The sequence below is a fragment of the Gilliamella sp. B3172 genome (genome assembly GCF_026536465.1).
Classification (GTDB): Bacteria; Pseudomonadota; Gammaproteobacteria; order Enterobacterales; family Orbaceae; genus Gilliamella.
This window is the reverse complement of sequence record NZ_JAFNOA010000001.1, coordinates 461,372-576,714: the sequence shown is the minus strand read 5'-3', so window position 1 is coordinate 576,714 and position 115,343 is coordinate 461,372. Positions and strand designations below refer to the sequence as shown.

Genomic DNA, 115,343 nt, shown 5'->3' with positions numbered 1-115,343 from the left:
GAAAGGCGCATCATCTCCTGAAATTCTCTCGGTACGCCGGGGGTAAAAAATACCTGACAACCATTAATTTGCATCTTAAACCCACAAGCGGTGCCAATCGGATTATCAATGACGCTCGCACTTTGCGGCAACATCGCCTGCTTTACGTTGCTAGATGGCATGGTTTTGCCACGGCTTAAATAGTAATGTTCAATGTGCATTAACCACTGTTGATTGAGTTGCAACATCTCATTATTAGCGTTTGCAGCGGCTTGCGCTGTTAAATCATCGCTGGTTGGTCCCAGCCCGCCATTAACAATCAAGATATCATTACACAAAGTACGTTCTTGTAGTGTCTGGCTCAATTGATGCAAGTTATCGCCAACGGTATGACGAGCGGTGATCAAAATACCTTCGTGAAATAAAAAATCAGAAAGCCAAGCGGCATTGCTATCGAGGATTTGGCCGTATAAAACCTCATCACCGGTACTAAGCATTTCAATCCTAATACTATTTGTTCGCTGTTTCATAACATTCCTTAATCATGCATTGACAATCGGCAAAGTAAAATCGTTAATCGTCTAGCTCATCATCGCTTTCATCTTCGGTTTTGTTTTCCATATGCTCTTTACTTTGAACTAATCGAACGGCGAAATAGAGATCATAAGCAAATTCAAGATAATCCGCATCCGGTTTAAGATTCATCTGTTTAAACCAATTTTTCAACGTTTTTCGTCGGCCGGATAAAATCAAAATGACGTTTCTAACTTTTAAGGATTTGACCAGTTCATCGATGCCGGATAGCACACTAACATCTTTATAGGTAAAACAAGGGATAGCATCGACAATAACGTAATTAATCGGCTCTTCAGACTCGTCAATATAGCTAATAATTCTGCGTTTAAAATAAGCGATATTAAAATAGGTCAACGGCGAATTAAAACGATAAATAAGGGTGTTTTTTAACGGCTGTACATCTTGCCCGATTGAGTGAATTCGGCCGCTTTCATCCATACCTAATAGCTGATCTTTTGGTCTAAATACTCGGCGCAAAAATAAAAACAGCCCTAACAATACCGCTAACGCCATGCCAGGAATAATGCCAATAACTAACACCGAAATAAATGTTGTTAAACTCAGGTAAAATGCATCACGATCAAATTTAAAAAAGCGCTTTATGGTTTGAAAGTTAATTAGCGAAATCGAAGAGTAGATCAAAATCACGCCTAAAACGCAAGTTGGAATATATTTTAAGGGTGATAAAAACAGTAACACCACAAGACCAATAATAATGGCGGCAATAATTGAAACCAGTTGCGTTTTACCGCCATTGGCATCGTTAACGGCTGTTCGGGAAGATGTGCCACTGACCACAAAACCTTGCGATAAACCGGCAGCAATATTGGCCATTCCTAATGCTTTAAATTCGACATCTGCATTGGTTTCATAATTATTTTTCGAGGCAAAACTACGCACGGTTATCATCATACTCACAAAACAGATAATAGCGATATTGAGCGACGGCACCACCAGATCCCGCATCAATCCTTTATCAAAATCAATCCAAGATTCCATTGGGATAAAATCACTGGTCACATCACCGATTATGCGAACATTGTAACTGTCAAAGTTAAATAACCATGAAAGGAAAGTCATAATTACAACGGCAAAAAGTGGCGCCGGATAACGGGGTCTTATCCGTTTTAAGCCAACTAAAATCACTAAAGTTAAAAACGAGACGAACGTTGTTAACAGGTGAATTTGCGATATCTTAAATGGAAAATAGACAACTCGCTCAATCAAATAGGAATAATCGTAGCGAAAACCTAACGCCTTAGCCAACTGATCAACCATTATGGTAATAGAGATACCATTTAACAGACCAATTAAGATAGGTTGACTAAGTAAATCCGCCAATGCGCCAAGATGAAGTTTACCGGCAATGATGCACCAAATCCCAATCATAATGGTCAGTATTACCACAAGTTGCCAACGCAATATTGGGTCATTGGCGGCTAAAGGAAACACAACGGCAGCGACCACAGCACACGTTGCAGTATCGGGACCAACAATTAATTGTCGGGACGATCCAAAAAGCGCATAAACAATCAGCGGCAAGATGGTTGAGTATAATCCGGCAATCGCCCCGACTCCCGTCAGCTCAGCATAAGCGATAGAAACCGGCAACGAGACAGCTGCCACTGATAAACCGGCTTTAACATCATTTCCGAAATAATGACGTTTATAGTGCAACATCGTAGCAAGTCCGGGCATCCATATTAATATTTTTTGCCATATTGATTTGTTGGTCGCTTTTTCCATGATGATCCCTACTTTCCGGCTATGCTCATATTATCTATCAAAATAGAACCACATTTAATGCTACTTCGGGTTTCAATATCATTGCCGATTGCAACGATATGTTGATACATATCACGCAGGTTGCCGGCAACGGTAATTTCGTTGACCGGATATTGGATTTGGCCGTTTTCGACCCAAAAACCGCTGGCACCTCGTGAGTAATCGCCGGTCACATTATTTACCCCTTGTCCCATTAACGAAGTAATGAGCAAGCCTCTATCTAATTTTCTCAACATCGCCTGAAAATCTGCATCAGTTTGGCTCGGCGAGACAAACCAGTTATGAATACCCCCAGCGTGCCCGGTAGTGGCTAAGCCCAGCTTACGGGCTGAATAGTTACCTAATAGGTAAGTTTGTAATACACCGTCTTGAATAATATTACGCTCAACGGTTTTCGTCCCTTCGCTATCAAACGGTGATGAACCAACACCTTTTAACACATGGGGATCTTCAAAAATAGTGAGCCATGAAGGAAAAATCTGCTTGCCAACGCTATCTAGCAAAAAAGAGGATTTACGATAGATAGCACCACCACTTATCGCACCGCACAGATGCCGGATAAGCCCAACAGCGACTTCGGCAGCAAAAAGTACCGGTACTTGCATGGTCGCAATCTGTTTGGCGCCTAAATGCGATACGGTGCGCTCTGCCGCTTGCTCACCCACCCATTTCGCCGACTCGAGTAGATCGAGGTCACGTGATGAGGTATATGCGTAATTTCGCTCCATTTGCCCATTTTGCTCCGCAATGACCGAACAAGATAATGAGTGAGAGCTAGTGCAATAGCCCTGAAGCATCCCCAAACTATTACCATAAACATACACCCCATATCGGCTGCTAAAATAACCGCCGTCACTACTGACTAAATTAGAGTGATTCAGCGCCATTTGTTCCGCTAAGGTTGCTTGTTCTATCGCTTTATCAACATTTAAATCACTTGGGTAAAAAAGATCTAAATCCGGTGCATTAAACGCTAATGACTCAACATCACCCAAACCCGAACAAGGATCGGGTGAGGTGTATTGCATAATATTAATTGCCATATCAATGGTTTGTGATATCGCTTGCGCCGTAAGATCGTTGGTTGAGGCGCTGCCTTTTCGTTGGTTTTGATAAACGGTAATGCCTAAAGCGCCGTCGCTATTAAATTCGACATTTTCAGCTTCGCCCGACCGAGTACTCACATTAATGCCGGTAGCTTGATTAATTGACACTTCAACCGAATCAACTCTGGATTTAGCTTGTTTAATTGCATCAGCTACCACATTAGATAAATGCGCTTTTTGCTTGATAGCTTGTTTTTTTATTTGATCAATACTCATTTCATTATTTTCTACAATTCTGCTAGTGATACGTTATAATAAGCCAGAATTGAATTTTAGTTAACAAAAGAAATCATATGAACAACAATCAAGAGACAAATCTAGCGCCAAATTTTGATCCAGACAGTGCTGATGAGGAAATTATTTACGTCAGTAAAAGCGAAATAAAAAGAGACGCTGAGGCACTTAAAAAATTGGGTATTGAACTGATCAATCTGAGCAAAAATGAAATTGCCAAAATTCCACTCGATGAAGATCTCCTTTACGCTATTGAGTTAGCCCAAAAAATCAAAAAAGAGGGATACCGAAGACAAGTTCAATACATTGGTAAACTTTTGCGAAGCCGTGATATCGAACCCATTACACAGGCACTCGATAAACTGAAGAATCGTCACAATCAACAAGTTGCCATGCTGCATAAACTTGAAAAGTTGCGTGATGATCTGATTCAAACCGGTGATGCCGAAACGATTATAGGTCTATTCCCCTCAGCTGATAGACAACAGTTACGCACATTTGCCCGTTTAGCAAAAAAAGAGTTAGAAGCGAACAAACCACCTAAAACAGCGAGACAGATTTTTCAATACCTAAAAGAATTGAGCGACGCAGAATAAATTTTATACTGTGTGCTTATTACTAATCATTAATCAATATTTATTAACAAATCAAAGATAGAGGATACAATAATGGGACTTTTAAATGTACCAGCAGGTAAAGAATTACCAGATGATATTTATGTTGTGATCGAAATTCCAGCCAACGCTGACCCGATCAAATACGAAGTTGATAAAGACACCGGTGCTGTTTTTGTTGACCGTTTTATGGCAACAGCTATGTTTTACCCATGTAACTACGGTTATATCAATCACACATTATCACTAGACGGCGATCCTGTTGACGTATTAGTTCCGACTCCTTACCCATTACAACCAGGTTCAGTGATTCGTTGTCGACCTGTAGGCGTATTAAAAATGACTGACGAAGCAGGTAGTGACGCTAAATTAGTTGCTGTTCCACACACCAAACTTTCAAAAGAATATGATCACATCAAAGATGTTGATGATTTACCGGAATTATTAAAATCGCAAATCAAACACTTCTTTGAGCAATACAAAGCGCTTGAAAAAGGTAAATGGGTTAAAGTTGACGGTTGGGATAATGCCGATGCAGCTCGTAAAGAGATTATTGAGTCTTACGAAAGAGCCAAAAATAAATAACCCTTATTTTTGACAAAAAAGTAAACGTTTTGATAAAGCCATAAAAAATTTTTTATGGCTTTTTTATTTTTGAACTTATTTTGACTTTCGAAATAACTTAAAAATCTCAACGATACAACAATTTGCCTTAAATCAAAATACCATGGTTTATACAAAAATTTTATAAAAAACTTCACCCTAACATGAAAAATTTGTCATTAATTTCTTGCTTTCGATTATAAATTATGCGGTAATAGTAATGGGCGAACAACACAAAGCATTATTATGAAAACGATTAACTACTGTAATTTACATTTTGTACATTATTTTAGGTAAGAATTTGACTATTAATCTTGTGTTACAGCCTACACGAGCCGAAAAGGCAAATTATTAATTATTGTTAGGATGTCTAGTAAATGAATAAGAAAACAGGCCAAGTAAAATGGTTTAACGAAAGTAAAGGTTTCGGTTTTATTACCCCAGCCGATGGTAGCAAAGACGTATTTGTTCACTTCTCAGCTATCTCTGGCGATGGATTTAAAACCTTAGCCGAAGGACAACAAGTCGAATTTGCGATCCAAGATAGCCCTCGAGGACCAGCAGCGGCTGAAGTTGTTGTTATCTAATTAGTATTAATATACTAAGCAAAAAACGTCCATTTTACTCAAATGGACGTTTTTTTATGCCGATAAATTACTTATTTATCAGAAATAAAAAAAGCGACCATAAAGGTCACTTTTTTTAATAATCTAAATTACTGTTAATTATTTAGCAACAACAGCAATTAAATCTAATACTTTGTTTGAGTAGCCAACTTCGTTGTCATACCATGCAACAAGTTTAACGAAAGTATCGCTGATTTGGATACCAGCAGTTGCATCAAATACAGAAGTACAAACTTCACCTAAGAAGTCAGTTGATACAACGGCATCTTCAGTGTAACCAAGAACGCCTTTCATTGGGCCTTCAGAAGCGGCTTTAATCACTTTACAGATATCTTCGTATTTAGCAGGTTTTGCTAAACGAGCTGTTAAGTCAACAACAGAAACGTCTGGAGTTGGTACACGGAAAGCCATACCCGTTAATTTACCGTTTAATTCAGGGATAACTTTACCTACAGCTTTAGCCGCACCAGTTGATGAAGGGATGATGTTTTGAGCAGCACCACGACCACCACGCCAATCTTTGTGAGAAGGACCGTCAACAGTTTTTTGAGTAGCTGTTGTTGCGTGAACAGTTGTCATTAAACCTTCAACAATACCGAAGTTATCGTTGATAACTTTAGCTAAAGGCGCTAAACAGTTAGTTGTACATGAAGCGTTAGATACGATATCTTGACCAGCGTAATCTTTATCATTAACACCCATTACAAACATTGGGGTACTATCTTTTGAAGGACCAGTTAAAACAACTTTTTTAGCACCAGCTTGAATGTGTTTACGTGCAGTTGCGTCATCAAGGAATAAACCTGTAGCTTCAGCAACAACATCAACACCAACTTCGTTCCATTTTAAATTTGCAGGATCTCTTTCAGCAGTAACACGGATTGTTTTACCGTTAACGACTAATTTGCCATCTTTAACTTCAACTGTACCGTCAAAACGACCGTGAGTTGAATCATATTTAAGCATATAAGCCATGTACTCAACGTCTAATAAATCATTGATAGCAACGATTTCGATGTCAGAACGTTGTTGTGCAGCACGGAATACAATACGACCAATACGGCCAAAACCATTAATACCTACTTTGATTGTCATAACAATTACCTTCTTTATTTGTGTTAAATGATAAAATAATTAGCAGTTAAACTACCAAATTTTTAAGGTTTATTCAAGCTGATTCAGAATAATTGGTAAGAATAAATTAAACAGAAAATTATCTTAATAATCATACGATATAGGTTACTGATATTTTAGATAAGATTGCGATTGGATTGGACAATAACTATGATAATTCTTAACGAAATTGCGCGATTTTAATTCATCATAATCAGACAACTTAACATCCCCTACCCGATTATGAGATAGTCAGGCTAATTTGTAATATTCATCTACATAAACTTGCCTTTTTAGGTTTAAATAAATTTTGCCAATTCAAATTGTTATTAATCGCTGACACTCAATTCAACGATATAAAAAGATTAAACCGTCATGCTTTAAGCTATATATAAGATATATTCGCCACGCATAATCAACCAGATAAAAGCGAAAGTTAAGATAATGGCAGTTATTATCACCATAACACCATTAGATTCGATAAGTTAAGAGCGTTTGAAAGAGCCTTTAATGATCTTTTGCTTACCCTTAGGCGATTACAATCAACAATCCCACAAGCTTCAATTTATGGGATTGTATTTAAAATAATTGTTGTGAAGTGATTATATCGAAGAAAGTCTGTCAACAAATCGACTTAAAAACTGTCTAACATCCGCACCTTGTTCACTCTCTGCTTCGTATTTTAATGTTGATTTAGATTTCGATTCACCCTCAGAGGAGTTACGATATTTGCTTGGCACATTTCCCGAATAGATATAATCGGTTTTTGTAGAAATTGCCTCACTACTAAATCGACTGGAATAATTTATATCACCACTTATATCAACTCGAGTGGTTATAGAATATTTCTTAGCATAGGTTATGGTCTTTAAATTGAAATGTTGCTCTTTATAAACCGGCACTTTAACCTTATTACCTTTATCATCGGTTTTTTCGGTCATTCGCTCTACGTACCTTTCTGTTTTAGCTTCATTGGTTTCATACGGTTTCATATGAATATAGTCAGATGTGGCATTAATATCTATGATGACATTAGCTTGAGAACTACGATCAACAAAGTATATATAATCCTCTTTAAAAACTTGTTTTACCCAATAAAGATAGTCGGAATCTTTAACATATACATTAACACGTCCCTGTAATTTACAACGACTCGCTCTAGCACTGGCATCACGATATTGGCCAAAATGTTGATATGCCAAATTGGCTGCCTCATAATTTTTAGCCGCTTCACGATAAGTCTCTCGTTTATAGGCTGTTTTTTCCAGTAGCGACGCTCTTTCATAGTACTCTTTTGCTAGCGCAGTAACATGTTTTCTTTTATTATCCTCATAGAGTTTATAACTATCTTTATATTCGCCTAATGGCTTATAAACCTCCCAAGCTTTAAGATATTCTAAGGATGCTTCATTATAATTTCCTTGTTGCGAAAACGTTTTACCTAAATCATAGTGATGTTTTGCTTCAATATCCAATTGTTGCTTTTTAGCATTTTTATATAAAGTAAAAATATCTTTGTATTTATACCGTTCTGACCCTTTTAAATATAGGTTAGCTTTTATTTTGTAACTGTCACTATCGGTACCTTTTATCGAATTACCATAATCGTAATACTCTTTAGCGATAAGTTGATCTAATTTACTCGCTGCATATTTATCGTTAAAGAAAGCGACGGTTTGACTATAAAATCGATTAACTAACAATAAATTAATTTTTCTTAAAGATTCATAACTATCAATACGTGCTTGATAATCGGTACTCACACTACTATTAATGATTGTTTCGTAATGTGCCATTACATTACTAACCAAAACGCGTAACTTTTCGGCACTTTCATCATTAAATTTTGCTTCACCTTTTTCATTAATGTTCGATGTTAATAAACTAATACTTTCTACATATTGCCCTTGTTGGTAAGCTTTATCAGCCGTACGAACATGACAAGCGTTTAAACAAAATACTAACAAAATCGCTAAAACTATCCGCATATTAATTCCTTTCAAATTTAATTAATTATCAATCAAACATTTAGACTAGAAATCGTTTGATTGAGCGATTGTATGAAATCACACCCCGTTGTTTTTTTCATTTAATGCTAAATTTTTAAAGTGGAATTATGGATTAGGGGGATATGTGGTTTCGTATTATTTTGGGTGAAGGAAGATCAGATTTTTTGATAGATAAAACAATATGTTGTATTGTTAGTATTATTTTTAGGTGTTAGTGAAGGGGGTTAAAAAATTGCACTATTCAGTAATCCGTTATTTTAAGTTACCTTCAATATTATTTTGTAATGATTAATAACAATTCAGGCATTCTACTATTAGTATTCTTTTTACCCATTTACTTGCCTTATTCCGTTCATCTTTTATATATTTTTTTAAGTGAATTAAAGCTGTTTATTACCAAATAAATTTAAATAGATATACAAAAGCTGTTTGTTATCTATAAACAATTTCCTTTTATTTTAATTCAAGATATATTATTTTATACATAGTACTATGTTAATATACCCTACAGTATGCTATATTTTGTTGGAAGGTAGGTTCAATGAGTTTACAAACAAACCTAAGAGGTAGGCTTAGGAATACACCATTATCTAAACACCATGGGCTTATGCCTGTCTACGAAGCTATCATAAATTCTATTCACTCGATTGAAGAAAAAGATAGTTGGGATGAGCAAGATTCGATAAAACTTATTATACGCAGAAATACGCAAGAGCATTTGAATATAGAAGCAAAAGCAGAACCTATAATTGGTTTTACAATTATGGATACTGGATGCGGTTTTAATGAAGCCAACTATACTTCCTTCCAAACATTAGATTCTGAGCACAAAATATTAAAAGGATGCCGTGGAGTAGGGCGACTTCTATGGTTAAAAACATTCACTAAAATTAGTATTAAAAGCCAATTTAAAGATGTAAATGGTGATTTTTTTGAACGTTCATTCAATTTCGATAGCTCGGGTGTAAGTAATCACAAAATAATTCTTTCTCCTCCAACAAGCACCACAGGCACGGGCACTATTATTGAATTAGATCAATTTAGTGAGTCGTATCGTAAAGCAGTTCCTTCAGAAACAATTGATATCGCTCATCAATTATTAGAACATTGCCTATGGTATTTTGTCCGTGAAGAGGGGGTACCAGAAATTATAATAGAAGATGGTACACAAAGAATAAATCTTCTCGATTTATATAATAACAACATGCACGCTAGCGCTTTCGCAGAAAAAATTGACATATTAAATCAATCATTTAATTTAATTCATATAAAATTTAGAGCATCAATAAATAAGAAACATCAGTTAGCTTTATGTGCTGCTAATCGATTGGTAAAAGAAGAAAACATCCAAGGGAAAATACCAGGTTTATACAATAAAATAAGTGATAGCATAGGAGAATTTACTTATACTTGCTATATTTCATCGAAATATTTGGACGATAATGTTCGAAGCGAAAGGACATCATTTAATATTGCAGATAATTTTGATGGAATATTTGGAGAAACTGAAATTAGTTTAAAGTTAATCAAAGATAGAGTGCTAGAACGAACAAAAATTTATCTCAAAGAATTATTAGAAGCTAATATAGACTCTGGAAAAAAACGAATTTTGACATTTATTTCTACTCATGCGCCTAGATATCATCCTATAGTTAAACATGTTAGTCAAAATGATTTAATAATCGATCCTGATAAATCAGATAAAGAAATTGAGCTTCATCTTCACGAAAAATGGTACGCAATCGAGCGGCAGTTAATAATAGAAGGCCAAAATATTCTTGAACCAACTAATAAAGAGCAAGTTTCTGATTATCTTCACCGTATTAATGAATATGTTAAAAAAACATCTGATTTGAAAAAATCAGATCTTGCCAATTATGTATCTCATAGAAAAGTTATAATTGAGCTTCTAAAAAAATCGATCGGATATATAAATGATGACAAATATGCACATGAATCTATGATTCATGAATTAATTATGCCAATGCAAAAAACTTCAGATGAAATATTTTTAGATTCATGCAATTTATGGTTGATTGATGAAAGACTTGCGTTTCATAATTATTTAGCCTCAGATAAACCTATAAAGTCAATGCCAATAACTGATAGTCAATCACCTAAAGAACCTGATTTGATTAGTTTAAAAGTTTTTGACAATCCTATACTAGTAAAGAATGAGAATGAGTTCCCATTGGGATCTTTAACAGTAATTGAATTAAAACGACCTATGCGAAAAGATATTTCAGAAAAAGATGAAAAAAACCCAATTAATCAATGCTTAACTTATCTTGATTTAGTTCGTAAAGGTAACGCAAAAACTAAAGAAGGAACACTCATCCCCACATCTGAAAGTGTTCCAGGATATTGTTATATTGTGTGTGATTTAACAGAAAATATGATTAATTTATGTAAATTAGCCTCGTTAACAATGACAGCAGATGGAATGGGTTTTTTTGGTTATAATTCGTGCTATAAATCGTATATCGAAGTTATTTCTTATAATCAATTAGTTCGTTCAGCTAATGAAAGAAATCAAGCGTTCTTCAATAAATTAGGATTTCCTATATAATAAACAATATTAAAACAAATAAGCATTATTAAATTATTTAATGCATTGAGAATGTTATCTTTAGTGTATACTAGTACCAATGTATTTGAACTTTTTATAACACAGTTCAAACACTTTCTTTAAATTGTGCATTAATACGCAAACGAATAAAATTTTACCATTCACTCCACATTCAATTTCTACTATAGCTTGCTACTTCAAAACCCTTTAAATCCCAGCTACCACAAATTAGCCTCTATTGAATAACAATAATCTGTTATAATAATCTGATTACTATATAATTTATTGAATGATAGCGCTTAAGTGGCTTTTGGTTATTGTTATTACTAGAAGTAAGCGTAATTACACTATTGTTAATCAGATAATTATCTTTATTTAATTCATTGAAAATAAAAGTTGAAATATCACCATGATCGATCAAGAAAATTTAACCGACCACACGCCAATGATGCGGCAATACCTTAGACTCAAAGCGGAAAATCCTGATATTTTGCTGTTTTATCGAATGGGTGATTTTTATGAGATGTTTTATGATGATGCTAAGCGTGCTTCGCAGTTGTTAGATATCTCGTTGACTAAACGTGGTTCGTCCAATGGGCAGCCTATTCCTATGGCGGGTGTTCCTTATCATGCGGTTGAAAGTTATCTTGCTAAACTTATTTCACTCGGCGAGTCAGTTGCCATTTGTGAGCAAATTGGTGATCCGGCGACGTCGAAAGGTCCGGTTGAACGTAAAATTGTGCGTATTGTTACGCCAGGCACCGTTAGTGATGAATTGCTTCTTGAAGATCGTAAAGATAATCTGCTGGCTGCCATTTGGCAAAAACAAGCGCATTACGGTTATGCCACGCTGGATATTAGTTCGGGGCGATTTTTTATTTTTGAATGCGATAATCTTGAAGCGATGCAAGCGGAGTTACAGCGCACAAGTCCGGTTGAGTTACTTTATCCGGAAGATTTCGCCACCATGTCTTTAATCGAAAATCGAACGGGGTTAAGGCGTCGTCCGATTTGGGACTTTGATCTTGAGACAGCTAAACAGCAACTCAATTTGCAGTTTGGTACAAATGATTTGATCGGTTTTGGCGTTAATGATTGCTGTTATGCCCTTTGTGCGGCGGGTTGTTTACTTCAATATGTTAAAGATACCCAACGCACTGCCCTGCCGCATATTCGTTCTATTATTAAAGAGTCTGCCCTCGATTTTGTGGTGCTTGATGCCGCAACGCGTCGTAATCTTGAAATCACTGAAAATCTTTCCGGTGGTACCCAACATACTGTTGCCGATATTCTGGATAAAACTCAAACGCCAATGGGTAGCCGGATGCTCAAGCGTTGGCTTCATTCGCCTATTCGAAATGTCAAGATTTTAGAAAATCGCCAAACTGCAATTAGTCAATTGCAAGATGATTTTGATCAGATTCAACCGGTATTGAAGCAAATTGGCGATCTTGAACGTATTTTAGCTAGACTGGCTTTGCGCACTGCTCGCCCTCGTGACTTTGCCCGCTTGCGAGATGCTTACAATCTTTTGCCAGAATTACAAGCATTGCTGTCTCATCATAGCTCACCTTATGTTGTTGCTTTGCGCGCCAAAATTAATCAGTTTGATCAAATTGCCGATTTATTAAATCGAGCAGTTGTCGATGCGCCGCCGGTTATTATTCGTGACGGTGGTGTGATTGCCAGTGGTTACAGTGCAGAGCTCGACGAGTTACGAGCGCTTGCCGACGGGGCAACTAACTATCTTGAACAATTAGAGATTCGAGAACGAGAAACGCTAGGCATTGATACCCTAAAAGTAGGATTTAATGCGGTGCATGGTTACTATATCCAAATTAGTCGAGGGCAAAGCCACTTAGCGCCGATCCATTATACTCGCCGGCAAACACTGAAAAATGTTGAGCGTTATATTATTCCCGAACTCAAAGAGTATGAAGATAAAGTATTAACCTCAAAAGGGCGTGCCTTAGCGCTGGAAAAACAGCTTTATGAACAGCTTTTTGATCAGTTAATGCCCGATCTTGCCAATATGCAAATGAGCGCCGATGCGTTGGCCGAACTCGATGTGCTAACCAATTTAGCCGAAAGAGCGTTAACACTCAATTATCATCGTCCAACGATTTCGGATAAAACCGGAATTGAGATCAATCAGGGTCGCCATGTGGTTATTGAGCAGGTGATACAAAATCCTTTTATTGCTAACTCACTAACGCTGTCACCCGATAGAAGACTGTTAATTATTACCGGTCCGAATATGGGCGGTAAAAGTACCTATATGCGACAAGCGGCATTAATTGTTCTGCTCACTTATATTGGTAGTTTTGTGCCGGCTTCGAAGGCCGTTATCGGGCCAGTGGATCGAATTTTTACCCGTATTGGAGCGTCAGATGATTTAGCCTCCGGACGTTCAACGTTTATGGTTGAAATGACCGAAACCGCCAATATTATGCACAACGCAACTAAGCAGAGTTTAGTGTTAATGGATGAGATTGGACGAGGCACATCGACCTATGACGGTCTGTCATTAGCTTGGGCATGTGCTGAAAATCTGGCTAACGAAATCAAAGCCATGACGCTATTTGCCACCCACTACTTTGAGTTAACCCAACTGCCGGAACATATGCAAGGCGTGTACAATATCCATTTTGATGCCATTGAACATGACAATACCGTCGCTTTTATTCACGAAGTGTCCGAAGGCGCTGCCAGTAAAAGTTTTGGTCTTGCCGTTGCCGGATTAGCCGGCGTGCCTAAAGTGATATTAAAACGAGCGAAGCAGAAGTTGAAAGAGTTAGAAATGATTTCCAAACAGACGGCGCATAGTCATGTTGATCAATCTCAACTCTCTTTTGTCACCGAACCGGAATCGTCAGAAGTTGAACTAGCGCTGGCAAAAATCGATCCGGATGCGTTGTCCCCTAAACAAGCCTTAGAGGTTTTATATCAACTTAAAAAGTTACTTTAAACACGTTACCTTGATTAAACCTTTATCAAGGTAGAATGATTAAAATTAGCAGATTGCAAATAATTACCGCCTAATTAAGTTTAATTAGGCGGTTAATTTTATTGCCAGTTTTTCTTTTTAGAGGTTTTACCAATACCCGGATTAAAGCTATTGGTAGGATCGAGCTGATGATAGAAGTTTTTCAGATCATCATTTGCATGATAAAGATGACCAACATTATGTTCAGCCGGATACTGCGCTCCACGCTGATCGAGTATGGCTAACATCTCTTGTTCAACCTGATTGCAATCTGTGCCTTTTTTCGCCAGATAGTCTTGATGAAATACCGAACAGAAGAAATGACCATAATACAATTTATGGATAAAGTGTTGGCTGATACTCTCCGGCAGCGTTTCAAACCACTGTTTATCATTACGGCGCAAAGCGATATCCAAGGCAACTAAATCTTCGACCGTTTTAGTATGCACATTTCGATAAATGGTTGCTGCACCGGCTGTGGCAAAACGGTGAAGCATGGCAGCTTCGGCCTCTTTTTTATTACAGGTGAAATAACTACCGTTTCTGTTTTGGAAATATTGTTGTAAAAAAGCGGCGGCTTCAGCAATGCCGTTATCTGACATTTTTAATATCAAATGATGTTCATATTTATCACGATAAGCACGAATCGATTTCGGTAAATGATTAGGCAGAATTTTACAAACCGTCACAGCAAAGCGATCGGTAAAATTATTCGGAAAGAAAGGAATTTTACTGGTAATACGATCTACCCAATTTTTAAAAGCGTATAAACGAGGAATAGTATCGGTACCCAATTTTTGTATCGCCAGAAAAATATGTTTACCGTAGACAGCGGCAATATCAAAGGCATCACGATGAATATACTCGCCTGAAACCGGTAAATTTTCAAAATTCCCTAATATATGGCGTCGAATATCATCAAGTTCATTGGTGTCATTGGTGCCAATATAAAAGACGGCGGTATCGTCTTCTAGTGGGAAGGTATCTAATCGCACAGCGAAAACCATTAATCGGCCGGCACTACCAGAGGCTTCGTAATGACGAGCCGGATCAGCATTAAAACGAGCTGGAGTATCGGCATCAATTTGGCGCACATGTTCTCGATAATCGTGATCATGCCCTGCGCCGGCATTATGTTCAATATCATCAGCACTGTAGTTATGATTTTGCAGATTTTGTAAAATCGTTTCCGGATCATCGCCCAATTTAATACCTAAATGGTTGACCAAATGCAATTGGCCATTTTCATCCAATTGAGCAAAGACAGCCATTTGCGTATAGGCCGGACCGTGCTGAATTAAAGCGCCACCGGAGTTATTACACACGCCGCCCATTACCGAAGCACCAATACAAGATGAGCCAATAACAGAATGCGGGCCCCGATGATATTTTTTTAACTCTTTTTCTAACCGGAACAAAGTACTACCGGGCAAGCACACCACTTGTTCACCGTTTTCAATTACTTGAATACCGTCCAAACGACGTGTACTGACAATCACTATCGGTCTATCATAATCGTTTCCATCCGGGGTTGATCCACCGGTTAAACCGGTATTAGCTGATTGAGTGATAACAATAACATCGGCTTGAACACAAGCTTTTAAAACTTGCCATTGTTCAACTAGCGTTCCGGGCAACACAACGGCAATGGCATCGCCTTCACCAAAACGAATACCTTTGCGATAGGGTAAGGTGCGAGCGGGTTCGGTTAAGGTATGTTTTTCACCAACAATACGTTTTAACTGATCGATAAGGGCTGATGTATTTTGACTCATTTTTTTATCCTTTTAAGTTGCAATATCACATCAAATATAGTTGTCTATATTATAACCATTAATAATGAAAGCAAAGCTATTTTGTGCGTTAACAAGCATAATTTACACTTCATCGAATTTTAAAATTAATCATATAGTTAATCCTTGAAATTAGTGTGGGATTATCTGTAAAAATTCAAAGAACAATAAGCTTTTGTTTGCTTAAATCAAGGTGTAACAAAGCACAAAAAATGGGTGAGCAAATACCCTTAGTTAATTTTAAAAGATGACATAATCAGCGTTTTACGCTAAGTACACTTGTCAGTTATTTTATACTTAAACGTATATATTTTCTGAAACTTCTTGACAAAAATAAGCAACTGGTTAAACGCTAAAAATTGGAATGAAGTATCTTTATTTCATTTTGAAAATAACAGAATCGGTGTTTTTCGCTTAATATACTTGGCAGTTATTTTATACTAAAACGTATATATTTTCTGAAACTTCTTGACAGAAATGGGCAACTGGTTAAACGCTAAAAATTGGAATGAAGTATCCTTATTTCATCTTAAAATAACTGATTCTGCGTTTCTCGCTTAATACACTAATCAGTTATTTTTATACTTAAACATATATATTTTCTGAAACTTCTTGACAGAAATAAGCTACAGACTAAACGCTAAAAATTGAAGTGAAGTATCCTTATTTCATCTTAAAAATAACTGATTCTGCGTTTCTCGTTTAATACATTAGTCAGCTATTTTTATACTAAAACATATATACTTTCTGAAACTTCTTGACAGAAATGGGCAACAGATTAAACGCTAAAAATTGAAGTGAAGTATCCTTACTTCATCTTAAAAATAACTGATTCTGCGTTTCTCGCTTAATACACTAATCAGTTATTTTTATACTTAAACATATATATTTTCTGAAACTTCTTGACAAAAATAAGCAACATATTAAACGCTAAAAGTTGAAATGAAGTATCCTTACTTCATCTTAAAAATAACTGATTCTCCGTTTCTCGCTTAATACACTAATCAGTTATTTTTATACTTAAACGTATATATTTCCTGAAACTTCTTGACAAAAATGGGCAACAAATTAAACCCTAAAAATTGAAATGAAGTATCCTTATTTCATCTTGAAAATAACAGAATCGGTGTTTTTCGCTTAATACACTAGTCAGTTACTTTTATACTAAAACATAGGTTATTTCTGAAACTTCTTAACAAGCTGTTGTCGTTCTGTTGGGGGGTAAAAAGTCCATGCGACAAAGCGACTCACTTTTTGTCCTTGTGCCATAGGGACAATTTTGCTATCAATTGCGCCGACTTGCTTTAAATGTTTTTTGATTATCGGCAATGACTCTTTTTTGGATACCAAAGAAGTAAACCATAAACACTGTTTTTTATAGTGGACACTTTCTTGAATCATTTTAGTGATAAAAGCCGCTTCGCCACCTTGGCAGTAAAGTTCAGCATGTTGACCACCAAAATTAAGTATCGTTTTTTGCTTCGGATCGGTAAGTTTACCTAAATTTTTAAGCTTGCGTTGCGTTGCAGCTAATGCTGCTTGTGCCGAGGCATGGAATGGCGGGTTACAGAGCGTTAATAGATAAAATTCATTTGGTTTAATGATTTGCTTAAACATCGCCGATCGGTCTTTTTGCAATCGGCATGCTACTGAACCGTTAAGAATAGGATTGGCTTTGACAATCAGTGATGCCACATTAATTGCAGTAGGATTAATATCACTTGCCACAAACGACCAACCATACTCCGCACAGCCAATAATCGGATAAATCACATTAGCACCCGTACCAATATCGAGCACATGCACCTGATGACCAGTTGGAATATGGTTAGCATTATCGCTAGCTAATAGATCCGCCAAATAGTGAATATAATCGGCTCGACCGGGGATCGGCGGGCAAAGGAATTGATCCGGAATATCCCAATAACTTAAATGATAATATTGTATTAATAACGCTTTATTTAGCATTTTAACGGCTATCGGATCGGCAAAATCAATCGATAAATTGCCATATTGATTGGCTTTAACAAAAGGGGCAAATTCTGGCAATTTTTGGATCAGCGTTTTAAAATCATAACCATGATTATGCTTATTTCGATGATGTAAAGGTGATGATTTAGGTGATGTAGATGATTTTTGCATGTCAAATCCAATGATAAAAAACACGCTATTATATCGGCTTTCAACCAAATAAGTAAAAAAAGTAATGCAATAATCAATTGCCGGTAACAAAAAAGCATAACGCCCAGCAAATCAATCTCTATTTGTCGGCGAGATTGGCTGCTCAGAGCAAAAGCCGGAAAATGGGCTTAGCCTGTCAGCAGCCGATAAAGGTCACTTTTCCGCTAAGATAACTCACTATTAACGGAAAAGGTTAATGCGCCCTAATCTAATTTAGGATGCTGATCAACTAGATCCTGACGTTGCTCTTGTAGGTTTTCAATCTGTTCATCAATATCTTCAACTTTTTGTTCAATGGAATCAAAGTGGTCAGATAAGATCGCTTTTGCCTCACTGCGATCTGATGCCGCCGGTGTGGCGCCTCGTAGGGGTTGATTGGCCGTTTCATTCATTTTTAATCCGGTTATCAATCCAATAATAGCCACCACCATTAAATAGTAAGCAGGCATATATAAGTTGCCACTTTCTTCAACCAACCAAGCGGCAACAGTTGGCGTCGCCCCGGCGATAAGTACGGAAATATTAAATGCGATTGCCAGTGCACTGTAACGAATACTGGTTGGGAAAATGGCCGGCAAAATTGAAGCCATTACCCCGGTAAAACAGTTTAATAGCACAGCTAAAATCAATAATCCCAAAAAGATAAGACCGATGATATCACTGTTTATCATCGCAAAAGCCGGATAGGCCAAAATAAGTAAGCCTACACTTCCACCGACAATAAAAGGTTTGCGTCCAATTTTATCACTGATTAAACCAATCATCGGTTGGACAAATAGCATGCCTATCATGATAGCAATAATAATCAATACCCCATGATCGGTGTGATAATTTAAATTGTGCGATAAATAACTCGGCATATAGGTTAAAAGCATATAATAAGTCACATTTGTCACCATGACTAATCCTACACAGACTAAAAGACTCTTCCAGTACTGTTTAATGATTGTTTTTAGTGTCATTTTTGGAGGATTGGCAATGTGATTTTGATCGTTGTTATCCATTTTATCGGTATGCTGTTGAAACGCCGGTGTTTCTTCGAGGGCGTGGCGTAGATAGAGACCAATTAAGCCAAGCGGCAGCGCAAATAAAAATGGAATGCGCCAGCCCCACGCTTGAAATTTGGCATCACCCATAATTGAGGAGAGCAGTACAACTAAACCTGCACCAACTAAGAAACCGGCAATCGATCCAAAATCAAGCCAACTTCCCATAAAACCCCGTTTGCGATCCGGCGAGTATTCCGCAACAAAGATAGCTGCCCCCGAATATTCACCGCCAATCGAAAATCCTTGCGCTAATTTAGCCAAAAGTAGTAACAGTGGCGCAAAAATACCGATCGAAGCATAAGAAGGAATCAGTCCAATACAAAAAGTACTTAATGACATAATGATGATTGTGACCGATAAGATTTTTTGCCGACCAAATTTATCACCAAGAATACCAAAGACTAAACCACCTAATGGGCGCACTAAAAACGGTACCGAAAACGTTGCTAAAGCAGCCACTACTTGTACGCTAGGTGAAGCGTCGGGAAAAAACACCTGACCTAAAACATAAGCCAAAAAGCCGTAAACACCAAAATCAAACCACTCCATAGCGTTACCCAGCGCAGCAGCGGTTATTGCTTTTTTTAATTTACTGTCGTCAATAATGGTAATATCGTTAATATTTAAGGGTTTATTTTTTGAACTTCGTATGCTTTTCATAAATACCGCCTGTTTTGATGCAAATAAAAGAAAATTTATGCAATAAGGTGAATCGGTTACTTAATGATACAAACCAGTACAATATAAATTCACATTGATCATGTGTTTTCAGACATTAAATTGGGAAAATTCCCAAAAATAAAAAGAGGAAAAAAACTAGCAAAACGACGGTTTTATCATCACTATTCGATAATTTATCGAATGATAAAACGTGACGTTTAAGGGAAATTAGCCGTTGATTATAGCGACTTAATCCCATTTTGTAAAATTCATGCACAGTAAAAAAAGTGGGCGATTTTGGTTTTGTCGCGGCAAGCTTTTACAGAAATGAAATATCACTTAATCCCCATTTCACCAGTCATGATCGTGCAAACCCGGCAAGTTAGTGATAGATTTAGTTGTCACTATCGGTCATTTTTAGCCATTCACTGCGCCCTTTTCTAAGTTAGCGTCGTTTAATAATATTATCTTAATGTAGAATCCTTGTTAGTTATCCTTTACAATGATTTCACTTAAACTGATGAGGTAATCCCTATGCGTTGGAGAGACCAAAGAGAGAGTGATAATATTGAAGATCGCCGCTCACAGTCAGGAAGTGGAACGGGAATTAACATCCCAATTGGAGGTAAAGGTAAAATCGTACTATTTTTGGTTGTTATCGTTGCCGGTTATTATGGCATCGATTTATCCGGTTTACTCAATTCCGGTATCATTGATATTAACGACAACCAACAATCCTCAGCTGCATATATGCAACCCGATCCCGATGCCGCAAAATTCACATCGGTTATTCTAGCCAGTACAGAAGATTATTGGCGACAAGAGTTTCAACATTTAGGCAAAACGTATATCCCACCCAAACTTGTTCTTTATACCGGCTCGACCCAAACTTCATGTGGCGCCGGCCAAACCTTAATGGGGCCTTTTTATTGTAGTTTGGATAAAACCGTCTATTTAGATCTCTCTTTTTATCAAGAGATGAAACAGCGTCTTGGCGGTGGTGGCGACTTTGCTCAAGGTTATGTCATCGCTCACGAAATTGGGCATCATGTGCAAAATCTGCTTGGTACCTTTAATAAAGTTGAACAATTAAAGCAGTCACAATCTGAAATTACCAGAAATCAATTATCAGTTAAACTTGAACTACAAGCCGATTGTTATGCCGGTTTATGGGGTAATTCGATTAAACAACAAAATCTGTTAGAAGTAGGCGATATTGAGCAAGCATTACAGACAGCGCAAGCGATTGGCGATGATCGGCTTGAGCAACAAAGTACCGGCTATGTAGTACCTGATAGCTTTACTCACGGCACATCGCAACAACGTTATACATGGTTTAAACGAGGATTTGATAGTGGTTTGATTAATCAGTGTAATACCTTCACACTGCAAGGAAATTAAAAGGAAAGAAGATGTTTAATAAATTAGTAAATCGTATTTTATTAGTCAACGATGACGGTATCGATGCCAAAGGCATTAATATTTTAAAAGAAGCTGCCGAAAAAATTGCCCATGAAGTTTGGGTAGTTGCGCCGGCGCTCGATCAAAGCGGTGTTTCATGTGCCGTTAGCTTAAAATCACCCTTTCGGGTTGCTCAGCGGGGTGATAGAGAGTATGCCGTTTATGGTACGCCCGCAGATTGTGCTTTGTATGCGCTTAAATATTTAATGGTAGACAATCTGCCCGATTTAGTTTTGTCGGGAATCAATAATGGCACTAATGTCGGGTTTGAAACCATTTTATCCGGCACAGTCGGTGCCGCCATGATGTCAATGACACTCGGTGTGCCGGCAATGGCATTAAGCCAATCAACCACCGAAGATAATCAGCCAACCGATTGGGATTGTGCAATACATCATACCGAATCAGTTATTCGGCAACTATTGGCGTTATCGGCACCTAAAAATATCTGCTTTAATATCAATTTTCCGGCTTGTAAAGCTAACAATATAAATGGCGTGAAGATAACCAAACAAGGGGCAGCAGATGTAAGCAAATTTATTGTTGCGCCAACAACCGATCCTGAAGGAAACGATTATTTTTGGTTTAGAGCAAAACGTAATCAACAAATTATTGACGAAAGTAAAGAGCTCGATGCCACCAATGGCGGCTTTATTGCAATTACGCCTTTAAGTTATGAGCGAACAGATAATGCATTTTATGAAGTCTTAAAGCAAAACTTTGTGGCTAAATAGCGCATTGTTACGTCTTCCTTTTAGGAAGACGTATTATTCAGTATTAATCGACTTTTGTTCTCACCTCTTTGACCAGCGCACAAAATATCAATGATATAGCGACCATAATTAAGGCGATCGAATAGATAATTTCATGCCCGTAAGATTCAGATACAAACCCTTGAAGCATACCGGCTATAATAATGCTACAGATGATACCATTATTAAACAAGGTTGATGCAACGCCCATTCGGGTTGGTAGCAGATCTTGAAAGTAGATAATCCCAATATTTGCCACAATGCCAATAAAAAGTGCATTAAATAGCTGTAACACAAATAAGATCCACTCATCGGTAAATAAAATCATACCGATATAAAAGATCAATCCGCAGATTATGGCGATAAAAAATAGATTTCTTTTGCCTAACATCGGCACTAAGTAGCCCGCAATGATCATAACCGGTATTTCAATCCCGGCAGCCAATCCCATTAGATATCCCGGTAAAGAATCAGAAAGATGTAATACCGATTGTACGTACAGAGGCATATCAATGATATACATCATATTTGCTGTCCACATAAAGACCGTTGATAGTAATAAAAACACTACATTTTTATTTTTAAATAAAGGTTGATTTGCCGCTTGTAAATCAACGTTATTCGGTAGCTCTGATATCGGATTTTTTTCAACGGAAGGTAAAAAAATGGCAACAAAGATCATCGCGACAATAAACATCGACATGGCGCTCAGATACATGGTGGTAAAACCATACTCAATCGCTAATCCGAACGATAAAGGTGGTCCAATGACCCAAGCAAGTGACAGTTGTGCCCGTATCAACGAGTTGAAGGCGACAACATTTCGTCCGCTTTTCACGGCATATTCACGAGCTAAAGCAAAAATTTGCGGCATCGCAGCGGACGAGAGCGCAGCAAATAGTACGCCGAGCGTAATTAAAAGGTAATAGTTACGGGAAAAGGCAAAAATAAGGCTATTGGTAACCCCCATTAAACAACAAAATATGACAATATTGCGCCTGTCACCTCTTTTATCAGAATATTTTGCCAATAAAAAGCTACCAATAATGCTGGCAAAAGCATTTACCGAGAAAAAGAGACCGACTAAGCGAGGATCAACATTAACGTCAACCGATAAAAATCGACTTAAGGTTGGTGACTGTAATGCACCGGCTACCCCAATGACAAAGGTTGCAAATAAAAAAGCCGAAAAAATAACGCCTTGCCGTTGGCGAAACGAAGGAATACTAGACATATCTTATCTCAATCATGAAAGTGTCATTAATTATATACTTAAAACATACGCTTAGGTATTGAAAAAATAATAGCTTAAAAAATGATTTATTTTTCTACAATTAAGCGTACAATCAAAATCATCAACAAGACGAGGTAACGTTATGTTATATAATAACAAATCTACGCAGCAACATCATGATAGTCATCATCATTGCCAAGGTGAATGTCATAATATTGCGCATAATCATCATCAACAATCAGCACAGAGTGCCGAAACTCATCAAACGCAAAACAGCGTGGCGAATGGCGGGCGACAAGAACAAGGTAGTAGCGCCCAAAATGATATTAGTGATCCCCCCGAAGATCCCGAAAGGCAAAGCCAAGACATTAAGCTTATCTGGAAAATTCAAGGTATGGATTGCGCCCATTGCGCTAAAAAAATTGAAAATGGCATTAAAACTCTTCCGAATATTACTCACTCAAAAATCACATTTTCAACTGAAAAGTTGGTTGTGTTAGTTCCGCAGAAAGATCAAAAAATAATTAAACAGATTGAAGATAAAGTTGTCGAACTAGGTTATACCCCTATTTTCCAATCATCGGACAATCATAATCATCAACATGAACATAATCATATAATCGATAAAAAAGCGTTATTACCTTTAGCCATATTGGGCGCGTTAATTGTTATCAGTTATCTTATTACGCTGTTTAATCATCAAGCCGGTCAATATGCCTTTATTGCCACCGCTATTATCGGGCTGATACCGATATTAAAAGAAGCGATTTTATTGACTCGCAGTGGCACCCCCTTTGCGATTGAATCGTTAATGAGTATATCGGCAATTGGCGCACTATTTATTGGCGCAGCTGAAGAAGCCACTATGGTGATTTTTCTGTTTATGATAGGTGAAATGCTTGAAGGGATCGCAACAAATAAAGCCAAGAAAGGCATTTCATCCCTTGCTAAGCTCATGCCTGAAGAGACTGTTATTATTATCGACGGTAAGCGTAAAACCGTTGCCAGCCACAGTTTGAAGCCAGACGATATTATCGAAATTTCATCCGGCGGGCGATTACCGGCTGATGTTATCTTAGTGAGTGAACAAGCCAATATTGACGAAAGCGCCTTAACCGGCGAATCGATCCCGGTCAACTACTTATATGGCGATAAGATTTTAGCCGGATCACTGGTGGTTGATAATACCATTCAACTCAAAGTGATTTCGCAAGCAGGGCAAAACGCTGTTGATCGCATCTTGCAATTGATCGAAGATGCCGAAGAGCGCAAAGCGCCGATTGAGCGTTTTATCGATAAATTTAGCCGTTATTATACGCCGGCTATTGCGCTGTTTGCTTTGTTGGTTATCCTTATACCACCACTGCTTTTGGGTGAAGATTGGTATACATGGATCTATCGAGGATTAACACTATTATTAATTGGCTGTCCTTGTGCGTTGGTGATCTCAACCCCTGCCGTTATCACTTCAGCATTATCGAGTGCCGCCAAATTAGGGGTATTGATTAAAGGTGGCGCCGCGCTGGAACACATTGGATCGCTAAAAATGATTGCCTTTGATAAAACCGGCACACTAACGGAAGGAAAACCGCAAGTGACCGATATTATCAATCGAGGCTTAGCGGTCAATGACTTGCTTGCTATAGTTGCATCGATTGAAAGTGGCTCACATCATCCTTTAGCTAAAGCTATTGTGGATTACACCAAACAACAAGATATCACGTTTAGTGAAGCAACAAATCGTAAAGCCATCGCCGGTATTGGTATTCAAGGCGAGCTAAACCAAAACATCTATTATGTTGTTTCACCCAATAAAATTGACACTGTCTCAGTCCCTTTGATAAACGATGATGCCAAGCTCATCGAACAACTGGAAAATGCCGGCAAAACCGTCGTGGTCGCCGTCACAGATCAAGCATTACTGGGGATTATCGCGCTGCAAGATGTCTTGCGAACAGATGCAAAACCAGCCATTAAGGCACTCCACCAACTTGGTCTTAAAACCTTGATGCTCACAGGTGACAATCAACGAGCCGCTAAAGCGATTGCCGGACAATTAGGGATGGATTACCGTGCTCAGTTATTACCTGCTGACAAACTGGTCGAGATTGAAAAAATCGGCAAAACTACCACCATTGCCATGGTCGGGGACGGAATCAATGATTCACCGGCAATGAAAGCCGCAACAATCGGCATTGCAATGGGAAGCGGTACCGATGTTGCCCTTGAAACAGCCGAGGTCGCCCTCAGCAAAAATAGTCTATCGAGTTTACCAACGTTAATTCGCTTAGCACGTTTTGCCAATCGAAATATTAAACAAAATATCACCATAGCATTAGGGATAAAGTTGATATTTTTAATTACCAGCCTATTTGGCTTAACCGGGCTTTGGCTTGCAGTATTAGCTGATTCGGGAACAACAGCGATCGTGACAGCCAATGCTTTAAGATTGCTAAAGGTTAAAAAATAAGAGTGAACAGCGAATTTTAACTTTTTTAAAGGATAAGTTTTCGGCTTTACATAATGGCATAATCTATCTTTTATTGTTACACCTATTAAAGAAGGGATATTGTATGCAATCCCTTCTAGTAACTTATTATTTAAATGTAACTATTTTAAGTTAGCCTCTGCCGTTCATATATAAACAGGTTATCAATGTATCGGCAGGTTTTCACGATTATAAAAACAGTAAAAAAGATTAGATTTTCCATGCTCAGTTAACAACAATCTGCATGTTTTTGTGAGGAAAACTGCATTTGCAAACCTAATGCTTGAACAATTTTAAAGATTGTATTAAAAGTAGGATTCCCCTCACCTGATAATGCTTTATAAATACCCTCACGGCTTATACCTGTATCACGTGAAAGCTGACTGATGTTTTTAGCTCTAGCTATATCACCAAGTGCAATAAATAAAAATTTAGGGTCTCCTTCTTCTATTGCGGCATTTAAATATTCTTGCATCTCTTCATCAGTATTTAAAAAATCAACTACGTCAAAAGTTTTTAGTTTTGTAGTCATAATAAACCCCATTTATTTGCTAATTCTTTAGCAATTTTAATGTCTGTTTGTTGTGTATCCTTGTCACCACCACACAATAAAATAACAATTTCATTATTGCGGTTAGCAAAATAAACCCTGTACCCTTTTCCACAGTGAATGCGCATTTCTGATACACCGCTACCTACAGATTTAACGTCACCAAAATTACCTTCTTGCATACGACGAATTCGAACTTTAATTTTAGCTGCTGCAGTTTTATCCTTAAGCGACTTCAACCATTTTTCCATTTGCGGTGTATAACTTACAGTAATCATGCTTTATTCCTGTATTAATTTAAAACTATTTTATCTTACACAACCAACATGTCAACTGTAGTTGTCAATTTTAATTATTTATATTGTTACCAAAACTTATCTAACCGGCATTTGGCAAATTTGGTTACAGCAACAAAGTCAACAGCAATTAATTAACAGTAAGCCAATTGTCGATATCACTTCCCATGTCTGGTTTAACTCAGCTGCGATTAGCAAGAATTTTATTTTACCCGGTGCGATAACCATAATTATGACTATTATTGGATCAATCTTGACTTCGTTAGTCGTTGCACGTGAATGGGAACGTGGCACGATGGAAGCATTGCTATCAACACCGATGACCAAGTTGGAGTTTTTATTATCTAAACTGATCCCTTATTATTTCATTGGGTTACTTGCTTTAATTATCTGTTTTCTGGTAACAGTTGGTATTATGCATGTGCCTTTCCGAGGATCATTTTGGCTATTATTAATACTAAGCAGCCTATATTTATGGGTTATTTTGCAACTGGGATTGTTAATATCTACCGTTACTCGAAATCAATTTAATGCAGCGATGATAGCGTTAAATGTTGCATTTTTACCCGCGGTCATGCTTTCAGGTTTTGTATTTGAGATTAATAGTATGCCAGCTATCATCCAAATTATTACTTATATCATTCCTGCACGTTACTACGTCAACATCTTACAAACACTATTTTTAGCTGGCGATATTTTTTCAGTAATGTTGATTAATGTTGGATTTTTACTGATGTGTTTGTTGCTGTTATTTGTGGTGATCTTCAAAAAAACTCAAATGCAATTAGATTGAGGTTACAGGAATAAAGACCATGCTAAGATTTATCAACAATATGACTTTCTACCGAACTGTAACATTAATTAAAAAGGAGCTAGCCCTACTTTGGCAAGACAAGCAAACTCGCACTATCTTAATCATACCAGTCCTTTTGCAAATTTTTATTTTTCCATTCGCAGCGACGTTGAATGTTAATAATGCAACGATTGCAATTTATCGACCAACGGTAGATCAACCCACCACGGAGTTAATTGATCGGCTAGCTAATGCCAGTAGTTTTTCTAAAGTGATGATATTAGATTCGAAGCAAGCAGTAACCGACATCATTAATCACCAAAAAGCCTTAGTGGTTGTGCAATTACCTGTTGATTTTTCCCGTAAGTTACTCAGCGGGCAATCACCACAAATCCAAATTATTTTAGACGGTCGTAAATCAAATAGTGCACAAATTGCTGCCAACTATATTCAGCAAATTATTATGCAATATCAACAACAAAATAACGTGCAAGATAATACCGGATTAATTGTCCGTCACCGTTATAACAGTAATTTAGACTATAAAAATTTCATCTTACCGTCACTGGTTGCCTTAATTACGACGATAGGTGTAATGATTGTCACCTCACTATCGGTGGCACGTGAGCGAGAACAAGGCACACTTGACCAATTACGTATTTCCCCCTTAATGACTTGGCAAATTTTTATAGGTAAAGCGATCCCTGCAATTATCGTTGCCACATTACAAGGTACTATGGTGTTAACCGCCAGTGTTTTGATCTATCACATCCCTTTTCAAGGCTCACTGCCTTATTACTATTTATGTATGATAACTTACGGATTATCTTTAGTTGGATTTGGATTATTTATTTCAGCGCTTTGCTCAACGCAACAACAAGCTTTTATTGGCATTATTACCTTTATGGTGCCTGCGATTTTACTCTCGGGTTTTATTGCGCCAATTGAGAACATGCCACAATGTTTACAGTATTTAACTGAAATAAACCCAGTTCGTCACTTTATCGAATTAACTAAACAGATTTATTTAAAAGATGTCAGTTTTACAATCATCTGGCAAAGTTTATGGAAGCTATATGCAATCACCCTCTCATTAGGTGGGATTGCATATTATCTTTTTAAAAAGTATGTGTAGAACTAATCGGTATTGAGTCGTAAGGTGTTTAAATCGATTCAGTGCTGATCTCCCTGTAGAAACAGGCAGATCCCGTTACTCATCACTGCGTAATGAGATCTCGCCACCGATGTAGGCGTTGATTGTGCCATTTTGTTCAAGCAATAAAGCACCTTGATCGTTTATGCCTTTGGCAATACCTCGAATAATATTTTCACCTATTAATAATTTAACCGGTCGATTAATAAAATTATCCAAACGATTCCAATCAGTCATAAAAGCGGTTAATCCTTGTTGCTCAAATTTAATCAGATTCACTTTTAGCGCTTTAATCACTTTGGCAACCAGCAAATTGCGATCAACCTGCCCTAAGTTAGCCCACGCTTGATTGACAATGTCGGTATCGGGATTGGTCATGTTCAGATTGACACCTATACCGATAACAGCATGAGCATAATCGCCCGTTTTTCCGGCAAGTTCGATTAAAATGCCGGCGAGCTTTTGATCATTAAGATAAAGATCATTTGGCCATTTTACTTTAATATTTTGCCCGGATAATTCCCGTAACGTATCGGCTATCACTATGCCAACCACTAAACTGAGCCCCATTGCCGCTGCAATGCCCTGCTCTAATCGCCAATACATGGAAAAATAGAGGTTACTGCCAAACGGAGCAAACCATTTGCGCCCTCTTCGCCCTCGGGCTTTAGACTGAAATTCAGCCACACAGCTATGACCCGATTGTAACGTGTCAATCCTATCGAGTAGATATTGATTAGTTGAATCAATGATCGGTAAAATTTCAACATCACTATCAGCGCCATAATAGTGGTCAATTTTAGCTTTATTAAATAGATCCAATGGTGAGGTTAAACAGTAACCTTTACCTTGAATAGAGTTTAAAGTAATACCCCACTCACGCAGGACTTTAATGTATTTATTAATTCCGGCACGAGTAATACCAAATACAGCGGCAAGCTCTTCGCCGGAATGAGACTTACCGTCTGCCAATATTTCAATTAATTTAAGCGGATTTTGTTGGCTACGCATCAGTGGCTCGCTCTCTTAGTAATAAAACGACAAAATAGAGTGAGATTATAGCAAAACTGACAAATAAATAGGTATTATTGGTCATATCCATAATAAAAGCGATAATAGCCGGTGCGATTAAACTACCAATGGTATTGGTTAATAACATCGCTTGATTCATCGTCACAATCTCTTGTTTTCGAACACACGAACATGCCCAAGCCATCGAGATTGGGTAGATCGTATAAATGGTGGTGCCTAATAAAATAATTGCGAGCACAGAATAAAAATTAAATACCAACATCAAGCAAGCTACCACCGTTAGCAACGATTCAATCAGTAGTACAATTCGTCGACCATATTTATCGGCACAGTAGTTTGCTGGCATTTGCGCTATCACGCCGGATAAGATTAATAAAATCATCCAATTTGCCACTTGATTATCGCTATAGCCCAAATGAGAGTAATAAGCCGGCATTAACGAATAGAGCGAACCAATTAGCATACCGGCTATCATACAACCAATCAGACCAAGTCGAGACGGTTTATATAAAATCATCGGTATAATATTGAAACTGTTTTGCTTTCTTTTCGGTAATTTGTAATGAGTTAGTAAAATAAATAAAATCGCTAATCCCATTAACAGCGCAATGACTAAACCAAAATAGAGCACATCTTGAGGAAAATACTGTAATAGCGCTTGCCCCAATACTGTTCCTAAATAGTAAGTGCTGAGATAGATAGCTAGCATTTTGCCACGTGTGCGCACTGAACCGGTCACTAATATACAGCTTTCAATGACGACCCAAGTGACAGCGCAAGCAATACCGATAAAAAATCGCCAGATCGCCCAACTGTAAAAATCCATTGAAAAACTTAGCCCAATGGTTGCTACAGCAAAAATAAGGCAACTATAGGTGTAAGTATATCTGGCATTAAATCGGCTAATAAACCAATTTGCCATAATAGTACCCACCAAATTGCCGGTAAAATAGCTTGATCCAACTAAGCCAATTTGCCCTAGCGAAAAATCTTCACGTACCAACCAAAGTGGTACTTGAGTATTTAAAGCTGATAAGGCGATGGTGACAAATAATAAACTGGTTAATAAAATAGGAAATGAATACGAATGTCTCATAATTTTATTGATTATAAATAGTTTTATTGATTATAAATAATTATCCACATCAGTTTCACCTGTTGCACCAATAAATCGAATTTCTGGCGACAGGTGCACCGAAAATTTTTGATAAACTGCGTTTTTGATATAGCGAGCTAAAGCAATGACATCTTGCGCCGTTGCGTTATTTTTATTAACTAATACCAATGCTTGTTGCTGATGTACAGCTGCACCGCCAATTTGATAGCCTTTTAGACCACACTGATCAATTAACCAACCTGCGGCTAATTTAACTTGATTGTTTACCTGTGGATATATAGGCATAGTTGGGTAAATTTCAAGTAGCTTATCGGCCACCATTTTATCGACTACTGGATTTTTAAAAAAACTACCGCCATTACCTAACACTTTCGGATCGGGCAATTTGCTACGGCGAATTTCACACACTTTATCGAAGATCATTTTGGCGGTAACAGTTTGCGGATCAAAATTTCTTAATTCACCATAGCTCAATACCGGTTGCCAGTTTTTGGCAAGTTTAATGCCGACAGCAATTACCGCATAACCGACGTCATATTGGTGTTTAAAAATGCTTTCCCGATAGCCATACTGCCCGTCAGTGACAGTAATTATTTTACCTGTAGCCAGTTCCAGTAACTCTACATAATCCGCCACTTTTTGGAACTCTACCCCATATGCGCCAATATTTTGAATCGGTGCGGAGCCTACACAACCGGGAATTAATGCTAAATTTTCCAACCCCGGAATATTTTTTTCAACAGTTTGCGAAACAAGATCATGCCATATCTCCCCAGCGCCTACCCGTAAAAGCCTATGTGTGTCGTTTTCGGTAATGGTGATTCCTTTAATACGGTTAACCACAATAGTGCCGGCAAAATCGGTTGTGAAAAGCGTATTGCTACCCTCTCCAATTATCATGATAGGTTGATTTGGTGCATTATTTTCCCCTATTTGCTTAAGCTGTAAAATGGTGGTTGCAGTTACAACATTGTCAGCACAAACATCAAGCGCAAAAGTATTAGGAATTTTTTGTTTCATTAATAATGACCTTATTTTTATCTATACACGCAAAACGAGTTAAATCTACCGATTTATATAACAACTTATATAACAACTAGGGTTAAACTTTATAAAATTAAGTGAGATAGGCTTTAGATTTTACAAGCTGTCTTAAGTTAATTTGTCAAAAGGCGTAAATTAATCACTAGCGATAAATTTTTATCTACAATTTAGATCGACTATTTTATCACAACGAGGCAAGATATTTTATCAATTGTTAAACCATTTTCACTTGATCGGCTTATACCAATAGGTATCATACCGTTTTTTTTGAACTACTAACTATAAACCATTGAATTTAAATAATATTCATTTAAAGATTGATGTCGCCTATATATTCAATTAAACAAAGACGCAAATCTTTTTTGTTTTTTTTTATCATGTATTATAACTATTCGAACGATCTTTTTTATAAATTAGGCTAAAATGAGCATCAATAGCTCTGAAAGTCTCGCCATGTTGGCAATGGTTTTAATAAAATAGACAAATGGGCGTTAGATCACGGTTTTAGGTGACATATTTCTTTAATATGTTACCAAGTGGTAGTTAAGATTTAGAGGAAATTATGAAAAGAGTATTTATTATGATCCTAGATTCTTTTGGGATCGGTGGCGCAGAAGATGCAAAAAAATATGGGGATGAAGGTTCAGATACATTAGGTCATATCGCTCAAGAGTGTGCCTTAGGTAATGCCGATGAAGGTCGTAAAGGTGCATTACATTTACCTAATTTGGGCAAATTAGGCTTAATTGAAGCTGCATATGAATCGACCGGATCTTATCCGCAAGGCATGGCTACCGAAGGCGAAATAATCGGATCATATGGTTATGCTAGTGAAATTTCTTCCGGTAAAGATACCCCTTCTGGCCACTGGGAAATAGCCGGTGTACCGGTACTTTTTGATTGGGGATATTTTACCAACACCACCAACAGTTTTCCGCAAGAACTATTAGATAATATTGTCACTCGTGCTAAATTGCCCGGTTACCTTGGCAATTGCCACTCTTCGGGTACCATTATTCTTGATGATCTTGGTGAAGAGCACATGAAAAGTGGCAAACCTATTTTTTACACCTCTGCCGATTCGGTATTTCAAATCGCTTGTCACGAAGAAACTTTCGGATTAGATAGACTCTATGAAATTTGTGAAATCGCTCGTGATGAACTCAATAAAGGTGATTACAACATTGGGCGTGTTATTGCCAGACCTTTTGTCGGTCAAAAAGCTGGCGAATTTGTTCGTACCGGTAACCGTCATGATTTAGCAGTAGAGCCACCTGCTCCAACCATGATAAAAAAACTGGTTGATGAAAAACAAGGTACCGTGGTTTCAATCGGTAAAATCGCCGATATTTATGCGCAAGTTGGCATCACTAAAAAAGTTAAAGCAACCGGTATCGAAGCTCTATTTGATGCCTCACTTAACGAAATTAAACAAGCCAAAGATAATACCATTGTGTTCACAAATTTTGTCGACTTTGACTCATCTTATGGGCATAGACGTGACGTTGCAGGTTATGCAGCAGCGTTAGAATATTTTGATAAACGCTTACCGGAAATGCTTGCACTCATCGAGCCAGGTGATCTATTGATTATCAGTGCTGACCACGGCTGCGATCCAACTTGGCCAGGAACGGATCACACTCGTGAGCATATTCCTGTTCTTGTTTATGGTGACAGTGTACCAGTTGGTTCTTTAGGTCATCGTAAAACCTTTGCTGATATCGGGCAGAGCGTTGCTGATTATTTTGATTTATCGCCAATGGAATATGGTGAATCATTTATCCGCAAATAAGTAACCAGTTTTATTTTAGTAATACATTTTTTAGATATATCATCAGGAGAATTTGATGCCAACCCCACATATTAATGCTGCTGAAAATGATTTTGCACAAACTGTTTTAATGCCGGGCGATCCGCTTCGAGCTAAATTTATTGCGCAAACATTTTTACAAGATGCAAAGGAAGTCACCAACGTCAGATCTATGTTAGGTTTTACCGGTTACTATAAAGGAAAAAAAGTGTCTGTTATGGGGCATGGAATGGGCATTCCGTCTTGTTCTATTTATGCTACCGAGCTGGTAAAGTTTTACGGCGTAAAAAATATCATTCGCATCGGATCTTGCGGAGCAATTAGCCCGGATGTTAAGTTGGGCGATGTTATTATCGGTATGGGCGCTTGTACTGACTCAAAAGTAAACCGATTACGTTTTAAAGATCACGATTTTGCAGCGATTGCCGATTTCGATCTCATCTGTCATGCAGTCAATGCAGCTAAGAGCTTAGATGTAAATGTTAAAATTGGTAATCTTTTTTCAGCCGATCTTTTTTATAGCGTTGAGCCGGAACTTTTTGATGTCATGGAAAAATATAATATTTTAGGTGTCGAAATGGAAGCCGCTGGTATTTATGGTGTAGCAGCAGAGTATGGCGCAAAAGCTTTGGCAATTTGCACCGTATCGGATCATATTCGTAAAGGTGAAGCCATGTCAGCTGAGCAACGTCAGCTTGGCTTTAAAGAGATGATAACTGTTGCGCTCGAATCAGTATTGTTAAACCAAAATTAACAAAAATGGCAGATTTCTGCCATTTTTTTTGATTAATTACAAGGTGTTAAAATTATCACTTTGGACACTATTGGTTAATCAACTTTTATCGAGTTAAGTGCTTATAAAATTTTAGTCACTCAGGCTTATTGTGTTATCACCAGTAAATCGGGATTGATTCTGTGGTAACAAGTTTTAAATTTATTCATTAATAGTTAATAGATAGGTTATAAAAGATCTCATTTAATAAGGAATCGAAATGAATACCAAGTTACAACTTAAAGTTATATTTTTCTTTCAATTTTTCATCTGGGGGAGCTGGTTAATTACTTTAGGCTCTTATATGATGCGTAAATTGGAATTTACCGGCATTGAAGTTGGCTCTGTATATGGGACTATGGGAATTGCCTCATTATTTATGCCAAGTTTACTCGGCATAGTAGCCGACCGCTGGATCCCGGCTAACCGCCTTTATGTTTTATGCCACTTAATCGGCGCGATAACACTATTTTTAGCTGCATCAATCACTTCACCATTTTTAATGATGATAGTAATGCTTATTCACTGCTTAGCATTTATGCCAACTATCGCTATTTCAAATTCGATTTCTTACTCTTGTTTAGAGTCTCAAGGACTGGATGTTATTACACAATTTCCGGGTATAAGAATTTATGGAACAATTGGCTTTATTGTCGCCATGTGGTTAGTTAGTTTCTTACAATTAGAATTGAGCAACATGCAACTTTATATTGCTGCCGGCAGCTCTATTTTACTTAGCCTTTACTCATTAACATTGCCTTTAATCCAAACCACCAAAAATGAGACCAAAGAAAAATCATTATTAAGTTCTTTGGGGCTAGATGCTTTTGTATTATTTAAACAACCTAAAATGGCGATCTTTTTTCTGTTCGCCGTACTCCTTGGTGGCATTTTACAAATAACCAATACTTTCGGTAATCCATTTTTACACGATTTTGAGAAGATCCCTGAATATGCTGATAGTTTAGTGGTCAAGTATCCTTCAGTACTGCTCTCTATTTCGCAAATTTCTGAAGTGGTATTTATCTTATTTGTCCCGTTTTTTATGAAACGTTTAGGCATTAAATATGTGATGCTAATTAGTATGTTAGCTTGGGTTGCACGATTTGGCTTATTTGCCTATGGTGATCCGTCGCCATTTGGCTTTATTTTATTGCTTTTATCGATGATAGTTTATGGTTGTGCTTTCGATTTTTATAATATTTCTGGCTCAATGTATGTTGAAAAAACCGTTTCAACCAGTATCCGTAATAGTGCGCAAGGCTTATTTATGACCATGACCAATGGTTTAGGCGCTTATTTAGGTTCGATGATTAGTGGTATTGTTGTTGACCGTTTTACGTCAAGTGAAAATATCATCGATTGGCATAATGTGTGGTTAGTATTTGCTGGCTATTCTTTAGTTTTAGCCATTATATTTATGTTAATATTTAAAAATGACAGTGCAGAGCAAAAAACCGCTTAAGCTGCCAATTAATATAGTGAGGTAAGCCTAAAAACTTACTTATGCTTATACAGCGTTAGCCATTTCATTGTTAAACCAATGTAACAAAAAAAATGGCTAGCTAATGTATAAAATATTGAGATACAACTAAACTTAGTACCAATATGCTGGCAGCAATCATGATTGTTGCCAGCTCTCAAAAAAACCAACCTGCTTCACAAAAATAGCGTTAAGTCACACAAAATGTATGGAAAAGATACCCCATATCAAGGTAAAATATCACAAGATTGCAATTAGCGATTAATCGTGACAAAAGCCACTTAGTTAGTACTTAATTTTCACTATTCTAAGTACTTAAGAAGTTTACTTAAATAGATAAATACTCGATGAATAAGCAAATAGTTCCTAAAGTCATACTCCACGAACATGTCGAAGGTAGCATTACCCCTTTTATGGCTAAAAAATTAGCCGATAAAAATCATCTCCCTTTTCCCCAATCTTTATGTTATCAACCCGGCCAATACGATAAAAATGAATATACAAATGGTCGCTATCAATATGATGAAACTGATTTTGTTCAATTTATTCAAACCTACGACACTGTTTCAAATTTCGTCAAAACGCCCGAAGATTACTACCTCATTACTTATGATTTTCTAAGCAGAAATGCTAAACAAGGTCTAATATACTGCGAACTGTTTTTGTCACCCTATCATATCTGCGCAACGCACACCGATAATCAAGTCATTTGGAATCAACAAAGATTTCATCAAACACTTAAACAAATGGATAAGGCGATTATTGATGTTCAAAAAGAACATAATATCACTGTCAGATACCATGTAATTGGCGTACGTCATCTAGGTGTTGATGTGGTGTACGATACACTGCAATTTATTGAAAATAATCCTCATCCATTTATTACCGGATTTAATATCGCTGGTAATGAGAAAGCCGGCCATTTTGATGATTTTGAAAAGGCTCATCAACTTGCGTCTAAATTGAATTTAAAAAAATCTTATCATGCTGGTGAGATTGATTGTGCTGAAAGTATTATTCAAGCGCTTAAACATGGTGCAGACCGAATCGGGCATGGTATTCGTGCCATTGAAGATCAAAAGCTCATTGATGAGTTAGTCAGCAAAAAAATCACACTCGAAATCGCCCTTACCAGTAACCGAATTTTAGTCAATGAATTACATGGTGATATCCAAAATCATCCGGTACGACAACTTTATGATAAAGGCGTGCCCATTACCTTAAATACTGATGATGCCGGCATTTTTGGTACTGATATTGAAAAAGAGTACCATTTGGCGCAATCGATTTTTAACTTTACTCGATTGGAATTACTCGATATTACGCTATGCGGTATCGATGCCGCTTTTGTTGAAGATGCGGAAAAAATGCGATTAACCGATTTAGCACTGTCATTTTTTACCGAAAATGATAAGCATTGTTTACAATTGGCAATCAACAATCATCAATATCACCCTGCCATAATTGAGCGATTTATCAAATATCAAAATAGATTATTAGTACTTGTTAATGAATAACAATATTGCGAAAAGGAGATGTACATGACCAAAAACAAATTAACTTTAACCTTACTAACACTATTCGTTTCTGGCGCTCTCCATGCCGCAACGGTTGATTTAAGAATTATTGAAACAACCGATCTGCACGGCAACATGATGAATTATGATTATTTTAAAGACCAATCTATTGATACCTTTGGATTAGCTAAAACCGCTAATTTGATTCATCAAGCTCGAAGTGAAGTAAAAAACAGCGTATTGGTTGATAACGGTGATTTAATTCAAGGCAGTCCTATGGCTGATTATGCAGTCAAAAAAGGACTGAAAGACGGCGAGATACACCCAGTTTATAAAGCGATGAACACGCTGGATTATGTTGTTGGAAACATTGGTAATCACGAGTTTAATTTCGGCTTAGATTTTTTACAAAAAAGTCTAGCCGGCGCTAAATTCCCTTATATTAACGCCAATGTCTATGATGCCAAAACCGGTAAACCGTTTTTTAAACAATATATCATTATCCCAACGCCTGTTATTGACAGAGACGGGAATAAACATACCGTCAACATTGGATATATTGGCTTTGTTCCGCCCCAAATTATGCAATGGGATAAGTTAAATTTAGAAGGTAAAGTCGAAGTTAAAGATATTACCGAAACGGCTAAAAAATTAGTTCCTGAAATGAAAAAACAAGGTGCTGATGTCATTATCGCCATTCCACATTCCGGCGTTTCGTCTGAACCTTATAAAGCCTTAGCTGAAAACTCTGTATACTATTTAAGCCAAGTTGAAGGCATCAATGCAATTATGTTCGGTCATGCTCATGGCGTTTTCCCAAGCGAGGATTTTAGCTCACTGCCAAATACCGACATTAAAACAGGCAACATTAACAATGTGCCGGCAGTAATGCCCGGACAATGGGGCAGCCATTTAGGGGTAGTTGATTTAGTGCTTGAAGGTGATCAAGCAAAATGGCAAGTCACGGCTGGTCAATCTCAAGCTCGTCCAATTTATGATGTCAAAACTAAACAAGCGCTGGTCGATGTTGATACAACAATTATCAATGCACTTAAAGAAGATCATCAAGGTACCCGTGAATTTGTCGGCAAACCGATTGGTAAAGTATCAACTGATATCAATAGCTATCTAGCTTTAGTTGAAGATACCTCAGCGCTACAAATTATTAGTGATGCGCAAATTGCTTATGTAAAACAATTTATTCAAGGTGATCCGGATCTGGATAATCTCCCTGTTTTATCTGCTATTGCACCGTTTAAAGCTGGAGGGCGAAAAAACGATCCGACTGCCTTTGTGGATGTTAAAAAAGGCGATCTGACGTTTAGAAATGCCGCTGATATTTATCTCTATCCTAATTTATTGTCAGCGGTAAAAATTACCGGCCAAGAGGTAAAAGAGTGGCTTGAGTGTTCAGCCGGCGTTTATAATCAAATTGATACTGAATCGACCAAACCACAATACTTAATAAATTGGGATCATTTCAGAACTTATAATTTCGATACGATCGATGGTGTCAATTACGAAATCGACATTACTAAACCCGCTCGTTATGACGGTAATTGTCAGTTAATTAATGCCGATTCTGAGCGAATCAAAAATTTGACTTATAAGCAAAAACCGATTGATCCTAAACAAGCATTTTTGATTGCGACCAATAATTATCGAGCCTATACCGGTGCATTCCCGGGCACTGGCGGTAAAAATGTTAAATTTAATTCACCTGATGACTTAAGAGTTATTCTTTCTGCTTATATTAGCAACACCACCAAAAAAGACGGGGTGGTTAATGTGACAGTTGATAATAATTGGCGAATTTCTCCAATAAAGAGTAAAACCAAATTGGATATTCGTTTCGAGTCGTCCCCAACTGATGAAGCTAAAGCTTTTATTGAAAAAAATTCACTGTATAAAATTAATTATCTGGAAAAAGATAAATTAGGCTTTGGGGTATACCAATTAGACTTGCAATCAGCGGTTAGTCATCAACCACAAAATAAATAGCACAATTTAAGATTCAAAGGATTATTACTATGCAAATTGAAAAACTGATTGAACTGGCTAAAACCGCACGTTCTAAAGCTTATGTGCCCTACTCTAAGTTTCAAGTAGGCGCTGTACTGATTACTGAAGATGATGAAGCTATTTTAGGTTGTAATATTGAGAATGCTTCATACGGATTAGCTAACTGTGCTGAGCGTACAGCGATTTTTAAAGCGGTTTCAGAAGGTAAGCGTAAGTTTAAAAAACTGGTGGTTATAGGTGACACGGCGGGACCAATTTCACCTTGTGGCGCATGTCGTCAAGTAATTAGTGAATTTTGCGCCAAAGATATGCCGGTTATTTTGACTAATATGCAGGGCAAAATACAAGAAACAACGGTCGGCGAATTATTACCTTGGTCTTTTTCACCAAGTGATTTAGATTAGTTTTTACCAAACAAGACACTACGATATTTAAGGTTTTAGCGATTACCTGTGTTTATTGTCGTTGCTACTATTAAGCCGATGTTTTTCGGCTTATCCAAAGTAATTAACACGCTATATAAACCAAACAAATAGCTAATTAGTTTTATTGTTATAAAGAGAGAATATTAATGAGATTTGTAGATATTATTGAAAAAAAACGTGATGGTAACCCTCTTACTACTGAAGAGATCCAATTTTTCATCACCAATTATACCAACGGTACCATTCCCGATTATCAAGTCAGTGCCTTACTTATGGCTATCTACTATCAAGGTATGACATCAAAAGAGTGTGCAGACCTTACCAGTGCAATGATGTATTCTGGTGAAACTGTTGATCTATCTTCAATCAAAGGTATCAAAGTTGATAAACATTCAACTGGAGGCGTTGGCGATACTACCACTTTAGTACTTGCCCCATTAGTTGCTGCATTAGGTGTACCGGTAGCAAAAATGTCGGGACGAGGCCTTGGTCATACCGGCGGTACAAACGATAAATTTGAATCGATTGCAGGATTTCAAATTGAATTAGGTAAACAAGAATTTATTAATCAAGTTAATGAAAAAGGTGTAGCGGTTATTGGACAATCAGGTAACTTAACTCCAGCAGATAAAAAGCTTTATTCATTACGTGATGTGACAGCAACTGTTAACTCTATTCCACTCATTGCCAGCTCCATTATGAGTAAAAAACTAGCCGCAGGCGCTGATGCCATTGTGCTAGATGTTAAAACCGGTGACGGAGCACTTATGAAGAGCATGGAGGATTCAGAAAAATTAGCCCGTGAAATGGTCAGCATCGGTAACCAAATTGGTCGTAGAACTATGGCAATCATTTCCGATATGTCACAACCTTTAGGATTTGCTATTGGTAATGCTTTAGAAGTTAAAGAAGCAATTGATACCTTGAAAGGACAAGGTCCAGCAGATTTAACTGAATTAGTGTTAACACTAGGTAGTCAAATGGTTGTGCTTGCCGATAAAGCGAAAACGTTAGATGAAGCCAGAGAAAAACTTCAAGCTGTGATCCAAAACGGTCAAGCGATTGAAAAATTCAAAACCTTGATTGAAGCACAAGGTGGCGACAGTTCTGTGGTTGATCACCCTGAAAAATTAGCTAGTGCACCATACCAAATTGCTTTACCGGCACTAAAATCCGGGTATGTTTCACGTATTATTGCCGATCAAATCGGTATTGCAGCTATGCAATTAGGTGCTGGACGTGCCACTAAGGATGATGTTATCGATCCTGCTGTTGGCATTGTGTTGCATAAAAAAGTGGGAGATAAAGTTGAGCAAGGCGAGGCGTTACTCACTATCCACGCTAACACAGATAAACTTGATGCAATTAAACAAAAATTGTATGACAACATTACAATCAGTGATAGCGCTAAAGAACCACAATTAATTTATAAAATAATAACTGAATAATCATTTTATAAAAGGATTTAGGAACACTACCATGAATGGTTTAAAATTAAATAAAAAATTAACACTACTGTTTATCTTAGGGCTTTTTTCAGTCAATGCGATTGCAGCTGTAGCAACCAAACAATCAATCGCCCCTACTTGGGAAAAAAACAAGCCTTACTCGTTTACAATTTTGCATACTAACGATCATCATGGTCGTTTTTGGCAAAATGATATTGGCGAATATGGGCTTGCAGCTCAAAAAACAGTAGTGGATGAAATTCGAAAAGAGGTGACCGCCAAAGGAGGCAAATTATTGCTGCTATCCGGTGGTGACATTAATACTGGTGTTCCTGAATCAGATGTGCTTCAAGCTAAACCTGATTTTATTGGCATGAATGAAATTGGTTATGATGCCATGGCAGTGGGTAATCATGAATTTGATCACCCTTTATCGATTATTCGTGAGCAACAAAAATGGGCACATTTCCCTTTTTTATCAGCCAATACTTACTTTAAAGGCACAAACAATCGTGTGTTTGATGCCTATAAAATGTTTGACTTAAATGGTATTAAAGTGGCAGTTTTTGGTTTAACCACTGATGATACAATTTATTTAGCGTCGCCAAAAAATACCGACGGTGTTGAATTTCGCCAAACGTTACCCGAGGCGCAAAAAATTATCGCTCAGATCAAAAAAACTGAACGGCCGGATATGATTATTGCCGTAACCCATATGGGACACTTTGAAAATGGTGAACACGGCACAATGGCTCCGGGTGATGTTGAATTAGCCAGAGGCTTAGAAACCGGCGATCTTGATATGATTGTTGGCGGTCATTCTCAAAATCCTGTTTGTATGGCAAGTAGCAATAAGCGTATTACCGAATATGTTCCGGGGACACCATGTTCACCGGATCAACAAAATGGTACATGGATTGTGCAAGCGCATGAGTGGGGTAAATATGTCGGCCGCGCAGATTTTGTCTTTTTAAACGGCAAAATTACATTACAAAATTATCAACTCATACCAATTAATTTAAAAAAAGAAGTCGATAATGGCAACGACACGAAAAAGCTTGAGTACTATACTAAGCAGATAGCGCAAGATGAACAGCTATTTGAAAAACTAAAACCTTATCAAGAACAAGGTAAACAACAGTTATTAGTTAAAAGTGGCGAGTTAATTGGTCGACTCGAAGGCGAACGCAGTGTGGTTCGATATCAACAAAGCAATCTAGGACAGTTATTACTTAGCGCTTTTATTGAAAAAACACATGCTGATGTTGGCATTATGGCTGGCGGTATGATTCGTGATTCACTCATTGAAGGTGACATAACTTATCGTGATATCTTGAAAGTTGAGCCGTTTGGTAATAGTGTGGTTTATTTCGAACTAACAGGAAGTGAATTAATTGATTACTTGAAAGTGGCGTTAAGCAAAAAACAGGGATCTGGCGGTTTTACCCACTTAAAAAATATTACTTTAACGCGTTCAGGCAATAATATAGAAGAGGTAAAAATCAATAATGAGCCGATTGACTTGCAGAAAATGTATCGGGTTGCAACATTAGATTTTCTAGCAGCAGGTGGTGATGGTTATCCGATCATGAATAAACTACCAACGTTTGTTGATACCGGTTATCGTGAGGCTGATGCGGTGCGTCAATATTTTGAAGAACATTCGCCAATTAATGCAGCCGATTACGAGCCAACACAATTTATTATTGATAAATAAATTTTTAGATTTAACGCTCCTTGATAGTCAAACTTGCAGATAGGTTGTTGGTTGATTTTACTCAATAACTAACATGGCTGATTGCTATCAAGGATTGAACATTAACAAGATTTTAATATACTTGCTTTGTGCACTGAGGTAATTATGCAAATGAATGAATTTCAACAAAACTGTTATGATATTGTCACCGACCCCAATTTATCACCTAAACAAAAAGCCAATTTACTGGCATTAGCGGCGGAAAATAATTTACCTTATGTTGATTTAGATAGCGAAACACAAAATGCCCTTAATGAGCGAGTGATTTGTGATATGTACGAAGGCCATGCGCCTTACAAACCTCGTTATGTCCTGCCGGATTATGCAAAATTTCTTAAACAAGGGTCTGAGTATTTAGAACTTGAGCCGGCCAAAAACTTTGATGATGCAATAAATATGCTGACCATTGCTTATCATCATGTACCGTCTGTCACCGGTATGCCCGTTTATCTGGGTTGTTTAGATCAAGTATTACTCCCTTATGTGGGTGATTTAACCGAAGATGAACTTTATCAACGATTAAGACATTTCTGGATAATGTTAGATCGTAATTTGCCCGATGCCTTTATGCATGCAAATATTGGTCCTTATGATAATATCATCTGCCGTTTGATCTTAAGAATTGATCGAGAACTTAAACAAGTTGCGCCTAATTTAACTTTTATTTATGACGAAGATATCACGCCGGAAGCATTATTATCCGTTGCGATTGAAAACATTTGTGAAACGGCTAAACCACATATAGCCAATAATAAGATGATCAAAAAAGATTTTGACGAAAAAGGCTATGGCGTTGTCAGCTGTTATAACTCTCTACCAATTGCCGGAGGGGGCAGTACCCTTTCAAGAATTAACTTAAAAGAAGTTGCGCAACGCAGTAAAAATATTGAGGACTTTTTACAAAATAGTTTACCTTTGTACTGCCAATTACAGCTAAACTTAATCAAAGCCCGTTCAGCATTTTTGTTTGAAAAATCGAACTTCTTTCAAAATAGCTTCTTAATCAAAGAAGGGCTGATTGATGCTAACCGATTTGCGCCAATGTTTGGCATTTACGCCATGGCAGAAGCAGTTAATATTCTTCAGGAAAAATCGGGCCTTAGCGGTCGCTATGGTCAGGATGAAGATGCCAATGAATTAGCGACCACAATATCAAAACAGCTTGCTGATTTTGTCGAGACTCATGATATTAAATACGCATGGAAAGGCAAAGCAATGCTCCATGCCCAATCCGGTATTAGTACTGATAGAGGCGCCACACCGGGATTACGTATTCCTTATGGTCATGAGCCAGATCCGGTTACTCATATTATGGCGCTTTTTAAACATCACCATTACTATACTTCTGGCATTAGTGATATTTTAACGATCGACGAAACGATTAAAAATAATCCTTCAGCGTTATTACAGATTTGTAAAGCAGCATTTAAGTTTGGTTTTCGTGAATTTACTGCCAATATCAGTGGTAACGATCTTGTTCGGGTAACAGGCTACATGGTGAGATTATCTGATATTAAAAAGTATAAAGAAGAAGGTTCCCGTATCAATACCACGTTTTTAGGTAGCGAGGCTGCACAAGATACAGTGAATAACAGTTATTTATGCCGCACACCACGAGTTATAAGTCATGAACAAGTCATGGGCAATCGTTAATAAACTTTTACCCTTTTCATGTGTTGACGGGCCAGGAAACCGATTAGTTATATTTTTACAAGGATGCAATTTTAAATGCTTAAATTGCCACAATCCCTATACCATATCATTTTGTCGGGATTGTGGCGATTGTGTGACTGCATGTCCACACCAAGCGCTAACATTCAGTAATAATAAAGTTATCTGGCAAAGCTCCGCTTGCCAACAATGCGATACTTGTATAAATACTTGTTTATACCATTCAACGCCGATGACTTATCGTTACAGTGTTGAAGAGATTTTAATCATCATTCGCAAGTATCTGCCCTTTTTAAATGGCATAACCCTCAGTGGTGGTGAAGCAACGCTACAATTACCCTTTATTGAAAAGCTCTTCACAGCGATTAAACAAGCCAATGATTTAAAACACCTTAGCTGTTTTGTTGACAGTAATGGCTATCTTCCCCAACTGGGCTGGCAAAAAATAGCCAATGTCATGGACGGCGCCATGATTGATCTTAAAGCATGGGATAATCAAGTACATGTTGCTTTAACCGGTAGAGATAATGTAAGAGTTAAACAGTCGATTGAATATCTTGCAAAAATCAATAAATTGTACGAAGTTCGATTTCTTATCATTCCCAAACACACCGACTTACAGGACAATGCCAAACATTTAGCCAATTTTTTAAAGCAGTTCGATGCAAATATAAAAATTAGAATTAATGCATTTCATAATCATGGTGTTAGTGGTGTAGCCAAAACATGGCAAAGCGCATCAAAACAGCATATCGAAAATTTTGCTATGGAGTTAAAACAATTTGGTCTAGAAAATATTGTTTTGCCAGCGGTTTATTTATCATAATAGCGTTTTTTTAATAAGTGTGTGCCTAATTAGCCATTAACAGGCTTATTATAAAAATTCCAAAATAATGGCTTAAATTTTTTACCCCATGAGATTATTGAAATAAAAATGAGCAGGTTGAAAACCTGCTCATTTGATTAACAGCAAAATCAAAGATTAAGATAAATCATTAATATCTGTTAAGATTTTTTAAAAAATAGCTAATTGTATATCAACGTTAATATTTAACACATAAGGTATATGCTATATCTGGTTCAACAATAATATTACCTTCTACCATCCCTACACTGTAATATCGATAATTACCTAATACATCTTTTACCGATGATGGTTCACTGGTAAAGTAGAAATCATAATAGATTAAACTTCTTAAATTTGGCGCACCAGACATCATATCTCGCCCAATATAATCAAGTGGTGAATAAAAGTAGACTTTACCCCATTCTGGCAATAATCCTTCACCGATTGCTCTTTTATATCCATTATTTTTTACATAATAGTTATCATTATTTGTTGGAACGGTAGCAAAAGGAGAATTTGATAACTCAGCTCGTATTGGTAATCTATCATTATTATTTTGACAATATGTATTTGCGCTTTGCCAATTGCCCACCAAGTTATTTGTAAAATATAACCAATGTTTTATAGAGAAAGTGTAATAAAACTGTGCTAACGTTCGATTATTGGTAACTAATATTACAAATTTATCATCTTTAGCTGGTACATTTTCGGTAAATTTAAATTCACTTTTAGAATCAGCGTTTGAAGCACGAGAAGTACTAATTAGTGAATTATTCGGATTTTTAACCAAGGTATAACTATAATCTGAAATTGGATTTACCGGCACAATTCTAAAACGTGCATCCGGGAAACCATATGTTGGGAAGTAATTGCCGTTTTGATCTTTAGCGGTGGCCTTAAAACCTTTATGCATAGTAAATTGGTCTACGTTATAAGGAACATCAAGATCTATCGTATCAGCACCATAAGGAGCATAGTTATCCCCTTCATCCCATCCATTATGCATAATCAGAGCCAATACACCAGGCCTAATATAACAGATACCATCATCAGCACTGACTTGAAATGTTTTAGAGACTTCTCTTGGTTCTGACTGGTTAGGATCACCGTACTGGGTTTTAGCAATAAATTGAACTGTTATTTTTAGCGATAATTTAGCATTAGCCGTAGATGAAGTGCACACATCACTACCCAGCGGTGCGGTGGAATCAGAAGGAATAACATTATTATTTTGGTCTCGCCATTCTGCATTGATATTTTGTATGATAAAACTATCGACAGCAGCAAGTTTATCGCCATCCACATCATCGATATCACTATCATTTAATTTTGAAGTATCGATACTAAATGAATAAAGACTCGGTGAACTACTGTAGGCAACAGAGATCTTATCATCAGTACCCGGTGAGACAATCGCCGGATCAAGGCCGTCAATTTGTAGTTGGAATTGAATTCCGTTTAAAACTTTTGTATCAGCACTAGGAAGCACATCAGGTGGATTACCGTGAATATATTGCTCAGTAGTGGCGGCAACAGATAATCCCGCAAAAGAGCTATGGCAAAAAAAAACTAAAAACGAACAGACGGCAATATTTAATATTAATTGCATCGAATAAAATTTTTTCGAAACAGAGATATCACTATTCATGCTAATTCCTCTACTCATAAACTTCTCCGTAAGTTGGAATAAGATTATTGACTTGAAGCTTTAGTGAACAACACAATTTTCAAGGGATTAATAAAATTGTTACCGATTACATTTATAATTTGTTAAAAATAGCTTATAAGCAATTAAACTATGACAAACTCGCTAAATTTCATCCATATAACGGCTTGATTTTATTGAATATTTTCAACAACCGCTAGGTCGTGTTAAAACAGTGTAATATTCCAGTGTCGTAAAAAACTCATTTAAGAATATCAAAAATAAGGCGTGCTAAATAAAAAAGATTAGGTTGAGTTGGTTTAACTAAAATCACCAACTTTTTATAGTATATAATAATATGAGTAATATGGAATAGTTAAATAGAGATTTATTCAAATTTAATTGGATTAATATAAATATTGGTTAATAAAACCGCCAATAAACTAGACAAAATTATTTAACGGGCTTTATTTTTAATCATCATATTGTTAGTTAGCAATTTTGTTTAAATATTATCAAATTCACGCTGAACCATAAGGCGGTTAATACCGCCCTGTGGTTTTACAGAGTAAATTTTAGCGTCTTTATTTTCCTTTTCTAAAGGCAGCAGCAAAAGCATTACCCATTGCACTATTTGTCATCGACGTAGATTGTGCGCTTTTGGTATTGTTAGCCGATTTGTTCATTTTAGGTTTAACCCCTTCAGATTTTGACGCTGTTGGATCATCAAGTCGCATCGATAAAGCAATACGTTTGCGGGCAATATCGACTTCAATCACTTTCACTTTAACAATATCACCGGCTTTGACAACTGTTCTTGGATCATCAACAAATTTATCCGATAGCGCCGAGATATGAACTAAACCGTCTTGATGTACGCCAATATCAACAAATGCACCAAAGTTTGTGACATTGGTGACAGCGCCTTCCATAATCATACCAATTTTTAAATCTTCCATGGTTTGAATATCATCAGCAAACTGAGCTGTCTTAAATTCAGGTCGTGGATCGCGACCCGGTTTATCAAGCTCTTTAATAATATCGGTGACGGTCGGTACACCAAAATGGTCATCGACATAATCAATAGCATTTAAAGATTTAAGGTAATGAGTATCGCCCAGAATCTCTTTTAAAGATTTATGGTTTTTTTCTAAAATTCGCTCAACCACCGGGTAGGCCTCAGGGTGAACAGCTGATGCATCAAGAGGATTCTTACCGTCCATAATTCGCAAGAAACCGGCACATTGTTCAAACGCTTTAGGACCTAAACGGGAAACTTTTAATAGCTGTTTACGATCGTCAAATTGACCATTTTCATCACGCCATTGAACAATATTTTGCGCAATGACTTTATTTAATCCGGCAATACGTGCAAGTAACATAACCGATGCCGTATTCAAATTCACCCCAACAGCATTAACACAATCTTCGACCACTGCATCCAATTTTTTCGCTAATTGAGTTTGACTAACATCATGTTGATACTGCCCTACGCCGATAGATTTTGGATCAATTTTAACCAGTTCAGCAAGTGGGTCTTGTAAACGACGAGCAATCGATACTGCACCACGAAGCGATACATCCAGATCAGGAAACTCTTGCGCAGCCAGTTCGGATGCAGAATAAACCGAAGCGCCAGCTTCACTGACTATGACTTTTTGCCCTTTGACTTCAGGGTATTTTTTTTGCACATCAAGATAAAAGCGTTCTGTTTCGCGCGATGCAGTACCATTACCTATTGCCACTAATTCTACTTGATATTTGATACAGAGCGCTGCAACAACCATTGCGGCTTTATCCGCTTGTCCGGTATGAGGATAGATAGTTTCAGTGGTAATTAATTTACCGGTTGCATCAACAACCGCAATTTTCACCCCGGTACGCAGTCCCGGATCCATACCCATGGTCACTTTCATACCCGCTGGTGCCGCCATTAACATATCATGTAAGTTGGCAGCAAAGACATTGATAGCTTCTTCCTCAGCATTTTCACGTAAGGTAGTCATTAATTCTGTTTCCATGTGCATTAAAATTTTAATACGCCATGTCCAGTTTATGACAGCTTTACGCCATTTATCTGCTGGTTGATCATTGAAATGGATCCCTAAATGCTCAGTAATAATTTGTTCGCAGTAGCTCTCTTTTGGCGTTTCTTCAAATTGCGGATCGGCATTAAGTGAAAGTTGTAAAAAGCCTTCATTACGCCCTCTAAACATCGCTAAAGCACGATGAGAAGGCACTTTTGAAATCAATTCACTTTGGGCAAAATAGTCACGGAATTTTGCCCCTTCATCTTCTTTACCAGCGACGACTTGTGAAACCAAATGTGCATTATTCCATAGATAATGCCGCACTTTAGCAAGCAGCGCTGCATCTTCGGCAAAGCGTTCCATAAGAATATAACGAGCACCGTCTAAGGCCGCTTTTGTGTCAGCGATTCCTTTATCCGTATTTAAAAAGTTTACCGCTTCACTATCAGGATCAAGTGACGGATTTTTCCATAAAGTATTTGCTAAAGGTTCAAGTCCCGCTTCAATTGCAATTTGCCCACGTGTTCGGCGTTTAGGCTTATAAGGTAAATAAAGATCTTCAAGTTCAGTTTTACTCAGTGTTTGGGTAATTTTTTGACTCAGTTCTGGGGTGAGTTTTCCTTGTTCCTCAATTGACTTTAATATTGTTTGTTTACGATCTTCAAGCTCTCGCAAATAACCTAACCGACTGTCTAAAGTACGTAATTGGGTATCATCTAACCCACCGGTTACTTCTTTACGATAACGTGCAATAAAAGGAACAGTGCTTCCCTCATCTAATAATTGAATGGCTGATAAAACTTGTTCTGGTTTTACAGTCAGTTCACCCGCTATAATATGACTTATTTGATTATTTATCATGGTATCTCTATTTATTTTGTCGATTAACGGAATGTAATCTTATTATGCAAAAAGCTAATTATATAACAAGAGAGGGCTACTTGGCACTCGATCGTGAATTGAAATATTTATGGAAAGAAGAAAGACCGCGTGTTACTCAAGCTGTTTCTGATGCGGCAGCACTAGGCGATCGTAGCGAAAATGCCGAATATATTTATGGAAAACGACGATTACGTGAAATTGACAGACGAGTAAGATTTTTAACTAAGCGTTTAGAGATATTGACTATTGTCGATCCGGATCCAAGACAAGAAGGCAAAGTCTTTTTTGGTGCATGGGTAAAGTTGGAAGATGAATCGGGTAACACGCAAATTTACCGTATTGTGGGAGCCGATGAATTTGATCCTAAAAAAAATTGGATTTCAATTAATAGTCCTGTTGCCAGAGCGTTAATTGGTCATAAAGTTGATGATGAAATATCAGTAATGACACCTAATGGTAAAGCTTATTTTTTTATTTTAGAAATTAGCTATACTCAAATAATTTAATATATTAACCATTTAATCGATGAAAATTAGGGATAAGTTTTAGACGATCTAGCTAGGTAGTTATTCAATTATTCATAGACGTATTATCTACTGCCTATAAATTAGGATAAATTCGGTTTACAATTAAGATCATCTTTACTCATCACTTTATTTATTATGAGCGCTGTCAGTCAACTATTTATCTATCCTATTAAATCGCTTGCAGGTATTCCCCTAAATAACTCGAATGTCGTTGAAGGGGGATTTAAATATGATCGTGTATTGATGATTAGTGAACCTGACGGAACATTTATTACTGCAAGACAATTTCCTGAGCTTTTAAAACTAAAAACAGCTATTGTTAATAACAATATCGTTGTTTCAACACCGTACGATGAATCAATCACGATTAATTTCGATGAATTTTCTAAAAGCAATGAACCAACAGAAGTTTGGGGTAACCATTTCACTTCACATATAGCACCAATTAGTGTGAATCAATTTTTTAGTCAACTGCTACACAAAGATGTACAACTTCGTTGGGTTGGGCGACAATTATCACGCAGAACCAAGCGCTATCAAGATGTGCCGGTAAGTTTTGCTGACGGCTACCCTTATCTATTATTAAATGAAGCATCTTTTAATTATCTTCAAAAGCAGTGTCCGGAAAAATTAGATATTCGCCAATTTCGGGCAAATATCATTATCAAAGACGCACTACCTTTTGCCGAAGACGGCTGGAAAACGATCAAAATTGGCGAAGTGATTTTTGATATTGTAAAGCCCTGCACTCGCTGTGTGTTAACTACGATCAATGTCAATTCCGCTAAACCGCTTGCCAACAATGAGCCGCTTAATACTTTGCGTTATTTTCGATCTGATGATCAAGGGCAGATCGATTTTGGTATGAATATGATTGCTCGAAATCAGGGTACTGTATCGATTGGTGATAAAATTGAGGTACTTGAACGCCAACCAGCTAAAAACTATATTAAAAACTTTCCTAAAGAATCAATAAAAGACTATCAACCTTGTACAATTACTTTCCAAGATAAAAAAATTAAAGGTAATAATCAGCAAACAATTTTAGAACAACTTGAACAACATAATATTTCAATTCCTAACTCTTGTCGGGCTGGTGTATGTGGTCGTTGCTCAGTATTATTAACAAAAGGGAATGTAAAACCTTTAACTCAATCAGCGATTAAACAAAATAAACATATTTTAGCCTGTAGTTGTGTTCCAAAAGGTGATATCACTATAGAATAGAAAAATAATGATATGAATGCTCAATCCATAGTCGGTTGGATGTTTACTCAACATTTAGACTTGTGGGAAGCTGGAAGGGATTATTTACAAAAAGCAGCAGATCAAGGTCTTATTGATGCAAAAATAGGTTTACAGCTAACGTCGGATAAAAATCCTTTTATCATGTATTAAACAATAAAAGATAAGTTTTAAAGGGGTAATGGATAGTAAACTACCCATTTTAAACTAAGTTAATTAAGAAATAGCTTTTAATTTAAACTGCTCATCATCCAAAGCTATGGCGTTTTCTGTTTTTATGAATGACTTAGCTAAAGCTAATCTATCATTCATCACCTTAATTGCTTCTGAAAAATAGAAGGTTTTGTTCATAGCAATGAACGTAGGTTGCGCTATAATGCAAAGCGATGCGCTTTCACCAGCTTCAACAACCAATAAACATACTCGCTGACCTGATTCTTGCAAGTTTACTTCAACAATATCAGCAACTTTCGGATTATACAGCATAGGTTGCTGAGAAAAATACCAACTCTTAGGCATTTGTGGTTTTAAAAAATTTGAAGCTACGATAGCATTGATTGATAATTCAATTTTTTGAGAGTCACTTAAAGCTAAAGATTGGCAACTATCATAAAATAGATAATAAGCCGTAGCATCACCTACCGAAAACGAAAATTCAGTAAAAACGTCGGGTATCAACATTTTACTGGAATAGCAGGAACGGAATAACATATCAGACGAAACTTCAAGCATCAAGCTATCATATTCGCTATCAAAAAACCAACGCCAACTATCTGTTGGTCGAAAAGTCATTTTCATTGACATGTTTCCCTGTTAAGTTGCATTAAAATTAGGCAAAAGATAACATAAATATTAAAAAAAATAAATATAAAATTAAAATAAAAAATTTTTAATTATTTAATTTATAAAAGTTTTAATTAAATTTTAACAGGATCCAAATGATCTAAGTTGGATCTAAAATTGGATCTTGGATCCAACTTAGATCATTCTTTTTTATACTTAAACACCTATATTTTCTGAAAGTTCTTGACAAGCATTTTTAGACATAAAAAAAGGCGCCATTAAGCGCCTTATACAGTGAAAAGTAAATTAATTAACTTGCAACATTAATACGTTTCATATCAGTCATATAGCTACGTAATTTGCGCCCGATGATCTCAATTGGATGGTTGCGGATCTCATCATTAACATCACGTAATAAGGCATTATCTACGCTGCCTTCCGGGATCGCTTTACCTAAATCACCAGCTTGTAAAAGTGGCATGAATTTTTCTTTCAATAACGGCACGGCTGCATTTGAAAATAGGTAGTTACCATATTCAGCAGTGTCTGAGATTACCACATTCATTTCGTATAAACGTTTACGGGCAATGGTATTTGCGATCAATGGTAACTCATGTAATGATTCATAATAAGCCGATTCTGGTAAGATACCGGATTCAAGCATAGTTTCAAAAGCAAGTTCTACACCAGCCTTAACCATTGCGACCATAACAACACCTTGATCAAAATAAGCTTGTTCATCAATTTTACCTTGATATTCAGCGGCTTTTTCAAATGCGGTTTCCCCAGTTTCTTTACGCCATTTTAATAGATTTGCATCATCATTAGCCCAGTCTTTCATCATAGTTGATGAAAATTCGCCTGAAATAATATCATCCATATGTTTACGATAAAGATCGGTCATTACAATTTTTAATTCTTTAGCCAAAACATTGGCACGTAACTTAGCAGGATTAGATAAACGATCCATCATTAGCGTGATGCCACCTTGTTTTAATGCTTCAGTTATTGTTTCCCAGCCAAATTGTAATAATTTACATGCATAAGCCGGATCAACACCTTCAGCAACAAGCTTATCAAAGCAAAGTAAAGATCCGGTTTGCAACATTCCACAAAGTATGGTTTGTTCACCCATTAGATCTGATTTAACTTCAGCAACAAAAGAAGATTGTAAAACACCAGCACGATGCCCACCGGTTGCCGCAGCCCAAGCTTTGGCGATCGCTAAACCTTCACCTTTTGGATCATTTTCCGGATGCACAGCGATCAAAGTTGGTACGCCAAAGCCACGTTTATACTCTTCACGGACTTCAGTTCCCGGGCATTTTGGTGCCACCATAACAACCGTAATATCAGAACGAATTTTTTCGCCCACTTCGACAATATTAAAACCATGCGAATAGCCTAATGCGGCACCTTGTTTCATAAGTGGTTGTACCGCTTGTACCACAGCTGAATGTTGTTTATCCGGTGTTAAATTGATAACCAGATCAGCTGTTGGAATTAACTCTTCATAACTGCCCACTTTAAAACCATTCTCGGTCGCTTTTTTCCAAGATGCTCGTTTTTCAGCAATTGCTTCTTTACGTAAAGCATAAGAGATGTCTAATCCCGAATCACGCATGTTAAGCCCTTGATTCAGACCTTGCGCACCACAACCAACAATAACAATTTTTTTGCCTTTTAAAAAATCAGCTTCTGATGCAAATTCATCACGAGCCATAAAACGGCATTGACCTAATTGATCTAATTTTTCACGTAAATTTAAGGTATTAAAATAGTTTGACATTATACTCTCCATGAGTTGAATAACAGGTAATCGATTTTTTTACACTATATAGTAAATTTATAATTGCGAAAATTGATATATTTAGAATATTATGTTGCATAAGTTGCAATATACTTGCTAAGTTAAATACTTTCTTTTACTCTAAGCCACCCAAAATGAATAGGCCAAAACTTAAATATGGATACACGTTATAAGCAAGCAAATAAAGAAGCAAAACTTTCATTGCTATTAACTATTTTCTATCTTATTGCATGGAGTGTTGGCGCTTACTGCGTTAAGGATAAAATGGGCTTATTAGGTCTGCCATTATGGTTTGAATTATCGTGTATATTGGCACCTGTTGGTTTTATTTTATTGTGCTTTATTATTGTAAAATCTCAATTTAAAAATATCTCTCTGGAACAAACTAAGTGATTAAACAATGCATTTAGATATTATTCTTCCTCTGGTTATCTATCTTATTTTTGTATTTGCACTTTCAATTTATGCTTACACAAAAAGGAAAAAAGTTAATCAATTTACCGATTATTTTATTGGTAACCGAACCATGGGCGGTTTTTTGCTAGCCATGACGCTAGCGGCCACTTATATCAGTGCCAGTTCATTTATAGGCGGCCCTGGTGCGGCTTATAAATATGGTCTTGGCTGGGTGCTTTTATCCATGATTCAAGTGCCAACGGTCTTGCTTTCGCTTGGTATATTGGGCAAAAAATTTGCTATTTTAGCGCGTAAATATAATGCCATTACATTAAGTGACATGCTCTATGCACATTATAAAAGTAAAATGATTGTTTGGTTTGCAAGTATTACACTCGTGGTTGCATTTGTTGGCGCAATGACTGTGCAATTTGTCGGCGGAGCTCGCTTACTTCAATCCTCAGTTGGGATCCCCTACGACATTGGATTATTAATTTTCGGCATAGGTACGGTCATTTATACGGCGTTTGGTGGATTTAGAGCCAGTATCTTAAACGATGCTTTTCAAGGTTTAGTGATGATTATTGGCGCTATTTTACTGTTGATAGCCATCATTTATGCCGGCGGTGGTATCACCGCTATTGTTGAGCGTTTATATGAAATTGATCCAGCCTTATTAACGCCGGAAGGTCCAAATCATTTTATGGACTTCCCTTTTATGACCTCGTTTTGGGTATTAGTCTGTTTTGGTGTAGTTGGCTTACCGCATACCGCTGTGCGTTGTATGGCATATAAAGATAGCAAAGCAGTGCATCAAGGTATTATTATCGGCACAATTGTGGTCACTATTATTATGTTAACCATGCATCTATCCGGTGCGCTTGGGCGGGCAATTATTAGTGATTTAACCATTCCGGATCAAATTGTACCGACATTGATCATCAACGTGTTACCGCCTCTTGCGGCAGGGATCTTTTTGGCTGCACCGCTTGCAGCAATCATGTCGACTATTAATGCACAACTATTGCAAATATCTTCTGTTATTATTAAAGATCTGTTTTTAAGTATTAAACCAAATACCAACTGTAGTGATAAGGTGCTAACTCGCATCTCAATTGCAATTACATTTATTTTTGGCGGGCTACTGATTTTAGCAGCTTGGAAACCGCCAGAAATGATAATATGGCTAAATTTATTAGCGTTTGGTGGGCTTGAAGCCGTATTTTTATGGCCTTTAGTTTTAGGACTGTATTGGAAAAAAGCCAACGCAACCGGTGCACTTTGCTCAATGTTTGCCGGTGCGATAAGTTATACGCTACTTGCCGCTTATGATATTAAAATTTACTCTTTTCATCCAATTGTGCCATCTTTAATAATTGGATTGATAACCTTTATTATTGCCAACAAGTTTGGTAACACAGGAAAAAATTATGCCTTGGATTCAACTGAGAATTAATACTACAAACGACTTAGCAGAAAGCATTAGCGAACAATTGGAAGAATCAGGGGCTGTATCTGTCACGTTTCAAGATACTTATGATACCCCGGTATTTGAGCCGCTACCCGGTGAAACCAAACTTTGGGGAAATACCGATGTCGTTGGTTTATATGATGCGCAAACAGATATTGAAGAGTTAAAAGCAATGTTAAATCTAGCGCAATTTTCCTATAAAATTGAACAGCTAGAGGATAAAGATTGGGAACGTGAATGGATGGATAACTTTCATCCAATGCAATTTGGCAAGCGTTTATGGATTTGCCCTAGTTGGCGTGAAGTGCCCGATGTTAATGCCGTAAATGTCATGCTTGATCCCGGCTTAGCTTTTGGCACCGGCACACATCCAACTACGGCGTTATGTTTAACTTGGCTAGATAGTTTAGATCTAACTGATAAAATAGTGATTGATTATGGCTGTGGATCTGGTATTTTAGCAATTGCAGCGCTCAAATTAGGCGCCAAACGGGTAATTGGTATTGACATTGATCCACAAGCAATACAAGCAAGCCGTGACAATGCAATGCGCAATAATGTCAGTGAGCAATTGGAGCTCTATTTAGCTAAAGATATACCCGACAATTTACAAGCTGATGTCGTTGTTGCTAACATCTTAGCTGGACCGCTCAAGGAATTGGAGCCAAATATTAGCAAGCTTGTGAAATCAAGCGGAAATTTAGGTTTATCTGGTATTTTAGAATCACAATCCCAAAGCGTTTATGACCACTATCAAGCCCACTTTGAACTTGATCCGATTGTTGAACAAGAAGAGTGGTGCCGAATAACTGGTAAAAAAAAGTAAAAATTTGACATTATCCCCTTTTATCTTCGAAAAAAAATGCGTAATATAGCCCGCTTTAATTTGCTAAGTATTGGTGATGTGACATTAAAGAATAATTTAATTGCCGCACCAATGGCCGGAGTCAGCGATAGACCATTTCGTAATTTGTGTTATCGATTTGGTGCTGGCATGACCGTGTCAGAAATGTTTTTGGCAAATTCTGATGTTTGGCATACAGATAAATCTTCATTACGCATGATTTCATCGGATGATGTTGGGATAAGGGCTGTTCAAATTGTCGGTTCAGATCCTGACGAAATGGCAAGAGCAGCAGAATTTAATGTCAAACATGGCGCACAACTTATTGATATCAATATGGGGTGCCCGGCTAAAAAAGTAAATAAAAAATTAGCAGGTTCTGCGTTAATGCAGAATCCGGCACTAATTAAAACGATTTTGCAAAAAGTTGTTGGTGCAGTCGATGTACCAGTAACTTTAAAAACTCGGACTGGATGGGATAAAAATCATAGAAATTGCATTGAAATCGCACAAATTGCCCAGGATTGTGGCGTAAAGGCTATTACTATTCATGGCAGAACACGTGCTTGTTTGTTCAATGGAGTGGCAGAATATGAATCTATTAAAGCAGTGAAAGAAAATGTAACGATTCCTGTCATTGCTAATGGTGATATTTGTACTCCCGAACAAGCAAAAGAAGTTTTTAAATATACGCAAGCTGATGCTATAATGATCGGCCGAGCGGCACAGGGGCGACCTTGGATATTTGAAGAAATTGCATTCTATTTAACACATGGACAGTTACAAAAAGATAAAACGATTGAAGAAGTAGAACAGATTGTATTAACACATCTTGAAGATCTTTATCAGTTTTACGGAGAATACAAAGGATTACGGATTGCCAGAAAGCATGTAAATTGGTATACCAAGAATTATGCTGATAGCGATCAATTCAGGCGCTTATTTAGTGTACTTAGCAATACAAGTGAGCAAGTAGCTACACTAAAAGCATTTTTTAGTCAAATTAGAAACAAACAAAAGAGTTAAAAATACTATGTCAGAACAACGCGTTACAGCTGCAGCACTTAAATTTACAACTGTAAACTCTCAAGACCAAATAACACAAAAACCTTTGCGAGATTCAGTAAAACAAGCTTTGAAAAACTATTTATCTCAATTAAATGGTGAAGATCCTACTGATCTATATGAATTAGTGCTAGCGGAAGTTGAACACCCATTCCTTGATATGGTTATGCAATACACACGTGGCAATCAAACCCGAGCTGCCAATATGCTTGGTATCAACCGTGGTACTTTACGTAAAAAATTAAAACAATATGGTATGAGTTAGTCGATACTTTTAGCATATTCAAATTAAACTATGAATTAAAAGCGTCTATCAAAAGGCGCTTTTTTTGTCACTTATTATTTATGAGCCTTAATCATTCTATGACTCAATATTGGAAAATAAACATCAAACCGATGAACGCAAGATTAAAGTTGGCGTCAATGTCAGTTTATGCGGAAGTTCGGTAGGGTTATGTAGCCGGTTTAATAAGGTTTCAACCGCTAATTGTCCAAGCTCTTCTTTAGGTTGATGAATGGTTGTTAATGGCGGTGTCATGTATTGGGCGATTTCAATATCATCATAGCCAATAATGGCAATATCTTTACCCGCCACCAAACCATTACGATAAAGTGTTTGATAAGCCCCGATTGCCATTGCATCATTACAACAAAATACCGCCTGCGGGCGAGTGGCAAGATCTAACAAGCTTTGCATCGCAACAATGCCCGAAGCAAACTGAAAATCCCCTTGAGCTTCATACCCCGCCAAAACAGCTAAGTTAGCGTCGTGCATCGCTTTTCGGTAACCTTGCAACCGTGACTGAGCTTGGGTATTATTCAAAGGACCTGTGATACAAGCAATGCGTTGATATTGCTTTGATATTAAAAACTCGGTAGCAAGAGTTGCACCATAAAAAGAGTTGTCTTGAATGGTATCGCAAATACCACTAAAAGGCGTCCAGTCCATCATAACCATAGCGAGTTTCGGATAACGTGCAAATATCTGCTGTGGAATTGAGTGGGTTTCCGTACACATCGCCAATAGACCATCAACCCGCTTTTGCAGTAAATGTTCTATGTTATCGAGCATACGTTGATGATCGCCCTCTGTGTGGCATAATATCAAGTTGTAACCCAGTTCATAGCAACTTCGTTCAACACCTTGTACTACTTCGGAATAAAATGGGTTATTACTACTCGTCACTAACATACCAATAGTATACGTTTTATTGCTTTTCAAACTGCGAGCTATCGCACATGGCGTGTAATTTAACTGTGCGATAGCCTGTTCAACTTTTTCCCGAACAGCCGGGCTTACATAGCGATCGTTATTGATAACATGAGAGACAGTTGATGTTGATACTTTCGCAAGTTTTGCGATATCTTTCATTGTTGCCAATTTTTTATTCTCATCAGTTATTTACCTTGTAATTGAAGAAACTCATCTACCTGTTTACGGGTTGGAACGGATGTTTGTGCTCCAGGTTTAGTGACAGATAATGCCGCAGCAGCATGGGCAGATATAACTGCTTCATTTAAACGCTTGCCGTCTAAAAGTGCGGTCACAAGCATGCCATTAAATGTGTCGCCGGCACCAATGGTATCGACTGCATCAACCTTAAAGCCTGCGACTAATTCACCAACACCAGATGAACTGACCCAAGCCCCTTTGCTACCTAACGTAATAATAACGGTAGTAACGCCCTTATCATGCAATACATTGGCCGCATGATGAGCATCTTGCTCAGTCACAATTTTAATACCGGTTAAATGTTCTGCTTCAGTTTCATTTGGCGTAATAATATCGATGTGCTTAAGCAGATCATCAGATAATTTTTGCGCCGGAGCCGGATTTAAAATCACTTGCGTATTATGCGCCTTAGCTAGTTTAGCGGCTTGTTTAATGGTAGCTAAAGGTGTTTCAAGTTGCATTAAAATCGCATCAGCATGAATGATATCATCTTTAAATTCAAGTAAATATTCTGGCGTTACCGCAGAATTAGCACCAGCATAAATCGCTATTTGGTTTTCACCTTGTTGATTAACTAATATTAAAGCAACACCGGTATTTTCACCATTAATAGTTGAAACCGAACAAGTCTCAATATTATCCTCTTGTAACTGTTGTTTAATCTGCTTACCTAATTGGTCATTACCGACCGCTGCAATAAACTGAATGTTTGCTCCCAAGCGCCCTGCTGCTACCGCTTGATTCGCCCCTTTACCACCAAATGATATTTGGTAGTTTGAACCGGATAAAGTTTCACCCGGTTGTGGAAATGCAGGTACATTTAAGATATGGTCAACGTTAACACTACCTAAAACAATTAATTTTTTACCCTTCATTCGTATTTTCCTAATGCTATAACCAAAGGACACATTAATTTGCCTTTTAATCATTTATATGAGTAACAAGTCTGAGCTCAACCGGAACTTGAGTTGCTACTTTTTCGCCTTTTATCACTTTATCAGCAATTTCAATGCCCATAGCCCCTATCTCGTTCGGCTGTTGAGCCACCGTCGCACCTAGTTTACCACGTGAAACTGACTTAATACCGTCTTCGGTGCCGTCAAAGCCAACAACTAAAATATCGTTTCTTCCGGCGGTTTGAATAGCACGCATCGCTCCTAAAGCCATTTCATCATTTTCAGCAAACACCGCTTGAACATTCGGATAAGCTGTTAATAGATTTTGCATAACATTCATCCCTTTAGCACGATCAAAATCTGCCGGTTGCGCTGTTAACAAAGTCAGGTTGTTTTCTTGGATTGATTGAGTGAATCCTTCCCCTCTTTCACGTGATGCTGAAGTGCCTACAATGCCTTGTAGTTGAATCACTTTTGCACTAGCGCCTAACTTTTCAAAGATAAAATTACCCGCCATTTTACCACCAGCGACATTATCAGACGCAATGTGACTAACAACTTCGCCTTTACTTGCCGTACGATCAAGCGTGATAACGGGTATTCCTGCTTTATTTGCAGCAAGAACAGCATTACCAACCGCCTCAGAATCAGTAGGATTGATTAAGATTAATTTGGTGCCTTTAACTAGGATATCTTCTACATTTGCCAGCTCTTTTGCCGGATTATTTTGCGAATCTAACACGACTAAATCATAACCTAATTCATTCGCTTTTTGAACGGCACCCTCTTTTAAGGTAACAAAAAACGGATTATTAAGTGTTGAAACAATCAATGCTATATTTTCTTTAGCCCATACTTGAGAAACTAAACTAAAGCTCATAGCCACGCCGACAACGGTCGCCAAAATCTTTCTTAAACTCATCACATTCTCCTAAAATTTACTTCTTTTTTAACACAACTACTTATTGTTTTTTTTATCCACCAAAACCGCTAATAATATAACCACGCCTTTTACAATCATTTGATAGTAAGCATCGACGCCTAACATATTTAGTCCATTATTTAAGAAACCTAATATGAGTGCCCCAATTAATGTACCGAAAATTTTACCTCGTCCACCTGACATACTTGTCCCACCAAGTACGACAGCAGCAATAGCATCCATTTCATAACCAGTACCAGCAGTAGGCTGAGCCGAAGAGAGTCTGGATACTTCAATAGTACTTGCTAGAGCACACAATAATCCACTAAGCGCATAGACAATAATTTTCACACGATCAACATTAATGCCAGATAACCGTGTTGCCGCCTCATTGCCGCCCAATGCATATATGTAACGACCTAAACGGGTATATTTGAGTAAATACCATGCCGCAATAAATACTAATGCCATTATCAATATTGGCACAGGAATACCAAAAATGCGACCAAAGGCAATAGATTCAAATATTTCTGAATTATCATTGGTGCCGGTAGAGATTGGGCTTCCTTTGGTATAAACCTGTGTTACGCCACGTAAAATAAGCATCATGACTAATGTAGCAATAAAGGCTTGTAATTTCCCTTTAGCAATAATCACACCAGAAAAAGCACCTAATAGCGCACTAATAATTAATGATGCTGAGATAGCTATAAAGGGTGAAATATCCGAACTAATCATCGAAGCGGTTAAAGCGCCGGCTAAAGCAAAAATTGACCCGACCGCCAAATCAATACCTGAGGTTAAGATAACTAATGTCATTCCAACTGCAATAATGGCGTTGATTGATGTCTGTTGTAAAATATTAAAAAAATTGTTTAAGGTAAAAAAGTTATCACTTAAACACGACACAATCGCAATTAGCACTAGTAAAGTAATTAATGACTTTTGCTCAACTAAAAAATTCTTGAGCGTTTTATTTTGCAGCATCAGTTCTCTCCTATATTTTTTCCAACGGCAGCTGCCATAAGTTTTTCTTGTGTTGCATCACTTATTGAAAAGTCACCTGTTACTTTTCCTTCGTGGATTACTAATATACGATCGCTCATACCGAGCACTTCGGGCATATCAGATGAAACCAAAATGACACTTAATCCTTGTTGTTTAAATTGGTTAATCAGTTGGTATATCTCTTTTTTGGCGCCAACATCTACCCCACGAGTTGGTTCATCGAGAATTAATATACTTGGACGGGTCATTAGCCCTTTAGCAATGGCAACTTTCTGCTGATTACCACCGGATAAAAAACCGATGATTTGATTAGTTGACGGGGTTTTGATGTTAAATAAGCCAACAAAATCATCTACCGCTTGTTGTTCATCTATCAATCGCAGTTTTTTAAAGGGGTTAACAAAATAGCTTAAAGCATTAAGTGACATATTGTCCTTCACCGACATACCTAAGATTAATCCATCTTTTTTACGATCTTCTGAGATATAGACAATCCCATGATTTAATCCGTCTTTAGGTGTTTGAGTCTTAATTGTTTTACCATTTAAAACAATCGTTCCCGATTTTGCCGGATTAGCGCCATAAATCATTTTCATTAACTCTGTTCGCCCGGCGCCCATAAGTCCGGAAATACCGAGTATTTCACCTTCATGCAGCGAAAAACTGACATCATTTACACCATTACCGATTAAGTTTTTAACGGATAGTGTCTCTTTTCCACGTTGAATATCGATTCGAGGATACTGATCTTGAAGTTTTCGCCCAACCATCATCTCAATTAAGGTATCTTCAGTTAATTCACTCACCTTTTTTTCGCCAATAAATTGGCCGTCACGTAACACTGTTACTGCATCACAAATTTCAAAAATCTCTTGTAGCCGATGCGAAATATAAACTACACCGCAATTTTGCTGTTTTAATTTTCTGATGACTTCAAACAGTGATGCCGTTTCAGTATCCGTTAAGGCATCAGTCGGTTCATCCATGATAATAACTTTAGAATTGAAGCTTAGCACTTTGGCTATTTCAACCATTTGTTGCTCACCGATAGATAAATCACTTATCAAACGTCGACTATCATATTTTAGATGTAGCTCCGCTAATAATTTATCGGCTTGGGCGTAGGTTTTGTTCCAGTCAATACAACCAAATTTATTGGTAAATTCTCGCCCTAGAAATATATTCTCAGCAATGGTGAGTTCCGGTATTAAGTTGAGTTCTTGATGAATAATACCGATTCCGGCTTCTTGTGACGATTTTGGTCCATTAAAATTAGTTGCTTTGCCTAAATAGATAATGTCGCCAGCATCTTTTTTATATATTCCTGTTAACACTTTCATCAGTGTTGACTTACCCGCACCATTTTCACCAATCAAAGCCATAACCTGACCGGCTTTAACATTTAAGCTCGCCCCGGATAATGCTTTAACACCAGGAAAAGATTTATGAATATTGGTAAGCTCTAATAGGTTGTCGTTCATAACGTACTCATCAATGTTTGACTATTTAAAATTAAAAAATTACACCTGATTGTAAAATTATATTAGCGTAGGGGGTGCATTCACCTGTTCTAATAACCGCTTTACAATGATGAGTTTGTTGTTTTAGCTCTTCATGTGAGACATAAACGATCTCAACACTGCTTTGTTGAGTCTGTTTGATCTTTTTTAGTTGCTTTAATATTTTGTTATGAATAGTTGGGTTTTGGGCAATAACTTCCTGCGCCAAAATGACTTTTTCAATTTGCATCTCTTTTGATAATGATTCGAAAACTTGCATAAACGTTGGTATACCATAGGTCAATGCTAAATCAATTCGTTGAACTGCGTTAGGAATGGGTAAACCCGCATCACCAATAGCTATTTGATCGGTATGCCCCATTTTGGAAAGAGCCTGAACAATTTCTGAGTTAAATAATTGCCCTTTATGCATAATATAATCCTTTAAATAATCCGTTTAGTTGCTATCGAAACGTTTCGATAACACATCATCCTTGTAAAAATTGTTTATGGCAATAGTAAAAAATTCAAACTTGTGATCTGGATCAATCTGAATGGATTCAGTTATAGAAAAAATCATGAATAAACACGATAAAATAGGTTTAGTTATGAGGGTAAACTAATAATTAGCATCGGCTATTTAATTGTTATCCCACTAAAATATCGCGTTTTTAATTAAATTTTGATTAAAAATAGCTCTATGTTTGACTGTTAAAAAGGAATGAACATAATGATAATGAATTTTAGACAAAAGTTTGTTAAAATGTAGCGATTTTTAAATATTTTAATCTGGAGAATTTTATGGCAGGTCATAGTAAATGGGCCAATACCAAACACCGCAAAGCGGCACAAGATGCTAAGCGCGGTAAAATCTTTACAAAAATTATTCGTGAACTTGTAACCGCAGCCAAAATCGGTGGTGGCGATCCAGCGTCTAACCCTCGCTTACGTGCCGCAATGGACAAAGCACTTTCAAATAATATGACACGTGACACGATGAATCGTGCTGTTGCTCGTGGTGTAGGTGGTGAAGATGACACCAACATGGAAACCATTATTTATGAAGGTTATGGTCCAGCGGGTACAGCTGTTATGGTTGAATGTTTAAGTGACAACCGTAATCGCACAGTATCAGAAGTGCGTCATGCATTTACTAAAACAGGCGGCAATCTTGGAACTGACGGTTCAGTATCTTATCTATTTACTAAAAAAGGGGTAATTTCTTATCCTAGTGGTACTGATGAAGATCAAGTTATGGACGCAGCGCTTGAAGCTGGTGCTGATGATGTTGTAACTTATGATGATGGTGCAATTGATGTATTTACAACACCTGAATCTTTTGGTGAAGTAAAAGATGCGTTAGATGCAGCAGGATTAGTAGCTGAATCGGCAGAAGTATCAATGATTCCAGCGACTAAAGTAGATCTTGATGTCGACTCTGCGCCTAAATTACTTCGCTTAATTGATATGCTTGAAGATTGTGATGATGTTCAAGAAGTGTATCATAATGGTGAAGTATCTGACGAGGTTGCAGCTACGCTCTAATGGCCATTATTCTTGGCATCGATCCCGGCTCTCGTTTGACCGGTTACGGTGTAATCCGTCAAACGGGACGACAATTAACTTATCTTGGCAGTGGCTGTATTCGTACTGCTGTCGATGACTTACCTACTCGCTTAAAACGCGTTTATGCGGGTGTAAGCGAAATTATCCTTCAATTCCAACCGGATATGTTTGCAATCGAGCAAGTTTTTATGGCTCGCAATGCAGACTCGGCTTTAAAGTTAGGACAAGCAAGAGGCTCAGCGATTGTCGCTGCGGTAAATCATGATTTACCGGTTTTTGAATATGCGGCTCGTTTAGTCAAACAAAGTGTGGTTGGCACCGGCGCTGCCGATAAAAAGCAAGTACAACATATGGTCAAATTATTACTAAAACTACCCGCTAGCCCGCAAGCGGATGCGGCCGATGCTTTAGCAATAGCCATCACTCATGCGCATATGGGACAACACTTAATAAAATCACTCAAGTAATGTAATGCCCTATTATTTATCATTTAACACTGGTGATTTTCAATTTATCTAATCACAACAATGCTAGATCTTTTTCTTGTTATTCAAATCAACGCTTATTTTACATACTCTACCATTTACGCATACAATTTGTTGAGCTTAGACTTTATGGCTATAACTTATTTTCAATTTATTTGATTACTACAAAAATGAAATAAAAAAAGCACCAATATTATTGGTGCTTTGCAATTAGATTGATAAAAATAAAATCACAATTAACTTGTTAATGCACTCCCTACTTTAAGCTGGGAATGCATTTATTGATTACTTTTATCTGCTGATTTTGATAGGTTACTTGGTAATACCACCTTATTTTTATGTTTAGTAAATAGTTTGGTAATAAACAAGAAGAATAACGGAACATAGAATATTGCTAAGAATGTTGCCGTTAACATACCACCAATTACCCCGGTACCAACCGCATTTTGGCTTGCCGAACCGGCTCCGGTGTTCAATGCTAATGGTAATACACCTAAAATAAAGGCGAAAGAAGTCATTAAAATTGGTCGCAAGCGTAACCGACATGCTTCAAGGGTTGCATCGATAAGCGATTTCCCTTCTTTTTCTAATGCATCTTTAGCAAATTCTACGATCAATATTGCATTTTTAGCCGATAAACCCATGGTTGTTAATAGACCAACGATGAAGTAAATATCATTATCAAGTCCTCTAAACATCGTTGCAAATACTGTACCTAAAATACCTAATGGTATAACAAATAATATTGAGATTGGTACTGTCCAACTTTCATATAATGCGGCTAATGACAAGAACACAACAATAATAGAAATAATGTAAAGAGTCGTGGTTTGTGAACCGGTTTGACGCTCTTGATAAGAGATATCAGTCCAGTCGAAAGAGAAGCCTTTTGGTAACTGTTGAGATAACTCTTCCATAATTGCCATTGCTTGACCAGAACTTAAGCCCGGCGCTGCTGATCCACTGATGCCCATTGCTGCCACACCGTCATAGCGAACTAATGAAGGTGAACCATAGCTTTTCGAGGTTGTTGCAAATGCATCATAAGGAACCATTTCACCTTTTTGATTTTTAACATGCCAATAACTAAAGTCATCTGGCAGCATACGATAAGGCGCATCTGATTGTAAGTAGACTTTTTTAACTCGGTTGTTATAAACAAAGTCATCGATATAAGCTGAACCTAAAGCCGTTGATAATACGGTATTAACACTACCTACTGAAACACCAAGCGCCTGCGCTGTTTCAAAATCAACGTTAATTTTGTATTGTGGCACATCTAACATACTGCCCGGACGGACTTGCTGTAGTTGAGGATTATGAGACGCTTGCCCTAATATTTGGTAAAAAGCTCCCATTAAAGCATCATGACCTAGTCCAGCTGAATCTTTTAGCATATAAGAAAAACCATTTGCCATACCTAAAGACGGTACCGCAGGTAGATTTGCTACAATTACACGTCCCTCAGTAATGGTAGAGGCAAATTGCCAACCACTTCCAACTAAAGCATCAACTTTTTGATCCGGACGTTTACGCTCATCCCAGTCTTTTAATCGAACAAATCCGAGTCCCATATTTTGGCCACGACCAACCATACTAAAGCCCGCAACGGTAAAGATTTCTTTCACTGAATCGGCTTTTTGTTCCATATAGAATTTAGATGTTTTATTCAAAACGCCCATTGTCTGTTCTAATGTTGACCCCGGTGGTAATTCAACCATGACAATCAATACACCTTGGTCTTCGTTAGGTAAAAATCCTGTAGGTAATCGATTAAATCCGAAGAATAAACCTACAATAATTAAAATATAACAAACAAACGATACCAGCGGGAAACGAATGAATTTAATTACGCCTTTTTCATAATAGTGCAGGCTGAAACTATAAACTCGGTTGAAACGCTCAAAAAACCATTTAGTGGCAAGTGCACACCAACTAAATGGCGGGATATTTGATAATTTTTCGCCAAATGTCGCTTTTTTATTCTTACTTTTATTTGGCGCTTTTAAAATTTGAGCACAAAGCGCTGGCGTTAACACAATGGCCATTAAAACAGATAACGACATTGACGTTACAATGGTAATTGAGAACTGACGATAAATTCCCCCAGCAGCACCACCATAAAATGCCATTGGCACAAATACCGCAGATAATACGACCGCTATCCCAACTAAAGCAGACGTAATCTGTTCCATTGATTTAACCGTTGCTGCATAAGGAGAAAGTCCCTCATCATGCATAATACGTTCAACGTTTTCGATAACGACGATAGCATCATCGACCAATAGACCGATTGCCAACACCATGGCGAACATGGATAAAGTATTTATGGTAAATCCACAAATATACAAGATTGCGAAAGTACCTAACAACACAACCGGTACAGTAATTGTCGGTATCAGCGTTGAGCGAAGGTTTTGCAAAAATACATACATTACAATAACAACGAGAACTATTGCTTCGATTAATGTATGGATTACGTTACTGATAGATAACTTAACAAAAGGTGTTGTATCGTACGGATAAGCAAATTTAATATCTTCAGGGAAAATTTTCGATAATTCTTCAATTTTCTTATCAACTTGTTCAGAAGTATCTAATTGGTTTGCACCCGTTGCTAAATAGATACCTAAACCAGCAGACGGTTTACCGTCATAACGAGAAATAAAATTATAATCAGCAGCACCGATTTCAACTTTTGCCACATCTTTTAACAACACATTCGAGCCATCAGTATTAACACGAACAAGAATGTTTTGGAACTGTTCAGGTGTTTTTAACCGTGATTGAGCTGTAATAGTAGCATTAAGTTCTTGACCGTCAGTTGCCGGTAAAGCACCTAGCTGACCTGCTGTTACTTGCGCATTTTGCGCTTGAATAGCCGTAGTGATTTCTTCAATTGATAAATTAAAATAGGTCAATTTATTCGGATCAAGCCAAATACGCATCGCATATTCAGAGCCAAATAACTGAGTATCACCTACACCTTGTACCCGTCGTATAGGATCTTGTACGGTTGAATAAACAAAGTCTGCGATATCTGCTTGTGTTTTTTGTGGGTTGGTTGAATAAAAACCGATAACTTTTAGAAAGTTAGTATTATTTTTAGCAACTGACACACCATTTTTCTGCACACTTTCAGGTAGCCGTGATTTAATACTTTCAACTTTATTTAACACTTGCACCTGCGCAAAGTCAGGACTAGTACCAGGCGCAAAAGTAAGGGTAGTTTGCACAACCCCTTGAGCACTACTGGTTGATTTCATATAAATTAAATTATCTAATCCCGTTAAATTCTGTTCAATTAACTGAGTAACGGTATTTTCAATTGTTTGAGCATCAGCGCCCGGATATACAGCAGAGACAGTAACAGCTGGTGGTGCGATATCGGGATATTGTTCAACAGCTAACAGCTTTATACATAAAGCGCCGCCGAGCATCATCATGATAGCAATTACCCATGCAAAAACAGGTCTATCAATAAAAAACTTAGCCATAATTAAATCTACCCCTGTTTTATTTCACGCTGTTTTCGATGATATTATCTAACTGTTCTTGAGTGAGTGTAGCCGGCGTACCAACAACTAAACCTTGCATTGGTTTACCAGATTCAACTGCGGTTAAATTTAATAACCCGGTTGTAATGACTTGTTCACCAATACTAATTCCTTCGGTCACGATCCAGTATCCGCCGATACCGGTGTAAACTTTAATACCTTGACGGTATTCAATTGTATAATCTGGTTTTAAGATTTTAGCTGTGTACTGACCTTTAGCATTACTGGTAATACCTTGTTGCGGTACCAGTACTGCATTTCGTATATACCCTAGCGTCATTTGTGGTTTAACAAACATGCCCGGTAAGATTTTGCCTTCACGGTTAGGGAATTGGGAACGTAACGTTACGGTACCGGTAGTTTCATTAACCGTCATGTCTGAAAATTTAATGCTTCCTGGCTCTGCATATTTAGAACCGTCATTAAAAAATAGTTCAACATTATTGCCTTTAGCCGGTTCATAGATCACGTTTTGGTCTTGAAGATATTTGTTATAACGAGTCGCCGCTTCTGTCATATCAACATAAATTGGGTCAAGTTGCTGAACTAAAGCTAACGGCGCTGATTGTCCCGCAGAAACTAAAGCCCCTTCAGTGACACTTGAGCGACCGATATAACCATCAATTGGCGAGTAAACTTTAGTATAATCTAAGTTCACTTTAGCAGCATGCTCAGCAGCTTGTGCGACCAATACACTTGCTTCTGCTTGTTGAGCATCAGCATTTGCTTTATCGTATTCTTGCTGACTGATTGACTTACTGGTCAATAGACCTGCATAACGCTTTAAAGTAAGTTGAGCAATTTTGGCATTAGCTTTTGCGCTGGCAACGTTTGCAACTGCGCTATCATAATTGGCTTGATAAATGGCAGGATCGATTTGATAAAGCGACTGTCCGGCTTTCACATTAGAACTTTCATCAAACTCACGTTTTAATACAATCCCACTGACTTGAGGTCGAATTTCAGCGATTTGAGATGCAACAACGCGTCCTGGTAAATTTATTTTTAAGGTGTAGTTTAGCGGTTCCACTTTAAAAACGGTTACCTTTGGAATTTGATTATTACCGCCCTGCGATTTACCATTATCACAACTCGTTAGTAGAAACAGACTAGTTATTGCAACTGGTACGGTTAATAATAGTTTGTTAAATCTCATATAAAAATGACCTCAGTAAACTTAATAATTATTTTTTTAATAACAATAAATCTTATTTAAAAGTAACCGAGGATTTTACAAAAAATATGCATAGATTGTAAGTATCTTTACAAGTTAATAGCACAGAGTTCTAAAAATTAGCATTAGAAAAACAAGGAATAAAAAAATTATTTTATCTATTATCATTATTTCTAGAAATAAAGTAATATATTTATTGATTTTTCGTGCTATTAAAGTATTTTAAATAAAATGTTATACTAATAACTATAGCTGCTATAGTTTGTACGAATATAGCTTACTAATAAATAGTAAAAAATTTAACATTGTTAAACTCTGAAATCAGTTTTATTCAATAACATTATTGAATAATTTGAGTCTATATTTAATTTAAATCTGAGATGGGTATTATGGATAATTTACGTATTGTTCTAATTGTTGTTGCGTCCTTGGTCATTATTGCTCTATTGATTCATGGATTTTGGATCAATAAAAAAGAACGTTCTTCCCTATTTAAATCGGACCAAAAGGATAAAGTCCCGCAAAATACTCAAGCACTCGAAGATATTTACAATAATGAAGAAGATGATGTGATTTTACTTAATCCGAAAAATAAAACGGTTGAAGAAACGGCTCAAGAAGAGACGCCAAAAGAAGAAAGAATCGAAAATACACCTCAGCAAGTCGATTTATTTATTGATGATATTCAAGAAGATAAAGAACAAGATGACGAGCAATCTCAATCTACAGTAAACTTTAAAGAAGAGATATTTGAAGACTCACCGGTAACTGAACCAAAAATCAATAAGCAAGCTGAACAGCGTGTTAGCAGTGAAGTAAACACGGCTAAGGCAAATGAACAAAGCTATAAACAAGAAAAACTCAATGTGGATTATACCGAAGAAAATCCAATGGAGATTATTGTATTAAACGTGACAGGTCTAAAAGGACAATTATTACAAGGCGATGTCCTACTTGCCAGTATAATGCAATCAGGATTTCAATTTGGCGATATGAAAATATTCCACCGTCACCTTGACCCGGCAGGTAATGGCCCTATCTTGTTTAGTTTAGCTAATATGGTTAGCCCAGGTTATTTAGATCCGGAAACCATGCATGAATTTACTACACCAGGTGTGTCAATTTTTATGGTTGCACCAACACACGGCAATAATCAACAAAATTTCAAGTTAATGCTACAAACAGCCCAACGTATCGCTGATGATGTCAATGGCGTGGTATTAGATGATGAACATCATATGATGACACCACAGAAAATTGATAGTTATAAAGAACGTATTAAAAAAGCCTGTAACGAAAGTTAATCGTTTAAAAATTAGCAATTCTAAAATACTACCATGCCACCAACTGATGTTGGTGCATGGAGTGAAACTTATTAATTAATCTTTTATAGAACCTTTAAAAATAAATCGTTATTGTATCTAATATTATTGATATTAATACAAATTAAATGATAATCCTTAAAACCTGCGTTTCAATTTAAGAGCCTACAATCATGTCACAATCAAATAGAACTGAACATTCATCAAATCAATCTGTATCAACACAGGATGTCGTTGCACAGTTAACATCTTTACGTAATCTGATCAGACATCATGAATACTGTTACTATGTGCTCGATGACCCTCAAATTCCTGACGTAGAATATGATAAATTATTTAAACAATTACAATCTTTAGAACAGCTGCACCCGGATTTAATTACAGCTGACTCACCAACTCAACGAGTAGGCGGCACACCGTTATCGCAGTTTGCCTCTATTAAACATGAATTACCGATGCTGTCATTGGATAATGTGTTTGACGAAGCAAGCTTTATCGCATTTAACAAAAGAGTTAAAGATCGCTTACATCTTGATGATAATCATGAAGTCGAGTATTGCTGTGAACTTAAACTTGACGGCTTGGCGGTCAGTTTGCTCTATGAAAATGGTCAATTTGTACAAGCTGCAACTCGTGGTGATGGCACTACAGGCGAAGATATTACGGCTAATGTCAAAACCATTAAAACCATTCCGCTAGTATTACTTGGTGAGAATATTCCTGCACGTTTGGAAGTGCGAGGCGAAGTATTTATGACACATAAAGGCTTTGCTAAACTCAATAGCGATGCAGAAAAACGTAATGAAAAAGTCTTTGCAAACCCTCGTAATGCTGCCGCAGGTTCACTCAGACAATTAGATCCCAAAATTACAGCCAAAAGACCATTAACCTTTTTTTGTTATGGTGTTGGGATTGTTGAAGGCGCTCAGTTACCCGATACCCATTACCAACGTTTAATGCAATTAAAGGCATGGGGACTGCCTGTTAGCGATAAAGTCGAAAAACGTCTAGGCGCACAAGCGGCGTTAGACTATTTTAACCAAATCGGCGAACAACGCATGTCGTTAGGTTTTGATATTGACGGCGTTGTTATAAAAGTTAACAGTATTGCCTTACAAGAAGAGCTTGGCTTTGTTGCCCGAGCACCACGTTGGGCAACCGCATTTAAGTTTCCGGCTCAAGAAGAAGTAACCAGACTGAATAAAGTTGATTTTCAGGTTGGGCGAACTGGCGCAATCACCCCGGTTGCAAGGCTAGAACCGGTATCAGTTGCTGGCGTTATTGTCAGTAATGCTACACTACATAATAGTGATGAAATTGAGCGATTAGGCGTCCGTGAAGGTGACTATGTTACCGTTCGCCGTGCGGGTGATGTCATACCTAAAATAGTTGCTGTGGTTAAAGACCGTAGACCGAATGATACCAAAGCGATTGTGTTTCCAACCCACTGCCCTATCTGTGGCTCATTAATTGTGCGGGATGAAGGACAAGCCGTTTCACGATGTGCTGGTGGATTAATTTGCCCGGCACAACGCAAAGAAGCCTTAAAACATTTCGTTTCTCGTCGAGCTATGAATGTAGATGGTATGGGCGATAGGCTAATCGAACAATTAGTTGATAAAGATTATGTTAAAACACCGGCAGATCTTTATAAACTCAATGTCCCAACCTTATGCAGCTTAGATAAAGTTGGGGAAAAATCTGCCAAAAATTTATTAAATGCCTTAGATGTATCAAAAGCCACAACGTTAAGCCGATTTATTTTTGCGCTTGGTATTCCAAATGTTGGGGAAGTGACGGCTGAAAATTTAGTCAATCAGCTGGGTAACTTAAAAGCGATTGAAGATGCTTCGCTGGAACAACTACAAACAGTCAACGATGTTGGAGCGATTATCGCGGAAAGTATTATCGACTTTTTTCAAGAACCTCATAACCGCAACGTCATTGAGCAATTAACCAGTGATGAGATTGGTATTCATTGGCAAGATGTTAACCCACAAGCTCAAACCGTAACCACCGATTCACCATTTTCCGGCAAAACGGTTGTGTTAACCGGTACCTTATCGGTATTAACACGTGATGAAGCGAAAGACAAATTGAAACAACTTGGGGCAAAAGTCACTGGTAGCGTATCAAAAAATACCGATTTGGTTATCGCCGGTGAGGCAGCAGGTTCTAAATTAGAAAAAGCACAAGCGCTAGGCGTTAAAGTTATTGACGAACAAGAAATGTTAAATTTATTGAATGAATCAAGATAAAATAAGCTGGAATATCTTTAGCTATTGAATCAAAATAGCTAAACAAAGTAACTCAAGGAGAAAAATATGCCTTTATTAGATAGTTTTAAAGTCGATCATACTAAAATGAAAGCACCTTTTGTACGTGTTGCTAAAGTTATGGTAACGCCTAAAGGTGACAACATTACCGTATTTGATCTTCGCTTTACTGTTCCAAACAAAGCGCTATTACCTGAAAAAGGCATCCATACTCTTGAACATCTATTTGCTGGTTTTATGCGAGATCATCTAAATAGTGACAAAGTTGAAATTATCGATATTTCACCAATGGGATGCCGTACAGGATTTTACATGAGCTTGATTGGCCAACCTGATGAATCGTTAGTAGTCGATGCATGGTTAAAATCGATGCATGATGTGTTAAACGTTGCATCGCAAGCGCAGATCCCCGAGCTTAATGAATTTCAGTGTGGTACTTATAAAATGCATTCACTAGATGAAGCCAAAGCGATAGCAGAAAAGATTATTCAATCTGGTATTGGCATTTGTCACAATCAAGAAATCGCATTATCTGATGCACAACTTGCATCGATTAATCAGTAGGAGAAAACAATGCCAAATGTCGTGATAGACTTTTTAGAAGGTCGTACAATTGAACAAAAAAGAGAAATGGTAAAACGAGTAACCGCAGCTATTGCTGAAACGTTAAATTGTAAACCCGAAGCGGTACAAATCATTATTCATGAGTTGTCAAAAGATCAGTGGGCTAATGGTGGTCAGTTACGTTGCGACAATGATTAACTCAGTCAATTCCTTCGTTGATTTCCTGGTTAATTAAGTTTGCTAGTTTGCAAAGTCGTTTGGGTTTCCCTAATCACGTTGGATAATAATAACCTCAAAATTGTTTTAAAACACTTTTGAGGTATATCATTTTAAAAACATTTTGACCTTAAGTTTACATTGAATTGTGATTAATCACACTGGTCAGAATTTAATGATTACAATGATGTAGATGAAGCAAATGCCCCATTTTATTGGCTTTGGTTTCTAAATAGTGTTCATTATTTGGATTTTCACCCACTTCTAACGGAACTCTCTCGGTGATTTTAATGCCAGATTGTTCAAGAACTTTAATTTTTTGCGGATTATTTGTTAATAGCCGAATCTGGGATACCCCCAGTAAAGTTAACATATCGGCACAAAGCGTAAAATCACGTTCATCAGCCGCAAAACCTAACTGCTCATTCGCTTCAACAGTATCAAGCCCTTGATCTTGTAATGCATAAGCTCTTATTTTGTTGAGTAAACCGATATTACGTCCTTCCTGACGATGATAAATTAAAATACCCTGCCCTTGTTTTGCTATTTGCTTTAAAGCAGCTTCTAACTGAAAACCACAATCACATCGTAAACTAAATAAGGCATCGCCCGTTAAACACTCGGAGTGAATTCGGGTTAAGATTGGCGTTTGGTCGGTAATATCACCAAATACTAAAGCTGCATGTTCCTTTCCGGTTGCAATTTCCTCAAATCCGATAAGCGTAAAACATCCCCATGGTGTTGGCAGTTTAGCTTGGGCAACCTTTTTTAATTGCATTATTGTCTCCGTATAAAATAAAACACAGATAAGATTTTTTAAAAAACTTACCTTCCATGCTAAAATAGATAGCAATTTATGCTTAGTTGAGTTCTTAAATGGGGTTAGTAATTAAAAAAACAATAGCAGCACTGACTATTTTCTTAATAGTTCCTTTTGCTATTATAGCCACAAATTGGCATTGGCAACCAGAGTCAATAGATAATACCTCCAAATATTTTTTTTGGATTACTGAAACTGCAAGTTACCCGTGGGCGATCATCACTTCGATTATGCTCTTTGTTATGTTTTGCTTGTTAATTCCAAGAAAAACGAAAAAAAATGTTATACTATTGTGGTTACTATTAGTCATGGCTATGTTAGGCGGTCAGATAGTTAAAACAATCATAAAATCGCAAACAGCACAAAGCAGACCTTATGTCTTATGGCTGGGTAAAGAATATAATCTGAATGATAAACAATTTTACTCATTACCAAAATCAGAGAGAAAAGCAGTTATCCAAAATTTATTAGCCAATTCACACCCCATACCAAACTGGTTAGCAAAACATTGGCAAAGTGAAACAGGTTACTCTTTTCCTTCCGGACATACGTTATTTTCAGCAACATGGGCATTTTTAGCCATTAGTCTGCTTAGCTTTAGACGCCATTACATTATTGTTTCTTTGCTGGGTATTTGGGCTTTACTCATTGAATTAAGTCGAATATTGTTAGGGATGCATTGCCCAATTGATTTGATCTGTGGATTACTACTTGCTTGGTTAATTTCATTAATCTGCTGTTTTTATGCTAGAAAATGGCATATATTAGATAGATAATTTAGAAATTACTAATTTTGTAAAGAAGTTTCAGATTCTATAGACGTTTAAGTAAAAATAAATATAAACAAAGGTCAACATTATGAAATTTATCATATCAATTATCTTGATAATTGTTATTTTCGCCTTATCTATTGCTATTGGTTCTGCCAATGATCAAGTTGTGTCATTTAACTACCTTATTGCAAAATCAGAAATGCGACTTTCTGTTTTACTTGCTATTGTATTCGGTTCTGGATTTATTGTTGGTTGGATATTAACCGGCTATTTTCTTATAAAATATAAGATAAAACATATGGCAACGAATCGAAAACTGATAAATTTACAGAAGAAATATGACGAACAGATGTCAAATTTGCAACAAACGAACTTAACTAAAATCAATTAGAATAAACGATTATGTTTGAACTGTTATTTCTATTACTACCGATTGCCGCCGCTTATGGTTGGTATATGGGGGATAGAAATGCAAAGCAAAAATTTTTAAACCAATCTAACCGATTATCGCGCGAATATGTCGATGGTCTTAATTTCCTTTTGTCTAATCAGAAAGATAAAGCCGTTGATCTCTTCCTCGATATGTTAAAAGAAGATGACGGTACGCTTGAAGCGCATCTTACTTTAGGTAATTTATTTCGTTCCAGAGGCGAAGTTGATCGAGCTATACGAATACACCAAGCATTAATGGAAAGTTCATCGCTATCATTTGATCAACGTTTATTAGCCATTCAGCAATTAGGGCGTGATTATATGGTTGCCGGGCTTTATGATCGAGCAGAAGAGATGTTTTTGCAGCTGGTTGAAGAAGAAGATTTTCAGCAAAATGCCTTACAGCAACTGATAATCATCTATCAAGCTACCAGTGAATGGATTAATGCTATCAACGCCGCAACTAAACTAGTTAAATTAGGTTATACCCAATATAAAACCTATATTGCACAGTTTTATTGTGAATTAGCTTCACTGGCAATAGCCAATGATGATCTCGATCGTGCCTATAGTTTATTACAAAAATCGGCTTTAGCCGATGCCAACTGTGCACGAACGTCATTAATGCTAGGTCGGGTTTTAATGGTTCAAGATAAAACTGAGCAAGCTATCGAATCATTTAAACGTATTTTATATCAAGATAAAGCCTTTATTGGTGAAGCTTTACCTTTACTTAAAGAGTGTTATATAAATATTAATAATTTATATGAATTCCAACAGTTTTTAGAAGTTTGTGTCGAACAAGATTCCGGCAATATTGCAGAGTTAATGCTTGCAGATCTTATCGAACAGAAAAATGGCTTAGATGCTGCTCAATATTATCTGTATCGAATTTTATTAAAACACCCCAATTTAAAAGGTTTTTACCGACTGATGAATTATCATGTCGCTGATGCTGAGCAAGGTAAAGCGAAAGAAAGTTTATTACTTTTACGTAACATGGTTGGCGAACAAATTAAAGCTGTGCCTAATTATCGTTGCCAAAAATGTGGATTTACTGTCAATTCAATCTATTGGTTATGCCCTGCATGCCGCTCTTGGTCAACGATTAAACCTGTCCGTGATTTTGAACAATATTCTGATAATTAAAAGAGTTTTCTTATGTTTTTAATAGATTCGCACTGTCATTTGGACAGCTTGGACTTGAGCAACAAGTCCATTGAAGATGTTTTACAACACGCTACTGACAACGATGTTAAACACTGCTTAAGTGTAGCGACCACACTTTCTGGCTATGAATCGATGAAAAATTTATTGATGCCGTATCGGTCTCAATGCTCTTTTTCCTGTGGTATTCATCCTCTAAATTTAGATGATGAGCCCTATGATGCCAACCGATTTTTAACCTTAGCCCAACAAGACAATGTGGTGGCATTAGGTGAGACAGGATTGGATTACTACTACCAACAAGATAACATCGAATTACAGCAAGCCAACTTCAAAGCGCATATCGAACTTGGAAGAAAACTCAGTAAACCAATTATTGTCCATACCCGTAACGCTCGAGAAGATACACTGAGAATATTGAAAGATGAGCATGTCCATTCTGGTGTTCTACATTGTTTCACTGAAGATATACCAACAGCAAAACAACTATTGGACTTAGGCTTTTACATTTCGTTCTCCGGCATTATTACGTTTAAAAATGCAGAGTCACTTCGTCAAGTCGCCAAATTTGTTCCACTCGATCGCCTATTAATTGAAACCGATTCACCATATTTGGCACCTGTTCCCTATCGAGGTAAAGAAAACCAACCTGCTTATGTTCGGGAAGTTGCACAATATTTAGCAATACTTAGAGGGGTCTCTCTACAAGAAATTGCAAAGCAAACAACGCATAACTTTTGTCAATTATTTAATTTACAAGGGGCATTAAATGAGTAACAAGTTAAACATTGATTGGAATGATTTTTTAACCAACTATTGGCAAAAAAAGCCGGTTATCTTACGAGATGCTTTTAGCCACTTTGTTGATCCAATCACACCGGATGAGTTGGCCGGTTTGGCAATGGAAGAAGAAATTGACAGCCGAATTGTGACCAATAAAGACGGTAAATGGGACGCCAAATTTGGACCTTTTATTGATTTTAGCAATTTAGGCGAAGATCACTGGAGTTTATTGGTGCAAGCAGTCGATCATTGGCATGAACAAGCAGCAACCTTAGTGGAACCTTTTAAATGTATACCGCAATGGCAGTTTGAAGATTTAATGATATCTTATGCAACACAAGGCGCTGGTGTGGGTCCCCATATCGATAACTACGATGTATTTATTATTCAAGGTATGGGATGTCGCCGTTGGCAAGTTGGTGATCGTAATCCAAACTATAAACAATTTAGCGCCCATAAAGCCCTATTGCATGTAGAAAGCTATCAACCTATTATTGATGAAGAAATTACTGCTGGCGATATCTTATATATCCCGATAGGTTTTCCACATAATGGCGTATCAATCGGAGAATCGTTAAGCTATTCAGTTGGATTTAGAACGCAAACATCGCAAGAATTACTCAGTGGTTTTGCCGATTATGTTATTGATAATTTACCCAATGGAATTTTTTATCAAGACCCTGATTTGAAACTACCAAAAGATCCTTATCGAGTTCAGCCTTATGAGCTGGAAAAATTACAAAATCAGATGATTGATTTAATCAAAAATCCACAGCTATTTAACGATTGGTTTGGAAAACATATTACCATACCAATGCACGAGCTTAACATTCTACCGGTTGAACCAACTTATGATTTAGATGAGTTTGAAGCGTTACTTAAATCAGGCGCAAAACTACACCGAGTACCAAGTATACGGATAGTTAAAATTGAAAATGCCGGTTATATTCATGGCAAGAAAATCCCACTACCGATAGAAGTAATTGATCTGCTTTGTCAATCAGAAACACTGAGCTATGATCAACTGCACCATGAAGAAACGCTTAAAGTAATGCTTCATTTTGTTAATTGTGGATTCTGGTATTTTCAAGATCAGGAATAAAACCATAATTCCGCCGAATGGACTATCGGCGGAAAATATTGTTTTCCGTTATCTTAAAAAACTGACGTAAAAAAACAAAAAGAGTCTTTCTAAATTGGATTTTAATAATAATTGTACTTTTTAGTCTTTATTGTCGAATAAATATCACTATTTTCGCTTTTTAATTTGGATTTTTAAATGTTTTGAGTATATACTTGCCTCGCTTAACAACACCCTCCGTCTAAAGACGAATAGAACATCACCAAAATGCTGATATTTAGCATCTATCTTTTAATAATTAGAGGTACTCATGAAAACTCAAGCAGACATAGTCACGCAAGCTGAAAATGAAAGCATTGAAACAACGCCTTATCAAAAAAGAACACTTTTTGCATCAACTGTAGGTTACGCATTAGATGGCATGGATATGATGATATTAGGCGTCTGTTTTAGCCTAATTGGTGCTACCTTTAATTTGACAAATACCGATTTAGGTACATTGACGTCTGTTACCCTATTAGGGGCTGTGCTTGGTGGGATCTTATTTGGCGTCCTTGCAGATAAATATGGACGGGTAAGAGTATTTTCCTGGACTATTTTAATCTTCTCCTTTTTTACCGGTCTTTGCGCAATTTCACCTAATTATGAATGCTTTTTAGTTTTCCGATTTTTAAGTGGGCTAGGCCTTGGTGGCGAATTTGGTATCGGCATGACACTTGTTTCAGAAAGCTGGCCTAAAAAGAAACGTTCACGAGCAACAGCAATTGTTGCCTTAGGCTTTCAACTAGGTATTATTTTAGCCGCATTATCTGTTAATTTTGTCGGCGAAATCTATGGCTGGCGCTGGGTTTTTGCCATTGGTGTTTTGCCCGCATTATTTGTTGCTTGGACACGTAAAGGGTTAAAAGAGCCGCAAATCTGGCAAAATTTAAAAGATCAAAATAAAAATAAAATTGCCATTCATAAGCTTTTTAAAAGCCCAAAAACAACCGCAACCACAATTGGATTAACTATAGCGTGTGCCGTACAAAATTTTGGCTTTTATGGATTGATGGTTTGGATGCCAAATATGATAGCCACCGAACTTCAATTACCATTTAAAAACACGATGTTTTGGACTATTTCCACCACCATTGGTATGTCGTTAGGTATTATTATCTTTGGTTGGCTTTGCGATAAAGTCGGACGACGTCCTTCCTATATTATATTTCTTCTCGTTTCCGCGATATCTATCTGGTTCTATTTTCAACAAACGGATATGCTGGTACTTATCATTTTCGGTGCTATTATTGGCTTTTTTGTTAATGGTATGATGGGCGGATATGGTGCTTTACTCGCTGAACATTACCCAACAGATGCCCGTTCAAGCGCTGAAAATATTATCTTTAATGTAGGACGTGGAATTGCCGGCGTCTCGCAAGTGCTTATTGCTTATTTTGCCACGGTATATTCTATTAGTTATGCTCTGGCATTACTTTCTGCCGCTTACTTATTGTCAGCTGCCGCATTTGTGTTTTTAATACCCGAAACCAAAGGTAAACAATTAGATTAATTATTTAATACAAATACAATACTGTTGCCCTGTGTTAACAGGGCTAACCTTTTATAAACAAATAATTTGCTACCAGAAAAATAAACTAACAAATTTTTGGGTCATCACTTATCGCATTCACTGGGTTTAATCGATACAGATGATACTTCTTTATTATTAAGAAAATAGCTGAACCTTAGACCGTTTGGAAAATTTTCTTTAAAAGCATTCAATTCCGAGTCAACTTTACAATACTCTACAAGTGTTTCTACGCGGGTATCATCTTGAAACGCTTTTGATTTCAACGTTTCTTCATCTAATCCTTCAAAATCATACCTATAAACTAATATATCATCAATTGCGTCTACATCTGTCAGTGTTGTATGTTCGTCATATTTTATCGGCAGTTCTTTTCTTATCATTTTAATGGCTAATTGTTGTTGAGCGTTCTTTTTTTGAAAATTATCACAACTAAATAAGACCAAACTGCTAGCCATTATTATGGCTAATTTTAAATATTTCATTTCATTACCTTACAATTGAAATTAACGATTAACTTATTGTTGATTAAAACCAATGGTGCTCAATGCAATTTTAATCTTATAACATGATTTTACAATGATTAATTTGAGCACAATTAATATTGTTTGCAAAAAGTACGCTTAGTATCATCTGTAGGTAAGTATAGATTGAATATCGCTATCTGTAATCACTTATACAAGGTATCAATCAATAATATTAAAATAGCGATTAACTCATCTTAAAAATGATCAATACCTTAAAGTGTTTATTCAAATCAACTTAATGAGTTTATATAAACCAGCCATGCAATAAAATGTTGGCTTTGAATAATAGCTGATGTTTCGCAAATAAAAAAAGGGCTACTATCAGCCCTTTTTCTTCGATCAAATATTGGAAACTATCTATTATCACAATCACTTGGTTTAACATTGAGTGATAATACTTTTTCATCATTGATATAATAATTATGATTAGCGCCATTAGGGAATGCTAATTTTATCGCATTTACCGTAACATCTTTACTGCAATAGACATCAAGTAATTTATTAAATACCATTTTTTGATTACTATCTGAGTCAAATGCTTCTTTAGCTATCCCATTAACGGCATATTTATAATTAATTGTTTTATCATCTTTTGATACATCTACTAATGCCGTATTTTGATCGATCGTCAGTGGTAATTCTTGCTTAATACCTTTGATTGCTAAATCTTGCGCTAAATTATAATTACCTTCTTTTACTTTATCTAAAATATCTTGCGTTTGTGATTTGGTTTGTTGATAGAGATCTTTGGCTTTATCACTAATTTCAGCACCAGCTTGTTCCGCTTTTTGTTGAAGGTCATTAACAGTTGATTTTGAATTATCACAGTTAACTAAGAAAAGACCCAATACAGCTAAGGAGATTACTTTAAAAAGTTTCATTTTATTGCCCTTGTTTTTATTTTTGACTGTGGCGATGATGATATGACTCACTATCGCCCCTCGATTGAAATAAGTTAACTTCCTAGCACAACATAACAGCAAAATGACCATAAGTTATTTTGCTGTTAAAATGATGATTAGTTAGTATGCATACCACCAGTAACACCGTAAGTTTCAGCCGTAGTATAGCTAGATTCTTCAGAAGCTAAATGAACATAAACACCAGCAAGTTCAACCGGTTGCCCTGCACGTTTTAACGGCGTTTGCATACCAAATTCAGGGATAACATCACTTGGCTGACCACCACAGACTTGTAATGGAGTCCAAACCGGACCTGGTGCCACACAATTGACACGAATGCCTTTACTACCTAATTGTTTAGCTAATCCTCGAGTAAAAGCAATGATTGCTGATTTAGTTGATGCATAATCTAATAAATTAGCACTAGGTTGGAAGGCTTGAACAGATGACGTTGTAATAATAGTTGATCCTGGTTTTAAATAGCCTAACGCCGCTTTAGTGACCCAAAATAATGAAAAAACATTGATCTCAAAAGTTTTCTTAACTTGTTCTGTAGTCAATTTCATAATATCTTCAACCGCAGTTTGTTTACCTGCAACTAAAGTTAAATTATCTAAACCACCCAGTTTAGTATGTGCTTGCTTAACCAGCTTTTTACAAAAATCTTCATCACTTAAATCACCGGGAATTAAAACTGCTTTACGTCCAACAGACTCAATAACTTTAGCAACCTCTTTCGCATCTTTTTCTTCATATGGCAGATAGTTAATTGCCACATCTGCACCCTCTTTGGCATAAGCAATTGCGGCTGCGCGTCCGATACCTGAATCTCCCCCAGTGACAAGCATTTTACGTCCAGCTAAGCGACCGTGACCATGATAGCTCTTTTCACCACAATCAGGGATTGGTTTCATTTCACATTGTAATCCCGGCGGTGTCTGTTTTTGTTTTGGGAATTTAGTATGATGATATTTTTTGGTTGGGTCATAGGTTTGTTCAGTCATAATTTTCTCCTAAGTTAGGCTTGTATTTGTTGACAAATTCAATATAACTTAAATGAAATCAATTAATAATCACAAAATCCTATTGTTAAGCATATTTTATATCTTTAAAATATTTAATTAATTCAAGTAATTATATTTATTAATAATTAAAGATCATCTATTTTTAAAGTTTAATAAAACGCTGTAAATCATAGGTAGAGATAAAGTAGAAATTCAATCCACAATAAAGACGGCTTTTCACAATTAATCCCGTAATGCTTAGGATAATTATGGTCGATCCATTGGTGTTGCTACGCGATGTAGTCAATTTAGTTTATCAAATAAAGTTTAACTAAACTAGCGATTATAAATGATAAATATATGTGCGTTAATTTAGCTGACAATCTGCCGGTGTTAGCTCGATAATCACAACTTCTTTATCATCAATAAAATAATGATAATTTGCACCTTGCGGAAAGGCTGTTTTCAAATCTTGCATATCCTTGTTATTTTCACAATATGCCTTAAGTAATTCCATACGAATTGTACTAAGTGTGGTGGTGAGTAATAAAGCTTGTTCGGGTGTATTGATGACTCGATATTGATAATTAATGGTATCTTTATCCTTATATACACCAAACAGTGTTGTAAGGCTATCAATCTCGATAGGTAATGCACTTTTTATCGGATCGATCACCGAGTCTTGTAATGCGGCATTTGGATTATTACTGGCTTTATTATCAGAAGATTGCTTAGCATTATCACAACTAAATAAAACTAAATTGATCATCAAAAAGAAAATTATTTTAATACTTTTCATATTGATATCTCTTATTCGTTATTTATTATTCATGTTATTACCAGCATTAAGAAGCAATAATTTAAAATAGCTTATTGCTCAGCTTCTTATTTTGATTAATATTTATACACCAATATTAGACAAATTACCAAAAAAACAGTAAAAATAGTTATTTTTATACTTAAACGTAGGTATTTTCTGAAACTTCTTGACAAACATTTGTGGGTACATGACAAAAGCGTTAAAAAACAGTTGCACTTTTTTTTAAATCGAGTATTTTGTTTAAAAATAATTTTAGAAAATGACAAAAAATTAATATTTAACATCATGAAATTTTCACTCAAAATCGTCCTCATCAACATTATTGTCAGCGTGGTCATTATTCCAGCGCGGGGGCGTTTTTTGAATTAAAATATGTTCATACATTAAATCAAAAACCCCCGCCCCTAAAAGCGGGGGTTTTTTTATGAACAATGGATGAGCAAAATATGACAAGTGAGGAAGAAATGTTAGGAACACAGTGGATAGTAAAAACCTTAAAAGAAAAAGACGTGACCACCGTTTTTGGTTATCCCGGTGGGCAAATTATGCCTCTATATGATGCGCTTTATGACGGCGGTATTGAACATGTGTTATGCCGTCACGAACAAGGTGCCGCAATGGCCGCAATTGGTTATGCACGTTCTACCGGTAAAATTGGCGTATGTATTGCCACATCGGGCCCCGGAGCGACCAATATTATTACCGGACTTGCCGATGCACTTATTGATTCTGTCCCAGTGATTGCAATAACCGGTCAAGTTCCTACAAATTTAATTGGCACCGACGCCTTTCAGGAAGTTGATGTTTTGGGTTTATCGCTTGCCTGCACTAAACATAGTTATTTAATCGATAATCCGCAAAATTTACCCAATATTTTGCAGGAGGCTTTCACTTTAGCCCACTCAGGCAGGCCGGGACCAATATTAATCGATGTTCCGAAAGATATCCAGCTTGCCGACCTTGACTATCAACACTATTTAACGCCTGCCAATAAAAATTCTTCTGTTAATAATGCTCAATTATTCCCAATTTCTCAAGATGAGATAAAACTTGCTAAACAAATGATCACCGACGCCAAAAAACCTATGTTATATATTGGTGGCGGCGTGGGGCTTTCTGGCGCAATAACCGAGTTAAGAGACTTTATGTCACTGACACAAATACCGAGTGTCTCAACCTTAAAAGGGCTTGGCGTTGCTGATCTCACTAATCCTTACTATTTAGGGTTGGTCGGCATGCATGGAGCAAAAGCCGCTAATTTAGCGGTACAAGAGTGCGATTTATTAATTGCGTTGGGAGTACGCTTTGATGACAGAGTGACAGGCAAATTAAATGAATTTGCTCGCCATGCTAAAGTGATCCATGTTGATATTGACCAGTCTGAAATAAACAAATTACGCCAAACACATTTAGGATTACAAGGCGATATCAAACAGGTTTTACCCCAACTCGATGTTACCGTATCAATAGCCAATTGGCATAAAAGAGTTGAAGAATTAAAAACATTACACCCTACTCGCTATGATCATCCCGGTGAGGCAATTTATGCGCCTGCATTATTAAAAAGGATTTCAGAACGTAAACCGCAAAATACCATTATCACCACCGATGTTGGACAACATCAAATGTGGACTGCACAGCACATGCGTTTTACTCACCCGCAAAACTTTATTACGTCAAGTGGGCTTGGGACAATGGGATTTGGTTTGCCGGCAGCTGTCGGCGCACAAATGGCCAGACCTGATGACTTAGTTATCTGTATATCGGGCGACGGCTCTTTTATGATGAATGTTCAAGAGTTGACCACGGTTAAACGCAAAAAATTACCCGTTAAAATTGTACTAATTGATAATCAACGCTTAGGTATGGTTCGTCAATGGCAAGAGCTATTTTTTAATAAAAGATACAGTGAAACGAATCTATCAGACAATCCGGACTTTTTAATGCTGGCTAAAGCGTTTGATATTCCCGGTCAAACGATCAGTAAAAAATCTGAAATTGAGCCTGCGCTCGATACCATGTTTAATGCGCCGGGCGCTTACCTTTTACATGTTTGCATTGATGAACTGGAAAACGTTTGGCCATTAGTTCCACCGGGCGCAGCTAATGAAAATATGCTTGAAAAAAGTGCTAAGGAGTAAGTGATGAACACAAAAACACAGTATCAAGTCACCATAAAAGCTTATGATAAATTGGGCTCACTTGAACGTATTTTACGCGTAGTTCGTCATCGAGGTGGACATATTGAAAAAATGCAGATGCAGACAGTTGAAAATGAGCAGTTAATTCTATCTTTACTATTAACAACCGAACGTTCACTTTCAACTTTACAAAATCAAGTTGCAAAATTAGCCGATGTCATTGCGGTTAAATAACAATTTTTAGTGATTTGTTTCGTTGAAACAAGTAGTTAAATTAACATTATTAACAATTTTATATAGTTAAACGTAATTGAAAGTATTGTATAATGCTTAACCGTTGAAAGATAAAACATTAAGCAGTACATAGACTTAATATAGTAAAATTTAAGAGGAAAACAAAATGGGTTCTACAGCAAAATCTGAGTTTATTTGGTTAAATGGTGAAATGGTTCCATGGGCGGAAGCGAAAATACATGTCATGTCCCACGCTTTACATTATGGTACATCGGTATTTGAAGGTGTTCGTTGTTATAACACGCATAAAGGACCAGCTATTTTCCGTCACAAAGAGCATGCACAAAGACTATTAAATTCAGCCAAAATCTACCGTTTTCCTGTCCCTTACACGCTTGAAGAGATCATGGAAGCGACTCGTCAAACTATCAAGAAAAACAAACTGGAAAGTGCTTATATCCGCCCATTGGTGTTTATCGGCGATGTTGGTATGGGCGTCAACCCGCCAGCCGGTTATAAAACCGATGTGATGATTGCTGCCTTCCCGTGGGGAGCTTATCTTGGCGAAGATGCTTTAGATCAAGGTATCGATGCAATGGTCTCATCATGGAATCGCGTTGCCTCAAATACAATCCCGGCAGCGGCAAAAGCAGGCGGTAACTATTTATCATCATTATTAATTGGTTCTGAAGCACGTGCTAATGGTTTTCAAGAAGGCATTGCTTTAGATGTACATGGTCACCTATCTGAAGGTGCCGGTGAAAATCTCTTTATTATTAAAGACGGCGTTTTATTTACCCCTGTTTTATCATCATCGGCACTTCCGGGCATTACTCGAGATGCGGTATTAACGCTTGCTCGTGATTTAGGTATTGAAGTACGTGAACAAACCTTATCCCGTGAAGCTCTCTATCTTGCTGACGAAGTATTTATGACCGGTACTGCTGCTGAAATTACCCCAGTGCGCAGTGTTGACCGTATTCAAGTTGGTATTGGTCGTTGTGGTCCTATAACTAAACAGATCCAACAAGCATTCTTTGGTTTATTCAATGGCAAAACTGAAGATAAATACGGTTGGTTAGATCCAATTAATTAAAATGTGCTTGTTTAAAATCCGCTGGTAAAGTCAGCGGATGACATAAAGAGTAAGATTAAATATACAAAATTAAGTACCGTTAAAAATCGGTCGCTTGCGTAATAAAAACTTGGGAGCAAGAAATGCCTAAATATCGTTCAGCAACCTCCGTCGAAGGGCGGAATATGGCAGGAGCCCGCGCTTTATGGCGTGCAACGGGCGTAAAAAATGAAGACTTTGGTAAACCCATTATTGCAGTGGTTAACTCGTTTACTCAATTTGTACCGGGACATGTTCATTTAAAAGATATTGGACAGTTAGTTGCAAAACAGATTCAAGAGTCCGGTGGGATTGCCAAAGAATTTAATACTATCGCTGTTGATGATGGCATTGCCATGGGGCATGGTGGTATGCTCTACTCACTACCGTCACGTGAACTGATCGCTGATTCGGTCGAATATATGGTCAATGCACATTGTGCTGACGCTATGATCTGTATCTCCAATTGTGACAAAATCACCCCCGGTATGCTAATGGCATCACTTCGATTAAATATCCCAACCGTATTTGTTTCTGGCGGCCCAATGGAAGCGGGTAAAACCAAACTTTCTGATCAAATTATCAAATTAGATCTTGTCGATGCCATGATTCAAAGCGCTAATCCAAATGTAAGTGATGCTGACAGTGAGGCGATTGAAGAGTCTGCTTGCCCAACCTGTGGTTCGTGCTCCGGAATGTTTACCGCAAACTCGATGAACTGTTTGACTGAAGCATTAGGGCTTTCACTTCCGGGTAATGGCTCATTAGTTGCCACCCATAAACAACGTGAACAGCTATTTTTAAATGCCGCTAAACGAATAGTTGAGATCACTAAACGCTACTATGAACATGACGATGAATCTTATCTTCCTCGTTCAATTGCCACAAAAGCGGCTTATGAAAATGCCATGTCACTAGATATTGCAATGGGTGGTTCAACCAATACCGTATTGCATCTACTAGCAACGGCACAAGAAGGCGAAATTGATTTTACTATGTCCGATATTGACAGATTATCTCGCAAAGTTCCTCATTTATGTAAAGTGGCGCCAAGTACTGCCAAATACCATATGGAAGATGTGCATAGAGCTGGAGGGGTTGTGTCAATCATGTCTGAACTGGACAAAGCTGGACTACTAAATCGCAATGTACACAATGTGCTGGGTCTTAATTTGCAAGAAACTTTTGCAAAATATGATATTACCCAAACGGCAGATGAATCAGTTAAAAAAATGTACCGTAGTGGCCCGGCAGGGATTCGCACAACCAAAGCATTTTCACAAGACTGTTATTGGGATACGCTTGATGATGACCGTGAAAATGGCTGTATTCGTGACAAAGCTCATGCCTATAGTCAAGACGGCGGACTTGCAACGTTATATGGCAATGTCGCACAAGATGGCGCCATTGTTAAAACCGCAAGCGTTGCAGCTGAAAATCTTGTATTTAGAGGCCCCGCCAAAGTGTTTGAAAGTCAAGAAGACGCAGTTGATGCAATCTTAGGTGGACAAGTGGTTGCCGGCGATGTGGTTGTGATTATTTATGAAGGGCCTAAAGGTGGACCCGGTATGCAAGAGATGCTCTACCCTACAAGTTATCTAAAATCAATGGGATTGGGTAAAGCTTGTGCTCTCATCACCGACGGTCGCTTTTCCGGTGGCTCTTCGGGCTTATCGATTGGACATATTTCCCCCGAAGCGGCTAATGGTGGGGTTATCGGATTGGTACGCAATGGCGATATTATTGATATTGATATTCCAAACCGTAAATTAGTGTTAGATGTCCCGGCAGATGAACTTGAGCGTCGCCGTGTTGCCGAACTTGCAAGGGGTGATAAAGCATTTACACCACATCAACGAGACCGATACGTATCTTATGCACTTAAAGCTTATGCCAGTTTAGCAACCAGTGCAGATAAAGGGGCAGTTCGAGATAAAAGTAAATTAGGTGGTTAATGTGAAACAACATAATACTCAACTTTCCGGCGCTGACTACTTAAAAGCCACACTTTGTAGCGCTGTCTATGATGTGGCTCAAGTCACACCATTAGAAAAAATGGATAAAATATCATCGAGATTAAACAATCAAATTTACGTTAAACGTGAAGACAGACAGCTCGTGCATAGCTTTAAAATACGTGGAGCACAAGCTATGATTGCCAGCCTTAGCCCGGAAGAACGTCAATGCGGGGTTATTGCGGCATCCGCCGGTAACCATGCTCAAGGCGTTGCCTATTGTGCCAACAAATTAGGGATAAAATCACTGATTGTAATGCCACTAACGACGGCTGATATCAAAGTTGACGCGGTAAAAGGATTTGGTGGCGATGTACTGCTTTACGGTGCTAACTTTGATGAAGCAAAAGCAAAAGCACTCGAATTAGCAAAAGAGCAAAAACGCATTTTTATTCCCCCGTTTGATCATCCACTGGTTATTGCCGGACAAGGCAGTATTGCTATGGAACTGTTACAACAAAATGCCAAACTCGATCGCATTTTTGTGCCAGTCGGTGGCGGTGGTCTGGCAGCTGGGGTGGCGGTATTAATCAAACAAATTATGCCGTCAATTAAAGTGATCGCAGTTGAACCAGCCGATGCAGCTTGCTTAAAAGCCGCATTAGATGCTGGCAAACCCGTTGATTTAAATCGAGTGGGTCTGTTTGCTGAAGGGGTTGCGGTAAAACGTATTGGTGATGAAACATTCAGACTTTGCCAACAATATATCGATGATATTGTCACTGTTGATAGTGATGAGATTTGCGCTGCGGTAAAAGATTTGTTTGATGACGTGCGGGCGATAGCTGAACCGTCCGGCGCTGTTGCGCTTGCCGGAATGAAAAAATACATCGAGCAACACAATATTAGCGGTGAAAATCTTGCTCATATTTTATCCGGAGCAAATTTGAATTTTCACAGCTTACGCTATGTATCTGAACGCTGTGAACTTGGCGAGAAACGTGAAGTTCTGCTAGCTGTGACGATTCCGGAACAAAAAGGCAGTTTCTTGAAATTTTGCCAGCTTTTAGGCGGACGCTCAGTCACCGAATTTAACTATCGCTACCATGATGATAATTTAGCCTGCGTTTTCGTTGGTGTGAAAATTTCAAAAACCAATGAAAAAGACGAAATTATGCAAGAGTTAGCTGCTGCTGGTTATCAAGTGGTTGATCTTACCGAAGATGAAATGGCTAAGTTGCATGTTCGTTATATGATTGGCGGTAAACCATGTAAGCCAATTGCAGAACAAGTTTACAGCTTTGAATTTCCTGAATCGCAAGGTGCGTTACTAAAATTCTTACAAACACTCGGTACCAACTGGAATATTTCAATGTTCCATTATCGCAGCCATGGCACTGATTATGGTCGAGTTCTTGCCGCATTTGAAATTGACCAAACCAATAGTCATGATTTCGATAAACATCTTACCGACTTAGGCTACGGTTACCATAATGAAACGGCAAACCCATCGTTAAAACTGTTTTTAACCAATTAGCGTTAACTCAGGATAACTATTCACTTTAATCATTATCAGTTAAAGTGAATAGCCTCTAAAAAGTCGGATGTTTTAAGCAATTAAAAATAATAGATAGATTAACTATGATTAGATTAGCAACGATTGGCACCAATTGGATCACTGAAAAATTTATCGATGCGGCATTACAAACTCAACAATACCAATTAACCGCTATCTATTCCCGCGATATCCATAAAGCCGATGCACTGGCAAAAAAATATCAAGTAAAGACGGTTTTTGATCAACTAACTCAACTTGCCCAATATTCAAATGTCGATGTCGTTTATATTGCAAGCCCTAATTCGCTTCATTTTGAACAAGCTAAACTGATGTTAGAAAACAATAAAGATGTGATTTGTGAAAAACCATTAACCTCTAACTTGTCCCAAACTGAGCTCTTAATTGAAATAGCACGACAAAACCAACAACTGATTTTTGAAGCCCTCAAAACCATTTATTTACCCAATTATCAATTAATTGCGCATTACCTGCCAAAATTAGGCAGAATTCGCAAAGCACTATTGAATTATTGCCAATACTCCAGTCGTTATGACAGTTATTTAAATGGCAACAATCCAAACACGTTTAACCCCAACTTCTCAAATGGCTCCATAATGGATATTGGTGTTTACCCACTCAATTTTGGGCTTGGATTATGGGGAAGCCCAAACGAAATATGTGCCAGTGCGGTAAAACTCGAATCAGGCGTCGATGCGCATGGTAGTGTTTTACTTAATTATGACGATTTTGATGTCATCATTTGGCATTCAAAAGTGAGCAACTCTTACCTTCCGAGTGAGATTCAAGGTGAAAAGGGATCGCTCATTATTAAAAACCTTTCCTGTTGTGAAAATATTATTTATCAACCAAGAATAGGTGAAAAAAAGGAAATCACACTAAAACAACACAGTAATGATATGTATTATGAAGCGGAAGAATTCGCTAAACTCTACCGACAACGAAAATTAGATCATAACGGTTTAGTCTACTCGTTACTATCATCAAAAATTTTGACCGAAATAAGAAAACAAACGGGAGTGGTGTTCCCTGCTGATCAAGATTCAGTCATTTAATAAAATTAAAAAATAAAAAATACCGTTTCTAGTTACAATTTTGCTTATATTGATCTGTTACAATTCAAATTACTTTTAAGTTCAAAAACAAACTGATCGACAGAAACTCAACAACGAAAGTACTACATTATGTGATGAACTTTACCTGAGCCTGCCCACATTGACGATACCTTTTACGACTGAAACGTTACAACAAGTTTATTTTAAAGAACGCTAAATGTTATTAGCGCTCTTAGCAAGTTACCCGTTTACTTAGTATAAAATAGACAATGCATCAATCACGACTATTTAATATGTGCAATATAACCTTTAATAATCTCGACACTATTTTTAAATAGCTGCTTTTCATTATCTGAAAAATCTAATTCGATAATTTTTTTGATACCATGCTGATCTAAAATAGCCGGCACGCCAATTGCCACATCTTTGTAACCATACTCACCATTCAATATACAACTTAGCGCTAACGCTCTATGACTATTGGTAAAAATATGTTGGCAAATTTCAGTAATCGTGCTGGCTATACCATATTCGGTACAATGTTTAAATTTGGCAATTTCAAAACCTTTATTTTTTGCTTTACTGCCAATATCATTAAAATCGATTCGGTTTTTTTCTACATGATTAAGGTTAATGCCATAAACAGATGAATGTGACCAAACGGGAAATTGTGAATCACCATGCTCGCCCACAATAAAAGCATCAATACTTTGTGGACCAATATCCATTTGTTCGCCTAACAAACGGCGTAACCTCACTGTATCAAGCCAAACACCCGTACCAATAACCCGATGACGTGGCAACCCCGATAATTGCCAAACTTGGTAAGTGATCGCATCACAAGGATTAGTCGCCACTAAAAAAATACCTTTAAAACCATTTTTCATCATATCCGGTACTATTGTTGCAACAATTTTAGACGTACCAGCTAACTCTTCAGCTCGGCTTTTTTGCGCTAAACCTGATGTTACAGTAATTATAGCGATATCAATATCCGCACAATCAGTTGACTCACGTAAACTAACTTTAATCATATTTTGTCGATAAGCAGCTGCATCCAACAAATCTTGCGCATGGCCATAAGTTCTCTCTTTATTTATATCAACCAGTACAATTTCTTCACAAATACCACGGTTAACTAATGTATATGCGGTGGTTGAACCTACATTACCAACGCCAATAATCATGACTTTACGTAGTTTCATGCTAACCTCCAAGGAGTTAAGAAAAAAATTGAAATGCAAATGACTAAATTATCGACTAATACTGATTTAAAATGGATATTTTTGATATGACAAACGATAGAAAATAACTAATTTGTAATGATCTATTATAAATAAATAATTAATTCATCATACATCATATTTTTGTAAATTATTTGATCATTTGTTAATATTTATCCGATTTACAAAAAGGATGAAACAATGAAATATAAATTATTAGCAGGATTAGCTATAACCCTACCAGTCACGTCTACGGCTTTAACTTTGCAAGGAACTCAAACCTTTTCTGAAAATGTAAATATTCCCATTACGCATAATTACGATGTAAACAATTATGGTACTCATATAGGTATTGATTTAATCAAAAATAGTAACACTATTTTTGAAAAAGATGTAACTATCAAAAAAACGGAGCAAGATGATCTATCTGGTCAATCTATTTTTGTAGGCATAGGTTCAGATTCTCCCGATGGAATCAGTTCAACTTTAATTAAAGGTAATCTTTTAATCGATATGCAAGGGGAGGAAAGCATACCATTATATTTGCAAGGAGATGACTTAACCGTTAATGGGAATTTAACAATGAACTCATCCAATGAAGGTATTGGAACAATTTATTTGAATCGTCAAGCTTCGCTGACTGTTAATGGCAAAACAAATATAAGTTTTAGCAATAACCATGAAGACCATACTGCAATGTATATTAGTAACGCTTTTTTAACATTAAATGACGATTCAGTTATTGATGGTAGCATTTACGTCATTGGTTCTGGTTTAGCAAAAATAAATAATAAATCAATAATAAACGGCACTATTCTTGCGGGATATGGCGGAACTATCATCTTAGATTTAGCCAAAGGGTCAAAAATTACCGGCACCGTTTTAAGTTTTGGCGATCCAGATGATGATGAACCGGAGGAAGGTGAAGATAGAACCGGAATCATAAAAATGAATCTAGCCAAAGGCGCCTTTTGGGAGATTAATGACAAGATTTCTGAAATAACAGAATTATCCGGTCGCGGTGATGTAAAATTTATTAATAATGATAGTGCAGATGATCGTTATGGTGAGCTAAAAATTGAAAGCTTAAAAGGGGAAACAACTTTTCATTTACGTACCGATATTGTGGCACAAAAAGGCGACAAAATTATCATTACAAAATTCCCAGAAGCCATATCTCGCAACACATCAGCCGAAGGTGTGCACACCTTAATCTTAACGAATAATGGTGCAAGTGAAACAACCGGAAAGGAAAAATTAACCTTAGTTGAAATAGATAATAATGCCGTAACCAATACTGCGACTTTTAAAACCAATCACGCAATTGAATTGGGTGGTTACGTTTATCAGTTAAATAAACAAGAAAATGAGTGGATCTTAGCCAGCACGGGCAAAAAAGATGATAAAAACATAAATCAAAAACCGCAAATTAGCTCAAGTGCCGATGCGAGTGCAAATTTTCTTAATGCAAATTATTTAATGAGTTATGTAGAAAACCAAACCTTACTTAAACGTTTAGGGGATATGCGTAATAGTGGCGAATTTGGTGATGTGTGGTTAAGAGCTTTTTCAGGTAAATTAGACTCTTTCGCTGGTGGTAATTTAAGTAAATTTGATATGAATTATCATGGATTCCAATTTGGTATTGATAAACAATTATCTGAACAATCTCCTTTTGTAATTGGTGCTTTTGTTGGTCAGACTTACGGCGATCCAGATTATCGTAAAGGCGATGGCTCTTTAAGATCGTTTAACACCGGTTTGTATGCAACTTATTTAGATAATAACGGCTGGTATATTGATGGTATTGCAAAATATGCTCGTCAAAAGAATCATTTTAAAGTAAAAGATACTGCCAATGATGTGATACAAGGTTCAGGCCATACCAATGGATTAAGTGCATCGATTGAGTTTGGTAAGAAATTTAGATTCAACAATTTTTATATTGAACCACAGTCACAACTATCATATAGTCATCAAAATGGTAAATTAATTCATGCATCAAATGGACTTAATGTTAAGTTGGGCAACTATAACTCTTTAATGGGCAGAGCATCGGCACTTTTTGGTTATGAAATTAATACTGATAATAGTAAAATCAATCTCTATGCCAAAACAGGCATAATCCGTGAATTCGATGGTGATACTTACTATAAACTTAACACAAGTAGACAGAGCCACTCTTTTAAAGGAAACTGGTGGAATAATAGTGTCGGTATGAGTGCGCAACTCAATCAACAACACACTATTTATTTTGATTTAGAAAGTTCAAAAGGAAATCGATTCGATCTTTTACAAATTAACGGTGGATATCGTTACTCTTTCTAAATAAAACCACTGTATAATCATCAATCACATTCCCATTTATCGGGAATGTGATTAAATAAATCAAAGCATTATCTATCATTAAAATAGACATAACTATCTCTCTTTTTTTAAAACATTAATTTATAATAACTAACAGAAGTAATTTATTAAGCGCTTCACACATTTAGTCAAAATAAATTGACTTTTATATCTTAAATGATAATAATTCTCATTAGCATTTAAAGCAATTGCTTTAACTTTTTAAAATAGTTATGTTGGAGTAGTAATGAAAAGGATTTCACTTTACCTATTCCTTCAATTCAATTACTGTTTTTTTGTATCTTGATTAACCTCAAGAATATATTATACAAAAGGAGTCGCTAATGAAATTCAATTTTCTAAGAAGCCGTGCATCTTTATTAAAGATGCTACTTAGCTCTTTAATCATCCTGACAGGGTTCACTGGTTCAGCCACCGCAGAAGAAAGAAAGTTTAAAGTTGTTACCACATTTACCGTTATTCAAGATATTGCACAAAACGTGGCTGGCGATGCAGCGGATGTCGAATCAATTACCAAAGTCGGCGCTGAAATTCATGAATACGATCCCACACCTCAAGATATTACTAAGGTGCTTTCTGCTGACCTCGTTTTATGGAACGGGCTTAATTTAGAACTTTGGTTTAAACGATTTTATGTCGATATCAAAGATGTTCCATCGGTTGTTGTAACTGAAGGTATCGAGCCAATGCCGATCCAAGAAGGTAGCTATAAAGGCAATCCCAACCCACATGCATGGATGTCGCCAACTTTAGCGCTAACTTATATCGAAAATATTCGTGCAGCTTTGGTTAAATATGATCCAAAAAATGCTGAAACTTACAATAAAAATGCCGCAGAATATATTGCAAAAATAAAAGCTCTTGATGCGCCACTGCGTGAACGTTTAGCCAAAATTCCGGAATCACAACGTTGGTTAGTCACCAGTGAAGGGGCATTTAGTTATTTGGCAAGGGATTATAATCTTAAAGAAGCCTATTTATGGCCAATCAATGCAGAACAACAAGGCACACCAAAACAAGTAAAAAAATTAATTGATCTCGTTAGAGCAAATCAGATTCCGGTTGTATTTAGTGAAAGCACTATCTCAGATAAACCTGCCAAACAAGTTAGTAAAGAAACCGGTGCCAAATATGGTGGCGTATTATATGTTGATTCGCTTTCAACTCAAGACGGTCCGGTACCCACATATATCGATTTACTGAAAGTTACAGTTGAAACTATTGCTAAGGGGTTTGAAAACTAATGACGCCAATCAGCCTAAACGTTCAAGACATAACTGTGACATATAACAATGGTCACACAGCGATTCATGATGCTAGTTTTAGCTTAACTGGCGGTACCATATGCGCTTTAGTGGGCGTCAATGGTAGCGGAAAATCAACACTGTTTAAAAGCATCATGGGAATGATACGACCAACTAAAGGAAAAGTGACATTTAATGATATCCCGGTCAAACAAGCTTTAAAACAAAATATTATTGCTTACGTGCCGCAAACAGAAGAAGTTGATTGGGATTTTCCGGTATTAGTTTCCGATGTGGTTATGATGGGACGCTATGGGCACATGTCTTTTTTACGCATCGCCAGTCAAGAAGACAAAAAACAGGTCGATCTTGCCCTTGAACGTGTCAATATGTTGGATTTTAAGCATCGCCAAATTGGTGAGCTTTCCGGTGGGCAAAAAAAGCGGGTATTTTTAGCCAGAGCATTAGCCCAACAAGGAAAAGTCTTATTATTAGACGAGCCGTTTACCGGTGTAGATGTGAAAACTGAAAACGCAATTATCGACCTACTAAAAGATCTTCGCAACGATGGGCATTTAATATTAGTTTCAACACACAATTTAGGCAGTGTGCCGGAATTTTGTGATCAAGTGGTATTGATCAACCAAACTGTACTTGCATTTGGATCAACCGAATCAACTTTCACGCCACAAAATTTAATGACAACCTTTGGTGGTGCCTTACGTTATTTAAGTTTATCAGGGGATAAATTACATGATGATCAAGACCCGCGCAAGGTATCAATATTAACAGATGATGAACGAGCGGCAATCTTCTATGGTGAAGGAAAAAATGATTCACCTCATCAAGATTTACTTATCGAACATCACGGTCATGAACCTAAAGGACAACAATAAATGGAACTACTCCTTGAACCATTCACCTATGGTTTTATGTTGAAAGCCATTTGGGTTAGTAGTATTGTTGGTGGTGCTTGTGCATTTCTATCGGCCTTTTTAATGTTAAAAGGTTGGTCACTTATGGGGGATGCACTTTCACACTCGGTAGTACCTGGGGTTGCCGGGGCTTATGCACTAGGTTTACCCTACTCTGTTGGTGCATTTTTTACGGGCTTACTGGCAGCGTTATCCATAACCATTGTAAGAGCAATTACCCGATTAAAAGAAGATGCCATTATTGGTTTTATCTTTTCGACGTTTTTTGCAATCGGTTTATTAATTATTTCGTTAAATCCTACTTCAGTGAATGCTCAAACCATTATCTTTGGTAATATTTTAGGTATTGATGATAACGATATGTGGCAAGTTCAGATTATTATTCTTGTATCATTTACCTTGCTTCTATTTTGCTGGAAAGACTTATTAGTCGTTTTTTTTGATGAAACACATGCCAGATCTATCGGCCTCAAATCATTGCCACTTAAAATCCTTTTTTTCACTATTTTAAGTGCTTGTACTGTAGCGGCTTTACAAACTGTAGGAGCCATTTTAGTTATTGCAATGGTTGTCACTCCCGGCGCAACCGCATATCTACTAACTAATCGATTTTCACATTTATTGATAATTGCGGTTGTTATTGGAACATTAACCAGTGCAATTGGTGCTTATATCAGTTACTTTTTAGACGGTGAAACAGGTGGGGTAATTGTTACTCTACAAACATTAATCTTCATCACCGCATTTTTATTCGCACCGCAACAAGGATTAATTTCAAACCGTCGAAAAATCAGACAGAGTAAACTAAATAGTGGGGTGAAAATATGACAGATCTATTATGGCAATTTTTTTGTCACCCTTTAACTATTCCGCTTATTCAACGAGCAATCTTAGCTGCTATGGCTACCGGCATTGTTTGTGCACTACTGTCTTGCTTTTTAGTTTTGAAAGGTTGGTCATTAATGGGCGATGCAATTTCACATGCGGTTTTACCCGGTATTGTTCTTGCATTTTTGGCTGGTATTCCGATTATTATTGGAGCATTTTTGTCGGGTCTTTTTTGTTCAGTTGCAACCGGTTATATTAAACAAAACAGTCGAATCAAAGAAGATACTGTAATGGGAATAGTGTTTTCCGGTATGTTTGCATTTGGCTTAGTCCTATTTTCTAAAGTCGATACCTCACAACACTTAAACCACATTCTATTTGGTAGTGTACTAGGTACAAGTTATGATGAGCTTAAGCAAATTATTTTAATTTCTGCAATTGTTTCAATAATCATTATTGTCAAGCGCCGTGATCTTATGCTCTACTGCTTCGATCCGGTGCAAGCCAGAGTCGTTGGCTTACCGGTGAGGCTTTTACATTATGGGCTTTTGAGTATTTTAGCCTTAACCATTGTCGGATCGCTAAAAGCGGCTGGGGTTATCTTGGTTATTGCTATGCTGATTGCACCGGGTATTACGGCATTTTTGATAACTAAACGTTTTGAAAAAATGTTAATTATCGCATTGTTGGTTTCCGTTTTTTCAACGGTTGTCGGGACATTAATTAGTTATCACTTAGATGCTTCAACCAGTGCTTGTATCGTCATTTTACAAGCGGCAATTTTTGTCATTGCTCAGTGCTATTCGTTAATGGTTAACCGCAAATCCAAATCATAAGAAAATTGCGTAAAGGTAAAAGGTTACCTTATTTTTACCTTTACGCAGTAGGTATTAATTTAATATTAAAAATTATTCATCATCCATATATTTACTGGAGTCAGCATAATTATCAAAACGTGAAAATTGCCCTTGGAATTTCAAGCGAACTTTACCTATCGGACCATTACGCTGTTTTCCTAAAATAATTTCGGCAATGCCTTTATGTTCGGAAGCTTCATTATAAACTTCATCACGATAGATAAACATAATAACATCGGCATCTTGCTCTATAGAGCCTGATTCACGTAAATCAGAGTTAACCGGCCTTTTATCTGCACGCTGTTCAAGGCTACGATTAAGCTGAGAAAGTGCAACGACAGGAATTTGTAACTCTTTAGCTAATGCTTTTAATGAACGTGATATTTCAGCAATTTCTAACGTTCGATTTTCTGACATGTTCGGTACTCGCATTAACTGCAAATAATCGACCATAATCATACTCAAACCTTTATGCTCACGATAAATACGTCTTGCCCGGGAACGTAACTCCATTGGCGTTAATCCGGATGAATCATCGATATAGATATTTTTTTTCTCAAGCAGTAGTCCCATCGTACTTGAAATTCTAGCCCAATCATCATCTTGCAATTGACCGGTACGGATGCGGGTTTGATCAACGCGAGAAAGCGAAGCCAACATACGCATCATAATTTGTTCTGAAGGCATCTCTAAACTAAATATTAACACTGGCTTTTCTTGCATCATTGCAGCATTTTCGCATAAATTCATCGCAAAGGTTGTTTTCCCCATTGACGGTCTTGCGGCAATAATAATTAAGTCAGAACGTTGTAAACCAGCCGTTTTTTTATCCAAATCTAAGAAACCGGTTGAAACCCCTGTCACACCGTCATGAGGACGTTGAAACAGCTCTTCAATTTTGGCAACGGTGGCCTCTAGCACTTCTGTAATACTTTTAGGGCCTTCGCCTTGTTTAGTTCGACTTTCCGCTATTTGGAATATCTTACTTTCAGCCAAATCTAAAATTTCAGTACTATCACGCCCTTCAGTTGCATAACAGTTGTCAGCAATATCATTTGAGGCGCTTATTAATTCCCGTAAAATAGCTTGCTGACGAATAATGTCACTATAAGCAATGACATTAATTGCACTCGGTGTATTTTTCGAAAGTTCAGCTAAATAAGCAAAACCACCCACATCAGCCAGTAAATCTTTACTTTCCAAACTTTCAGAAAGGGTAATTAAATCAATCGGTGTACCTTTACCGACTAAAGTATGCATTTCGGAAAAAATTAACTGGTGATGACGAGAATAAAAATCCCGTTCAGTAATCATTTCAGCAACTAAATCCCAACGCTGGTTATCGAGCATTAAGCTACCAAGCACAGCTTGTTCTGCCTCAATAGAATGAGGCGGTAATTTTATATTATGTAGCTTAGATTTCTTTGCTTCTTGATTTTTCGAATCTTTACTGGAAATTGTTTCATCAGTATTCATTGCATTCATCTTTTTGTTTAAATTTAATTCGTATTAAGCCAGTAAGCTTACTGTAAAAATAACGGTCCTAAATCACATTTCGGTATTTGATATTCTAATGGATAGTCCACTTGTACTAAATACAACCCTTCGGGTTTAGCCGTAGCAGCTGCTTGCGTTCGATCTTTTGCTTTTAATAAATCATCAATCCATTGTGGAGGTTGATTACCCGCCCCTACTTCTAACAAACTACCAACGATATTTCGCACCATATGATGCACAAAAGCATTAGCTTTAATGTCGACAATTACATATTCGCCTTGTCGACTAACTTCGATATGATGAATATTACGCCAAGGTGTTAAAGATTGACACTGAGCAGCTCTAAACGATGAAAAATCATTTTCACCCAGTAAATATTGAGCCGCCTGATGCATTAAATTTTCATTCAACGGTAAATGGTAATGCGATATACCTTTAGCCAAAATCGCTGGTCGGTAACGATGATTATAAATCACGTACCGATAACGTCGGGCTGTCGCACTAAAACGCGCATGAAAACTTGCTTCAACAGGTAGTGCCCAACGTACTGCAATATTGGCGGGTAAATGAGAATTTACCCCCATTGTCCATGCACTATCTGAACGCTGCGCTTGTGTTTCAAAGTGAATAACTTGCCCGGTAGCATGAACACCGGCGTCAGTTCGTCCAGCACAAAAAACCGAGATAGGTTCATTAGCGACAACAGATAAAGCCGACTCCAATCTTGCTTGAACTGAATCTACAGACTGCTGACGTTGCCAACCAAAATAGTGACTTCCGTCGTACTGTATACCAAGTGCAATTTTAGAGATAGTCATTAATCAGTATCTCAAGCGTCTCAATTAGCATTAATGCACCTAAATAACGTACATTATCGGCCACAGACCAAAATTGAATTTGTTCATAATGACCGTAGCTATGCCTTAAGTTTGCAATTTTAATCGCCAAATGATCTTCAGATTCCGGACTGACCTCAGTTACTGGCGTAGGTAAATTATCTTCTTGCACTTCTACGCCAAACTCATTAAAACGAGCGACATCTAACTCAATAGGTAAACTGCTTGAAACGTTAATCGCTTGTGCTAATCCATAAAACACTGGCACGATAACTGACTCAATCGAAACAGGTAAATCATAGTTACTCAGTACTTTACGAATTTGATCAACTTGTGTTTTCTCACCTAACATTAAATCCTGATGCTCATGCGATACAGGCAATAAATTGAAAGCGAGTTGCTTGTCAAATAACTCATTATCGACCGGCATACCGTTTAACAAACGAGCACTTTGTCCGGCAAGTTCATCGACACCTGGTTTACCATAAAGCGAAGCAGGAATAAAACTGGTCGCATGTAGATTGGTCAATAATTCAATCTCAGTTAGCGATGCTACGCAGCGTAAAAGTTGGCATACTGTTGCACTGGCAACAGCAACAATATTTTCATTACGGTATTCAGTTAGCACACTATTATTAACTTTAGGTACCACTAATGGAATATGATCTTGCTGAGCAAAATAACCACTGGCATCAATAACTATACAGCCTGACTCTGCTGCAATTTGTGCATATTTTTCACTGGTTTTACTACCAGCCACAAAAAAGGCAAAATGGCATTGGCTAAAGTCCATTTGCGCACTATCAATAACCGTTAGATTTTTACCCGCAAAACGGATAATTTCGCCAGCGCTATTATCGCTACCGACGACATAAAGATTTTCAATTTCAAAACTATTGTTTTGGCTACTACGTTGTTGTAGTAACGCTATTAGCGCAGAACCAACTTGTCCTGTCGCCCCAACAATGGCAATGTTCCATGCAGACATAATCAAACCTAAATTAAAAAAAATTTGTGGTAATTATACCACTATATTACTAAAGATAATGGAAAAAAGATGTGCCAATATTTTGGAACAAAGATCGAAAAAATAATTTTCCAAACATTACAAAAAAACAAATCATTATTAAAGTAATAGGTATAAAAAACAATCTAAACAATCTATCATGTCCAAAGTCACTTTATCGGCTATTGCTAAAAAAGCAAGTCTATCGATTGCTTCTGTTTCTCGAGTTTTAAGAACGCCGAGCATCACATCAGCTCAGACACAATCACGAGTTTACCAAGCAATAGCAGAGTTAAATATTGATGCATCTAACCGCATTACCGCTCAAACAACTGAGATTAAAAGTAATAAAATACTCATACTTGATAACCAGCTCATCAGTAAAAGTTTAATAAATTTTGGCTTAGAAAGCCTATTACAAAAAGAAAATTACCAACTTGAGTATTTAAGATTTTCTTATTACGGTAAGGCAGATATTTATTACTTAGTACAATATATAACTCAACACGCGTTTGCCGGGATTATCATTATTAATGATGCACCCTATTTAGAAAATCTATATCCATTTAAAAAAGCGTTACCACCCATCATTTTCATTAACCACTTTGTCCGTGATTTTTCATGTGTTTACTTTGATCATTTAATGATAGGTTATCAGCTCACCCAATATTTGATTAATCATTATCATAAAAAAATCGCTATTTTAGTTAATGATAAAAACAAATTTAATACAAGTTTACTTTTACAAGGCTATCAACAGGCTTTATATCGAGGTAACATCTCATTTGATCCTAATTATCTGATTCAAGACTGTTTTACCTATGAACACGGCCGATTAGCGATAAAGTCGTTGCTTAACAGTACCAATCCGCCTACTGCTATTATTTGTGATGATATGCTCAGTCTGAACTATCTGGATAAAAAATATATTCATAACCAAAATTATCTATCAAATTATCGTGCCGTTTTTGGCGCATTACATCAAGCAAAGGAGAGCCAATCTCAATTGGCAAAACCTTTGACTATAACTTATATAAGTCATTTTAAAGAGTTGCAATATAATGAATTAGATACTTTAAGTAGAATCAATAAACCATTATTGAAAATGGGCGAAAAAGCTGCGTTGCTAATGTGTGAAACTATCAAAAAAAATATAGCATCACCACAGCAATGCCATATTATTGATACCGAAAAAATATTTATACACTAAATAAATATGCAAATAGTAAGATAATAAACAGCTTAAGAAACTAAGATGTCGATATTAACCGTTTTGGAGACAATTTATTGAACTGCCAAATACCGGCACCAATAAAATGATTGTCTTGATAAATCCTCACCAATGTTTCAACTGACGTATTATTATCTATAATAATAGTTCGACCGAGTAATATATCACTCCCTTGCGCAGCGTTTAATGTAATCTTAGGGCGATCTTGCAATGGGCTATCAACTGGCAAGAGTAATTGATCTTTGTCGACTATATTTTCCAGTGCCTCGAGTGTCACCATTTTATCAAGAGGGTAATTAGAAACTTGTAATCGTCTTAAATAAATCACATGTGCACCACAGCCGAGTAATTCACCTAAATCATCAATAATCGTTCGAATATAAGTCCCTTTAGAGCAATGTATTTCTAACGTTAACTGGTTAGTCGTTGCGTCAAATTCAATAAATTGATTTTCATAAACCGTAATAGGCCTTGCTTCACGTTCAATCACAATGCCTTGGCGAGCATATTCATAAAGCGGTTTACCTTGATACTTCAAAGCTGAAAACATCGTCGGAACTTGTAGAATATCACCACGAAAATGAGTCAGCGCCTGTTCGATTTGTGCTTGATCGATTAACACCGGTTTAGTACAAATAATCTGCCCGTCAGCATCAGATGTATCAGTTCGTTCACCTAATTTAGCAATGACTTTATAACGTTTATCTGAATCTAATAGATATTGAGAAAATTTAGTTGCTTCACCAAAACAGATCGGCAACATGCCAGTTGCTAAAGGATCGAGTGCACCAGTATGCCCGGCTTTTTTAGCATTCAACAGTCGTTTCACTTTTTGCAAAGCATCGTTCGATGTCATACCTTGCGATTTGTCTAACAATAAAACGCCGTGAAGATCACGGCGAGTGTTTTTTATATTTTTCATGTTATTTTTATACTGAAACGTATAGTAAATCTGAAATCTTTTGACAAAATTCAGATTCTATACTTTAACGGTTAATCTTTATGACGTTCATTGTCTTGTTTGATCACATCAGATACCAAATTCGACATCTGCATACCTTTAACAAGTGATTCATCATAAAAAAACTTAATCTCAGGAATAATTCGTAAACGCATTGCTTTGCCAATTAATGACCGAATGTATCCTTTAGCATCATTTAGAACCTTTAAACCTTGCTCAATAACCTGCGGATCGTCATCATTCAAAAAAGTCACAAAAATCTTAGCATAGGAGAGATCACGAGAGATATCTACGCCAGATACAGTTACCATACCTAAACGAGGATCTTTGATTTCTCGTTGAAGAATAATTGCAATCTCTTTTTGCAATTCATGTCCTACCCGAGATGAGCGATTAAAAGTTTTTGCCATATCTATATTCCTTAAAATATGAATAAGCAAGGCGTAAACCTTGCTTATAACATGATAGCGTAATGATTAAATCGTACGCTTGATTTCGATAGTTTCAAATACTTCGATAGTATCGCCAACACGAACATCGTTATAGTTACGTACCCCAATACCACATTCCATACCATTACGGACTTCATTGACATCATCTTTAAAGCGACGTAGTGACTCAAGTTCGCCTTCATAGATAACCACGTTGTCACGTAATACACGAATAGGGTTATGACGTTTAACGACACCTTCAGTTACCATACAACCAGCAATCGCACCAAATTTAGGTGATTTAAACACATCACGCACTTCAGCAAGACCAATAATTTCTTGTTTGTATTCTGGCGCAAGCATACCGCTCATTGCTTGTTTCACTTCGTCAATCAAATCATAAATAACAGAGTAATAACGAAGATCCAAGTTTTCAGATTCAACAACTTTACGTGCTGATGCATCGGCACGAACGTTAAATCCTAAAATAATGGCGTTTGATGCAGCAGCAAGTGATGCGTCGGTTTCGGTGATCCCACCTACGCCTGAACCAATAATTTTAACTTTAACTTCATCGGTTGAAAGTTTAAGTAATGAATCAGAAATCGCTTCAACTGAGCCTTGAACGTCGGCTTTAAGTACGATGTTAAGCTCAGAAACGTCACCTTCGGTCATGTTAGTAAACATGTTTTCCAGTTTCGCTTTTTGTTGGCGAGCTAATTTAACATCACGGAATTTACCTTGACGATAAAGGGCAACTTCACGTGCTTTTTTCTCATCACGAACAACAGTTGCTTCATCACCGGCAGACGGTACACCAGATAGACCTAGTATTTCAACAGGAATAGATGGTCCAGCTTCGGTAACTTCTTTACCTAGTTCATTACGCATTGCACGAATACGTCCATATTCAAATCCACAAAGAACAATATCACCTTTGCGTAACGTACCGGATTGAACAAGCACCGTTGCCACAGAACCACGACCTTTATCAAGGAAAGATTCGATTACAACACCACTTGCCATACCCGATTCGTATGCAGTTAGCTCAAGAACTTCGGCTTGCAATAAGATTGCTTCAAGTAACTGGTCAATACCTGTTCCAGCTTTAGCCGAAACATGGACAAATTGCGTATCGCCGCCCCAATCTTCTGACATAACGCCATATTGAGCAAGTTCCCCTTTTACTCTTTCCGGATCAGCTTCAGGCTTATCAATTTTGTTTACGGCAACAACGATAGGTACATTGGCAGCTTTCGCATGTTGAATAGCCTCAATAGTTTGTGGCATCACACCATCGTCAGCAGCGACAACTAATACCACAATATCGGTTGCTTTTGCACCACGAGCACGCATTGAAGTAAATGCGGCATGGCCTGGTGTATCTAAAAATGTAATTTCGCCATTGGCTGTTTTAACATGATAAGCACCAATGTGCTGGGTAATACCACCAGCTTCGCCAGATGCCACTTTAGCTTTTCGAATATAGTCAAGCAATGAGGTCTTACCATGGTCTACGTGACCCATAATAGTCACAACCGGCGCACGAGATACTTTTTCAGCACCTGTATCGCGATCGCTCATCAGTGATTCTTCAAGCTCATTTTCACGACGCAGAACCACTTTATGTCCCATTTCTTCCGCAACTAATTGTGCGGTTTCTTGATCAATAACTTGATTGATAGTTGCCATAGCACCCATTTTCATCATAGTTTTGATCACTTCTGAACCTTTCACGGCCATTTTGTTAGCAAGTTCAGCAACGGTAATGGTTTCACCAATAATGACATCACGATTGACAGCTTGAACGGGTTTATTAAAGCCTTGTTGTAAAGTGCTTTTCCCTTTCTTTTTATTATTACCACGAGTAACAGCACGAGCTTCTTCACGCTCAGCTTTGCCTTCAGATAATTTACTGCCTTTTTTCTGTTTAGTTTGCTTGGTATTGCGACCACGGCCACGAGCACTTTCAACTTCGCGATCGGTATCATCTTCTGCCGCACGTGCATATTTAGAAGTGGTGACATGATAATCTTCTTCATCACCATTATCACTTTCCTCAACATCGCTATATTGCTCAGCTAATTTACGTGCTTCTTCAGCCATACGTTTAGCTTCTTCTTCGAGCTTACGACGATTTTCTTCCTCGGCTTTACGTTTGATTTCGTTCGCTTCGGCTTCTAAACGTGCTTTTTCTTCTTGTGCTTTTTTCACTTTCGGATCAATTGGCTGTTCTTGTGCTACTTTCGCTTTTTGTTCCTGACTGCGTTTTTTAGCTTCTGCTTCTTCACGCTTTTTCGCCTCTTGTGCGGCTAGCTTTTCTTTTTCTTCAGCTTCTTTGCGTGCTTTTAATTCCGCTTCTTGTTTTGCTTTTTGTTCAGCTTCAAGGCGAGCCTTTTCTTGCTCGGCGGCAAGTTCAGCAGGGTCACGTTTAACAAAAGTGCGTTTTTTACGTACTTCTACTTTAATTTCTTTACTCTTTCCACCGCCACTTGACACATTCAAAGTGGAATGCGTTTTACGTTGCAACGTTAATTTAGTTGGGCCTTGCTGAGGATTTAAGTGCGCAAGCAAAGCCTCTTTTTCCTTTTGAGTAACAGTATCAGATGCAGTTTTTTTCATCCCTGCATCGGCAAACTGTTGCAAAAGTGTTTGCACTGGAGTATTTATTTCTTGAGCCAGTGTTTCGATTGATACTTTGGTCATGTATTACTTTCCCTCAATTATTCATTTGCAAACCAACAAATATTACGTGCAGCCATAATAAAATCGCCAGCTTGTTTGCTTGTTAAACCTTCAATATCAGCAAGATCATCTGTACCTTGTTCAGCTAAATCTTCCAACGTAATAACATCATGTTGGGCTAATTGATAGGCTAATTCTTGTGTCATACCTGGTAGATCTAATAAATCTTGAGCAGGTCTTTTATCACCACTATGAGCAAGCGCAATAGTTGTTAGTGCATCTTTTGCTCGGTTTCTTAATGCTTCAACCAGCTCTTCATCAAGTTCTTCAATTTCAAGTAACTCATCAACTGGCACATAAGCAAGTTCTTCTAACGAGGTAAAGCCTTCTTCTACTAAAAGTTGGGCTAAACCTTCGTCAATATCTAAATGTTTCATTAAATTACTGATAGCGGCAAACGATTCTGCATGATGTTTTTCTTGCAAATCTTCGGTGCTCATCACATTTAATGTCCAACCGGTAAGTTGTGAAGCTAAACGAATGTTTTGACCATTACGACCAATGGCTTGAGGTAATGTATCAGCATTGACTGCAACATCCATGGTATGTTTATCTTCATCAACAACGATAGACACAACATCAGCAGGTGCCATAGCATTAATGACATACTGTGCCGGGTTATCATCCCATAAAACAATATCGATACGCTCACCACCAAACTCATTTGATACCGCTTGAACACGTGCACCACGCATCCCAACACAAGCACCAACTGGGTCGATACGGCGATCATTGCTGCTAACAGCGATTTTAGCGCGCGAACCAGGATCACGTGCCACACCTTTAATATCGATCATCTCTTCGCCAATTTCTGGCACTTCGATGCGGAAAAGTTCTTCCATCATTTGAGGATTAGAACGGCTCACACAAAGTTGGGCTGGCTTATTATCTTGTTCAACAAGATATAAAATACCTCGAACACGGTCACCAATTCGGAAATTTTCACGTGGTAACATATCATGACGTGACATCATAGCATCAGCATTGTTACCTAAATCAAGAATAACGCTATCGCGATTTGTCTTTTTAACTATACCTGTAACAATATCACCAATTCGATTTCTGAACATGTCAATTACCATTGCACGTTCAGCTTCACGGACTTTTTGTACGATGACTTGTTTAGCCGTTTGCGTTGTTATACGGTCAAATGCTACAGACTCAATTTGTTCCTGCACATAGTCACCAACTTGCACTGTTGGGTCTTCATACTGCGCAGCTTCGAGTGTCATTTCTTTAGTCGGTTGTGTGACTTCATTAACCACTTGCCAACGGCGAAACGTGTCATAATCACCTGTTTTGTGATCAATTTTAACAACAACATCAATATCTACCGCATGTTTCTTTTTGGTTGCTGTCGCTAATGCTGTCTCTAGCGCTTCAAAAATTTTGTCTCGCGTTAGTGCTTTTTCATTTGATACCGCTTCAACAACAGCTAAAATTTCTTTATTCATCCTTTACACCCGTACTCTATTTAAGGTTAAAATTCGGTACAATATTTGCTTTTTGAATATTACTAAAAGCAAATACTTCATCACTACCATCCACGGTCAATGTAATCATTTCATTTTCGATAGACTTAATTCGTCCTTTCCACTTACGACGATTTGCAACTGCAATACGCAAACTAACCGTGATTTCTTCGCCGATAAAACGTTGATAATGTTCAATTGTAAACAGTGGTCTATCCATACCCGGCGATGACACTTCAAGATTGTAGGCATCTTTGATAGGATCTTCGACATCAAGTACTGCGCTAATTTGTCGACTAACATCAGCACAATCATCAACAGTAATACCATTTTCACTATCAATATAAACTCGTAACACTGGGTAACGGCCACGAATGTATTCAATACCGACCAGTTCAAAACCAAGTGCATTGACTGGTTCTTGAATGATATCGGTCAATTGCTGTTCTATATTAGCCAAACAAACCTCCACTGCAGAAAATAAAAAAGGGCATAAAGCCCAACATTCCTTTTAAACTTACGCTTAAATTATTACATACAAAAAAGCCTCGACAAGCGAGGCTACATTCAAAACAAACTATAATGAAGCCACTTGATATGAACTTTCAGACAATAATAGGATAGTTAATATATGAATGAAAATTTAAAGTGGTTGCGGGGGCTGGATTTGAACCAACGACCTTCGGGTTATGAGCCCGACGAGCTACCAAGCTGCTCCACCCCGCGATAGATGGCTGAAGATTATACTGTATTTTCCAAAAAATGCAACCCAAAATCACAGTGATTTTGGTAATTACGCTTAAACTAAGTGAAAAATAGCACCCCAAATTTTGTTGCTATTTTAACCATAACTGAACAATATCTGAATCTCATTATGGGTGCTATTTTCCACTTTTCAAGTCAGCAGGCATAGCTGACCAATTCGCTAAAAAACTACTGAGCGGTTGCCATTTTCATACTTTTAACAAAATGGGCTAACTCATCAAGCATTTTTTCAGGATTATCTAAGTTTTTCTCAATTAGTTTTACAGTAGCTGAGCCGGCAATGGCGCCGGCTGCACCGGATTGAATCGCTTCGCTTACTTGACTAGGATCGGAGATACCAAATCCTTGTATAGCCGGCGGTGCATTAAATTCACCCAATTTTTTTAATAAATGGGTGAGCGGTTTATTGGCTCTGTTTTCTGTTCCGGTCACACCAGCACGAGATACTAAATAAGTATAACCCTTACCTTGTTGGGCAATTTTTTTCATGACTTCATCATCAGCATTCGGTGGACAGATAAATATTGGGGCAATGCCATGTTTTTCTGCATACTGAGTGAATTCTGAAGCATATTCCACTGGTAAATCAGCAATTAAAACTGAGTCGACACCTGCTTGGGCGCATTTGGCATAGAAGTTATCAATGCCTTGTTTGAAAACTAAATTTGCATAAATCAATAGCCCGATAGGAATATCGGCATTATCTTTTCTGATTTGAGTTAACATAGCAAAACATTTATCCACAGTGATTCCACCATGAAAAGCCCGAATATTGGCATTTTGAATGGTTGGTCCATCGGCCATAGGATCAGAAAATGGTATTCCTAGTTCCAACGCATCCGCGCCGGCATCGATTAGAGTCTGTATAATTTTTAATGAAAGCTCAGGATTAGGATCGCCAACTGGCACAAAAGGAACAAATGCACCTCTTTTATCTTGTTTTAATTTATCAAATAGTTTTTGATAACGGTTCATTCGACTTCTCCTTTTGCTTTTAAAATATCATAAACAGTAAAGATATCTTTATCCCCTCGACCAGAGAGATTTACAATCAATAATTGCTCTTTGTTTGGATTTTCTTTGATCATCTTAAGTGCATAAGCTAATGCATGAGACGATTCTAACGCCGGAATAATACCTTCACTACGTGATAATGCTTTGAAAGCATCTAAAGCTTCATCATCAGTAATCGACACATAATCTGCTCGACCAATACTATCTAAATAAGCATGCTGTGGCCCGACAGAAGGAAAATCCAACCCGGCTGAAATCGAGTATGATTCTTCAATTTGCCCTTCATCTGTTTGCATCATTGGGGATTTCATTCCAAAGTAGATCCCCAGTTTTCCATGTTTTAACGATGCACCATGCTCACCACTTTCAATACCATGACCACCCGGCTCTACACCAATTAATCTGACCGATTTATCTTCGATAAAATTCGCAAACATGCCTATAGCATTCGAGCCACCGCCAACACAAGCAATAACCGCATCAGGTAACCGCCCTTCTTTTTCAAGGATTTGCTGTTTTGCTTCACGGCTAATCATTTGCTGAAATTCACGTACAATAGTTGGGAAAGGGTGTGGGCCTGCGGCAGTACCTAACATATAGTGTGCTTTTTCGTAGCTGCCAGACCAGTCACGCAAAGCCTCATTACAGGCATCTTTTAACGTCGCTGAGCCAGTTTCAACCGGAATCACTGTCGCCCCCATTAATCGCATTCTAAACACATTAGGCGCTTGACGTTTTACATCTTTTGCACCCATGTAAATTCGACACTTTAAGCCCAGTAAAGCACAAGCCAAAGCTGAAGCCACGCCATGTTGTCCTGCGCCCGTTTCGGCAATAATTTCCGTTTTTCCCATTCTTTTAGCCAGTAACGCCTGCCCTAAAACTTGATTTGTTTTATGCGCCCCACCATGCACCAGATCTTCTCGCTTTAAATAAAGTTTAGTTTTACTGCCGGCAGTTAAATTTTTACATAAGGTCAGTGCAGTAGGCCGACCGGCATAATTTACTAAAAGATCATTAAACTCTTTTTGGAAACCGGGATCATTAATTGCTGATATAAAGGCATCCTCAAGTTGCTCAAGCACTGGCATTAATATTTGGGGAACATATTGCCCACCAAATTCACCAAAGTAAGGATTTAATTTAGACATAACCATTCCTTTTTTAATTTAATTTAATTTGTTCAAATACGGCTGTAATTTTTTGTTTGTCTTTAATGCCGGGTGACGCTTCTACACCAGAGTTAAGATCAACACCAATGACATTTGTTGCTAAGGCAGATTTTATATTTTGAGGATTAATGCCACCAGCTAAAATCACATTATCTAAATTGTGACCATTTAACAAAGACCAATCAAAACACTCACCTGTTCCACCCGCACCATTATCAAAAATATAGCGACTCACCAAAGGATTATGATGCTGAGGAATCACGCTACTAATGCTTATTGCCTGCCAAATTTGGCACGATTGAGGCAGTTGTTGGCGTAAAGCTTGTAGATAGTTATCATCTTCACCACCATGCAACTGAACAGCATAAAGCGATAACTGCTGGGCTATTTGGCTAACTTGACTAACGCTCTCGTTTTTAAAAACCCCAACCCAATTAAGTGGTGCTGCTGCAATGACAGAACGAGCTTTGATTGGTGAAATATAGCGTGGTGATGTAGGTGCAAAAATTAAACCACCATATACCGCACCCGACTGATAAGCAGCTACAGCATCTTCAGCTCGGGTTAAACCGCATACTTTATTTTCACCAAACATTACTTTTCTAATCGCTAATGTTAAATTTGATTCAGACATTAAGGCACTACCAATCAAAAAACCATGGGCATAGGCACTTAATTCCTTGACTTGATTATGCGTGTAAATACCCGATTCGCTGATAATAATACGATCATCAGGAATAGTTTTAGCGAGAGTTTTTACCCGATTTAGATCAACACTCAAATCACGCAAATTCCGATTATTGATTCCAATCACCTTAGCACCAAGCGCAATTGCCCGTTCGACCTCTTGTTCGCAACTCGCCTCAGTTAATATCCCCATATTGAGTTGATGCGCAATTTCACTTAAATAACGATACTCATCATCAGATAAAACTGACAACATTAATAAAATTGCATCGGCTTGATAATGACGGGCTAAATAGATTTGGTATTCATCGATAATAAAGTCTTTACAAAGAACGGGTTGAGTAACTTCATTGCGGACTATTGGCAAAAACTCAAAACTACCCTGAAAATATTTTTCATCTGTTAGCACCGAAATAGCCGAAGCATAATCTTTATAAACTTTAGCAATATTAGCGGGATCAAAATCATCACGAATCAATCCTTTAGACGGCGACGCTTTTTTGCACTCTAAAATAAACACGGTTTTAGGCTGGCTTAATGCTTGATAAAAATCACGATCGCTCGGTTTTATAGCCGATTTAAATGTTTCTAACGGCTTTATTGCTTGTTGCTCGGTTAACCATGCCTGCTTATCATCGATGATCTTTTTTAATACCGTCGCCATTTCAACATTTTTGGTCAATGCTGCAATTGCCATAACACTCTCCCTTCCTATCTCGCCGCTAATTGTTGTAAAAGCGAATAAGCCTTGCCACTACGCATCATATCAATGGCCTGTTTAGCGTTTTGTTTTAAATCTGTTTGACCAAACAAGCTCATTAACATTGCGACATTAGCTGCAATAGCCGCTTCGTGAGCTGGTTTGCCGTGTCCTTGTAAAATTGCAATTAACATATCACGATTCATCTCTGGAGTGCCACCTTCAATA

General features: G+C 37.3%; 95 protein-coding genes, 1 tRNA gene and 1 pseudogene (2 of these 97 running past the window's edge). 52 read left to right on the top strand and 45 right to left on the bottom strand.

Annotation, left to right across the window (positions count from 1 at the left end; genetic code table 11):
* The 3 genes in view from J3U37_RS02530 to pmbA are tightly spaced (at most 43 nt apart) and all read right to left on the bottom strand, a layout consistent with a single transcriptional unit that may run on beyond the window.
* Positions 1-509: the 5' end (the start) of a CinA family nicotinamide mononucleotide deamidase-related protein gene (locus J3U37_RS02530; protein WP_267373146.1), read on the bottom strand. 715 nt of this gene lie to the left of the window's left edge; only the first 509 of its 1,224 coding nucleotides appear in the window; it begins with the start codon at positions 507-509; the stop codon falls past the left edge of the window.
* 43 nt (positions 510-552) lie between these two features.
* Positions 553-2,301: a SulP family inorganic anion transporter gene (locus J3U37_RS02525; RefSeq protein WP_267373144.1), complete on the bottom strand. Its 1,749-nt coding sequence runs from the start codon at positions 2,299-2,301 to the stop codon at positions 553-555.
* An 8-nt stretch (positions 2,302-2,309) separates the two neighbouring features.
* Positions 2,310-3,662, bottom strand: a complete 1,353-nt coding sequence (pmbA, locus tag J3U37_RS02520) for a metalloprotease PmbA (RefSeq protein WP_267373142.1) — start codon at positions 3,660-3,662, stop codon at positions 2,310-2,312.
* A gap of 77 nt (positions 3,663-3,739) precedes the next feature.
* Here pmbA and yjgA point away from each other — a divergent pair, with 77 nt between their 5' ends.
* From yjgA to J3U37_RS02505, 3 genes are all read left to right on the top strand, one after another.
* Positions 3,740-4,276, top strand: coding sequence for a ribosome biogenesis factor YjgA (gene yjgA / locus J3U37_RS02515; RefSeq protein WP_267335334.1), 537 nt, complete (start codon positions 3,740-3,742; stop codon positions 4,274-4,276).
* A 72-nt stretch (positions 4,277-4,348) separates the two neighbouring features.
* Positions 4,349-4,879: an inorganic diphosphatase gene (ppa, locus tag J3U37_RS02510; RefSeq protein ID WP_220217713.1), complete on the top strand. Its 531-nt coding sequence runs from the start codon at positions 4,349-4,351 to the stop codon at positions 4,877-4,879.
* Between the two features lie 395 nt (positions 4,880-5,274).
* Positions 5,275-5,484 carry a cold shock domain-containing protein gene (locus tag J3U37_RS02505; RefSeq protein ID WP_025315032.1) on the top strand — a complete coding sequence of 70 codons (210 nt, stop codon included), beginning with the start codon at positions 5,275-5,277 and terminating at the stop codon, positions 5,482-5,484.
* Between the two features lie 138 nt (positions 5,485-5,622).
* Here the strand turns inward: J3U37_RS02505 and gapA are convergent, their stop codons facing one another.
* Positions 5,623-6,618: a glyceraldehyde-3-phosphate dehydrogenase gene (gene gapA, locus J3U37_RS02500; protein WP_220217714.1), complete on the bottom strand. Its 996-nt coding sequence runs from the start codon at positions 6,616-6,618 to the stop codon at positions 5,623-5,625.
* A gap of 620 nt (positions 6,619-7,238) precedes the next feature.
* Entirely contained in the window at positions 7,239-8,624 is a 1,386-nt protein-coding gene (locus J3U37_RS02495; protein WP_267373140.1) for a hypothetical protein, read from the bottom strand.
* A gap of 562 nt (positions 8,625-9,186) precedes the next feature.
* Between J3U37_RS02495 and J3U37_RS02490 the strand changes: the two genes are divergently transcribed.
* Positions 9,187-11,214, top strand: coding sequence for a hypothetical protein (locus J3U37_RS02490; protein WP_267373138.1), 2,028 nt, complete (start codon positions 9,187-9,189; stop codon positions 11,212-11,214).
* A 409-nt stretch (positions 11,215-11,623) separates the two neighbouring features.
* Positions 11,624-14,182: a DNA mismatch repair protein MutS gene (gene mutS / locus J3U37_RS02485; RefSeq protein WP_267373136.1), complete on the top strand. Its 2,559-nt coding sequence runs from the start codon at positions 11,624-11,626 to the stop codon at positions 14,180-14,182.
* A 98-nt stretch (positions 14,183-14,280) separates the two neighbouring features.
* Here the strand turns inward: mutS and dld are convergent, their stop codons facing one another.
* The 3 genes from dld to proP form a co-directional block, all read right to left on the bottom strand.
* The gene (gene dld / locus J3U37_RS02480; protein WP_267373123.1) at positions 14,281-15,975 is read right to left on the bottom strand and encodes a D-lactate dehydrogenase; all 1,695 of its coding nucleotides are present in this window, start codon (positions 15,973-15,975) and stop codon (positions 14,281-14,283) included.
* Between the two features lie 1,194 nt (positions 15,976-17,169).
* Positions 17,170-18,135, bottom strand: coding sequence for a 23S rRNA (adenine(1618)-N(6))-methyltransferase RlmF (rlmF, locus tag J3U37_RS02475; protein ID WP_267373122.1), 966 nt, complete (start codon positions 18,133-18,135; stop codon positions 17,170-17,172).
* A gap of 242 nt (positions 18,136-18,377) precedes the next feature.
* Positions 18,378-19,883, bottom strand: a complete 1,506-nt coding sequence (proP, locus tag J3U37_RS02470; protein ID WP_267373121.1) for a glycine betaine/L-proline transporter ProP — start codon at positions 19,881-19,883, stop codon at positions 18,378-18,380.
* A 534-nt stretch (positions 19,884-20,417) separates the two neighbouring features.
* Here proP and J3U37_RS02465 point away from each other — a divergent pair.
* Entirely contained in the window at positions 20,418-21,284 is an 867-nt protein-coding gene (locus tag J3U37_RS02465) for a neutral zinc metallopeptidase (protein ID WP_267335316.1), read from the top strand.
* An 11-nt stretch (positions 21,285-21,295) separates the two neighbouring features.
* Positions 21,296-22,078: a 5'/3'-nucleotidase SurE gene (surE, locus tag J3U37_RS02460; protein ID WP_220217723.1), complete on the top strand. Its 783-nt coding sequence runs from the start codon at positions 21,296-21,298 to the stop codon at positions 22,076-22,078.
* 43 nt (positions 22,079-22,121) lie between these two features.
* Here the strand turns inward: surE and J3U37_RS02455 are convergent, their stop codons facing one another.
* Positions 22,122-23,330, bottom strand: coding sequence for an MFS transporter (locus J3U37_RS02455; protein ID WP_267373120.1), 1,209 nt, complete (start codon positions 23,328-23,330; stop codon positions 22,122-22,124).
* 142 nt (positions 23,331-23,472) lie between these two features.
* Here J3U37_RS02455 and J3U37_RS02450 point away from each other — a divergent pair, with 142 nt between their 5' ends.
* Entirely contained in the window at positions 23,473-25,800 is a 2,328-nt protein-coding gene (locus J3U37_RS02450) for a zinc/cadmium/mercury/lead-transporting ATPase (RefSeq protein WP_267373119.1), read from the top strand.
* A gap of 247 nt (positions 25,801-26,047) precedes the next feature.
* Here the strand turns inward: J3U37_RS02450 and J3U37_RS02445 are convergent, their stop codons facing one another.
* Both J3U37_RS02445 and J3U37_RS02440 read right to left on the bottom strand, forming a co-directional pair.
* Complete coding sequence (locus tag J3U37_RS02445; RefSeq protein ID WP_065561131.1) at positions 26,048-26,350, bottom strand: addiction module antidote protein; 303 nt, start codon at positions 26,348-26,350, stop codon at positions 26,048-26,050.
* Positions 26,347-26,646 carry a type II toxin-antitoxin system RelE/ParE family toxin gene (locus J3U37_RS02440; RefSeq protein WP_267373118.1) on the bottom strand — a complete coding sequence of 100 codons (300 nt, stop codon included), beginning with the start codon at positions 26,644-26,646 and terminating at the stop codon, positions 26,347-26,349. Before J3U37_RS02440 ends, J3U37_RS02445 begins: the two co-directional genes overlap by 4 nt.
* 61 nt (positions 26,647-26,707) lie before the next feature.
* Here J3U37_RS02440 and J3U37_RS02435 point away from each other — a divergent pair, with 61 nt between their 5' ends.
* Positions 26,708-27,457: an ABC transporter permease gene (locus tag J3U37_RS02435; protein ID WP_267373117.1), complete on the top strand. Its 750-nt coding sequence runs from the start codon at positions 26,708-26,710 to the stop codon at positions 27,455-27,457.
* A 19-nt stretch (positions 27,458-27,476) separates the two neighbouring features.
* On the top strand, positions 27,477-28,592 hold the full coding sequence (locus tag J3U37_RS02430; protein ID WP_267373116.1) for an ABC transporter permease: 1,116 nt from the start codon (positions 27,477-27,479) through the stop codon (positions 28,590-28,592).
* A 75-nt stretch (positions 28,593-28,667) separates the two neighbouring features.
* Here J3U37_RS02430 and birA read toward each other — a convergent pair whose 3' ends face one another.
* The 3 genes from birA to murB are packed head-to-tail and all read right to left on the bottom strand — an operon-like array spanning position 28,668 to position 31,779.
* Positions 28,668-29,621, bottom strand: a complete 954-nt coding sequence (birA, locus tag J3U37_RS02425; protein WP_267373115.1) for a bifunctional biotin--[acetyl-CoA-carboxylase] ligase/biotin operon repressor BirA — start codon at positions 29,619-29,621, stop codon at positions 28,668-28,670.
* A complete protein-coding gene (locus J3U37_RS02420) occupies positions 29,614-30,738 on the bottom strand; it encodes an MFS transporter (RefSeq protein ID WP_267373114.1) in 1,125 nt (374 codons plus the stop codon). Before J3U37_RS02420 ends, birA begins: the two co-directional genes overlap by 8 nt.
* Before the next feature lie 30 nt (positions 30,739-30,768).
* Positions 30,769-31,779, bottom strand: a complete 1,011-nt coding sequence (gene murB / locus J3U37_RS02415) for a UDP-N-acetylmuramate dehydrogenase (protein ID WP_267373113.1) — start codon at positions 31,777-31,779, stop codon at positions 30,769-30,771.
* Between the two features lie 586 nt (positions 31,780-32,365).
* Between murB and J3U37_RS02410 the strand changes: the two genes are divergently transcribed.
* The 10 genes from J3U37_RS02410 (at position 32,366) to J3U37_RS02365 (ending at position 45,533) form a co-directional block, all read left to right on the top strand.
* Positions 32,366-33,595, top strand: coding sequence for a phosphopentomutase (locus tag J3U37_RS02410; protein ID WP_267329834.1), 1,230 nt, complete (start codon positions 32,366-32,368; stop codon positions 33,593-33,595).
* Positions 33,596-33,650: 55 nt separating this feature from the next.
* A complete protein-coding gene (gene deoD / locus J3U37_RS02405; protein ID WP_220217735.1) occupies positions 33,651-34,367 on the top strand; it encodes a purine-nucleoside phosphorylase in 717 nt (238 codons plus the stop codon).
* 238 nt (positions 34,368-34,605) lie between these two features.
* A complete protein-coding gene (locus J3U37_RS02400; protein WP_220217736.1) occupies positions 34,606-35,850 on the top strand; it encodes a nucleoside permease in 1,245 nt (414 codons plus the stop codon).
* Between the two features lie 365 nt (positions 35,851-36,215).
* Complete coding sequence (add, locus tag J3U37_RS02395) at positions 36,216-37,385, top strand: adenosine deaminase (RefSeq protein ID WP_267373112.1); 1,170 nt, start codon at positions 36,216-36,218, stop codon at positions 37,383-37,385.
* Between the two features lie 24 nt (positions 37,386-37,409).
* Positions 37,410-39,386 (top strand): bifunctional 2',3'-cyclic-nucleotide 2'-phosphodiesterase/3'-nucleotidase, encoded by a 1,977-nt coding sequence (locus J3U37_RS02390; RefSeq protein ID WP_267373111.1) that lies wholly within the window; start codon positions 37,410-37,412, stop codon positions 39,384-39,386.
* A 29-nt stretch (positions 39,387-39,415) separates the two neighbouring features.
* Positions 39,416-39,811, top strand: a complete 396-nt coding sequence (locus tag J3U37_RS02385) for a cytidine deaminase (RefSeq protein ID WP_220217739.1) — start codon at positions 39,416-39,418, stop codon at positions 39,809-39,811.
* 167 nt (positions 39,812-39,978) lie between these two features.
* Positions 39,979-41,280 carry a pyrimidine-nucleoside phosphorylase gene (locus J3U37_RS02380; RefSeq protein WP_267335280.1) on the top strand — a complete coding sequence of 434 codons (1,302 nt, stop codon included), beginning with the start codon at positions 39,979-39,981 and terminating at the stop codon, positions 41,278-41,280.
* A gap of 31 nt (positions 41,281-41,311) precedes the next feature.
* The gene (gene ushA, locus J3U37_RS02375; RefSeq protein WP_267335278.1) at positions 41,312-42,997 is read left to right on the top strand and encodes a bifunctional UDP-sugar hydrolase/5'-nucleotidase UshA; all 1,686 of its coding nucleotides are present in this window, start codon (positions 41,312-41,314) and stop codon (positions 42,995-42,997) included.
* 144 nt (positions 42,998-43,141) lie between these two features.
* Positions 43,142-44,689: a YjjI family glycine radical enzyme gene (locus J3U37_RS02370; protein ID WP_366915665.1), complete on the top strand. Its 1,548-nt coding sequence runs from the start codon at positions 43,142-43,144 to the stop codon at positions 44,687-44,689.
* A complete protein-coding gene (locus tag J3U37_RS02365; protein WP_267373109.1) occupies positions 44,664-45,533 on the top strand; it encodes a YjjW family glycine radical enzyme activase in 870 nt (289 codons plus the stop codon). The genes J3U37_RS02370 and J3U37_RS02365 overlap by 26 nt, the downstream gene beginning before the upstream one ends.
* 217 nt (positions 45,534-45,750) lie before the next feature.
* Here the strand turns inward: J3U37_RS02365 and J3U37_RS02360 are convergent, their stop codons facing one another.
* Positions 45,751-47,220 carry a hypothetical protein gene (locus J3U37_RS02360; RefSeq protein WP_267373108.1) on the bottom strand — a complete coding sequence of 490 codons (1,470 nt, stop codon included), beginning with the start codon at positions 47,218-47,220 and terminating at the stop codon, positions 45,751-45,753.
* Positions 47,221-47,921: 701 nt separating this feature from the next.
* Positions 47,922-50,090, bottom strand: a pseudogene (locus tag J3U37_RS02355) (Tex family protein); the annotation flags it as partial.
* A 44-nt stretch (positions 50,091-50,134) separates the two neighbouring features.
* On the opposite strand from J3U37_RS02355, the gene greB reads away from it, so the two are divergent.
* The 3 genes from greB to J3U37_RS02340 all read left to right on the top strand — a co-directional run bounded on the left by greB (position 50,135) and on the right by J3U37_RS02340 (position 52,036).
* Positions 50,135-50,617, top strand: a complete 483-nt coding sequence (gene greB / locus J3U37_RS02350; RefSeq protein WP_220217746.1) for a transcription elongation factor GreB — start codon at positions 50,135-50,137, stop codon at positions 50,615-50,617.
* Between the two features lie 156 nt (positions 50,618-50,773).
* Complete coding sequence (locus J3U37_RS02345) at positions 50,774-51,865, top strand: YcbX family protein (protein WP_267373106.1); 1,092 nt, start codon at positions 50,774-50,776, stop codon at positions 51,863-51,865.
* Positions 51,866-51,877: 12 nt separating this feature from the next.
* A complete protein-coding gene (locus J3U37_RS02340) occupies positions 51,878-52,036 on the top strand; it encodes a hypothetical protein (protein ID WP_267329823.1) in 159 nt (52 codons plus the stop codon).
* Between the two features lie 63 nt (positions 52,037-52,099).
* Here the strand turns inward: J3U37_RS02340 and J3U37_RS02335 are convergent, their stop codons facing one another.
* Together J3U37_RS02335 and ilvC are read right to left on the bottom strand one after the other, a co-directional pair.
* Complete coding sequence (locus J3U37_RS02335; RefSeq protein ID WP_220217749.1) at positions 52,100-52,681, bottom strand: cell division protein ZapC; 582 nt, start codon at positions 52,679-52,681, stop codon at positions 52,100-52,102.
* A 295-nt stretch (positions 52,682-52,976) separates the two neighbouring features.
* The gene (gene ilvC, locus J3U37_RS02330; protein ID WP_220217750.1) at positions 52,977-54,455 is read right to left on the bottom strand and encodes a ketol-acid reductoisomerase; all 1,479 of its coding nucleotides are present in this window, start codon (positions 54,453-54,455) and stop codon (positions 52,977-52,979) included.
* Positions 54,456-54,632: 177 nt separating this feature from the next.
* Between ilvC and J3U37_RS02325 the strand changes: the two genes are divergently transcribed.
* From J3U37_RS02325 to fis, 5 genes are read left to right on the top strand one after another with little or no spacing between them, the layout of a single operon-like run.
* A complete protein-coding gene (locus J3U37_RS02325; protein WP_220217751.1) occupies positions 54,633-54,869 on the top strand; it encodes a YhdT family protein in 237 nt (78 codons plus the stop codon).
* A gap of 7 nt (positions 54,870-54,876) precedes the next feature.
* Positions 54,877-56,328, top strand: coding sequence for a sodium/pantothenate symporter (panF, locus tag J3U37_RS02320; protein ID WP_267373105.1), 1,452 nt, complete (start codon positions 54,877-54,879; stop codon positions 56,326-56,328).
* Positions 56,303-57,169, top strand: a complete 867-nt coding sequence (gene prmA, locus J3U37_RS02315) for a 50S ribosomal protein L11 methyltransferase (protein WP_220217753.1) — start codon at positions 56,303-56,305, stop codon at positions 57,167-57,169. The genes panF and prmA overlap by 26 nt, the downstream gene beginning before the upstream one ends.
* A gap of 36 nt (positions 57,170-57,205) precedes the next feature.
* Positions 57,206-58,213: a tRNA dihydrouridine synthase DusB gene (dusB, locus tag J3U37_RS02310; protein WP_220217754.1), complete on the top strand. Its 1,008-nt coding sequence runs from the start codon at positions 57,206-57,208 to the stop codon at positions 58,211-58,213.
* 7 nt (positions 58,214-58,220) lie between these two features.
* Positions 58,221-58,517 carry a DNA-binding transcriptional regulator Fis gene (fis, locus tag J3U37_RS02305; RefSeq protein WP_034883623.1) on the top strand — a complete coding sequence of 99 codons (297 nt, stop codon included), beginning with the start codon at positions 58,221-58,223 and terminating at the stop codon, positions 58,515-58,517.
* Between the two features lie 123 nt (positions 58,518-58,640).
* On the opposite strand, the gene rbsR is transcribed toward fis, so the two are convergent.
* Genes rbsR through rbsD form a run of 6 tightly spaced genes read right to left on the bottom strand, consistent with a single transcriptional unit; the run spans position 58,641 to position 64,463 of the window.
* Positions 58,641-59,624 carry a ribose operon transcriptional repressor RbsR gene (gene rbsR, locus J3U37_RS02300; protein WP_220217755.1) on the bottom strand — a complete coding sequence of 328 codons (984 nt, stop codon included), beginning with the start codon at positions 59,622-59,624 and terminating at the stop codon, positions 58,641-58,643.
* A 26-nt stretch (positions 59,625-59,650) separates the two neighbouring features.
* A complete protein-coding gene (gene rbsK, locus J3U37_RS02295) occupies positions 59,651-60,580 on the bottom strand; it encodes a ribokinase (RefSeq protein WP_267373104.1) in 930 nt (309 codons plus the stop codon).
* Between the two features lie 46 nt (positions 60,581-60,626).
* Positions 60,627-61,523 carry a ribose ABC transporter substrate-binding protein RbsB gene (rbsB, locus tag J3U37_RS02290; protein ID WP_267373103.1) on the bottom strand — a complete coding sequence of 299 codons (897 nt, stop codon included), beginning with the start codon at positions 61,521-61,523 and terminating at the stop codon, positions 60,627-60,629.
* 36 nt (positions 61,524-61,559) lie between these two features.
* Entirely contained in the window at positions 61,560-62,510 is a 951-nt protein-coding gene (rbsC, locus tag J3U37_RS02285) for a ribose ABC transporter permease (RefSeq protein WP_267373102.1), read from the bottom strand.
* Positions 62,510-64,012 carry a ribose ABC transporter ATP-binding protein RbsA gene (gene rbsA, locus J3U37_RS02280; RefSeq protein ID WP_267373101.1) on the bottom strand — a complete coding sequence of 501 codons (1,503 nt, stop codon included), beginning with the start codon at positions 64,010-64,012 and terminating at the stop codon, positions 62,510-62,512. Before rbsA ends, rbsC begins: the two co-directional genes overlap by 1 nt.
* A 31-nt stretch (positions 64,013-64,043) precedes the next feature.
* A complete protein-coding gene (rbsD, locus tag J3U37_RS02275; protein WP_267373100.1) occupies positions 64,044-64,463 on the bottom strand; it encodes a D-ribose pyranase in 420 nt (139 codons plus the stop codon).
* Between the two features lie 368 nt (positions 64,464-64,831).
* Here rbsD and J3U37_RS02270 point away from each other — a divergent pair, with 368 nt between their 5' ends.
* Both J3U37_RS02270 and ruvC read left to right on the top strand, forming a co-directional pair.
* Positions 64,832-65,575, top strand: coding sequence for a YebC/PmpR family DNA-binding transcriptional regulator (locus tag J3U37_RS02270; RefSeq protein WP_220217761.1), 744 nt, complete (start codon positions 64,832-64,834; stop codon positions 65,573-65,575).
* A complete protein-coding gene (gene ruvC / locus J3U37_RS02265) occupies positions 65,575-66,063 on the top strand; it encodes a crossover junction endodeoxyribonuclease RuvC (RefSeq protein ID WP_220217762.1) in 489 nt (162 codons plus the stop codon). The genes J3U37_RS02270 and ruvC overlap by 1 nt, the downstream gene beginning before the upstream one ends.
* Positions 66,064-66,359: 296 nt before the next feature.
* On the opposite strand, the gene J3U37_RS02260 is transcribed toward ruvC, so the two are convergent.
* Together J3U37_RS02260 and J3U37_RS02255 are read right to left on the bottom strand one after the other, a co-directional pair.
* Positions 66,360-69,578 carry an efflux RND transporter permease subunit gene (locus J3U37_RS02260; RefSeq protein ID WP_267373099.1) on the bottom strand — a complete coding sequence of 1,073 codons (3,219 nt, stop codon included), beginning with the start codon at positions 69,576-69,578 and terminating at the stop codon, positions 66,360-66,362.
* 19 nt (positions 69,579-69,597) lie between these two features.
* Complete coding sequence (locus J3U37_RS02255) at positions 69,598-70,794, bottom strand: efflux RND transporter periplasmic adaptor subunit (protein ID WP_267329814.1); 1,197 nt, start codon at positions 70,792-70,794, stop codon at positions 69,598-69,600.
* A gap of 404 nt (positions 70,795-71,198) precedes the next feature.
* On the opposite strand from J3U37_RS02255, the gene zipA reads away from it, so the two are divergent.
* The 4 genes from zipA (at position 71,199) to J3U37_RS02235 (ending at position 75,172) form a co-directional block, all read left to right on the top strand.
* The gene (gene zipA / locus J3U37_RS02250) at positions 71,199-72,116 is read left to right on the top strand and encodes a cell division protein ZipA (RefSeq protein WP_416379973.1); all 918 of its coding nucleotides are present in this window, start codon (positions 71,199-71,201) and stop codon (positions 72,114-72,116) included.
* 191 nt (positions 72,117-72,307) lie between these two features.
* Positions 72,308-74,392, top strand: coding sequence for an NAD-dependent DNA ligase LigA (ligA, locus tag J3U37_RS02245; RefSeq protein WP_267373097.1), 2,085 nt, complete (start codon positions 72,308-72,310; stop codon positions 74,390-74,392).
* A gap of 66 nt (positions 74,393-74,458) precedes the next feature.
* Positions 74,459-74,974, top strand: a complete 516-nt coding sequence (luxS, locus tag J3U37_RS02240; protein WP_267373096.1) for an S-ribosylhomocysteine lyase — start codon at positions 74,459-74,461, stop codon at positions 74,972-74,974.
* A gap of 9 nt (positions 74,975-74,983) precedes the next feature.
* Positions 74,984-75,172: a 4-oxalocrotonate tautomerase gene (locus tag J3U37_RS02235; RefSeq protein WP_220217768.1), complete on the top strand. Its 189-nt coding sequence runs from the start codon at positions 74,984-74,986 to the stop codon at positions 75,170-75,172.
* A gap of 190 nt (positions 75,173-75,362) precedes the next feature.
* Here J3U37_RS02235 and ribA read toward each other — a convergent pair whose 3' ends face one another.
* Entirely contained in the window at positions 75,363-75,968 is a 606-nt protein-coding gene (gene ribA, locus J3U37_RS02230; protein ID WP_220217769.1) for a GTP cyclohydrolase II, read from the bottom strand.
* 98 nt (positions 75,969-76,066) lie between these two features.
* Here ribA and pgpB point away from each other — a divergent pair, with 98 nt between their 5' ends.
* The 6 genes from pgpB (at position 76,067) to J3U37_RS02200 (ending at position 81,798) form a co-directional block, all read left to right on the top strand.
* The gene (gene pgpB, locus J3U37_RS02225; protein WP_267373095.1) at positions 76,067-76,786 is read left to right on the top strand and encodes a phosphatidylglycerophosphatase B; all 720 of its coding nucleotides are present in this window, start codon (positions 76,067-76,069) and stop codon (positions 76,784-76,786) included.
* 82 nt (positions 76,787-76,868) lie between these two features.
* Complete coding sequence (locus J3U37_RS02220) at positions 76,869-77,174, top strand: LapA family protein (RefSeq protein WP_220217771.1); 306 nt, start codon at positions 76,869-76,871, stop codon at positions 77,172-77,174.
* A gap of 11 nt (positions 77,175-77,185) precedes the next feature.
* Positions 77,186-78,364, top strand: coding sequence for a lipopolysaccharide assembly protein LapB (lapB, locus tag J3U37_RS02215; protein WP_267373094.1), 1,179 nt, complete (start codon positions 77,186-77,188; stop codon positions 78,362-78,364).
* A 12-nt stretch (positions 78,365-78,376) separates the two neighbouring features.
* Positions 78,377-79,159, top strand: a complete 783-nt coding sequence (locus J3U37_RS02210) for a YchF/TatD family DNA exonuclease (protein ID WP_267329809.1) — start codon at positions 78,377-78,379, stop codon at positions 79,157-79,159.
* Positions 79,152-80,267 carry a cupin domain-containing protein gene (locus J3U37_RS02205; RefSeq protein ID WP_267373093.1) on the top strand — a complete coding sequence of 372 codons (1,116 nt, stop codon included), beginning with the start codon at positions 79,152-79,154 and terminating at the stop codon, positions 80,265-80,267. Before J3U37_RS02210 ends, J3U37_RS02205 begins: the two co-directional genes overlap by 8 nt.
* Positions 80,268-80,556: 289 nt before the next feature.
* Complete coding sequence (locus J3U37_RS02200) at positions 80,557-81,798, top strand: MFS transporter (RefSeq protein ID WP_267335244.1); 1,242 nt, start codon at positions 80,557-80,559, stop codon at positions 81,796-81,798.
* A gap of 104 nt (positions 81,799-81,902) precedes the next feature.
* On the opposite strand, the gene J3U37_RS02195 is transcribed toward J3U37_RS02200, so the two are convergent.
* The 4 genes from J3U37_RS02195 to J3U37_RS02180 all read right to left on the bottom strand — a co-directional run bounded on the left by J3U37_RS02195 (position 81,903) and on the right by J3U37_RS02180 (position 85,048).
* A complete protein-coding gene (locus tag J3U37_RS02195) occupies positions 81,903-82,301 on the bottom strand; it encodes a hypothetical protein (protein ID WP_267329807.1) in 399 nt (132 codons plus the stop codon).
* Positions 82,302-82,696: 395 nt separating this feature from the next.
* A complete protein-coding gene (locus tag J3U37_RS02190; RefSeq protein WP_267329806.1) occupies positions 82,697-83,224 on the bottom strand; it encodes a hypothetical protein in 528 nt (175 codons plus the stop codon).
* A 137-nt stretch (positions 83,225-83,361) separates the two neighbouring features.
* Positions 83,362-84,249: an SDR family oxidoreductase gene (locus J3U37_RS02185; RefSeq protein ID WP_220217778.1), complete on the bottom strand. Its 888-nt coding sequence runs from the start codon at positions 84,247-84,249 to the stop codon at positions 83,362-83,364.
* A 367-nt stretch (positions 84,250-84,616) separates the two neighbouring features.
* A complete protein-coding gene (locus J3U37_RS02180) occupies positions 84,617-85,048 on the bottom strand; it encodes a hypothetical protein (protein ID WP_267335240.1) in 432 nt (143 codons plus the stop codon).
* A 485-nt stretch (positions 85,049-85,533) separates the two neighbouring features.
* Between J3U37_RS02180 and ilvG the strand changes: the two genes are divergently transcribed.
* The 6 genes from ilvG (at position 85,534) to J3U37_RS02150 (ending at position 93,144) form a co-directional block, all read left to right on the top strand.
* Complete coding sequence (gene ilvG / locus J3U37_RS02175; protein ID WP_267373221.1) at positions 85,534-87,210, top strand: acetolactate synthase 2 catalytic subunit; 1,677 nt, start codon at positions 85,534-85,536, stop codon at positions 87,208-87,210.
* 3 nt (positions 87,211-87,213) lie between these two features.
* Positions 87,214-87,444: an acetolactate synthase 2 small subunit gene (gene ilvM / locus J3U37_RS02170; RefSeq protein WP_267373092.1), complete on the top strand. Its 231-nt coding sequence runs from the start codon at positions 87,214-87,216 to the stop codon at positions 87,442-87,444.
* 166 nt (positions 87,445-87,610) lie between these two features.
* Positions 87,611-88,540 carry a branched-chain amino acid transaminase gene (locus J3U37_RS02165; protein ID WP_220217781.1) on the top strand — a complete coding sequence of 310 codons (930 nt, stop codon included), beginning with the start codon at positions 87,611-87,613 and terminating at the stop codon, positions 88,538-88,540.
* Positions 88,541-88,662: 122 nt separating this feature from the next.
* The gene (gene ilvD, locus J3U37_RS02160) at positions 88,663-90,513 is read left to right on the top strand and encodes a dihydroxy-acid dehydratase (protein ID WP_267335237.1); all 1,851 of its coding nucleotides are present in this window, start codon (positions 88,663-88,665) and stop codon (positions 90,511-90,513) included.
* Between the two features lies 1 nt (position 90,514).
* A complete protein-coding gene (gene ilvA / locus J3U37_RS02155) occupies positions 90,515-92,050 on the top strand; it encodes a threonine ammonia-lyase, biosynthetic (RefSeq protein WP_267335235.1) in 1,536 nt (511 codons plus the stop codon).
* 104 nt (positions 92,051-92,154) lie between these two features.
* Positions 92,155-93,144, top strand: a complete 990-nt coding sequence (locus J3U37_RS02150) for a Gfo/Idh/MocA family protein (RefSeq protein ID WP_267373091.1) — start codon at positions 92,155-92,157, stop codon at positions 93,142-93,144.
* Positions 93,145-93,428: 284 nt separating this feature from the next.
* On the opposite strand, the gene J3U37_RS02145 is transcribed toward J3U37_RS02150, so the two are convergent.
* The gene (locus J3U37_RS02145) at positions 93,429-94,349 is read right to left on the bottom strand and encodes an L-lactate dehydrogenase (protein ID WP_267373090.1); all 921 of its coding nucleotides are present in this window, start codon (positions 94,347-94,349) and stop codon (positions 93,429-93,431) included.
* A 219-nt stretch (positions 94,350-94,568) separates the two neighbouring features.
* Here J3U37_RS02145 and J3U37_RS02140 point away from each other — a divergent pair, with 219 nt between their 5' ends.
* From J3U37_RS02140 to J3U37_RS02120, 5 genes are all read left to right on the top strand, one after another.
* Complete coding sequence (locus tag J3U37_RS02140) at positions 94,569-96,695, top strand: autotransporter outer membrane beta-barrel domain-containing protein (RefSeq protein ID WP_267373089.1); 2,127 nt, start codon at positions 94,569-94,571, stop codon at positions 96,693-96,695.
* Positions 96,696-97,099: 404 nt separating this feature from the next.
* Positions 97,100-97,978, top strand: a complete 879-nt coding sequence (locus tag J3U37_RS02135; protein WP_267329849.1) for a metal ABC transporter substrate-binding protein — start codon at positions 97,100-97,102, stop codon at positions 97,976-97,978.
* On the top strand, positions 97,978-98,874 hold the full coding sequence (locus J3U37_RS02130) for a manganese/iron ABC transporter ATP-binding protein (RefSeq protein WP_267373088.1): 897 nt from the start codon (positions 97,978-97,980) through the stop codon (positions 98,872-98,874). The genes J3U37_RS02135 and J3U37_RS02130 overlap by 1 nt, the downstream gene beginning before the upstream one ends.
* Entirely contained in the window at positions 98,875-99,741 is an 867-nt protein-coding gene (locus tag J3U37_RS02125) for a metal ABC transporter permease (protein WP_267373087.1), read from the top strand. It abuts the gene before it with no gap.
* Entirely contained in the window at positions 99,738-100,577 is an 840-nt protein-coding gene (locus tag J3U37_RS02120; RefSeq protein WP_267373086.1) for a metal ABC transporter permease, read from the top strand. Before J3U37_RS02125 ends, J3U37_RS02120 begins: the two co-directional genes overlap by 4 nt.
* Before the next feature lie 72 nt (positions 100,578-100,649).
* Here J3U37_RS02120 and dnaB read toward each other — a convergent pair whose 3' ends face one another.
* The 3 genes from dnaB to J3U37_RS02105 are packed head-to-tail and all read right to left on the bottom strand — an operon-like array spanning position 100,650 to position 103,919.
* Positions 100,650-102,074, bottom strand: coding sequence for a replicative DNA helicase (gene dnaB, locus J3U37_RS02115; protein WP_267329797.1), 1,425 nt, complete (start codon positions 102,072-102,074; stop codon positions 100,650-100,652).
* 47 nt (positions 102,075-102,121) lie between these two features.
* The gene (gene truA / locus J3U37_RS02110; RefSeq protein WP_267329796.1) at positions 102,122-102,913 is read right to left on the bottom strand and encodes a tRNA pseudouridine(38-40) synthase TruA; all 792 of its coding nucleotides are present in this window, start codon (positions 102,911-102,913) and stop codon (positions 102,122-102,124) included.
* The gene (locus J3U37_RS02105; protein WP_220217793.1) at positions 102,900-103,919 is read right to left on the bottom strand and encodes an aspartate-semialdehyde dehydrogenase; all 1,020 of its coding nucleotides are present in this window, start codon (positions 103,917-103,919) and stop codon (positions 102,900-102,902) included. Before J3U37_RS02105 ends, truA begins: the two co-directional genes overlap by 14 nt.
* 178 nt (positions 103,920-104,097) lie before the next feature.
* On the opposite strand from J3U37_RS02105, the gene J3U37_RS02100 reads away from it, so the two are divergent.
* Positions 104,098-105,147 (top strand): LacI family DNA-binding transcriptional regulator, encoded by a 1,050-nt coding sequence (locus tag J3U37_RS02100; protein WP_267373085.1) that lies wholly within the window; start codon positions 104,098-104,100, stop codon positions 105,145-105,147.
* Between the two features lie 40 nt (positions 105,148-105,187).
* Here J3U37_RS02100 and truB read toward each other — a convergent pair whose 3' ends face one another.
* The 10 genes from truB to trpD form a co-directional block, all read right to left on the bottom strand.
* A complete protein-coding gene (truB, locus tag J3U37_RS02095; protein WP_267329794.1) occupies positions 105,188-106,090 on the bottom strand; it encodes a tRNA pseudouridine(55) synthase TruB in 903 nt (300 codons plus the stop codon).
* A 71-nt stretch (positions 106,091-106,161) separates the two neighbouring features.
* The gene (gene rbfA, locus J3U37_RS02090) at positions 106,162-106,539 is read right to left on the bottom strand and encodes a 30S ribosome-binding factor RbfA (RefSeq protein WP_220217796.1); all 378 of its coding nucleotides are present in this window, start codon (positions 106,537-106,539) and stop codon (positions 106,162-106,164) included.
* Positions 106,540-106,605: 66 nt separating this feature from the next.
* On the bottom strand, positions 106,606-109,266 hold the full coding sequence (gene infB, locus J3U37_RS02085) for a translation initiation factor IF-2 (RefSeq protein ID WP_220217797.1): 2,661 nt from the start codon (positions 109,264-109,266) through the stop codon (positions 106,606-106,608).
* Between the two features lie 17 nt (positions 109,267-109,283).
* Complete coding sequence (gene nusA, locus J3U37_RS02080) at positions 109,284-110,759, bottom strand: transcription termination factor NusA (RefSeq protein ID WP_267329793.1); 1,476 nt, start codon at positions 110,757-110,759, stop codon at positions 109,284-109,286.
* Between the two features lie 16 nt (positions 110,760-110,775).
* On the bottom strand, positions 110,776-111,237 hold the full coding sequence (gene rimP / locus J3U37_RS02075; protein ID WP_220217799.1) for a ribosome maturation factor RimP: 462 nt from the start codon (positions 111,235-111,237) through the stop codon (positions 110,776-110,778).
* 189 nt (positions 111,238-111,426) lie between these two features.
* A tRNA-Met gene (locus tag J3U37_RS02070) sits at positions 111,427-111,503 on the bottom strand.
* 207 nt (positions 111,504-111,710) lie between these two features.
* Complete coding sequence (gene trpA, locus J3U37_RS02065) at positions 111,711-112,517, bottom strand: tryptophan synthase subunit alpha (protein ID WP_267373084.1); 807 nt, start codon at positions 112,515-112,517, stop codon at positions 111,711-111,713.
* Positions 112,514-113,707 carry a tryptophan synthase subunit beta gene (trpB, locus tag J3U37_RS02060; protein WP_255556117.1) on the bottom strand — a complete coding sequence of 398 codons (1,194 nt, stop codon included), beginning with the start codon at positions 113,705-113,707 and terminating at the stop codon, positions 112,514-112,516. Before trpB ends, trpA begins: the two co-directional genes overlap by 4 nt.
* Positions 113,708-113,720: 13 nt before the next feature.
* The gene (gene trpCF, locus J3U37_RS02055) at positions 113,721-115,112 is read right to left on the bottom strand and encodes a bifunctional indole-3-glycerol-phosphate synthase TrpC/phosphoribosylanthranilate isomerase TrpF (RefSeq protein WP_294951942.1); all 1,392 of its coding nucleotides are present in this window, start codon (positions 115,110-115,112) and stop codon (positions 113,721-113,723) included.
* 14 nt (positions 115,113-115,126) lie between these two features.
* Positions 115,127-115,343, bottom strand: the end of a protein-coding gene (gene trpD, locus J3U37_RS02050) for a bifunctional anthranilate synthase glutamate amidotransferase component TrpG/anthranilate phosphoribosyltransferase TrpD (RefSeq protein WP_267335219.1). 1,415 nt of this gene lie beyond the right edge of the window; 217 of the gene's 1,632 nt are visible here — the last part of the coding sequence; the start codon falls outside the window, past its right edge; its stop codon occupies positions 115,127-115,129.

Excerpts from the sequence above, each read along its gene's own strand:
- J3U37_RS02525 (WP_267373144.1), bottom strand. The coding sequence starts at position 2,301 with ATGGAAAAAGCGACCAACAAATCAATATGGCAAAAAATATTAATATGG.
- pmbA (WP_267373142.1), bottom strand. The coding sequence starts at position 3,662 with ATGAGTATTGATCAAATAAAAAAACAAGCTATCAAGCAAAAAGCGCAT.
- yjgA (WP_267335334.1), top strand. The coding sequence starts at position 3,740 with ATGAACAACAATCAAGAGACAAATCTAGCGCCAAATTTTGATCCAGAC.
- ppa (WP_220217713.1), top strand. The coding sequence starts at position 4,349 with ATGGGACTTTTAAATGTACCAGCAGGTAAAGAATTACCAGATGATATT.
- J3U37_RS02505 (WP_025315032.1), top strand. The coding sequence starts at position 5,275 with ATGAATAAGAAAACAGGCCAAGTAAAATGGTTTAACGAAAGTAAAGGT.
- gapA (WP_220217714.1), bottom strand. The coding sequence starts at position 6,618 with ATGACAATCAAAGTAGGTATTAATGGTTTTGGCCGTATTGGTCGTATT.
- J3U37_RS02495 (WP_267373140.1), bottom strand. The coding sequence starts at position 8,624 with ATGCGGATAGTTTTAGCGATTTTGTTAGTATTTTGTTTAAACGCTTGT.
- J3U37_RS02490 (WP_267373138.1), top strand. The coding sequence starts at position 9,187 with ATGAGTTTACAAACAAACCTAAGAGGTAGGCTTAGGAATACACCATTA.
- mutS (WP_267373136.1), top strand. The coding sequence starts at position 11,624 with ATGATCGATCAAGAAAATTTAACCGACCACACGCCAATGATGCGGCAA.
- dld (WP_267373123.1), bottom strand. The coding sequence starts at position 15,975 with ATGAGTCAAAATACATCAGCCCTTATCGATCAGTTAAAACGTATTGTT.
- rlmF (WP_267373122.1), bottom strand. The coding sequence starts at position 18,135 with ATGCAAAAATCATCTACATCACCTAAATCATCACCTTTACATCATCGA.
- proP (WP_267373121.1), bottom strand. The coding sequence starts at position 19,883 with ATGAAAAGCATACGAAGTTCAAAAAATAAACCCTTAAATATTAACGAT.
- J3U37_RS02465 (WP_267335316.1), top strand. The coding sequence starts at position 20,418 with ATGCGTTGGAGAGACCAAAGAGAGAGTGATAATATTGAAGATCGCCGC.
- surE (WP_220217723.1), top strand. The coding sequence starts at position 21,296 with ATGTTTAATAAATTAGTAAATCGTATTTTATTAGTCAACGATGACGGT.
- J3U37_RS02455 (WP_267373120.1), bottom strand. The coding sequence starts at position 23,330 with ATGTCTAGTATTCCTTCGTTTCGCCAACGGCAAGGCGTTATTTTTTCG.
- J3U37_RS02450 (WP_267373119.1), top strand. The coding sequence starts at position 23,473 with ATGTTATATAATAACAAATCTACGCAGCAACATCATGATAGTCATCAT.
- J3U37_RS02445 (WP_065561131.1), bottom strand. The coding sequence starts at position 26,350 with ATGACTACAAAACTAAAAACTTTTGACGTAGTTGATTTTTTAAATACT.
- J3U37_RS02440 (WP_267373118.1), bottom strand. The coding sequence starts at position 26,646 with ATGATTACTGTAAGTTATACACCGCAAATGGAAAAATGGTTGAAGTCG.
- J3U37_RS02430 (WP_267373116.1), top strand. The coding sequence starts at position 27,477 with ATGCTAAGATTTATCAACAATATGACTTTCTACCGAACTGTAACATTA.
- birA (WP_267373115.1), bottom strand. The coding sequence starts at position 29,621 with ATGCGTAGCCAACAAAATCCGCTTAAATTAATTGAAATATTGGCAGAC.
- J3U37_RS02420 (WP_267373114.1), bottom strand. The coding sequence starts at position 30,738 with ATGAGACATTCGTATTCATTTCCTATTTTATTAACCAGTTTATTATTT.
- murB (WP_267373113.1), bottom strand. The coding sequence starts at position 31,779 with ATGAAACAAAAAATTCCTAATACTTTTGCGCTTGATGTTTGTGCTGAC.
- J3U37_RS02410 (WP_267329834.1), top strand. The coding sequence starts at position 32,366 with ATGAAAAGAGTATTTATTATGATCCTAGATTCTTTTGGGATCGGTGGC.
- deoD (WP_220217735.1), top strand. The coding sequence starts at position 33,651 with ATGCCAACCCCACATATTAATGCTGCTGAAAATGATTTTGCACAAACT.
- J3U37_RS02400 (WP_220217736.1), top strand. The coding sequence starts at position 34,606 with ATGAATACCAAGTTACAACTTAAAGTTATATTTTTCTTTCAATTTTTC.
- add (WP_267373112.1), top strand. The coding sequence starts at position 36,216 with ATGAATAAGCAAATAGTTCCTAAAGTCATACTCCACGAACATGTCGAA.
- J3U37_RS02390 (WP_267373111.1), top strand. The coding sequence starts at position 37,410 with ATGACCAAAAACAAATTAACTTTAACCTTACTAACACTATTCGTTTCT.
- J3U37_RS02385 (WP_220217739.1), top strand. The coding sequence starts at position 39,416 with ATGCAAATTGAAAAACTGATTGAACTGGCTAAAACCGCACGTTCTAAA.
- J3U37_RS02380 (WP_267335280.1), top strand. The coding sequence starts at position 39,979 with ATGAGATTTGTAGATATTATTGAAAAAAAACGTGATGGTAACCCTCTT.
- ushA (WP_267335278.1), top strand. The coding sequence starts at position 41,312 with ATGAATGGTTTAAAATTAAATAAAAAATTAACACTACTGTTTATCTTA.
- J3U37_RS02370 (WP_366915665.1), top strand. The coding sequence starts at position 43,142 with ATGCAAATGAATGAATTTCAACAAAACTGTTATGATATTGTCACCGAC.
- J3U37_RS02365 (WP_267373109.1), top strand. The coding sequence starts at position 44,664 with ATGAACAAGTCATGGGCAATCGTTAATAAACTTTTACCCTTTTCATGT.
- J3U37_RS02360 (WP_267373108.1), bottom strand. The coding sequence starts at position 47,220 with ATGAGTAGAGGAATTAGCATGAATAGTGATATCTCTGTTTCGAAAAAA.
- greB (WP_220217746.1), top strand. The coding sequence starts at position 50,135 with ATGCAAAAAGCTAATTATATAACAAGAGAGGGCTACTTGGCACTCGAT.
- J3U37_RS02345 (WP_267373106.1), top strand. The coding sequence starts at position 50,774 with ATGAGCGCTGTCAGTCAACTATTTATCTATCCTATTAAATCGCTTGCA.
- J3U37_RS02340 (WP_267329823.1), top strand. The coding sequence starts at position 51,878 with ATGAATGCTCAATCCATAGTCGGTTGGATGTTTACTCAACATTTAGAC.
- J3U37_RS02335 (WP_220217749.1), bottom strand. The coding sequence starts at position 52,681 with ATGAAAATGACTTTTCGACCAACAGATAGTTGGCGTTGGTTTTTTGAT.
- ilvC (WP_220217750.1), bottom strand. The coding sequence starts at position 54,455 with ATGTCAAACTATTTTAATACCTTAAATTTACGTGAAAAATTAGATCAA.
- J3U37_RS02325 (WP_220217751.1), top strand. The coding sequence starts at position 54,633 with ATGGATACACGTTATAAGCAAGCAAATAAAGAAGCAAAACTTTCATTG.
- panF (WP_267373105.1), top strand. The coding sequence starts at position 54,877 with ATGCATTTAGATATTATTCTTCCTCTGGTTATCTATCTTATTTTTGTA.
- prmA (WP_220217753.1), top strand. The coding sequence starts at position 56,303 with ATGCCTTGGATTCAACTGAGAATTAATACTACAAACGACTTAGCAGAA.
- dusB (WP_220217754.1), top strand. The coding sequence starts at position 57,206 with ATGCGTAATATAGCCCGCTTTAATTTGCTAAGTATTGGTGATGTGACA.
- fis (WP_034883623.1), top strand. The coding sequence starts at position 58,221 with ATGTCAGAACAACGCGTTACAGCTGCAGCACTTAAATTTACAACTGTA.
- rbsR (WP_220217755.1), bottom strand. The coding sequence starts at position 59,624 with ATGAAAGATATCGCAAAACTTGCGAAAGTATCAACATCAACTGTCTCT.
- rbsK (WP_267373104.1), bottom strand. The coding sequence starts at position 60,580 with ATGAAGGGTAAAAAATTAATTGTTTTAGGTAGTGTTAACGTTGACCAT.
- rbsB (WP_267373103.1), bottom strand. The coding sequence starts at position 61,523 with ATGAGTTTAAGAAAGATTTTGGCGACCGTTGTCGGCGTGGCTATGAGC.
- rbsC (WP_267373102.1), bottom strand. The coding sequence starts at position 62,510 with ATGCTGCAAAATAAAACGCTCAAGAATTTTTTAGTTGAGCAAAAGTCA.
- rbsA (WP_267373101.1), bottom strand. The coding sequence starts at position 64,012 with ATGAACGACAACCTATTAGAGCTTACCAATATTCATAAATCTTTTCCT.
- rbsD (WP_267373100.1), bottom strand. The coding sequence starts at position 64,463 with ATGCATAAAGGGCAATTATTTAACTCAGAAATTGTTCAGGCTCTTTCC.
- J3U37_RS02270 (WP_220217761.1), top strand. The coding sequence starts at position 64,832 with ATGGCAGGTCATAGTAAATGGGCCAATACCAAACACCGCAAAGCGGCA.
- ruvC (WP_220217762.1), top strand. The coding sequence starts at position 65,575 with ATGGCCATTATTCTTGGCATCGATCCCGGCTCTCGTTTGACCGGTTAC.
- J3U37_RS02260 (WP_267373099.1), bottom strand. The coding sequence starts at position 69,578 with ATGGCTAAGTTTTTTATTGATAGACCTGTTTTTGCATGGGTAATTGCT.
- J3U37_RS02255 (WP_267329814.1), bottom strand. The coding sequence starts at position 70,794 with ATGAGATTTAACAAACTATTATTAACCGTACCAGTTGCAATAACTAGT.
- ligA (WP_267373097.1), top strand. The coding sequence starts at position 72,308 with ATGTCACAATCAAATAGAACTGAACATTCATCAAATCAATCTGTATCA.
- luxS (WP_267373096.1), top strand. The coding sequence starts at position 74,459 with ATGCCTTTATTAGATAGTTTTAAAGTCGATCATACTAAAATGAAAGCA.
- J3U37_RS02235 (WP_220217768.1), top strand. The coding sequence starts at position 74,984 with ATGCCAAATGTCGTGATAGACTTTTTAGAAGGTCGTACAATTGAACAA.
- ribA (WP_220217769.1), bottom strand. The coding sequence starts at position 75,968 with ATGCAATTAAAAAAGGTTGCCCAAGCTAAACTGCCAACACCATGGGGA.
- pgpB (WP_267373095.1), top strand. The coding sequence starts at position 76,067 with ATGGGGTTAGTAATTAAAAAAACAATAGCAGCACTGACTATTTTCTTA.
- J3U37_RS02220 (WP_220217771.1), top strand. The coding sequence starts at position 76,869 with ATGAAATTTATCATATCAATTATCTTGATAATTGTTATTTTCGCCTTA.
- lapB (WP_267373094.1), top strand. The coding sequence starts at position 77,186 with ATGTTTGAACTGTTATTTCTATTACTACCGATTGCCGCCGCTTATGGT.
- J3U37_RS02210 (WP_267329809.1), top strand. The coding sequence starts at position 78,377 with ATGTTTTTAATAGATTCGCACTGTCATTTGGACAGCTTGGACTTGAGC.
- J3U37_RS02205 (WP_267373093.1), top strand. The coding sequence starts at position 79,152 with ATGAGTAACAAGTTAAACATTGATTGGAATGATTTTTTAACCAACTAT.
- J3U37_RS02200 (WP_267335244.1), top strand. The coding sequence starts at position 80,557 with ATGAAAACTCAAGCAGACATAGTCACGCAAGCTGAAAATGAAAGCATT.
- J3U37_RS02195 (WP_267329807.1), bottom strand. The coding sequence starts at position 82,301 with ATGAAATATTTAAAATTAGCCATAATAATGGCTAGCAGTTTGGTCTTA.
- J3U37_RS02190 (WP_267329806.1), bottom strand. The coding sequence starts at position 83,224 with ATGAAACTTTTTAAAGTAATCTCCTTAGCTGTATTGGGTCTTTTCTTA.
- J3U37_RS02185 (WP_220217778.1), bottom strand. The coding sequence starts at position 84,249 with ATGACTGAACAAACCTATGACCCAACCAAAAAATATCATCATACTAAA.
- J3U37_RS02180 (WP_267335240.1), bottom strand. The coding sequence starts at position 85,048 with ATGAAAAGTATTAAAATAATTTTCTTTTTGATGATCAATTTAGTTTTA.
- ilvG (WP_267373221.1), top strand. The coding sequence starts at position 85,534 with ATGTTAGGAACACAGTGGATAGTAAAAACCTTAAAAGAAAAAGACGTG.
- ilvM (WP_267373092.1), top strand. The coding sequence starts at position 87,214 with ATGAACACAAAAACACAGTATCAAGTCACCATAAAAGCTTATGATAAA.
- J3U37_RS02165 (WP_220217781.1), top strand. The coding sequence starts at position 87,611 with ATGGGTTCTACAGCAAAATCTGAGTTTATTTGGTTAAATGGTGAAATG.
- ilvD (WP_267335237.1), top strand. The coding sequence starts at position 88,663 with ATGCCTAAATATCGTTCAGCAACCTCCGTCGAAGGGCGGAATATGGCA.
- J3U37_RS02150 (WP_267373091.1), top strand. The coding sequence starts at position 92,155 with ATGATTAGATTAGCAACGATTGGCACCAATTGGATCACTGAAAAATTT.
- J3U37_RS02145 (WP_267373090.1), bottom strand. The coding sequence starts at position 94,349 with ATGAAACTACGTAAAGTCATGATTATTGGCGTTGGTAATGTAGGTTCA.
- J3U37_RS02140 (WP_267373089.1), top strand. The coding sequence starts at position 94,569 with ATGAAATATAAATTATTAGCAGGATTAGCTATAACCCTACCAGTCACG.
- J3U37_RS02135 (WP_267329849.1), top strand. The coding sequence starts at position 97,100 with ATGCTACTTAGCTCTTTAATCATCCTGACAGGGTTCACTGGTTCAGCC.
- J3U37_RS02130 (WP_267373088.1), top strand. The coding sequence starts at position 97,978 with ATGACGCCAATCAGCCTAAACGTTCAAGACATAACTGTGACATATAAC.
- J3U37_RS02125 (WP_267373087.1), top strand. The coding sequence starts at position 98,875 with ATGGAACTACTCCTTGAACCATTCACCTATGGTTTTATGTTGAAAGCC.
- J3U37_RS02120 (WP_267373086.1), top strand. The coding sequence starts at position 99,738 with ATGACAGATCTATTATGGCAATTTTTTTGTCACCCTTTAACTATTCCG.
- dnaB (WP_267329797.1), bottom strand. The coding sequence starts at position 102,074 with ATGAATACTGATGAAACAATTTCCAGTAAAGATTCGAAAAATCAAGAA.
- truA (WP_267329796.1), bottom strand. The coding sequence starts at position 102,913 with ATGACTATCTCTAAAATTGCACTTGGTATACAGTACGACGGAAGTCAC.
- J3U37_RS02105 (WP_220217793.1), bottom strand. The coding sequence starts at position 103,919 with ATGTCTGCATGGAACATTGCCATTGTTGGGGCGACAGGACAAGTTGGT.
- J3U37_RS02100 (WP_267373085.1), top strand. The coding sequence starts at position 104,098 with ATGTCCAAAGTCACTTTATCGGCTATTGCTAAAAAAGCAAGTCTATCG.
- truB (WP_267329794.1), bottom strand. The coding sequence starts at position 106,090 with ATGAAAAATATAAAAAACACTCGCCGTGATCTTCACGGCGTTTTATTG.
- rbfA (WP_220217796.1), bottom strand. The coding sequence starts at position 106,539 with ATGGCAAAAACTTTTAATCGCTCATCTCGGGTAGGACATGAATTGCAA.
- infB (WP_220217797.1), bottom strand. The coding sequence starts at position 109,266 with ATGACCAAAGTATCAATCGAAACACTGGCTCAAGAAATAAATACTCCA.
- nusA (WP_267329793.1), bottom strand. The coding sequence starts at position 110,759 with ATGAATAAAGAAATTTTAGCTGTTGTTGAAGCGGTATCAAATGAAAAA.
- trpA (WP_267373084.1), bottom strand. The coding sequence starts at position 112,517 with ATGAACCGTTATCAAAAACTATTTGATAAATTAAAACAAGATAAAAGA.
- trpB (WP_255556117.1), bottom strand. The coding sequence starts at position 113,707 with ATGTCTAAATTAAATCCTTACTTTGGTGAATTTGGTGGGCAATATGTT.
- trpCF (WP_294951942.1), bottom strand. The coding sequence starts at position 115,112 with ATGGCAATTGCAGCATTGACCAAAAATGTTGAAATGGCGACGGTATTA.